87 protein-coding genes, 1 tRNA gene and 2 pseudogenes are annotated in these 115,343 nt (G+C 38.8%); 11 read left to right on the forward strand and 79 right to left on the reverse strand.

The annotated features are described in order from the left end of the window. Window positions 1–113: 113 nt before the first annotated feature. The 20 genes from ABES02_RS16120 to ABES02_RS16215 all read right to left on the reverse strand — a co-directional run bounded on the left by ABES02_RS16120 (window position 114) and on the right by ABES02_RS16215 (window position 26,877). Complete coding sequence (locus ABES02_RS16120; protein WP_430136846.1) at window positions 114–473, reverse strand: hypothetical protein; 360 nt, start codon at window positions 471–473, stop codon at window positions 114–116. A 145-nt stretch (window positions 474–618) separates the two neighbouring features. After that, window positions 619–698 (reverse strand) — tRNA-OTHER (locus ABES02_RS16125). A 107-nt stretch (window positions 699–805) separates the two neighbouring features. Beyond that, window positions 806–1,366 (reverse strand): competence protein ComK, encoded by a 561-nt coding sequence (locus ABES02_RS16130; RefSeq protein ID WP_430136848.1) that lies wholly within the window; start codon window positions 1,364–1,366, stop codon window positions 806–808. A gap of 2,180 nt (window positions 1,367–3,546) precedes the next feature. Beyond that, window positions 3,547–4,506, reverse strand: a complete 960-nt coding sequence (locus tag ABES02_RS16135; protein WP_430136851.1) for an HNH endonuclease — start codon at window positions 4,504–4,506, stop codon at window positions 3,547–3,549. A 328-nt stretch (window positions 4,507–4,834) separates the two neighbouring features. After that, on the reverse strand, window positions 4,835–5,449 hold the full coding sequence (locus ABES02_RS16140) for a thermonuclease family protein (protein WP_430136854.1): 615 nt from the start codon (window positions 5,447–5,449) through the stop codon (window positions 4,835–4,837). Continuing rightward, a complete protein-coding gene (dnaB, locus tag ABES02_RS16145; protein ID WP_430136857.1) occupies window positions 5,446–6,759 on the reverse strand; it encodes a replicative DNA helicase in 1,314 nt (437 codons plus the stop codon). Before dnaB ends, ABES02_RS16140 begins: the two co-directional genes overlap by 4 nt. Then, on the reverse strand, window positions 6,759–7,097 hold the full coding sequence (locus tag ABES02_RS16150; RefSeq protein WP_430136859.1) for a hypothetical protein: 339 nt from the start codon (window positions 7,095–7,097) through the stop codon (window positions 6,759–6,761). Before ABES02_RS16150 ends, dnaB begins: the two co-directional genes overlap by 1 nt. Then, window positions 7,090–7,815: a conserved phage C-terminal domain-containing protein gene (locus ABES02_RS16155; RefSeq protein WP_430136862.1), complete on the reverse strand. Its 726-nt coding sequence runs from the start codon at window positions 7,813–7,815 to the stop codon at window positions 7,090–7,092. The genes ABES02_RS16150 and ABES02_RS16155 overlap by 8 nt, the downstream gene beginning before the upstream one ends. A 231-nt stretch (window positions 7,816–8,046) precedes the next feature. Next, window positions 8,047–8,481, reverse strand: a complete 435-nt coding sequence (locus tag ABES02_RS16160; RefSeq protein ID WP_430136865.1) for a hypothetical protein — start codon at window positions 8,479–8,481, stop codon at window positions 8,047–8,049. Window positions 8,482–8,854: 373 nt separating this feature from the next. Next, window positions 8,855–9,124, reverse strand: a complete 270-nt coding sequence (locus tag ABES02_RS16165; RefSeq protein WP_430136868.1) for a hypothetical protein — start codon at window positions 9,122–9,124, stop codon at window positions 8,855–8,857. 1,000 nt (window positions 9,125–10,124) lie between these two features. Further along, complete coding sequence (locus ABES02_RS16170; protein WP_430136871.1) at window positions 10,125–12,107, reverse strand: putative dsRNA-binding protein; 1,983 nt, start codon at window positions 12,105–12,107, stop codon at window positions 10,125–10,127. A 106-nt stretch (window positions 12,108–12,213) separates the two neighbouring features. After that, on the reverse strand, window positions 12,214–13,557 hold the full coding sequence (locus tag ABES02_RS16175) for a hypothetical protein (RefSeq protein WP_430136874.1): 1,344 nt from the start codon (window positions 13,555–13,557) through the stop codon (window positions 12,214–12,216). Window positions 13,558–13,577: 20 nt separating this feature from the next. Further along, window positions 13,578–15,290, reverse strand: a complete 1,713-nt coding sequence (locus tag ABES02_RS16180; protein ID WP_430136877.1) for a hypothetical protein — start codon at window positions 15,288–15,290, stop codon at window positions 13,578–13,580. Between the two features lie 17 nt (window positions 15,291–15,307). Further along, entirely contained in the window at window positions 15,308–17,092 is a 1,785-nt protein-coding gene (locus ABES02_RS16185; RefSeq protein ID WP_430136880.1) for an Hsp70 family protein, read from the reverse strand. Between the two features lies 1 nt (window position 17,093). After that, window positions 17,094–18,626 carry a hypothetical protein gene (locus ABES02_RS16190; protein ID WP_430136883.1) on the reverse strand — a complete coding sequence of 511 codons (1,533 nt, stop codon included), beginning with the start codon at window positions 18,624–18,626 and terminating at the stop codon, window positions 17,094–17,096. Window positions 18,627–18,634: 8 nt separating this feature from the next. Then, the gene (locus tag ABES02_RS16195) at window positions 18,635–21,139 is read right to left on the reverse strand and encodes an MBL fold metallo-hydrolase (RefSeq protein ID WP_430136886.1); all 2,505 of its coding nucleotides are present in this window, start codon (window positions 21,137–21,139) and stop codon (window positions 18,635–18,637) included. 445 nt (window positions 21,140–21,584) lie between these two features. Further along, on the reverse strand, window positions 21,585–23,213 hold the full coding sequence (locus tag ABES02_RS16200; RefSeq protein WP_430136889.1) for a hypothetical protein: 1,629 nt from the start codon (window positions 23,211–23,213) through the stop codon (window positions 21,585–21,587). 150 nt (window positions 23,214–23,363) lie between these two features. Continuing rightward, on the reverse strand, window positions 23,364–24,692 hold the full coding sequence (locus ABES02_RS16205) for a UvrD-helicase domain-containing protein (protein WP_430136891.1): 1,329 nt from the start codon (window positions 24,690–24,692) through the stop codon (window positions 23,364–23,366). Between the two features lie 285 nt (window positions 24,693–24,977). After that, complete coding sequence (locus ABES02_RS16210) at window positions 24,978–25,184, reverse strand: thermonuclease family protein (RefSeq protein ID WP_430136894.1); 207 nt, start codon at window positions 25,182–25,184, stop codon at window positions 24,978–24,980. Between the two features lie 427 nt (window positions 25,185–25,611). After that, window positions 25,612–26,877 carry an MFS transporter gene (locus tag ABES02_RS16215; protein WP_430137097.1) on the reverse strand — a complete coding sequence of 422 codons (1,266 nt, stop codon included), beginning with the start codon at window positions 26,875–26,877 and terminating at the stop codon, window positions 25,612–25,614. A gap of 323 nt (window positions 26,878–27,200) precedes the next feature. Between ABES02_RS16215 and ABES02_RS16220 the strand changes: the two genes are divergently transcribed. Beyond that, the gene (locus tag ABES02_RS16220) at window positions 27,201–27,581 is read left to right on the forward strand and encodes a YkvA family protein (protein WP_430136898.1); all 381 of its coding nucleotides are present in this window, start codon (window positions 27,201–27,203) and stop codon (window positions 27,579–27,581) included. Window positions 27,582–27,652: 71 nt separating this feature from the next. Here ABES02_RS16220 and pqqE read toward each other — a convergent pair whose 3' ends face one another. The 20 genes and pseudogenes from pqqE to ABES02_RS16320 all read right to left on the reverse strand — a co-directional run bounded on the left by pqqE (window position 27,653) and on the right by ABES02_RS16320 (window position 49,571). After that, window positions 27,653–28,795 (reverse strand): pyrroloquinoline quinone biosynthesis protein PqqE, encoded by a 1,143-nt coding sequence (gene pqqE / locus ABES02_RS16225; protein WP_430136901.1) that lies wholly within the window; start codon window positions 28,793–28,795, stop codon window positions 27,653–27,655. Next, the gene (gene pqqD, locus ABES02_RS16230; RefSeq protein ID WP_430136902.1) at window positions 28,770–29,186 is read right to left on the reverse strand and encodes a pyrroloquinoline quinone biosynthesis peptide chaperone PqqD; all 417 of its coding nucleotides are present in this window, start codon (window positions 29,184–29,186) and stop codon (window positions 28,770–28,772) included. The genes pqqE and pqqD overlap by 26 nt, the downstream gene beginning before the upstream one ends. Beyond that, window positions 29,158–29,898, reverse strand: coding sequence for a pyrroloquinoline-quinone synthase PqqC (pqqC, locus tag ABES02_RS16235; RefSeq protein WP_430136905.1), 741 nt, complete (start codon window positions 29,896–29,898; stop codon window positions 29,158–29,160). Before pqqC ends, pqqD begins: the two co-directional genes overlap by 29 nt. A 5-nt stretch (window positions 29,899–29,903) precedes the next feature. Further along, the gene (pqqB, locus tag ABES02_RS16240; protein ID WP_430137099.1) at window positions 29,904–30,836 is read right to left on the reverse strand and encodes a pyrroloquinoline quinone biosynthesis protein PqqB; all 933 of its coding nucleotides are present in this window, start codon (window positions 30,834–30,836) and stop codon (window positions 29,904–29,906) included. Continuing rightward, window positions 30,818–31,072, reverse strand: coding sequence for a hypothetical protein (locus ABES02_RS16245; RefSeq protein ID WP_430136908.1), 255 nt, complete (start codon window positions 31,070–31,072; stop codon window positions 30,818–30,820). Before ABES02_RS16245 ends, pqqB begins: the two co-directional genes overlap by 19 nt. 645 nt (window positions 31,073–31,717) lie before the next feature. Next, window positions 31,718–32,182: a hypothetical protein gene (locus tag ABES02_RS16250; RefSeq protein ID WP_430136911.1), complete on the reverse strand. Its 465-nt coding sequence runs from the start codon at window positions 32,180–32,182 to the stop codon at window positions 31,718–31,720. A gap of 119 nt (window positions 32,183–32,301) precedes the next feature. Then, complete coding sequence (locus ABES02_RS16255) at window positions 32,302–34,227, reverse strand: PQQ-binding-like beta-propeller repeat protein (RefSeq protein ID WP_430137102.1); 1,926 nt, start codon at window positions 34,225–34,227, stop codon at window positions 32,302–32,304. 1,072 nt (window positions 34,228–35,299) lie between these two features. Further along, window positions 35,300–35,671 (reverse strand): annotated as a pseudogene (locus tag ABES02_RS16260) (thermonuclease family protein); the annotation flags it as partial. Window positions 35,672–36,164: 493 nt separating this feature from the next. Next, the gene (locus tag ABES02_RS16265) at window positions 36,165–37,595 is read right to left on the reverse strand and encodes an MFS transporter (RefSeq protein ID WP_430136913.1); all 1,431 of its coding nucleotides are present in this window, start codon (window positions 37,593–37,595) and stop codon (window positions 36,165–36,167) included. A 39-nt stretch (window positions 37,596–37,634) separates the two neighbouring features. Continuing rightward, the gene (hydA, locus tag ABES02_RS16270; protein WP_430136916.1) at window positions 37,635–39,011 is read right to left on the reverse strand and encodes a dihydropyrimidinase; all 1,377 of its coding nucleotides are present in this window, start codon (window positions 39,009–39,011) and stop codon (window positions 37,635–37,637) included. A 52-nt stretch (window positions 39,012–39,063) separates the two neighbouring features. After that, entirely contained in the window at window positions 39,064–39,759 is a 696-nt protein-coding gene (locus ABES02_RS16275; protein ID WP_430136919.1) for a FadR/GntR family transcriptional regulator, read from the reverse strand. A gap of 920 nt (window positions 39,760–40,679) precedes the next feature. Beyond that, window positions 40,680–41,165, reverse strand: a complete 486-nt coding sequence (locus ABES02_RS16280; protein ID WP_430137105.1) for a DnaB-like helicase N-terminal domain-containing protein — start codon at window positions 41,163–41,165, stop codon at window positions 40,680–40,682. Between the two features lie 2 nt (window positions 41,166–41,167). Next, entirely contained in the window at window positions 41,168–42,166 is a 999-nt protein-coding gene (locus ABES02_RS16285) for a DnaD domain protein (RefSeq protein WP_430136921.1), read from the reverse strand. 579 nt (window positions 42,167–42,745) lie between these two features. Then, window positions 42,746–44,113, reverse strand: a complete 1,368-nt coding sequence (locus ABES02_RS16290) for a dipeptidase (RefSeq protein WP_430136924.1) — start codon at window positions 44,111–44,113, stop codon at window positions 42,746–42,748. Between the two features lie 72 nt (window positions 44,114–44,185). Next, window positions 44,186–46,117, reverse strand: a complete 1,932-nt coding sequence (locus ABES02_RS16295) for a fructose-1,6-bisphosphatase (protein WP_430136927.1) — start codon at window positions 46,115–46,117, stop codon at window positions 44,186–44,188. A gap of 175 nt (window positions 46,118–46,292) precedes the next feature. Further along, window positions 46,293–46,832 (reverse strand): VUT family protein, encoded by a 540-nt coding sequence (locus tag ABES02_RS16300; protein ID WP_430136930.1) that lies wholly within the window; start codon window positions 46,830–46,832, stop codon window positions 46,293–46,295. 24 nt (window positions 46,833–46,856) lie between these two features. Then, a complete protein-coding gene (queE, locus tag ABES02_RS16305) occupies window positions 46,857–47,585 on the reverse strand; it encodes a 7-carboxy-7-deazaguanine synthase QueE (RefSeq protein ID WP_430136932.1) in 729 nt (242 codons plus the stop codon). Continuing rightward, window positions 47,582–48,058, reverse strand: coding sequence for a 6-carboxytetrahydropterin synthase QueD (gene queD / locus ABES02_RS16310; RefSeq protein ID WP_430136934.1), 477 nt, complete (start codon window positions 48,056–48,058; stop codon window positions 47,582–47,584). The genes queE and queD overlap by 4 nt, the downstream gene beginning before the upstream one ends. Window positions 48,059–48,061: 3 nt before the next feature. Further along, a complete protein-coding gene (queC, locus tag ABES02_RS16315; protein WP_430136937.1) occupies window positions 48,062–48,718 on the reverse strand; it encodes a 7-cyano-7-deazaguanine synthase QueC in 657 nt (218 codons plus the stop codon). 325 nt (window positions 48,719–49,043) lie between these two features. After that, on the reverse strand, window positions 49,044–49,571 hold the full coding sequence (locus tag ABES02_RS16320) for a hypothetical protein (RefSeq protein ID WP_430136940.1): 528 nt from the start codon (window positions 49,569–49,571) through the stop codon (window positions 49,044–49,046). Here ABES02_RS16320 and ABES02_RS16325 point away from each other — a divergent pair. The 3 genes and pseudogenes from ABES02_RS16325 to ABES02_RS16335 form a co-directional block, all read left to right on the forward strand. Continuing rightward, window positions 49,532–49,669 (forward strand): annotated as a pseudogene (locus tag ABES02_RS16325) (hypothetical protein); the annotation flags it as partial. The gene ABES02_RS16320 and the pseudogene ABES02_RS16325 overlap by 40 nt on opposite strands. A 480-nt stretch (window positions 49,670–50,149) precedes the next feature. After that, entirely contained in the window at window positions 50,150–50,911 is a 762-nt protein-coding gene (locus ABES02_RS16330; RefSeq protein WP_430136942.1) for an SDR family NAD(P)-dependent oxidoreductase, read from the forward strand. Between the two features lie 617 nt (window positions 50,912–51,528). Then, window positions 51,529–51,993 carry a low molecular weight protein-tyrosine-phosphatase gene (locus ABES02_RS16335; protein ID WP_430136944.1) on the forward strand — a complete coding sequence of 155 codons (465 nt, stop codon included), beginning with the start codon at window positions 51,529–51,531 and terminating at the stop codon, window positions 51,991–51,993. Window positions 51,994–52,126: 133 nt separating this feature from the next. Here ABES02_RS16335 and ABES02_RS16340 read toward each other — a convergent pair whose 3' ends face one another. Beyond that, window positions 52,127–52,513, reverse strand: coding sequence for a DUF192 domain-containing protein (locus ABES02_RS16340; protein ID WP_430136947.1), 387 nt, complete (start codon window positions 52,511–52,513; stop codon window positions 52,127–52,129). 460 nt (window positions 52,514–52,973) lie between these two features. Here ABES02_RS16340 and ABES02_RS16345 point away from each other — a divergent pair, with 460 nt between their 5' ends. Further along, window positions 52,974–53,366, forward strand: coding sequence for a hypothetical protein (locus ABES02_RS16345; RefSeq protein WP_430136950.1), 393 nt, complete (start codon window positions 52,974–52,976; stop codon window positions 53,364–53,366). Between the two features lie 275 nt (window positions 53,367–53,641). Here ABES02_RS16345 and ABES02_RS16350 read toward each other — a convergent pair whose 3' ends face one another. Further along, the gene (locus ABES02_RS16350) at window positions 53,642–54,700 is read right to left on the reverse strand and encodes a hypothetical protein (protein ID WP_430136952.1); all 1,059 of its coding nucleotides are present in this window, start codon (window positions 54,698–54,700) and stop codon (window positions 53,642–53,644) included. A 320-nt stretch (window positions 54,701–55,020) separates the two neighbouring features. Then, the gene (locus ABES02_RS16355; protein ID WP_430136954.1) at window positions 55,021–55,413 is read right to left on the reverse strand and encodes a DUF1259 domain-containing protein; all 393 of its coding nucleotides are present in this window, start codon (window positions 55,411–55,413) and stop codon (window positions 55,021–55,023) included. Between the two features lie 300 nt (window positions 55,414–55,713). On the opposite strand from ABES02_RS16355, the gene ABES02_RS16360 reads away from it, so the two are divergent. Further along, entirely contained in the window at window positions 55,714–55,929 is a 216-nt protein-coding gene (locus tag ABES02_RS16360) for a (4Fe-4S)-binding protein (protein ID WP_430136957.1), read from the forward strand. A 30-nt stretch (window positions 55,930–55,959) separates the two neighbouring features. Beyond that, window positions 55,960–56,250 carry a GNAT family N-acetyltransferase gene (locus tag ABES02_RS16365; RefSeq protein ID WP_430136959.1) on the forward strand — a complete coding sequence of 97 codons (291 nt, stop codon included), beginning with the start codon at window positions 55,960–55,962 and terminating at the stop codon, window positions 56,248–56,250. Between the two features lie 146 nt (window positions 56,251–56,396). On the opposite strand, the gene ABES02_RS16370 is transcribed toward ABES02_RS16365, so the two are convergent. From ABES02_RS16370 to ABES02_RS16395, 6 genes are all read right to left on the reverse strand, one after another. Further along, complete coding sequence (locus tag ABES02_RS16370) at window positions 56,397–57,221, reverse strand: MBL fold metallo-hydrolase (RefSeq protein ID WP_430136962.1); 825 nt, start codon at window positions 57,219–57,221, stop codon at window positions 56,397–56,399. Window positions 57,222–57,419: 198 nt separating this feature from the next. Beyond that, on the reverse strand, window positions 57,420–57,740 hold the full coding sequence (locus ABES02_RS16375) for a hypothetical protein (protein WP_430136964.1): 321 nt from the start codon (window positions 57,738–57,740) through the stop codon (window positions 57,420–57,422). Window positions 57,741–58,131: 391 nt separating this feature from the next. After that, window positions 58,132–62,595 (reverse strand): hypothetical protein, encoded by a 4,464-nt coding sequence (locus ABES02_RS16380; RefSeq protein WP_430136967.1) that lies wholly within the window; start codon window positions 62,593–62,595, stop codon window positions 58,132–58,134. Next, a complete protein-coding gene (locus tag ABES02_RS16385; protein ID WP_430136970.1) occupies window positions 62,573–63,319 on the reverse strand; it encodes a DUF6063 family protein in 747 nt (248 codons plus the stop codon). The genes ABES02_RS16380 and ABES02_RS16385 overlap by 23 nt, the downstream gene beginning before the upstream one ends. After that, window positions 63,316–64,830 carry a hypothetical protein gene (locus ABES02_RS16390; RefSeq protein ID WP_430136974.1) on the reverse strand — a complete coding sequence of 505 codons (1,515 nt, stop codon included), beginning with the start codon at window positions 64,828–64,830 and terminating at the stop codon, window positions 63,316–63,318. Before ABES02_RS16390 ends, ABES02_RS16385 begins: the two co-directional genes overlap by 4 nt. Beyond that, window positions 64,821–65,894, reverse strand: a complete 1,074-nt coding sequence (locus ABES02_RS16395) for a Wadjet anti-phage system protein JetD domain-containing protein (protein WP_430136977.1) — start codon at window positions 65,892–65,894, stop codon at window positions 64,821–64,823. The genes ABES02_RS16390 and ABES02_RS16395 overlap by 10 nt, the downstream gene beginning before the upstream one ends. A gap of 477 nt (window positions 65,895–66,371) precedes the next feature. Here ABES02_RS16395 and hpaB point away from each other — a divergent pair, with 477 nt between their 5' ends. Then, window positions 66,372–67,817 carry a 4-hydroxyphenylacetate 3-monooxygenase, oxygenase component gene (gene hpaB, locus ABES02_RS16400; protein ID WP_430136980.1) on the forward strand — a complete coding sequence of 482 codons (1,446 nt, stop codon included), beginning with the start codon at window positions 66,372–66,374 and terminating at the stop codon, window positions 67,815–67,817. A gap of 1,111 nt (window positions 67,818–68,928) precedes the next feature. On the opposite strand, the gene ABES02_RS16405 is transcribed toward hpaB, so the two are convergent. The 20 genes from ABES02_RS16405 to ABES02_RS16500 all read right to left on the reverse strand — a co-directional run bounded on the left by ABES02_RS16405 (window position 68,929) and on the right by ABES02_RS16500 (window position 93,080). After that, on the reverse strand, window positions 68,929–70,329 hold the full coding sequence (locus tag ABES02_RS16405) for a hypothetical protein (RefSeq protein WP_430136982.1): 1,401 nt from the start codon (window positions 70,327–70,329) through the stop codon (window positions 68,929–68,931). A 149-nt stretch (window positions 70,330–70,478) separates the two neighbouring features. Continuing rightward, on the reverse strand, window positions 70,479–71,588 hold the full coding sequence (locus tag ABES02_RS16410) for an extracellular solute-binding protein (protein ID WP_430136985.1): 1,110 nt from the start codon (window positions 71,586–71,588) through the stop codon (window positions 70,479–70,481). Window positions 71,589–71,652: 64 nt separating this feature from the next. Then, complete coding sequence (locus ABES02_RS16415; protein ID WP_430136988.1) at window positions 71,653–72,732, reverse strand: acyl-CoA dehydrogenase family protein; 1,080 nt, start codon at window positions 72,730–72,732, stop codon at window positions 71,653–71,655. Next, the gene (locus tag ABES02_RS16420; RefSeq protein ID WP_430136991.1) at window positions 72,729–73,883 is read right to left on the reverse strand and encodes an acyl-CoA dehydrogenase family protein; all 1,155 of its coding nucleotides are present in this window, start codon (window positions 73,881–73,883) and stop codon (window positions 72,729–72,731) included. The genes ABES02_RS16415 and ABES02_RS16420 overlap by 4 nt, the downstream gene beginning before the upstream one ends. A gap of 100 nt (window positions 73,884–73,983) precedes the next feature. Beyond that, a complete protein-coding gene (locus tag ABES02_RS16425) occupies window positions 73,984–74,802 on the reverse strand; it encodes an enoyl-CoA hydratase/isomerase family protein (protein ID WP_430136994.1) in 819 nt (272 codons plus the stop codon). Window positions 74,803–74,853: 51 nt separating this feature from the next. Further along, entirely contained in the window at window positions 74,854–76,041 is a 1,188-nt protein-coding gene (locus ABES02_RS16430; RefSeq protein ID WP_430136997.1) for a CaiB/BaiF CoA transferase family protein, read from the reverse strand. 46 nt (window positions 76,042–76,087) lie between these two features. Continuing rightward, complete coding sequence (locus ABES02_RS16435; RefSeq protein WP_430137000.1) at window positions 76,088–76,720, reverse strand: hypothetical protein; 633 nt, start codon at window positions 76,718–76,720, stop codon at window positions 76,088–76,090. Next, window positions 76,717–77,499, reverse strand: a complete 783-nt coding sequence (locus ABES02_RS16440) for an SDR family NAD(P)-dependent oxidoreductase (RefSeq protein ID WP_430137003.1) — start codon at window positions 77,497–77,499, stop codon at window positions 76,717–76,719. The genes ABES02_RS16435 and ABES02_RS16440 overlap by 4 nt, the downstream gene beginning before the upstream one ends. A 37-nt stretch (window positions 77,500–77,536) precedes the next feature. Further along, a complete protein-coding gene (locus ABES02_RS16445) occupies window positions 77,537–78,874 on the reverse strand; it encodes a (Fe-S)-binding protein (RefSeq protein WP_430137006.1) in 1,338 nt (445 codons plus the stop codon). Further along, window positions 78,875–80,278, reverse strand: coding sequence for an FAD-binding oxidoreductase (locus ABES02_RS16450; protein ID WP_430137107.1), 1,404 nt, complete (start codon window positions 80,276–80,278; stop codon window positions 78,875–78,877). 80 nt (window positions 80,279–80,358) lie between these two features. Beyond that, window positions 80,359–81,558: an L-2-hydroxyglutarate oxidase gene (gene lhgO / locus ABES02_RS16455; RefSeq protein WP_430137008.1), complete on the reverse strand. Its 1,200-nt coding sequence runs from the start codon at window positions 81,556–81,558 to the stop codon at window positions 80,359–80,361. A 43-nt stretch (window positions 81,559–81,601) separates the two neighbouring features. Further along, window positions 81,602–82,399: an ABC transporter permease gene (locus ABES02_RS16460; protein ID WP_430137011.1), complete on the reverse strand. Its 798-nt coding sequence runs from the start codon at window positions 82,397–82,399 to the stop codon at window positions 81,602–81,604. Then, complete coding sequence (locus ABES02_RS16465; RefSeq protein ID WP_430137014.1) at window positions 82,399–83,349, reverse strand: ABC transporter permease; 951 nt, start codon at window positions 83,347–83,349, stop codon at window positions 82,399–82,401. The genes ABES02_RS16460 and ABES02_RS16465 overlap by 1 nt, the downstream gene beginning before the upstream one ends. After that, entirely contained in the window at window positions 83,313–84,410 is a 1,098-nt protein-coding gene (locus ABES02_RS16470; protein ID WP_430137017.1) for an ABC transporter ATP-binding protein, read from the reverse strand. Before ABES02_RS16470 ends, ABES02_RS16465 begins: the two co-directional genes overlap by 37 nt. Before the next feature lie 49 nt (window positions 84,411–84,459). Then, window positions 84,460–85,470, reverse strand: coding sequence for a TAXI family TRAP transporter solute-binding subunit (locus ABES02_RS16475; protein ID WP_430137019.1), 1,011 nt, complete (start codon window positions 85,468–85,470; stop codon window positions 84,460–84,462). Between the two features lie 195 nt (window positions 85,471–85,665). Next, entirely contained in the window at window positions 85,666–87,057 is a 1,392-nt protein-coding gene (locus ABES02_RS16480) for a sigma-54-dependent transcriptional regulator (RefSeq protein WP_430137021.1), read from the reverse strand. Then, the gene (locus tag ABES02_RS16485) at window positions 87,032–88,999 is read right to left on the reverse strand and encodes a transporter substrate-binding domain-containing protein (protein WP_430137024.1); all 1,968 of its coding nucleotides are present in this window, start codon (window positions 88,997–88,999) and stop codon (window positions 87,032–87,034) included. Before ABES02_RS16485 ends, ABES02_RS16480 begins: the two co-directional genes overlap by 26 nt. Before the next feature lie 314 nt (window positions 89,000–89,313). After that, window positions 89,314–90,720, reverse strand: a complete 1,407-nt coding sequence (locus tag ABES02_RS16490) for a DJ-1/PfpI family protein (protein ID WP_430137027.1) — start codon at window positions 90,718–90,720, stop codon at window positions 89,314–89,316. Between the two features lie 522 nt (window positions 90,721–91,242). Continuing rightward, window positions 91,243–92,058 carry an ABC transporter permease gene (locus ABES02_RS16495; protein ID WP_430137028.1) on the reverse strand — a complete coding sequence of 272 codons (816 nt, stop codon included), beginning with the start codon at window positions 92,056–92,058 and terminating at the stop codon, window positions 91,243–91,245. Next, window positions 92,055–93,080 (reverse strand): ATP-binding cassette domain-containing protein, encoded by a 1,026-nt coding sequence (locus ABES02_RS16500; RefSeq protein ID WP_430137031.1) that lies wholly within the window; start codon window positions 93,078–93,080, stop codon window positions 92,055–92,057. The genes ABES02_RS16495 and ABES02_RS16500 overlap by 4 nt, the downstream gene beginning before the upstream one ends. A 544-nt stretch (window positions 93,081–93,624) precedes the next feature. Between ABES02_RS16500 and ABES02_RS16505 the strand changes: the two genes are divergently transcribed. Continuing rightward, window positions 93,625–93,918: a hypothetical protein gene (locus ABES02_RS16505; RefSeq protein WP_430137033.1), complete on the forward strand. Its 294-nt coding sequence runs from the start codon at window positions 93,625–93,627 to the stop codon at window positions 93,916–93,918. Between the two features lie 62 nt (window positions 93,919–93,980). Then, complete coding sequence (locus ABES02_RS16510) at window positions 93,981–94,952, forward strand: radical SAM protein (protein WP_430137036.1); 972 nt, start codon at window positions 93,981–93,983, stop codon at window positions 94,950–94,952. Between the two features lie 286 nt (window positions 94,953–95,238). Here ABES02_RS16510 and ABES02_RS16515 read toward each other — a convergent pair whose 3' ends face one another. The 6 genes from ABES02_RS16515 to ABES02_RS16540 form a co-directional block, all read right to left on the reverse strand. After that, complete coding sequence (locus ABES02_RS16515) at window positions 95,239–96,819, reverse strand: SagB family peptide dehydrogenase (RefSeq protein WP_430137039.1); 1,581 nt, start codon at window positions 96,817–96,819, stop codon at window positions 95,239–95,241. Window positions 96,820–96,841: 22 nt separating this feature from the next. Further along, complete coding sequence (locus ABES02_RS16520; protein ID WP_430137041.1) at window positions 96,842–98,782, reverse strand: TOMM precursor leader peptide-binding protein; 1,941 nt, start codon at window positions 98,780–98,782, stop codon at window positions 96,842–96,844. Beyond that, window positions 98,782–100,719 (reverse strand): putative thiazole-containing bacteriocin maturation protein, encoded by a 1,938-nt coding sequence (locus tag ABES02_RS16525; protein WP_430137044.1) that lies wholly within the window; start codon window positions 100,717–100,719, stop codon window positions 98,782–98,784. The genes ABES02_RS16520 and ABES02_RS16525 overlap by 1 nt, the downstream gene beginning before the upstream one ends. A gap of 224 nt (window positions 100,720–100,943) precedes the next feature. Further along, window positions 100,944–102,218, reverse strand: coding sequence for an RNA-guided endonuclease InsQ/TnpB family protein (locus ABES02_RS16530; protein WP_430137047.1), 1,275 nt, complete (start codon window positions 102,216–102,218; stop codon window positions 100,944–100,946). Between the two features lie 321 nt (window positions 102,219–102,539). Next, a complete protein-coding gene (locus ABES02_RS16535; protein ID WP_430137050.1) occupies window positions 102,540–102,866 on the reverse strand; it encodes a heterocycloanthracin/sonorensin family bacteriocin in 327 nt (108 codons plus the stop codon). 147 nt (window positions 102,867–103,013) lie between these two features. After that, window positions 103,014–103,271, reverse strand: coding sequence for a hypothetical protein (locus ABES02_RS16540; RefSeq protein WP_430137054.1), 258 nt, complete (start codon window positions 103,269–103,271; stop codon window positions 103,014–103,016). A gap of 74 nt (window positions 103,272–103,345) precedes the next feature. On the opposite strand from ABES02_RS16540, the gene ABES02_RS16545 reads away from it, so the two are divergent. Then, window positions 103,346–103,465 (forward strand): YjcZ family sporulation protein, encoded by a 120-nt coding sequence (locus ABES02_RS16545; protein WP_430137057.1) that lies wholly within the window; start codon window positions 103,346–103,348, stop codon window positions 103,463–103,465. A gap of 143 nt (window positions 103,466–103,608) precedes the next feature. Here ABES02_RS16545 and ABES02_RS16550 read toward each other — a convergent pair whose 3' ends face one another. From ABES02_RS16550 to ABES02_RS16565, 4 genes are read right to left on the reverse strand one after another with little or no spacing between them, the layout of a single operon-like run. Next, window positions 103,609–107,454, reverse strand: a complete 3,846-nt coding sequence (locus tag ABES02_RS16550; RefSeq protein WP_430137060.1) for a hypothetical protein — start codon at window positions 107,452–107,454, stop codon at window positions 103,609–103,611. Further along, window positions 107,451–109,616 carry a hypothetical protein gene (locus ABES02_RS16555; RefSeq protein ID WP_430137063.1) on the reverse strand — a complete coding sequence of 722 codons (2,166 nt, stop codon included), beginning with the start codon at window positions 109,614–109,616 and terminating at the stop codon, window positions 107,451–107,453. The genes ABES02_RS16550 and ABES02_RS16555 overlap by 4 nt, the downstream gene beginning before the upstream one ends. Window positions 109,617–109,640: 24 nt before the next feature. After that, window positions 109,641–113,000: a tubulin-like doman-containing protein gene (locus tag ABES02_RS16560; RefSeq protein ID WP_430137066.1), complete on the reverse strand. Its 3,360-nt coding sequence runs from the start codon at window positions 112,998–113,000 to the stop codon at window positions 109,641–109,643. Between the two features lie 27 nt (window positions 113,001–113,027). Continuing rightward, window positions 113,028–115,265, reverse strand: coding sequence for a hypothetical protein (locus tag ABES02_RS16565; RefSeq protein ID WP_430137069.1), 2,238 nt, complete (start codon window positions 115,263–115,265; stop codon window positions 113,028–113,030). Between the last annotated feature and the right edge of the window lie 78 nt (window positions 115,266–115,343).

A 115,343-nucleotide genomic window follows, 5' to 3' on the forward strand; every position in this document is an offset into this window, starting at 1 on the left:
GATGTTACCATCCTCTATTTAAACTAGGAACATTTCGCACCATTAAACTGCTCCGTTACAATAACTTGCTCAGAAAAGAAAAGGCGTTAATCCTTCTTGAATCAACGCACCCATTAGTTTAAGTGAAATACTTCACAAACTCTTCTTCCAATTCGGCAATTCATTGACATGTGAACAAATAATGAATGTTTTGGGATTTTCAAGTTTGAAAATGAGCTGATTCGTAGCCACAAATTAAGGTTTACACTTTTTTCCGTAATATTTTTTTTTTTTTTATTTTCCTCAAGAAATTCCTTAATGTTATCAAAGTGCTTATAGTATTCATCTATGGTTCTAGGAGCAAGCCCTTCTGTTTTCTTAAAAGTCATGAACTTATTAAACATTTCATCTAAAGTTAATTCGTCCAAAACTTCCGTTACACTCCTGCTACTACTATCCGCACGTCGATATTTTCGAACAGTTTTCTTTTGCATAAAAATAGCCCCCTATAAATTTTTATAGATGACTAAGAGTAAATGTTCTCCACAGATTCGCTAAACAGTCTGCAACAGTCTAGCAAAAAATCCCCGATTGGACTGTGAAGGAATTATATTATTAAAAACGCTGAAAAGTCTGGATTGGCGGGACTACGTGGGAATCGAACCCACCAGACCTGGCACGCAGGTCTCAATCAGTTTTAAGACTGTGGAGGGAATCCCAACCAAATTTAATTGGATAAATAATAAGTCTTCTCTATTATAATCATATTTAAGTCCAACTCAAAAAAGTATTAAATATAAACATTGTACTCTTATCAGTATTGGATTTAACTATTTCTCATCGCTTTGCACTTATAACGGCCATTTTCTTCAACAATGACAAATCCTTTTTTCTCTTTTTCAGAAAGATTTAATGAGTTTTTCGTGTTATAGGTTATCATTTCCTTTAATTCTTCTGCTTGACAACGTTTATCTCGAAAAGCAGATTCCTTCATCTCGATTTTTATCGTATGTCCATATCCTAAAAATACTTTCGTGAATTTAACACCAAACGGCTGAGTGTTTTTTACTTGATTAAGTGCAAACCAGATGCAATTTTCCTTTTTGTATGACTTTGTTGGAAAAAGCCAAATGTCCATTGACGCATCAATTTTGATTGGGTACTTTTTTCTTTTTTTACCAAGTAACAACTGAGAGCTTTCGAGTGCACCCTTTAAGTTAGAACCATAGCAAATAAGAGACGTATTAATAAGTGCAGCCGGTGACATTGCCACAAAAAAACTATCATCCCCTTCAATAACAAACGTAAATAATTCACCATTTTCATAAGTTACTCCGTATAATAGGACTGTTTTTTCATTAATTAAATATTTCTGTTTTATAATCACATTAAGAAACCTCTTTCTTATTCGGTTATCAATAATCTAATAATTACAATTTTATTTTCAAAAAAATGAATAGTATCATTAGGAATACCCAACTTGTTGATACCCATTGCTGTTGTATTTCCAAACTATGTCACCATAATTTTATATTTTATGCCTCACATCCCTCTCCACCTAGATTGCTGCTAGTTTTTTAATCTCATTTATTTCTAGTAATTTCTTTCTGGAGTTTTATTCTATCTTTGAAGGATAATAAGGATGGGTGAAATAAGGATCTTCTTGATTCGATGAGCAATATCTTTTTAACATTTAAGCTCCTGGATTGCTTCTAGATGGGGAATTGAGTTATTTGTGGTTAAATCATAGATAGTTTAGGCAATTACCATCATAAATCCTGTCAGGACTGGAAAAACTTCATGTGTTTGTCAATAATTGCGAAAATATTCTTACCATGATTCAAAAAATTCCAGTGAATCTCCATACGACCACTATGTTTTCGTTGTTTCAAATGTCTACATCGCACTTATTGAATGGTAATTTATTTCAATACAGGTATACAGATATTCTCAAAATATTGAGTGAGGTAACAGCGAAATTTGGAATGTAAGTCGAAATAATTCTATTTCAATATCAATCTAAAGCCGTGGATAGCTGCCCCTTTAATTACTAGATAGGTCCAAATATACTTCATAGCTATTTGCTAAACTCTTACCTCAGCTGTTTTTTTGCAATTTAAAAATGTCTTAATTCCGATTATATTGCAGATTCACGGGGTTGGCAGTCCAATAGTTAAATTTGCTGACCGGTTCTACCTCCAACCTAGATCTGTCTGAATGGATGTCTCTCGTGTCGAAAGATAATAGGTGGAAAATATAAATCCATATCTCTTAATGATTTTATCCAATCCGTCCAACATTCGTTTTATTCACAATTCGACAATTATCGCCAGTCCTCCCAACAATATTATAATTTTCCTTATCTTAAAATGTAAATTAAATATTTTCATATCTACATAGTTGAACATAACTCATTCCACTGTTTTTTTGTCTTGATTTCAGCTGGACCTTTACGAAAAGTTGTTATAGTAGTAAAATATTGATATTTTATCTAATAAAGACTTTTTCATCATATAAAACGACAAAATTGCCTATGAAAATGATGTTTTCTTAAATGAATATTTGAATGAATAAATCGAAAATAAAAATTTAACAATTTTTTACAAAATTGACACCTTCCGTTCAAAAATATTTCATTTTTTTAAATTTCCTTTAAAATGTGATTTTTTTAAAATGTAGTTTTTTATTAATTCTTAAGATTTCTAATTTAAATTCTGTTTGAATAAAAAACTTGTTTAAATATATTAACCATGGCAGATTGCAGCGTGATTGAATTAAGTTGCATTTTTTTGTTAAGTCAAGGTCCACACCATTGTACAGCGATTACATCCAAGATATTGACCAAGTTATAGCAAATGCTAAAAAAGAATAGTCAGAAGTAACAAAAAATCAAGATGGTTTACTTAATTGAAAATTTCAAAAGCCTAACATAAGAAAATTATGAAAGAAATGAACCAAACATGCCAAAACTGTTGCAGAAAAGAAACAGTAAAGACTACGTCTCTATAAAAAATGATATAACATATAACGATGGCAATTTCCGAGTTTGCTGTTTAAGTGGATAAGCACCTTATGAATAGTATGAATGGTTTTTAACCTTAGGGTTGGGGATGTCTGGCATGATGTCCATCAAACATGGAAGTTGGCAGTGTAATTATTAAACTCAAAAGATCTATGTCCATGTCAACTGCTTATTTGTCTTTTCTTCTTTTTCCTTAGTATTGGTTGATGTTTTCCAGATGAACACCCAGCAAAAAATGCGATTATTATCTCAAAAATATTAAGGCATATCTCCTCATGAAAAATTCCTCTCATTTAAATGATTTTTCCTAACAAAAAAATTATATAAAAAGGGGGTGTACCACAAACGGCTCACCCTTCCAGGATAAATATTCATTTTCTCCACTTCTTCCTTCATCTGCTTTATCAATGACGGTAGATTAATTCTTTTAGTTTCCTGGCATGAATGAAACGAAAGAAAAGGCCTTCACGCCAATTAAAAATTTAAAGGTGCCCCATAATGTATTTTGGGGACACCTCAGTGATTACATTTCCTTTTATACAGACTTAGTAATTTTCAATAAAATTGTTCAAACATTGTGTAAAGGCTTTATTTACACTCATTGTATTTACAGCATCTTTGCATGAACTACATAATGTTATCAGATTATCTTTGTGATAAATTTTTTCTGATTCAGTCGAAATGATTTGGTGTATTTCTAACCTATTGTCATCATTACAAATAAAACAATGCCAATCATCTCTTTCATGAACTTCCTTTATTAATGCCTGTGTTAAATCTTTTGTCCAGCTATCATCCAAAATCAGTATTCCCTGATTATTTTCTAAAAGGTCTAAGACTTCTAACTGAGGTAGAATGATCATTTCCACACGACTCAAAACCCAATCTTCTACACGCCCTATATCATCTAAAGAAATCTTTTCCACCACCGGTTCTTCAAAAATAATTTCTGATAAATCACAGACAAAATCCATTATTTCCTCTTTAAGCTGCCCATTCGATTCTCTCATAATAATTTTTGATTTTTCATAAATGGAATGAATGGATTCCGTTCTCCAATTTTTCACTATCGTTTTTATAAATTTTGGAATATTTAATCTCCACTTTTCAACCGGTTTATTTTTTTTCGCTTTTTTATCTAAGAGTGTTTTATATTTTCTAATTATTTCTAGAGGATTAATTAACTCTGGCTCCAATTCTTCTCCTATATCTTCCTCACTATTTTTATCAACCATTTCATAGAGATTATCTAAAAGTAATGATAATTCATCGTTGCGGAGATTTGTTAATTGTGTAGTCGATACTTTTGTAAAATCAATATCTTCGAATCCAGGTATTTCTTCAACTTCTAATTGGATTACCATTTCAATAATTTCATTTATCAATCTCTCTTTAACGCTTGATTGATTGTTTTGGTTTACTGTATTTTTCTTAATGGTTTTTAGGCCATCTTTTTGTTTTAAGCAATCCTGACAGATTGTATTTTTAATTGTGGTTGAAGTCACGAATTGATTTCCACATCTAGTACATTTTACCTTCCTTTTGAAACACAACTATCGCAATAATTTCTATCAAGACTAAAATACTGCGTATCCTTTATAAAATAACATTTTAAGCATCTTTGTTTTCCCAAAAAAGACATCCCCCTTGGGTTACAGGTCTTTGCAAGAGGACGGTGTCTTTATAATCTTAAGTATCTAACTTTAGAACAAAAAACGTCTCTTGCCTATGCCCTTGTTTCATGCAGGTAATGTTTCCGTTTTGCCCATTTTTTATAAATTTTTTTGAGTTGAGATAATTGAATTTATCCTAATTTTCCCCTTTAAAATATTATTATTTTTGCACACACCCATTAAACCCCCATTTTGTTACATAATCAGAATGGCTCCAGATATTTAATCTGCTTCTTTTCGCCAATCCTTCATCTTCCCTATAGCTTGCTAAAGATTTATACTCTGGATTCATGATATAAGCAACTCTTGCAAATCCTTCTTTCAGCAATGTCTCTTGAACCGATTGCCCATCTACATAAACATATGCAAGCAGTCTACCGTAGGAATCTCTTGTGTTTCCCGGTTCAAACTCCAATGTTAATCTACCGCTCGTTACCAACTGTTTATTCCTTTGAAAAGCCTCCATCGCAAAAGGCTGCACACACATTCCTTCCTTTTTTGATTCCGGTGTATCGACCAAAAGATAGCGGACTGTTTCATTTATTCCTTTTATTTTCACTTTGATGGTATCTCCATCGATTGTTCTCACCAAAGTGATTGGTTCCTGTATCGATGGACCGCCGGCATTATCTTCTAAAATAGAATCCCTTCTATAAACTTCTTCTGTCTGAATTGTAAGCTGCTGGTATTTTTCTTCTTTCTGGGTTTGTGGTAAATGAAGTGGCAGAATGGCTGCTACAGCAATTAACATAACGCCCGCTATAAACTTACTCATATCACCACATAACCTTCCAAATCTACAAACTGTCCATATTCCTTATTGAACCCAAGTTTTACCGTTCCGGTTGGACCATTCCGATGTTTGGCGAGAATAATTTCCATACTATCTTTTTGTGTGGTATCCCTCGTATAGTAATCATCACGGTATAGGAAGGCAATCAAATCGGCATCCTGCTCGATTTGGCCGCTTTCCCTTAGATCCGATAGAATCGGGCGTTTGTCTTCTCGACTTTCAACCCCTCGGCTCAACTGGGAAAGGGCTATTACGACAACATTTAGTTCTCGTGCCATGGTTTTAAGTGCCCTACTGATTTCACTGATTTCTGCCTGACGATTTTGCTTATGTACTGGATCTCCTTTAATGAGCTGAAGATAGTCAATGACTACCATGATTCTTTTTTGCTCGCCGTATTGTTTTCGCATTTTGCGTACCTTTGACCAAATATAGGAAACATTCATCCCAGCGCGGTCAAATATATGCAGGTTTATATTGGACATCTTCCCGATGGTTTTCGAAAAATGCTCCCAATCCTTGTCCTCGAACTCCTTTTGCGGGTTTTTCATTTTGATGCTGTTAATGTTTCCCGACAGGCACAAAATCCGTTTCATCAGCTGTATTTTGGGCATTTCTAAAGAAAAGAACAGGCTAACATCCTGTATGGCTGCATTAACAGCGACATTCAAGGCAAATGCCGTCTTCCCGATACTCGGACGGGCACCTAAAATAATTAGATCGGACTTTTGAAAACCGCATGTCATCTTGTCCAAGTGGCTAAAACCGGAAGGTACGCCCACCATTTCGCCATAATCCTTTTCGCATTCCCCATATAATTCTACAAGTGCTGATTTGATATCACTGCTTTCTTCCTCGTCATGTTCGTCCCCAACCTCCATCAGTTCTTGAATGCCATCGCTTAATGTTTTGGTGATTTCAGATGACTTTGCCTGCTCGATCATTTTACTGGCAATTTGAATCGTCTTTCTTTTTTGATGGTATTCCTTGACCAATTTTTCATAAAAATGAAAGTTGGCTGTCGTTGGCACACTCCCCGCCAATCGGTTGAGATAACTGACACCGCCGATCGTTTGAAGAGTCGGAATTCCTAGCTCCTCGACAACGGTGATAACATCAATTGGCCTCCCTTTATCATCCAAACTTCTGATGGCCGAATAAATCTTCCTAAGTTCCCATGAGTGCAGCTGATCAGGACGTATCGTACAGTCTTTAATTAATGTTTCATCTAAAAAGAATGCACCTACCAATGCCTCTTCAGCTTCATGATTTTTTGGTTCTAAATACTCCATCACCCTCTCCCCCTGACAATCCCTAAAATCTTTCTCATTTCGGCTAAATTTCGTTGGACTACTTCTTCGGATGCAAGTTGCGGCTTTCGGATTATAAATTTAATCGTTTCTTCCTGGCTTGGAGTCGTATTTATCGCAGGTGATTTTTTCACCAGGTCAGCTAGTTTCGGAGGAAATGATGATTCCGCTGCAAAGGAAAGTAAGTTTTTTTGTACATCCTCAAAAAAATAGCCTTTCAGGACTTCATGCCATATATTCACTTTCTCTTGATTTACCACAAACTGATCATACAATACGGAAATCTGCTTTAATAATTCAAATGTCTCCCGCTTAATCATGTAAATCGAAATCCTCCTCACTCAATGTTTTTTTGCTAGATTTCTGGTTTAAATAGGATTCAAATTTGGTACCAAATAATGTCGCTGGTCGAAGGAATTTGCACATACGAGGGTCATGCAGCCATTCCGCCGTTTTTAAGTCTATGACTTTTTTAAAATCCTCCAGTGTAAAGCCTTCTCGGACCCTAGCTCGAATGAGTTCCTGTGTCTTATTCGTGCCTGGCTTGTATTCGGCTTTTGTTTTTTCATTAAGGTAATGGATAACCTCGGGAATCGGGAGTTTTTTCTCTGTTGTATTCTCTGAGGTAGTCTCTGGTATTGCTTTGTTCTCACTAGACGCTTCGATAGGGCTGTCAGCATGGCTGGATAGGTCAGCCAGACCAGCTGGATGATTTTCCAATACTCCGACTTTTCCATAATCGATTGTGTACCACTTTGTCTTATCCAATTTCAACCGATTAAAATTATCTGACAACAGCAAACCTTGATTCTCCAGCGAACGGATTGCCCGTTTAATCGTGCTTTCTGACCAAAATGGGAACTGATGATGCCAGTCTTTATAGGTGTTGAAAATCCACTTCCGTCCCCCAATCTCATGTTTACTAGAAGTTACCCAATAATGCATCTGCTGCAACACTGCCGCTTCGTATAATCCTATCTTCATTGCCAATGATGGGATAATCATGATGGGGTGTTCATTGATTAATAATTTACTCACTAGCTCTCCTCCTTTATTTCATGTCGAACGCTGAATTGAACTCTCCATTGGTCAGATTTGTTCATCCATCGGCTCAAATTCCTTTCAAACTCTATATAGGTAAAAAAATCAAAAATGGATAGGGCATGAGAAAAAAATATGAAGTTCGAAATTGTGTAATTAGTGCAAAAAAAAATGCAGCATGATTCAATCACGCTGCATTTTTAGCACCTCCTGCTAATAATTAAAAATTTATTCTTCGTTTCGTTTAAAATGTTTACACCAAGTTTCGGTGAAATCGGCAGTAGCTCTATTTGGGTCGCCACTTCCCTTTACAGCCATAATCTTTTCATATGTAACCGGATCGAGCTTCTTTAGCTTCTGATAGTTTAAGGTATACCATTTAGACTTATCTAGTTTTGATTCATTCCAATTGGCAGAAACGATGTACCCATTGTTCTCAAGGAAATGAACCAATCTTTTAATCGTGCTCTTTGACCAAATGCACAGCTCCTCATGCAGCTCATCATAGGTGATGTTTACCCATTTCTCTCCCTTTATTAATTGAGATTTGTTTTCTAGTAATTTATGCAGTTGATACAACATAAAGGCTTCCTTTAAACCAATGCTGTGAATCCATGCTTTAATGTCCTCTACCGAAATTTCATTCCCATGTGCTTCAGTCATTGTATACCACTCCCATCACTTAATTAAGGTTTTTCCAAGCTCAACTGTGAACTCTTCATTCCTTTCAACCTTTATATAGTAATGAATGACTCAAAAAGACATGGTGCAAATTCAATAAATATATTGTCAAAAAAATAGGACACCCAAATCTGGAAGTCCCAAAAAAGTCCACTTATTATTTTAATAAATTCTATTAGCCTATTTACTATTCGCTTTTCTTTTCAAAAGATTCTTCAAAGACTTTGCTATCTAATTCCCAATTATCTTGGATGGTGAGCCGTCTGTTCCGGCTCATGTCCTCTAGAATCCCTTTTAAAGCCTTGGACATGTCCAAATCTGAGCATACTAACCAATTTAAAAAAGCTTTTTCCTCTCACGTTAGATCTCTGCCTGTTCCTGCTATGATCAGCTTTTCAAGCTGCTTGAATTTCTCTTTATTCTCCTTCTCTTTTTGTGATTGAATTTGTCTTTTGTATTCTTCATAATCTATATGTTCTTCATAAAGATAACTATAAACCATGATTTTTACCTCTTTGCCTTGCATTTCTAAATATTGTTGACGAAATAAAGCCTTCTCTTTATTGTTTGTCCTTAAATCGATTACATGCCCACCACCACTGGCAACACATACACGAAATTCCATTTTGCAGCAAACCTCCTGTCTTTTATGTTTAAGATTTGGACCCGATTCATTTCTATTCGCTCTACCAAATATCTCAAATTCTCTATTCCAAAGTGAAAACTCTTTAGTGTAAAGGATTTGGTTTTATTTTAATAAATGGTTTAATGATTCCATCCTTTAAATTTGTCAATTCAGTGAATTGATAGAAAAGTGACCTTGAAAACACACTTGTATACATAAATTGGCATTTAAGAAAGCCGCTTTACTTGATAAAATATTACCTGTTAATTAGTTCAAAAGTAGGGATTTGCATGGAGTTAATATTAGAAAATATAGATTATCATCAAATCGTGGAGAATTCCCTTAATTCTATATGGTTGGTCGGAGAGGATAAATCAATCTTATACTGCAACAGGGCTGGGGCAGCCTTATTAAACTTTGAATAGACTGAACAAATTATAAATAAAAATATAAACATTTTTCTTCCTTCTGATTTTCGTGTATCCTGTCATGAGGGCTTACTAAGAGTAATAAAAAAACAATTATTCAAACTTTACGACATAGCAAAGGACTAGGTAAAGTCCCCGCTAAAAGCTTTATTGAAATTGAGCAGGACGATGAAGGATCGTTCGATTTTGTTATCGATTTTACGTTTACGCTTCATAATGGCTCTTTAAAGAGCACTCAAAAGTCATTCATCATCAATAAATACCTAAGAGGGGCTGTTCAACCGGAAAATCCTCTGCCAATACTAAATAAATACGGGTATTTAATTGAAACAAGGTAAGGTTAACCTATCTATCCAATTATAGCCCCTAAACCTGCTGCTAGTTTCGCATTCTGGGAATCTCTGCATTCACCAAAACAATGATGAAAAGCCTCAGAATCAACTTATCTACTGTAGGATTGAGCCACCTTTTGGCAAAAATTTCATCTTTGGAAAAGCCGATCTGCCTAATTAGAAATAGAAGGGCACCTATTCGTGCCCTTCCCGAATCATATTAGGTAAGATTAGGAAATGCTATTCCGGTATCGGTACAAAATCCAACATGTCACTGATACCGTCATCATCCTCAAATTCGTCCCCGACTTGTGGTTCTATGATTCCAATTTTACCTATTATACTATTTTGATTCTTGATTGGTTTAAATTCTAGCTCTTCCAATAGTAGGAAGAAATCATCTTCTCCATCATTTTCATTGACTAAATGTTCCGTCTTCCATTGCTCTCGCTTTTTATTGGCTTCTTGCCATTTGTTTCGGATAACTACTTTTGCATCATCAGGTAACGGGGTGATACATTTTTCAACCATCTCTCTTGAATAGAGAATCTCCCATTTCATTAATAACATGATGAGCTCTGATTTCAGGTCTCTTCTATACAAATGAGTGACAATGTTCATGGCGTTCTCTAAAGACCAGAGCTGAAGGCAAAGACCTCCCAATGCCTCAAGAAATTTTTGGGAATTTCTATTGTTTACGGCACAATAAATCAATTGCGCTAATGTGTCATTCCATAATGGCTTATTTGGCAGCTCCAGATTTTGATGATTTAAATGATAGAGAGTATTCATTTTTTGGATAATCTCTCTACACGCTAAATTTACACCTTGTTTTTTAGCTGACGCTTTTCCGGTTCCAACAAGATGCTTTCCTCCATTTTGAAAAAAAGTACTTACCTCCACTTCATGTTCGGATTGATGGGAGGGACCAGTGGTAACCAATTTAGCTGTTACCTGCATCCCAAGTGCCTGTGTTAATATCTGAAGGTGGCTCCGATAATCCACAGATGTTGAAGTTTCTCCAAAAGTGGAGATGATAAAGTCCTGGATAAAGGCCGTGGTATTCTTAAATAATTCCTTCTTTTGCTGAAATAGATTATGTATAAACATTGCGCCAATTAAAGATTGGACGAAATCAGCACGCAGCGCGGGAGCGGATAAATCACTTTTTTTAGGGATTCTGAAGGAATGATAAATCGATTCAGGCAGACATGAACTTAAATGTTTTTTGGAGACAAGACTACCCGTTAATTCCATTAGGCGGCTATACTTTCCATTTGCCCTTTCCTGAAAATCCCCAAGGATGTATTCCCCTATCAGAAATGGGAGGACAATCGCTCCAATCCAGGCAAAAAAAGATGGTCTATCCATGGTATTAAGCTTTTTCTCGTTTGCAAATGATTTATGGGTGAAGCATATATCGAATTCTTTTAAAGCGATATCATTTGTTGATAACTTTAATTTTTTATATACCTGTCTTAATTCAGTTTCTCTATTTTTCGTCATGACTAAATTTTGTTTTTTTGCATGCTGGACAGGTTTGTTCTTTTCTTTTAAAATGGACACCATGCTGTTTTCAAACCAATTTTGTGCGGCTTTTTGTTGCGCTTTTTTCTTCGAGTTAGCAGTTCCAACCCCATGGAACCCATTTGCGGTTACCTTGACGGTGAATTGACGCTCATGTTGCAGCCCTTCCTCTTTCAGGGTCTCATATATGATCGTATCTTGGTTCAACTTTAACTGTTGAATATATTCTTGTAAAGCTGATTTATAATCAATTTGCTTTTCTACTTTTTTGCTTGATTTATACAATGGGGAAATGATTTTCCCAAGCCCTTTAAACCCCACTTGGTTATAAATCTGATAAAAGAGAATGTAACCATGCTCCAAATAGCGGTCTTTTCGATAGTTTAATTCCCCTTTACCAATATATAGGAATTCATTTAGTTGATTTTCATCATAAAATCGCACAAGAATTTCATCCTTATATTGGACAAGCTTTTCGGCCAATACCTTGTGATTCGTCGTTTCTTCCTTTGCAATCAAAGACGCAAGAACTAAATGATAGATTAACATACCAATATGAATGTGTGCCTTTTGCAATTCGAAATGCTGGCTTCCTCGTCTAATTTCATTTAAATAGCTCGAATGATATAAACACTCCTTTAAGATTTGAGGATTGATATCTACTTTTAATTGCTTCTTTAACTTTTCTCCTCTCATAGAAACCCTCACTCCCGTTACCCTTAATGAAAATTAAATACAGCACTGTCCCTCCCAGGAGGTGCAAATCACCCCTTTTTGTCAAAACAGTGCCTATCACCTTCTATTAATTTCTAGTTGGCTTATTATCGAACTCAACAAAATCTTCAATATCATCTTCATTGAAGCCGAATAGTGGGTCTTCCGAATCCTCTTTCGTTCTATTTAAGGCATTGATTTGTTCAGCCAATTCATTTCGTTCCTTCTCAACCACACCTAGATCATTCTTAATGGTTTCAAGCTCTTTCCTGATACTTTCTAACTCAGAAGAAGCCATGTCCGTCTGTTCTTTTTCCTTCTCCTTCTCATCCAATTCTCTTTCTAATTGGTATAGCTTTTTTTCATACTCATCTTTCATGAGAAGGATCTTAAGGTCGTATTCCCTTTTTACTTCTTGCTTTACTTTCTCTCCAATGGAATTTTGTTCCTTTTCGAGAGTATTGACTTTTCTCTCAAGGACGCCATTTACTTTTTCCAAATCTTCCTTTTCTTTACGGATTTCTCCCAGCGAAAGACCTAATTTACCAAGCTCTTTTTTCGATTGCTCCAATTTTGTTGTCAGGGAATCTACATTTTTGGAAAGTGTTCTATTTTCCTTTACTACTACTTGGTGTTGGGATTCTTTCGTTTTCATTTCCTGGTTTAGGTTTACCAGTTCTTCGTGCAGCTTCACGGTTTCTTGTAGTTCCTGCTCATAAAGAGCTTTATATTCACTGGAATCTTCCAATTCCGATAGTTGGTCGGCCACCAATCCTATTAACCTTGAAGCTAAGCGTAACCTTTCTTCAGGTTTTTGCTCGTTTTCTAGTTCAGACAAATCCAGTTCCTCCGATTCATCTTCAAATTCCGCCGCCAATTCCTCGTCCACCTCATCCCAATCGATATCATATCCTTCCATTTGGATTCCTGATTCATAATAAAACTGCACCGCAAAATCCTCTAATATGGAATGGATCAGTACCTTTAGCTGACCATTGTTGTAAAAGCGAAGGAGGTTCACAGAAGCAAATACCGGCATGTCATTTTCCTGAATCATGGTTCTAATCTCATCGGCCCATTGATCTAGCGTAAATGAAGAATAATCTTCCTTAAAATGGTTTTTGAGTGTTTGGGTTTGAATTCCTTCCCATTTTTGAGCTAAATAATTATAGAAATTATAGTTCTCGAGTAAATGGGGTGATACCTGCTCTACTAATTCCTCTTTGCTAAACTTGTTTTGTTTCAGCTCCGCAGGTAGAATACCTGCTTTTTTTATGATTTTAAATTCATCCCTTAACGCAAAGGACAATGATTCCTGATCTATGCATTGTAACAGGGCTGCGTCCAGATACTGATTCTGTATTCCACTTACTTCTATGTAAGGGAATCTTTTTACTTTATTACTCTTTTTCGTTACCAATTTCTTCCCCACTATCGACATCCCCTTTCCCTTTAATCTACATTTCTAATTGTTGAGATCCGGCCTTGCTCTTTTCTCATATTCTTAATAATTTGATCCAGCTCACGAACGATTCTTGGGTTCGTTTCGTCTTTACTTGCTTGATAAAGGATATCCTGGGAAAGAATTTCCCTTCTTTTATTGACATGTTTCCCAATAAGTCGATAAATTTCAATTTTTAAAGCAGGAATTGGGTTTTGATCAAGCTTTTTCTTTAAGATTGGACCAACCTCTTGTGGTAATAAGTTTGAACGTTGGAGAGCCGTTATCAACAACATTGCTTTTTCATCCGGGCAGTGAAGCATTTTCTCTGCCATCTTCACAATGAGTTTAAAGGACATCGTTGCTAGATGCTTTTGGAGAATATATTGCTCTTCATCCTCTCCGTTAATTAATAAATGGATATACTTTTCAAATGACTCTTGATCACCCAATCGAACCAAACAATTAAGAGCATCCAAATAAAGCTTGTTTCTTTTTTCATTCAAGAATGGCTTAATGGTCGGGATGAGGTTCATGTCTGGGTCTGCTAGATACGGGATGGCTCCTAGGCATTCTCCCTTAATCCTTAAATCAGAGGAAGATTTTAATTCCTCGACAATCAAAGGAATTAGGGTACTATCATTTGTATGGCTAAACCCTCTCAAAATTGCTCTTTTCTTGCCTGGATACTTATGGAATGCTTCCCTTAATAGGTTTGTTGAGAATGGCATCTTTAATCCGCCGAGAGTCATACAAATGGGAATTAATCGATTATCATCCGTTTCCTTTTCCAGCACTTCTGTTAGAACGGGTATGGCATCTTCTTTAAAAGAACGAAGTGCAATGGTGAATATAGGCCTTAAAGGCTTCTTTTCCCCATTCAAATAGGCATTGAATACAGATTTGACTGCCTCGGGACCAAAATAGGCAAAGCGAGGTGCTAATTGGATCGCTTGGTCTATTAAATCATTTCTATTAACATCTAAATCATTGATGACCGCAATTAATGGTTCGACGGAATTTTTATCACGGATACTGAATATGGCATTCAATCCAATGACAAAGAAATCAGGATTTTTCATATGTTGCAGGATGCTGTTGACAGCCTCTCGTTCACGAATGGCCCCTGCGCCAAGAATGGCCAATGCAATGTGTTGATTACTATTGGCTTTTTCAAGCACTGCCTTAATAATTTTACGTCCCTTTAGGCTTCTGGCTGTAAGTCTGCTTAATAGATGCATAAGCTCTTGTTTGCGGTTCTCATCCGATAAATCAAATTTACGACATTCCCTAAAAATAACGGTAATCGCTTTTTCCCCGAATTTCTCCACTTCTTTAGAAGCATTCTTTCGTTTCGAGACATCATTGCTATATGCCATTAATTCAAGGGCATCCAGCATGATTCTATAATCCTTCTCATCTACGTCATCATCTAAATTTTCAAAGGAAATGTCTACATATCCGATTCGGCCAAGATACTCAATCTCAACCAATTTTTCATTGCCTTCTTCTTGCGAGGGACCCGACAATGACGTAAAAAAGTCATCGTCGATTCCCCCATTCTCCTCTTCTTGCTCCGCCTGTTTTAATAACTCTTGTCTTATTTGTTCATCTTCTTCGTCCGAGAATACGTCTTTTTCACTTACTGTTTCATTGGGTAGGTCCTTTTTCAAATCATTTAACTTTTGAAGGATATTAACTGACATTCGGTCTTGTAAAGACATATCATCATCTCCTAAATTTACTTAATCTTATTGATATTCTCTTGTTTTGCTTTTATTGATGCAATCTCTTCGGTCGTAAATTCACGCGCTCCAATATTTACGTCAATGACCTCTGTTTCATCATCCTCGAGCCAAGCCTTTACGGATACTTCACGTTCCTTATTGCACTCCACTTTTAAAACTAATTTCGAGTTGACGGCCACCGGTTTTTTGAAATTGACAATGGCTGATTTCAGCTTTTTGGTATGAATCGATTTTGCAGATGTTGCGGTAAACAATTCTAATTGCATCGCATTGACCTTTGTTGTGTTACTAGGACCGGTGACGATAAATCTATCTTCAATAATTCGTTCAAATGGCAGTTTTGTTCCTTTTTCAAGCAATGCCACAGGATCTGCGCCAATGACATCGATATAGACATTATTCGGAACCGTATTTGTAAATACCACTTCTTGACCTGAAATTTCTGTATCAGCAATTTGAATTTTGTCGCTCGTTTTAAAGTTAATTCGGTCAATTTGATGATGATAAATCGCAGCACCTCGGCTTACCGCGAACATTGGGTTAATGGACTTTATCGGCTTGCTTCGACGTCCCAGTATTTCATATATACGCTCTTGGATGGTATGGTAAAACGTCATACCTCCAACAAGAAAGACGGCATCAATGTCCTCCATGGTCATTTTTCCAATCTTTGCGTGCTCAAGGGCATTTAGGATGGGCTCTTCAATATTTCTCCCTTGCTTACTCTTTTCCGTATAGAGTAAATCTTCGATGATATTGTCATACTCTTTTTTGGTAATGGAGAGGGTAGTCACAAATTCCTTTGGCAATTGGGATGACAGCATTTCACGATAGGTAAGGTTATCGAATCTTTCTTTATTTTCAAAGTAATCCAATTGCATCGTACGAAGTTGATTCTCAATCTTCGTGCTAAAGCTCTTCTTTGCTCTTTCAGCAAAATCAAGCAGGTTTTCCAAAAGGCGCAGGATATCTCTTTTATCGTAATTCGTTTTTAATTGATTTGGACTGATACCCGTTTCTATTAACAACTTTTTCCGCAGTTCGATCGCTACCTTCTTATCGAAGTCGATTCCACCTAATTCCGTATATTGGGAAATGGATAATTCTTGGATATCAATTCCTCCATTTTCAGCTTCCCCTACTTGTAAAATGGACACGTCACATGTACCTCCCCCGAGGTCAAATACCATTAAATTCTTTTTTCCATCTTCTAACTTCAATCGACGTGCCGATGGGGCCATTTTCTTTTCTTCATTTAGAAAGTCAATGAGGGCTGCTGTTGGTTCAGGAATCATATGAATCTTTTCTTTGTCAAATCCACTCAAGACACCTGCAAGTTTGGTTGCTTGTTGCTGCTGGAAATTAAAGTTTGCCGGAATGGTAATGACAACACTATCGATTTTTTCTCCACCATAATACTCTTCGGCCTGTGCTTTTAAAATTTTCAGGACATAGGATGAAACGATTTCAGGACGGATGGCTTCCCCGTCTATATCCCACGAAACATCGTCCCCGATATATCGTTTTGCTTCTTTTATTACACGTTGCGGATAGACGCCGTTCATCCTTTTAGCAAATCGGCCTACATATGGATGGCCTTGATCATCAATATACAAGACAGATGGGAGTGTGGGATCCAATGTAATGGCATTCCCACTCTCATCCACCTGAGAAACCTCTAACGTGTGTGCTTCGATATCTTCCCTTACTGTAAGATTTGCGACACTAACTGTAGAATTCGTGGTCCCTAAGTCGATTCCAATGTATCTTTTTGTCATCTTAATTCTTCTCCTTCACTTCTGTTACTAATGGCTGAACAATAACCATGCCATTCATGGTCCAGCCATACTTCAATAATTTCACTGGGATTTCATGGTCTTGTCTTTCAATTGGTCCATCAATCCGATAATTTTTGATGAGCTCGGTCTTTTGAATCTTGAAGGATTCACCTAACTCATGGCCACCATTAAATTCCTCTAATCCAATCGCAAGACTTAGGCTAGAGAATAAATTGACCAGGCGGCCTGTGCTGATATTCGGATTATCCGGTATTTTTCCTTGGCTTTCCTCAAATAAATCGGACAACAGGTAATTGCTGCTCTCTCCACCTATTGCCTGAAGAACGTTCTTATATGCTTTTTCCTCCGCTTGGGCTACTTTTTCCCGTTCCTGACTTAAAGCGAGCTGTAAACGATTTATCTCTTCCTCAGCGATCTTTAGTCTTCGATTTGTATCCGTTTCTTCTAGTTCAGTGGTCTTCTCTTCAACATCTATTAATGAGACTTGGGTAATGGCTTGTTGCAAGGATTCAAGGGCTTGCTCTAATGATGACAGAATTTTATTCTTCGGTGTCATTTCCCTTTCTTCTGAAACTTCATCCAAACCACTAATCACTGCTTGGTCTGCTGTATCTATGTTACTTTCATCCACTTCGAGAGACTCAACCGGATCGACTGGCACTTCTTCGTCCATATGATCCAAGTCATGTTTTTCATTATTTCCCATTAAAATTGGTGTGTTGACCTTTAGTGTTTCTTCTTCCAATAAATTGTCCACTTCGAATTCTTCTTTTTCCTCTTTACTGACCGGAGATTCCAGTTTTTTCCTTAATCCGACAAAGATTTCCATAGAATCCTCTTCTTTTAATACGTCAAGTAATATGGCTCTCATTCCATCAGCAAACACAAGGTTCTCTACACCAATGATTCGTTTATATTTGCTCATCTGTGAAAAGCCCAGTCTCCCTTTTTTTTGAGAAAGACCTTGCCGTTCAAAAGAGTTCATCGCCTCATTTTTCCCCGCTGATTCAAACAATCTTGGAATAAGCTTTTCTGAAGTAAACAGGGCATGGATCATATTGTTTTTTGGATAAATACACGTGAGATAACGAACCAATAAATCACTGAAAATATTAGCTTTATTATTAAAGGCTTTATAGCTTTGAAAATCTCCATCGCAAATGGCTGCAAACGCTTTGCGTGAGTTAGGAAATTTAAAATTAAGTACATATAAAAAACTTAATACGACTGATGGGGTCACTTTTATATCTTTGTTTTGATTCCATGACTCGGAGATGATTTCTGAAATCCTTTCAGAATCATCTAATGCTATATTTTCATAAACTGCCTTTTCAACTTCTGATTGTAATTCCCAGTAAAATACATTCCGACTTTGAAAGTCTTCCAAATTTAACTCTTTCAAATATTTCTTAAAGTCATTTTCAGATACATTCTTACCATTCGTAATGATTTCCTCATCAGTCTTTCCAAAATTTCTCAAAACACGATCTAAAACTTGTGATTGAATGTCCATATATCCTCCTAATTATCGTTTAATCTATAGCTCCTACCATTAAAGGCAGGAATAACCTTGATTTTTTCTTTCAGATATGAAAGCAGGTCGATTAAGGATGGGTAAATTTTTTCCCCCGGAACCATCGTCTGGATGGGATCATATCTTCTTTCGTGTTCTCCATGCATAAGAAAAACCTTTTTCGGTTGCAAATCAAGAATTAGCTGCAAGATTTGTTCCCTGCTTGCATGGGCAGATAATCTAAACGATTCAATTCTGGCATGGACCTCTTTTTCACTGCCATTTATTTTGACCGAAAATTCTTCTCCCATTTTTGAGGTTTGAAGAAGGTGTTGGCCAGGACTCTCCTCATCCATATATCCTGTAAAGGAGATGGCATTCCGTTCTTCCTCGATAAGCCTTTCCGCATAACGCGCAGATGCACTGTTATCGGATAACATTCCTGAGCTTGCTACGACACAATTGTTACCCGGCATGATGTAATCATCTATAAAGTTATCGAAGGTAAAATGACTGCCCCTGCGATTTGAATAAATATATTGGGCAGCCTGAACGCCCCCGCCAAAGAAGAGCGATTCTTCCTCATCGCTTTGATAGCAGGCCGGATTGATATACCGATGTTGTTCAGCAAATCTTTGATACACTTGACATACATCGGTCACCCTCCCATCCAGGAAAAGGTTAAACGGCAAATATTTTTCTTCCCTATATGCGTCTTTCAAAATAAGAACGATTTCTTGGGCACGACCGACGGCAAATGCAGGGATTAACATAGACCCCCCTTTTTCCATTGTCCGTTTGAGCGATTCCAAGAATAGATGTTCTTGTCTAGAACGGGCGACACTTGCATTCGTTGGAAGGAAGCCATAGGTTGATTCCGTAATGAGGATTTCTACCTTTAAGTTATCAGGTAAATCGAGTCCTTTAACCGTTTTTTGCTCATCAATCGAATAATCACCGGTAAATAAAATCGAAATCCCTTTCATTTCGATATGAATCGCCCCAGCTCCCAAAATGTGTCCAGATGGATAGTACGTTATTTTCCAATTATCCTCTTTGCTTGGTACGTGGAAAGGCTGATAAAAATCGATTGGGTTAATCGAAAATATGGTACTTTGTACGTCCTGCTCATTATAGATAGTAGGATCGGTTTCTTGACCGATCCGGACTGTGTCTGTGAGCAAAAGCTTCATTAAATGAGTGGTGGCTTCGGTTGCATAGATGGGCAAATTGGGTCTGAGATTATGAACATACGGAACTGCGCCTGTATGGTCCATATGCGCATGTGATATTAATAGTGCATCAACATCATCAAACGTAATTCCTTTTTCAAACATGGGTGAATAGTCAGGGTGATAGGTATCCTCATGTAAGTGCATACCAGCATCTATTAATAAATGGTGACCCCTTACACTAATTAATATAGAGGTACCCCCGATTTTTTCCCCGCCACCAAGAAAGGTTACTTCGCAATCGTTCAAATTCATGTTGGTTTCGGTTTCATTTTGTTGTTTATTCGCATTCCAGTATGCTTTAATCGCTTCAGAGCGATCCGCGTGCTTCAGGAACTCCGATTTCCAAAAGTCCTTTAGGTCATCGGGTCGATACGACTTCAGGTAATCTGCATATAAAAGGGCAGTTAATAGATCATTCGGCGCCTTTATCCGGTCCTCCTCGATCCCTTCAAACCAATTGGATTGGCTGCTCATTCTCATGATTAGCCGAATGTAACTTTCCCTTTTTGTTTCAAGTGCTTCATCGATAAAACGATTATTTTGCAATTGTTCCACTGTCTGCTTAGTAAGGGCACTTTGTGATAATTCCTTATAGAAGTGTCCAATGACCTTCACATCTCCAGAAAGCTTGGCGTTTATACTCTCCCAATCTGCCCGTGTGACAAAATTCGAAATTTCATCCAAAATAATAGACCAATAGGCTATATCTTGTTCCCGGGCAAGTCGGTCGGTATGTAAATAAATTAATTTCCTTAATTGAAATCGGGACTGGGTATAATTCTTAAAGAGAAACTCCAATTCAACTAAGTTGAGGACTGTATCGACATAGAGCTTGTGTCCACTAGGATTCCCTCGAAATTCACGTTCCTGCTTTTCTGCTATTTCAAGTGAAATCATATACGCTTTATCTTGTTTGCCCTCAATAAACAAATACCTGGCGATGTAAAGCCTCACTTCCGGAACGTACTCGATTCCAGGCTGATTGAGTAACCATTCTATGTATTTTACGTCTTTGCTCACGTATTCCCATGAAGTGATAAACAAAGGGGCAAGAACCTGTATATTTCCAGACTTTTCAATTGCAGCTTTACTTGCATTAAAGACAACATCATATTCCCTTTGCGAGTCATAAAATTGACTGATTCTAATGAGGCCTTCCGTTTCTAACAGGTGTAGATTCGGTTTAAGGATGTCATAATGTTTTTTCGCCTCATTATTAAACCCTCTATTTTCAAAAAATATGGCCTGTTGCAAGTGTTCCTGAAAGGTTTTGGACATTTCTGACCTCCTACTTATTTTTTTATTAAAATTATATTAGGAGAAAAGCAATTAGTTCAATTTTACCAAAAACTTATTCATTGTCATACAAATATTTACTAATTCTGTGTTATTAATATTATAAATTAGCCAAATATTGAGTCTTCACAACAAAAGATTATTTATCAATCTAGTCTCTACCAGAAAAACATAATAAAGCCTTGTGGTTTCAATAGTTAATAGTTGCTGTCAAAATGGCAGGGCCCTATTTAAGCAGGACCTTTGTACTATCTTGATTGATCATGAAATAAATAACACCCGGAAAGGGGTTCTTTCCGGGTAGCATAAATTATATCGAAAAACATTTAAAATTTATGTTCAGTTGTCCTGGAGTTGATTTCCTCCAACAGTATGATCAAATCCACCTTTACCTTTCACACCTCAAAAAAATGATCAAGTCATATTCCTATGTCTTCGGCCATCCAAATTCATTCTTATAATATGTTTGCTTTATTTTGGCTAAATCATGTTCCCATTCCGTGATGGAATTCCTATTCCGGACTAATCCATTTTTCATGCTTTTTCTCCCTCGAACTAGAAAAGCGATTGTGTGGACCACTTTCTTCAATCCAAGCTGTGGGACTGCTTTTGTAGAAAGAATCCCCCAGCGTTCCTGTCGTGTCAGTCCTGTAATCTGATATCCCAACCTCTTTAAATCACTATTATTTCTGAGCTCTGTTCCTCCCACTGGACTTTTACTTTCTGAAATGTCGGTTGATGGCCATTTAAATAAGGTCGGATGATTCTCTTGGAAGTCTTTTTCACTACTTGATTTTCGAACATCAAACCAAAGGCTGCCAGCCTGCTTCCTAATAGCTGAAACCATCTCGTCTGTTACATAATATTTACCGGTATTTTTGCTGAACATCGCATCCACAAACATTTCTTTCCTTACCATAAAATCATATTTATTTTTATGGAGCGATAAAACGACTCTTTCTTTTTTTAATGGGTCTAGAGGATCCTGATACTTTTGCATTAGTGTTTTGGTTATAAGGTAAAGATGTTTAGTCCTTTTAACATTTTGCTGTGACAATGCCTCCTCCCTCTGTTTTTCTATATCCATAAGGTTGGATTCCATTTGGGTTAACAGTTGATGAATTTTTTCTAAAATCCAATTAAAATGATTCTCATCGAAAATCGATTGTTTTGATTTGAGATCCTCAATCGTTTTCAAGCCGATTTTGAGGGGGATTTCCCTATTTATGATCTTGTAGAAGGTGTTATATAATTTCATTTCAGGACTATTCAATCTTAAAAACTTCGTTCCTTCTTTCGCTTGGTCTAAAAGCTCGGTATCCAAATCACTTAAAAATGCATAAAACAAAAGTCTAGTGAATTCCGTTTCAGACACATTGGCATCCAGGAAAGGCCATTCGTCCACTAAATCATTCATTAATTTTGAAAATAGCTCTTTTTGATTGTAATCCAATATACAATCAATATATTTCAATATAATGATTGGTTCGTTATTATCCAAAATTAATTCATGGAAATAGTTAAAGAATTTTTCCAAATACTCAAACATTACATCATGATACTCTGAGAAGAGGAGATCGTGTATAAATTGGAGGACTGATAAATACTTGTTATTTCTTTCCTCGATATCTTCATAGTCCTTATCCATGATTTGGTTCATTACTTCAATTAAGACAGGTGACCATTTTTTCACATCAACACTTTCCGAATATTGTAATGAAATAATATGTTTGCACCAATTTAGAACAAATTCATATTGTTGTTGCTCCATTAATTTCCGGGCTATTTCCAACCTATTATTAGTATCATCTTCTATATTCACAGCTAAAAACGTGTGAAGCATCGTAAAAGGAACGTTATTTAACAAGTAAGTAAATAGAGATTTTAGTATATCATCTGTTGAATTAGCGTTATCTAATTCTCTAAGTTTGTTATTTTCAATTGTTAGACTTTCAATTTCTTCTTTTAGTAACTTAATTTGCGACTCATACTCTTCGCATGCACTATCTAATTTATATAAAAGCTCTTGGACCATTTCACTTTTAGCCTTTAACATATATAACACCTCGGTTATTTCTAATGTTCTTAATTATGCCTGAGGATACAAAACAAGTTCCCTTATTCTATTATAATGGAATTGGTTGGACTAACTAAAGAGTCAAACTAAAGATGGATCTTTTGAGAAAATATATTAATTCCTATATTCCTACTCCAATTTTAATGAGTTTGGAGCAAGTACAGCATGATTTAGCAGCGTTTTTCCAGTCCGATAGTTTTTCTGGAGGTAGTAATCCTGATCATTAATCTTGACGTCCCGGTGGTTCAACAGTTTTGTAAGTTCTTCGAATGCAGTATGGTTCGCCCCGCGGAACCGATAGATGGACTGCTTAATGTCCCCTACGACGAACAGCTTGGACGAGAAAGCCTCCTGGATCGTCACAAACTGCCGGATTTGAATATCGTCACTGTCCTGGAACTCGTCCACAAATAGGTAGGAGATTTTGGACGATAATTTTTTAAAGGCCTCTTTGCCGTATTGCTCCTGGATATGGTCCATCTCCCTGGATAAATCACTCAATGATAGGCTATTCTCATTGACTTTTGCCTGGGTGAACCTTGCTTCAACCTTTTTAATCACGGTTTCCAGCAATTCGTTCATTTTCTCATGACCCGATGCAGCTGTGCCAAAATTGGCTTTCAAGATTTCGTTCGAAGTAAAGCCTTTTTGCTCGAATTTCTCCCAAAAATCATAGATGACATCAATCAATTCATACATCTTCAAGGGAGAAATGATGGTTTCTATATTTCCATGGACGGATTCCAACTCTTTTTGAAAGTATGTATCTAATTCTTCCTCAATCCACCGGCGCTTTTCCATTGTAAAACTGCGCAAACGTACATTAAGACCATAGCCGCGGAGGGAACCAATTTCCTTCAACAGACTTTTTGCGAAGGAATGGATGGTTTGAATCCGCATGCTATTTAGCTTTTCAATCCAGTGGATATATTCCTTTGCCCCCGTCAAATCGAAGCGTGAAAAAAGTTCCTTGCGAAGCTTCTTGTACATATTCCTGGCAGCTTCCCGTGTAAAGGTAATCATGACAATTTCAGACGGATCCAGTCTGCCTTTCATGAACAAAAATAAAATCCGGTCAATCATGACGGTTGTTTTACCCGTGCCCGCACCCGCCTTCACCATGATGTTTTCTTCCAATGGGGCATGCTCAATCCGATATTGATCAAAATTGAATTCGTGGTAATCTTTCGAGATTTCTCCCACCTGCTGCAGATCCACTCCATCTGCAACCTGAATTGTTTTATGTATGTCCAGTTCCTCATTCACAAAAATGTGAAGGAGCTTTGCTTGTTTATATCCTTTTTCGAGGAATTCATTTGTATCTCTGACTCTTTCACTATTTGTGAACAATAATAGTTTCACACCCGCATTCATATACGAGCATAATGTATGTATTTCCGATTGGATATACGAATAATCCGCATATAAGACCAAAGAATATTCCGGTGCACTTCCCATGGATGACCTCCTCAACGGCTTTTGTTCGAACCTTCCTTTTTCAATATTATGCCAATTTCAATATATATACAAACAAAATATTCCTATCCCATTTTTCTAATCACCTTAAAAGGATTCCTTTTTCACTAAAATGGTTAAATAACTAAAAAAGGATGTAACCATGGCGATTGACATCCTTTTAATTACTTCACTTTAATATATAAATTTGCAGTATTGCAATTGGTTTAAAACGCGAATTTTTTTCCTAACGATTAACCGTATATGATAATATGTCTTTATTATTTATTATTTTTGAACACACCCCTTAAACCCCCATTTTGTTACATAATCCGAATGGCTCCAGATATTTAATCTGCTTCCTTTCGCCAATTTCTCGGCTTCCCTATAAACTGCTAAATATTTATATTCTGGATTCATGATATAAGCAACCCTCGCAAATCCTTCTTTAGTATTATCTCCTGAACCGAATATCCATCTACATAAACATGGCAAACAGTGCCTGTCACTGTTCGCATATTATCCCCACTAAATGACATAAGTTATGAATCTTGGCTCTGTAAAGCCCAACCACACAGGTTTTGGACCCAATGACCAAGACCCGAAATTATTTCCGTATCTAAAAAGAATACTGTTCTATAACATTCGGATCCTCAAATGCTTCAAGCCTACATTTAATGCCTTGTTGAGTATGCTCAAGTAGTGATGCTGCACGCAGGCCACTTAAATCCGCACCCGTTTTAAGATGACTTTTGGTTTCTTTAATGGACTCTAGTTGCTTGATTGCAAGATCAACTAATAGAAGTTATTCAGCTGTCTCTCCTTTTACTTTCTGCCAAAAATCTATGTTCATTTTTATATTAAACCTGCCTCGTTTTTGTTGAAAATGTATAGCTTAAAATTCACATCCAAAACCCTAACATCACCCCGAGGAAGCATGGGATTTCATTCGAATTTCGTAGGAGCTGAAGACTTTTCCATATAAATAAGCAAAACTGAATTGTAAACCGGATGCTATGTAAAAAGGCAGGGCCAGTGAACCCAATCCAAAAAGATAGCCGGTGAAATACGGTCCAATCGATATGGGCAGCCTTATTGAAAAGATATTGATGCTTGATGCGAAACCACGGCGCATGTCACGAGTCAAACTCACACTCAACGCTTGCTGTGCCCCTTGTGTACCTCTGTTTAAAGCCGTTCGTATGATATACAAGACAGAAACAAGTGCATAGGACGATAGTAAGGGCATCAAAATCAAAAGCAGGCTTGCAATGAAACGAACCAGCACAATGGACCTTATTGTCCCGTGTTTGTGGGATAATCTTGCTTGTAAGACCGAGGTAACACCTGTCGCAAAAAAAGTGACAGCCAATGTGCCTCCAATCTGTATACTGCTTACCTCGAATTTAGCCGAAAACCAATAAGACATCATCGGTCCCGTAAGCCCAATGGCAATCCCGTTAAGGATGTTAATGGCTGCCAGCTTTAAGACCGCAGAATTTTCTTCGCGCAGGATTCTCTTTTCCTGATTCCCTGACTCCTCTTTTATATATCCTAGTTGTTTATCAATTTTTCCTTCCTGAATGGTTAAAATGATTGACGCGGTCACAAAGGATAAAACGAAAATAAAGAAGAATATAGGGCGATAGGAAGAGTCTCCTGGAAAGTTATGATTCCATAAGGCCATGATTCCCGCCAGCACTGCACCCACCGCCATTCCGAAAAAGCTAAGAGCATTATTCAGACTATATACCTTTCCACGCTCTATTTTTGGGATAAAGGCCGCCAGCCAAGCCTGCTCCGCCGGGGCACACGGACTGGGAGAACCGGCGTCCGCTTTCCCAAAACCTGAAAGTGTGATTGCAATAAATAACAAAATAGTATTTGTAGATAATATCCCAATCAAGGCACATCCGGCTGTTAATAGTTCAGAAAAAAGGATAAAGGGTTTTCTCCCCAGTCGATCGCTATAAATACCTATGACTGGGGCTAGTCCTACACCAAGCAAACCTCCGGCAGCAAGCACACTTCCAATCGCCGCTGTGCTCCAACCCAGTGCAACGAGGTATAGAGACAAATCAACAACTAGCATGCCTTGTCCAATACTTCGAATGGAATTGACCAGCATAAGTTTTTTGGCCGCCGGATGAATTTGTCCGGCTCCTTCATCATCGTTCTTACCAAACACAAACTTCAACTTTATCACTTCTTTTCTATTTTTCTTACATCATTTTTAATAAATATGGGGTGATATCGGTAAACCGTGAGTTATTGTTACTCTACTTAAAAGAGTTCCAAATCATCCTGTCATTTATACACAGCCATTACGGTTTACCTAAAGGAAACATCACAATGTCAATGTGTGCATAATGTCTTTTGAAAACAAAAACACAAATAGCGGATACAGCATAAGTTGTTTAAAATGGTGATGTTCGAAGCAAAATAATGTGAAAGAATCTGGACTGACCGATGAAAAACGAGGATAGTTTAGTAGAGAGGGAAGGATACGACATGGTTAAGCATCCAAGCAAATGGAAGGAAATCATACAAAATCTTAAACAAAGTATCTATATCGTGTATCTTGCATACCGTCATCCGAAAACACCATGGTATGCTAAAGCATTTTCATTAGTGATTGTTGCCTATGCGTTAAGCCCCATAGACCTTATTCCAGATTTCATTCCAGTATTAGGTTATTTGGATGAAGTTATTCTGCTTCCCTTGGGGATATTAGGAGTGTTCACTCTGATACCGAACCAAGTTTTGCAAGAATGCAGGGAGATGGCCTCCCGAACGCCTAAAATGCTGAAGAAAAATTGGGTAGCAGCGATTATGATTCTCCTCGTTTGGATCAGTCTCGCGACCACGGTTCTTTTCAAATGGGTCATATAAAAAAGGTGCCAAAGGTTATGTATGCAGCCCCTTTAGCACCAAATTTGCAATCATATATTTTTATTAGAGTTTTATGTTTTTTTTGATGTGGTTCTGTCTGGCAGATATCCCCGATAGATGATGGGTGATGACTGTATAATGGGGTTGCAATTAGCGTCCTGTACAGCTTTTTCAATCAGATAATGTTTTGGTGCCCATTGGCAGACGGGGTCCGTCGCATAAGCGTCCCCAGTTAAAGCAAAAGCCTGACAACGACATCCACCGCCGTCTTGGTGTCTTAGGTCACATGAAAGGCAGGGTTCTGGCATCCATTCTTCACTGCGGAAATGGTTAAAAGACTCTGATTCATACCAAATATGCCTTAGTGACGAATCAAGAACATTTTCAAAGGAGAAACCCTCAATCATCCCGGCTGTTGGGCAAGGAAGGACTGCCCCATTTGGTGCTACCGTTAGGCCAATCGTCCCCCATCCTCCCATACAAGGCTTAGGAGCTTGAGCATAATAATCAGGAATAACCCAAATGATTTCGATTTTTTTCCCAATGCGCGCTTTTGCGGCCTCATAGATTTCACGGGCACGTTCAATCTGAACAAGGCTTGGCAACAGCTGCTGCCGATTGAGCAAAGCCCAGTTATAATACTGGGTATTCGCAAGTTCCAGTCGTTCAGCACCCACCTCCTCGGCGAGCTTGATAATCTCATCTAAATAATCAATATTCATTCGGTGCAGCACGACATTTAATGATAAATATAATCCAGCGTTTTTTACCGCTTTGCAAGCCTCCCGTTTCTTGTCAAAAGCCTTATAACCGCCGATGATGTCCGAAAGCTGCGCTTTACCTGCCTGAAAGCTCACCTGCACATTTTCCAGGCCGGCATCACAGAGCCGGGCTGCCTTTTCTGTTGTTAATCCAATACCGCTAGTTATGAGATTGGTATACATCTCTAATGTATTTGCATGGCGGATAAGAACTTCCACATCGCTTCGCAAAAGTGGCTCTCCACCGGAAAAATGAACTTCTACAACTCCAAGATCAGCAGCCTCAGACAAAACACGGCACCACTCCCCGGTCGATATTTCCATTGCCTTTGAAATCATTTCTAAAGGGTTCGAACAATATGGACAATGCAAAGGACAGCGATGAGTTAACTCCGCGACCAAGGAATATGGGGGGGGAGCTCCCTTATTATTCTTTGTTATCGACTGAACCATGTTTATGGATCACCACCCAACCCTGATCCTCCATTTCCCGGAGAAACTCAGAAATATCTGCCTTCATCGTTTTCAAATCAGGCAGAGCGCTTGTATCTGCAGTTTTGGTGTCTGCCTTTAGTGAAGCCCTTATTTTTTCAGTGATGGTGTTCACGGTTTGTCTCCCGTCACATAAAGTAAGAATAGTTGCAGCCGTTTCGTTCAAGACCACGACCTTTTCCGGTAACAAAAGAAGATTCTTCTCCCTCACCTTATCAAATTTTAATCGCGCCATTGCTGCGAGTCTTGGAATACTGTCAGCTAAAATTGACTCCACCACCTTTCTTTTATCTTTAGGTGACTGATAAAACCATCGTTCACGTTTACAGGGGATATGCGTTTTCGATGGCATCAAGTTGTGCCCACAACACATCACACTTGAAACGTAGTGCAGCAACAGCCCGCCTTTGATCTTTCGGAGTTTGGCAATAGGTTAACACAAGTCTAAGGGCTGTATCAGCATCACGCGGAGCCTGTGAAAGGCGATTTTGAAAATATTCCAGACCTGCACGGTCAATCCACGGATAAAGCCGCTCAATTATCTTCATTCTCTTTGACATTAAATCAGGAGAAAACAATTCGGTTAGGGAGGAAGCGACGGCTTCTATCCATGGTTTTGTCCTCGCGAAGTTTACATAAGCATCAACGGCAAATCGAACACCGGGAACGACTCTGACTTCCTGTACTACTTCTTCCCGGGATAACCCCACAGCTTCACCAAGCCGAAGCCATGCTTCAATTCCACCTTCTTCCCCTTGCGTTCCGTCATGGTCAATGATTCGCCCAATCCATTCACGGCGCATATCCCTTGACGGCAGCCTAGAAAGAATTGCTGCATCTTTAATCGGAACAGATATTTGATAATAGTACCGGTTAGCCACCCAACCGCGGATTTGTTCTCTGCTTAATTCTCCTTTATGCATCGCTACATGAAATGGATGTTTGTCATGATAGAAGGAACTCCCTACAGCTTTTAATTGCTCTGTGAATTCATCCCTCGTCCATAGTTCATCCTTTGTTTCATTTAACACCTTTTCTAGGCTTGTGAAATCACCTTGATCCAAAATGTTCACACCTCCACTTCCATACCGTCATAGGCAATCTCAAAACCAAGCTGTTCCAATGTATGCCTTTCCATTGAGTCCTTCTTTAGAATCGGGTTGCTGTTGTTAATGTGAATCAGGATTTTCCTCTTGGCTGAGAATATGGCTAGCTTTTCAGCAATGCCCGATGGACCGCTAATTGGTAAATGTCCCATACTTTTTGCATCGCGCTTGGTTGCACCCATCTCTACCAATTCAGTTTCTGACCAAAAGGTTCCGTCGACCATCAAGATATCCGCCTTCTGAAAGCAAGCTTCTATAGCTGGGGTGATCCTTTCTAAAGTAGGAAAGTAAGCAAGGCATCTGCCGGTACTTTCATTATGAAGAACTAGCCCCACCTCCCAAAAATCTTCGGGGTTATTCTCCTCCTTGTTTGACCGGGTATAAAGCGGCGGTTTTTTAGAAACGGGGACCGTCTCGATATAGATGGTTCCTTCTTTTCCCACACCCGGAGGACCTATCCGCTTGCGATTATCAGGGTGAAGAGACTCCCATTCCCACGAACAATAGTTTTTCAGTAAGGGTAACACTGGAAAAAACTTCTGCAAACTCTTTCGTACAGTTTCGGTTCCATAGATAGTTAAAAAGGAACCCTCCCGCAATGACAATAACCCAATCGTATGGTCGAACTCTGCATCGGTTAAAATAACACCAGCCAGAGGAGTCTCTCTTATACCAGGACCCGGATGCAGAGCAGTAAACGATTCAATCTGTTTGTGAACATCCGGTCCCGCATTGATGAGATACCAATCCTTTTCATTCGCACTTACTGCAAGCGATGATTGTAATAACGGCTGGTGCGAATCGTTTCCTTCGCGGACACTATGGCAATTTGGACATGCACAGTTCCACTGCGGAAAGCCGCCACCGGCCGCTGTTCCTAAGACTCTAATTCGAATTTGGCTTCAGTCCTTTCACTGGAGACTCGAACACCTTCCTTGTCAATATCCCTAGGTTTACCTAATGCCTTTGCAACTTGCCACCCAATCGCCATATTTACTACAGCCATGAGGGGATACAAGAGATAGTCACCCACTGGTTCTGGGAGCAACAGATCGACAACCAGCCATCCTCCGGCTGTTGCACACCCGATAATCATGCCAATCATTGATTTTAGGTAACGACTTTTTTTCATATGCCCTACCTCCGTTGATATATTAAACAACTATTAAAAGCATGCGCAAGAGGCAAGAGGGCTGTGCTGCTAGCCAATATAGGCATACATTGTCACCTCAGGAGAAGTATTAATCACTTTATACTCAGGCTTTACCCACATGTTTAGATACCCCCTTTCATGACACTCACAAAGAAGATTCTCCTCTGCGGGGGAGTGTCTGATTTTCCCTTTCAAAATAATCTATGTAGATAAATATCTCAAAATAACCAGAATTTTGACATGAAGTTGTCCTTATGTGGCATTGGATTTTGCAATATATTGCAAAAAGGGACAAGAACAAAAAAAAGAAACAACCTGAGTCCGGATGATGATTGAGATCAGGTTGTTTCCGTTATGATTATCTACTTACTAATATAACAACACCCTCCATATAATGTAAAACTACTTTTAGGTATTAGACTGTTTTAGAAAGAAGGACAAAGAGAGACAAGCTTCTGCATCTGTCACTGCATTAAAAATAACCTGAGTTTATCAATACTCAGGTTATTAACATCATTTATTTACAAATCCTTCAATTGAAAGCGGATATTTAATACTTCAAAAGATTTATCCCGTACGGTTCAAAAATAATACGGGAATACTTTTAGTTTTTCAACATCTCCCTCAGTACTGACTACTCTTTAACATAAAATTAACTGTCCATTGACCATTTTGATTCATTATTCCATGTGTGTGAAATGACATCTCAGAATTATCTGATCTGTAATGGTGCATCTGTGCTATTATCGTTCCTTTATACTCATTATTACTTATTTTCTTAAACGATTCTGATTCCTCACGAACTAACGTATTCCCAATCCATATATACGGGTTTTCAATCAAACTTTTAGTATCCGAACTAACTTGTATATTCGAATTTGAGGTTATCGTATAATGCAGCTGAATGTCTTGGCCGTGGTTTATTATCGAATAGTCATTGATTGTTAACCTGATTCCGTTATCCTCGGATGAACCTAATCCCTTACTTGATTGAGCATTGGTTAAAGTTGGATAGGCAAAGCCAAAGAGTAAGGAAATACATAAGGCGGCACCAATGAATCGCACGGTACAAATCGGTAATTTCCTCATTTTACCACCATCCTTATTTTTCGTGAATATCTAATGTTTCGCCAATTTATACTAATCCTTTTAGGAAACAATCTGAGTCCGATAAAGGAATCAGACTCGGATTGCTTCTAGAGTAAAAATCATTTCATTTTGGATAGCCAATCCGCTAGTGCTTCCGCCTCTTTACCTTTAGCCAAGCCTGCTGGCATGCGGTCGCCGCCATTAAGAATTTGATTCAATATCTCCTCTTTAGACATCGATTTGCCTATGTGCTGCAGATTTGGAGCTGTCGCGCCTTGGAGATTGTCTCCGTGACAGGAAATACAACTTCTTTTGTAAATCTTTTCCGGATCGACTACAACGTCAGCCTCTCCTTGTAATTTAGCATTTTTATTTATAGCTTCAGGTTTTAACTTACCTCCGAGGCCATAAACAACCACCTTCGTACCACCAGTAATGACAGCAACATATTCTTTGCCGTCAACAGTATAAATGGAAGGTGCCATTTTAATTTGTTTTCCGCCACTTTGCATACTCCATAATACTTTACCTTTTTTAATATCAAGAGCATTTACCTTTCCATCCAATTCCCCGTAGAAAGCAAGGCCGGCAGCTGTACTTGTGAATCCGCCATACATCGGATCATCCGTTTTCTTTTGATATACTTTTTTCCCTGTATTCATATTAATTGCTGTAATGGTACCAGAAACATCAACATCTTTTGGCAAAGGAAGGATCTTTGTACCTGGGAAGGTATTATTATCTTTTGCAATCTCTGCTGCATCTTTTGCTGCTACCATTAAATTAGGGCTATTAATACCTGGAATAAGCACATAGTTGGTTTCGGGGTCATAAGTCTGTGGAGCATAGCTCTCCCCACCTGGCGTTCCTGGCCATTGAAGGACAGCTTTACTCTCATCGCTTGGTACGTCCGAATGTTGAATTTTTACAAAAGGCACCCCATCATAAATGGTTTTCCCTGTTTTTGCGTCCCACGCATACCACTTTCCATTCTTACCGCCTTCAACCACAACCTTTTGCTTTTTCCCACCGACCTTTGCATTGAGAATCATCGGTGTTGCGGCAGCGTCATAATCCCATATATCATGATCAACTTGACCAGATGACCACTTGAACTCCCCTGTTTTACTATCTAAAGCAGTGATCGAGTCGGTATATGGATTTTTTCCTTTTCTATCTGCATCGTAAAAGTCCGGAGCTGGATTCCCTACTGCAAAATACATCATATCAGTATCTGGATCAAATGACATCGGTGTCCATACGGAGCCTCCGCCCGTATATTTACCTTGCGCCCAGCCCGTTCCTCTTTCAGGAACAGTCCAAAACGGCTCTTTCCATAGCGGTTCAAGGGTATCTGCTTTAAACGCCCAAACAAAACCTCGTGTTCCATTATCTCCGCCGCTGCTTCCAACGTAAACATTGCCATCATAATACATTGGGGCAGATGATTCATAATATCTGTTCTCTAACTTGATAGACGGTTCATAGTCCCAAAAGTTGACCATTTTTAACAGTTTTCCGCTCTTCGCATCAAGTTTGGCCAGCCGATTATCTATCATCAAGACAAATACATTTCCATTGGCCACAGCTACACCCCTGCTTGCCACATTGGACTGCCATGGCAAACTTTCAAGATGATCAAGTACGTCCTTGGGAGGTGTCCATGCCCAAAGTTTCTTTCCACTTGCGGCATCAATTGCAAACACATGATTTTTCGAACTAGTCACATACATGACCCCGTCATGAACGACAGGGAAGTCTTCTTGTAAATTTGGAACATCCTTATTCCAATCTAAAATATCCTGCTGCCATGCAATCCCCATTTTTTTCACATTATCTTTTGTAATCTCTTTATAGGGAACATGTCGGGTATGTTGAAGGTCATACCCCCAATTTGGGAAGCCTATCTCATCTTCCTGATTTGCCTGGTTAGATTCCTTGGTTCCCTCTTTCTTATTTGCAGTTTTCTTACCATTAATAGACTGACAGCCAACTATAACCATACTCGCTAGCAAAACTAAACCTAATAACTTTAAAAATCGCATCACGGAAGTACCCTCCTGACATTATGAAATAATAAATTGAATTTTGATGATGAATTATTCCACATAGAGTCTTAAATCCTCCTTAAGACATTCTAATTTTTAGAAGAACATTGGTATAATTACCTAAGGCACAATAGATTATGCAAATTATGTATAATCCTTCCTTTCCTCTTTTTAAAAAGCGAATGATTAGTTTTCGATGAATTTCGCTTTTACCACATAAACGGTGACCAATCCCCTTAATGATCTAATGGTTTTTACCAAAAGCTTATTTGTACTGTTGTACGACCAATTACTCATTTTAAGCATAAAAAAAGACCCGCAGCCAAAATGACTGAGAGTCTTTGAAACACCTACGGTTGTTTCCGAAAGGCCAGGAATTCGACCATAGGGATCACAATCGACAATTACACTCATGTGTTACCAATTCAAAAAGAAGCTGCCCATCAATTCGAGCAGCTCAATAAATAACCTATGTAAATGATGAAAAAATCCATGTGACCAAAGATAATATTTTCAGTTGTTGGCCAACAACTTTAACCTCACTTTAACTTCTCATAAACCTCTATCAATAGCCCTTATATATTAAGGCTGGCGGGACTACGTGGGAATCGAACCCACCAGACCTGGCACGCAGGTCTCAAGCAGTTTTGAAGTTAGAGGGAAGGTGTTTTTCATAAGTAATTATTGAAATCATAAATTGATGAGAGTCCTTGATTTATAGGGATTCTCGAACAACTAAAGATTATTTAGTTATTTTTAATTTTTGTTTATGAATTGTGGTATGTTACCAAAATGTGATCATAATGCAATATAATTTTTAGAGTTATTCTTTATAGTTACCGAAAGTATCTGCAGATCCTATCTTTAGAGGGTCTGCAGATTTTTATTTTAATTAACAAAGAACTTCATTACAAATGACTGTGGTCAGAAATATTTGATACCGGTGGTCGGGGTCGAACTGATTCTCCCGAAAAGACTTTATTTTATCTATTAATCTAAGCAGGATCTCTCTGTCTTTTTATGCCAGTAAACTTAATACACCTCATCTATTCAATATCTTTATTTTTTATTATTTATGAACGCACCCATTAAACCCCCATTTTGTTACATAATCCGAATGGCTCCAGATATTTAATCTGTTTCTTTTCGCCAATCTTTCAGCCTCCCTGTATATTGTTAAATATTTATACTCTAGATTCATGATATAAGCAACCCTTGCAAATCCTTCCTTCAGCAATGTCTCTTGAACCGATTGTCCATCTACATATACATAAGCAAGTAATCTCCCGTAGGAATCCCTTGTGTTATAAGTTTCAAACCCCAACGTTAATCTGCCGCTCTTTACCAACTGGTTATTTCTTTGAAAAGCCTCCTTGGCAAAAGGTTGAACACACATTCCTTCCTTTTTCGATTCTGGTGTATCAACCAAAAGATATCGAACCTTGTAATTCCTTCATTACCACCATCTCCATTTATTCATTTATTTTCATTCTGCCAGGTTGATTGACTATTTTGCATTTTCAAAATATGGCTAACCATTCTTTCACTTACACCCTTTATATAGATATAAATGATCCAAAAGGACATGTTCGTGAAATCTATTTATATAAATAGATTTACTGCATTAAATTTGTTAGAAGGATTACACACAAAAAAACATCCAAATTTGGATGACCTACTGATGCTGTTTATAAAAAATAATTTATTCTTTTTCAAATTTTTCGAATTCAATGATATTTTCATTATTATTTCATTCCGTTTTAATAAACTATTCTTCAAATTTTCCTTTTGAAGCAAAGTGTGGGCTTAGTTTTCCTCACCGCCCATCAGGCGTCCATGGAAATAATGATCATTAAACATATCTAAACGAAATCGTTCTATTATTGAAAATTGAAAAAAGCCCCCAAAGAATTGGGGACTATCCAAATATATAACTAGATAGATACATTCCTATCTTCTGATACTGAAATTGATGAAATCTCAGACACTTGTTCAAGGCTTTTGCCTTTTGTTTCGATCGCCATTTTCCAAACAGTTAACGCCATAATAGCGTACATAATAGCGACCATAATGAGTAAGCCTGGGGCCTTTGCAAAATCAAATATACTTCCAGCTAAATAAGGCATGATACTTGCGCTTAATAATGCGATAACAACAGATGCTCCTGTACCAAATGCACGGATTCGAGTTGGATAAATTTCCGGAGCATATAACCAAGTTGTTGTATTCAAGAGCATGAACATTAATTGCAAGAGTGAACCGAATAATAGAATCGTAAACGTAGAATGAGATTGGCCAAATAAAAAGGCGATGATAACTGCCACAAGTGCCCCCCACCCTAAAACTTGTTTACGACCTAGTTTTGCGGCAAAATAAGAGGAAAGAAATGCCCCGATGAGTCCCCCTGTATTAATAACCATTGAATAGAACAAACTATTTACAACTGTAAATCCTTCTGAAACCAATACTGTTGGCATAAATACTGTAATTGCTACCTGAGATCCAAAGGTTAAAGCAGAAATGATCCATAACCCAATTGTTCTTTTTGCTAGAATCGGAGAAAAGATTTCACCAAGGCGGACTTTTTCCTTTTCCAGTGACCCTGAAGCATGTTTCATAAATTCTTTTGGCTGGATTTTTTTACGCTTCAATGTATTTTGATCAAACATGGATAATACTTGATTCAATTCATCAATGCGACCACGTGATAAAAGAAAACGTGGAGATTCCGGAATGTATTTCCTATATACCCACAGAAGTAACGCAGGAGCAGCAAGAATACCTAACAACCATCTCCATGTAACCATATCCCCACCAAGTAGTCCTGACAATGGTCCTAATATAACATAAGCAATTGCAGCAGATAAAAATATTCCAAGACCGCCAGCAGCAACGTTTACAATCGCTACGGAAGATCCCCGTTGCTTGGTGGGTACAAATTCACTAACAATGGTTAAACCAGTGTTGAGTTCCCCGCCTAACCCTAGCCCGACAATAAACCGGCCTAAAAGCAAGATCTCAATATTCGGAGCAAATGCACCAATCAGTGCTCCAAATGTAAATAACCCGAGATTATACATATAAGTAATTCTGCGTCCTAACGTATCACCTAAGATCCCAGCTATTAACGACCCTAGAGCCATGCCTCCGAAGGTAAATGTCGTCATCAAGCCTACTTGTGACCCGGAGAGTCCCCATAATTTTGTCAACATAGGAGCTGCGTAACCAACATTATATTGCTCAACTGCATCAAAAACGGCTCCTAATGCAATCAAAAATATCAGCCAACGATGTGTAGAGTTAAACTTAATACCATCTATGATACTACCAAGCTTTTCAAACTGCTCTTTTATTGAATTGGACATCGAAACCCCTCCCCTTTTCTAAAAACAAAATGCTACCTACTAATCTAAAATAGGTTTCGTTCTCTTAATAAATTCACCTCTTACTTTTTTATCTAATAGATTACCGTTGTCAATCAAGTGATTACCTCGAACGATCGTATGGATTGGTTTTCCAGTCATGTTGAATCCTTCAAATGGAGTATAGTCGGTTTGCATGTGAAGATCTTGGATGGTGAGTTGGTACTTAGCATGTGGGTCAAAAACTACGATGTCAGCATCACTGCCAACTGCTATGATGCCTTTATTGGGGTACATCCCCATTAGTTTTGCTACTTTTGTAGATGTCAATTCCACAAATTGATTGATGGAAAGTTTTCCTGTAGCCACCCCCTCTGAAAATAGTATAGTTCCTCTTGTTTCTATCCCAGGAAGTCCATTTGGCGCCTTAGTGAAGTCATGTTTGTACTTTTCCTTTTGTCCTAAGGTATAACAGCAATGATCACTATTCACTACATCTACAGTGCCCTCTTGAATCATGTTCCAAAGACCATCTCTATCTTCTTTTGATCGGATAGGTGGACTACAGATATAGTTTTGGCCATTTTCCCCTTCATAAATTTCCTCTGATAAGGCAAGATAATGGGAACAAACCTCGGTAAACAAAGGAATCCTTTTTTTGGCATGATCTAGAATCTGTTTTGCTTCCTTTGTACTCATATGTACGAAAATGGAAGGCGCATCCGTGTGTTCTATTAAAGTGATTAAACTTGCAATTGCTTCTACTTCAGATATGGCCGGCCTGCTCAATGCATGATATCTTGGAATTGTTTTTCCTTCTTGGAGAAATTTTGTAATTTGATAATCAATCATTTCAGCGTTTTCAGCATGAAATTTTGCGATGCCTCCATACTGGTTAATAATTTTTAAAACTTCGTATATTTCTCCTCTGCCAATCATGACAAGATCTTTATAAACGGTAAACATTTTGATGGATGGAATTCCGCCAACGATTAAATCCCTTACATCTTCATACGATTTTTGATTACCCTTAGTTACGCAACCATGAAAAGAATAGTCAATCAATGTATTTCCTTTTGCTTCTGAGAGTCGTCTTTCGACTGCATCTAAAGGACTTTCATTCTCATAAGGAATGGCGAAATCAATAAATGAAGTTGTTCCGCCATGAACAGCTGCTAAAGATGCATTGTAAAAAGAATCTGTAGTGGTAAATTCACCAAGTTTTAAATTGACATGTACATGAGAATCAATCATCCCCGGAATTACGTACTTACCATTTGCATCAATTTCCTTTTTTGCTTCAGGAAAGTAATCAGCATTTCCTAGTGCTACGACTTTGCCATCCTTAACAGCAACATCAACTTTCTCGGAATAACTTGAATTTACAACTGTACCATTTTTAATTAACAAATCAATCATTTTTACCCTCCTCTTTTTTAAAATTCATATTTAATCACCATTTATAAAAACTTTAGAATAATAATAATTCCTCTAAATGTTTTAAATGATGTGCAACCGCTTTCTTCGCAAGATCTTTATTCTTGGTTTTAATAGCCTCAATAATTTCTTCATGTTCTTCAATTTGATGTAACCTAGCTTCCTTTGAAACTAATGCTTTTTGATTTAATAGTTTCCAAATAGGGTGAACATCGGGATGGACTAATTGTTCAACAATCTTTGACAAAACCTCATTATTCGATGCGTTTCCTAATTCTGTATGAAACTTTACCCCTTGAGTAAAAAATTCCTCCATATTATCATCGATATGCTTCCTCATTACCTCAGTAGTCTCTTGTAAAATAGCAATTTGAGTATTCGTGGCCCGCTCTACAGCAAGTTCTACTACTAGTGGCTCAATGAACCGACGCGCTTCCACTAATTCAAAAGGCGCCGATTTTTTTAGGTCATTTACTTCTAACGTAAAATTACTCGTATTTCCTTTTACATAGGAGCCGTCTCCCACTTTAATATCAATTACACCCAAAATTTCAAGAACTGCAAGGGCTTCTCGAACTGATGGACGGCTAACACCTAATTGTTCTGCAATTTCACGCTCCGCTGGAAGTTTTGTTCCTGGTTTAAAGGTCCCATCTAAGATCGATTGATTAATTTGTTCTGCAATTCGAACATATAACTTTTCCGTTTTTTTGATGTTTTTAAGTGCCATTATAAAATTTCCCCTCTTCTTAATATTCTAACAATTCAGAATAAGATGTCAAGATGCCAAGCTGCCTGACCAATAAAAAATTTTCATCCTTAGAAATGTTATTTCTTATTACTAAAATCGACATATCTATTATACAGATATAGGATCTTAAAAGAGAAGTTTTTTTATGTAATAAGATTCTGATCAATATGAATGAAACAGGGCTTAACCAGTTTACACCGTTTGATTTGAATAGTAATGGCGACATGAAGGAGAAGTATTTGTTGAACCAATGTAACTGATGTCCTTTTACATTCGAGTTAGTAACTCTTTTCTTTCATTCATAATTCACACCAAATAAATATAACCTCAACCCATATGATAAATGAGCTGAGGTATAAGAAATTTAAGGCTTTGTCATAAGTAATATTTCTTCTATAAAACATGTCAGGCCGATATTGGTGTCCACGATGTTAAATCAGCCTGACTGTGGTATTTCTAAACGCTGATAATCATACAATATCGTATTTTTTAACAAAATACGGGATTGTTCCATCTCTTTCATTTTCATATATCCCTCTTAAAATAACCCGCTATAGCTGGAAAACTACTGAATTCCATCCTCATGTCCCGAAACGAAATCACCTCATTTCCTCTAGAAAGCTGGAAATCTAGCGAATATTCGTTACAGTTCAATGGAGTTTGATGAAAGGTTGTGGTATAGAACTGGATGGCTTCTTGCTTGTTGGATGCATAGATAAATACAAAGCCATTCTTGTTCATCTTCAAAGAGTAGATCCACATCCTCTTAAAACCTAATAGATTTGTTTGAATCATTTCTGCTACTTTCTGATGATTTGCTTGATTTAAGTCTATTTTGGAAATGTTGTCCTTTAATGAGATTTTCTGTTCTGCTAGTAAATGGTGAATATGTATTTCCGTTACTTGTAAATGGGAATTCCCGTTGGTGCACTTTTCAACGTATTTAGATCTTCCCAGGGTGCCTCATAGATAAACGACATCGCTTCCTGTAAGGACGTGTGATCCTCTACTTTCATTTGGTTAATTTTATCCAATTCGGCTATAACTTTAGCAATCTCCCAATCATTCATAGCAGCAACGGTTAAGATGTTTCTCTTTTCCCGTTCCTTCCAAAGATCTAGAATAAGCTTCTCTGTTCCTTCGAATTTTTCTGGATCCGCATACGATAGCAGCTCCGAAAGGTAGGAAATTCCACCCAATGCCTCTAGATCAGGTAAAGTTGTTAAAGTAATTAAATCAATATTCCTGCCAGATTGGTTCAACTCCAGCATTCTCCGCATTATTTCTTTATGCAGCATACTCTCTAGCTGTTCAGGTCGAATGACGGTATCCTTCAGTAAGTACTCCGCCTTCATCAAGCTGCCTAAGAAAGCTTTTTCAGCCATACTCACCAATCTTCACCTGCCGTAAGGTCAAGTTTAAATTTACCTGGAATCGGCCTTCCAGCAGGAACCGATTCGGTTGATCTCCTTTGTTTTGTTACGGATGTTTGCTTCTCATGAAAGGAGTCAATTTCTTCTACGGTTAGTAAGGATTCATTTTCCCAGTTTTTCAGAATCCCAATGACATAACTCAGCCTTCGCTTGTTATTGGCACACGCTATATTCATCGCTTTTAAGATCACATCTTTCGGCTGTAAAAAGCTAGAATCGCCTAACCAAGCTAACAGCTGCTGTTTTGCATTCACGTTCGAAAAACCAAATCCATTGTAGTCCCAAAACTCAACTATTTCTTTCACATCTTTTTGATTACTCTCTAATGGATTCTCGATGCCTAGATTTTTCTCTACATTTGGATGAAAAGATTCTTGTTGTTGTTTTTCTTTTTCTTTCTCTTTTTCTTCTTTTTGTCCCCCTATCGTATAACGATTCGTAAACGTATCGTCTAACTCTTCACTTTCAGGATCTTGATATGTATCATTTTCGACTTGGTCGTTAACTTCCTTGCTGAAAAGAATTTCTTCCTTTTTACAAAAGGCTTCAAATAGGTTGCGAATTTCCTGTTTTTGAATAGCTTCCGAGACATACTGAATAAGTGAGAGATCCTCCACATCCTGTAACTCGGAAAAAATACAATCCATCATCGGTTTCCCACCTTTATCCAGGTTGTATTTCCCCCAGTTTTTTAACGCCAGTTCTCTCGTTTCAGGATTGTAACGAATCAATTTGTGGTGCTCGATGAATCGTACCATTAGCGAATTAACACTCTCATCTGAATAACCCAAATCAAAAGCCATTTGTTTTTTCGTAATTTTATAGATTCCAATTTGAGTCGTATTTGGATTCGTAACAAGATAAAGACAGAAAAATTTGTCCTCCGGAGTCATTTCTTCTGAAACAATTGGATTCTTCCAAAAATCAGTACGTACCATTCTAAACTTTGCCATCTGCAGCCACTACCTTTCTTTAAATAAGATCCCTCATCCTTGATATATGGACAAATGAAGAAAATGGTCAGGTGTTTTTCATGAAAATCTGCATATTTTATGACAACTTTCTTCCCCTTGTCCTTACGCGGACTTTATGTAAAAGTCCTCATTTTCCGTACTTCAAAGATAACGAGTTCGGTGTGGTAAAGCGAATCACCAAAAATCATTTTTGAGGCCATTTTTAATGCGAAACGTCAAAAAACGGCTTCAAAAATGATTTTTGAAGCCGTTTTTTGCAATTTCGTTGAATTTCTAGCATATTTTGTGTGAAAGACGTTTTCTTTGTAAATTATTTCAGCAAAGGTGTTGGAAATCATTTTTACGGCGGTATCATTGTATGACCTTAACGAACCATTTCTCTCCTTGTTAGATCCTGAATGCTGGAACAAATCATTTGATGATAATCCTTAGATTCACTTAACTTCACCGTATCCTTCAAACTCAGTTTTAATAGTTCATTTTGAAGAAAATTATTTTACAACCGTCAAAGAAAATAAAAATGCCTGTCACCACCCTTAGGTAGTGACAGGCACCATTTTATTTATTAAGAAGCTCTAAAAAGGAACAAATGGTTAAGATACCTTTATCAAAGTTTTCTAAGTTAAAGTGTTCGTTTGGAGCATGAAGATTTTCATCTGGCAAACCGAATCCCATTAAGACAACAGGTACATTAAGTGATTGGTTGAAATCTGATACAATCGGAATCGAACCGCCTTCTCTTTTGTATACAGGTGCTTTCCCATAGACGTTTTCATAGGCTTCGGCTGCTTTTTGAATCATCGGACTGTCGATTGGCGTTAAAAATGGGTTACCTGTATCGCCAAGAGACACTTGTACCGTACATCCCTTTGGAGCATGTTCCTCAAGATGGTTTTTGATCAATCCCTGTATTTTTTCAGGATTTTGATTGTGGACTAGACGGCAAGTGATTTTGGCATGCGCCTCATTCGGGATGACCGTTTTTGTTCCTTCTCCTTGAAATCCGCCCCATAATCCGTTTATTTCTAATGTTGGCCGGGAACTGATTTTCTCAGGGTATGGGAAATTGTTTTCCCCTCCGGTTAAATCTGTTAAACCTAATGATTTTTTTAGCTTTTCTTCATCAAAACCCAAGGCTTTAATTTGTTCTTTTTCAAAATCAGTGAGTTCCACAACATCATCATAAAAATGGTCAACATTAACTTTTCCATTTGCATCATGAAGGGTCGAAAGCAGTTGTACCAATAAATGGTTGGCGTTTTGGACTCCACCGCCAAACATGCCCGAGTGCAAATCAGAATTAGCGGTTTTTATAGTAAATTCCAGTGAACAAAGACCTCTTAAAGAATAGGTGATGGCAGGGACGCCTCTGTCCCACATATCAGAATCGGAAATAACGACCACATCACAGGATAATTTTTCTTTATTCTCGGATAAGTATGGCGGAAGATTAGGACTTCCGATTTCTTCTTCTCCTTCGATGCAGAATTTAACGTTGACCGGTAATTTACCTTCTAATTTCAAAAGTGTTTCCACTGCTTTAATATGTAAGAACGTCTGCCCTTTGTCGTCGGTTGCCCCTCTGGCAAAGATCTTTTCATCACGGATTGTTGGCTCAAAGGGAGGCGTTTCCCATAAATGAACAGGGTCAACGGGCTGTACGTCATAATGGCCGTACACTAAGACTGTTGGAGCGTTTTCCTGATGAAGCCAGTCTGCATAGATAATCGGATGACCTTTTGTCTGGACGATTTCAACATGTTCCAGTCCAATGCTTTCTAATTCATTGGCAATCCATGAAGCTGCTTTTTGAATGTCCTCTTTATGCTCGGATAAGGAACTGATACTTGGAATCCGGAGCAATTCTTTTAATTCCTCGACATTGCTAGTATGATTTTTGGATAAGAACTCTGATAATTCACTCATATTATCACCTTTTCTAGTTTATTTTCTCTTCTTATATTATACAAAAAGAATGAAGAAAACCTACAATCCGCTCTATTTCTGATATCGATACTCCCTTAAACTATTCAAAATGGAAATTTCCTGTAAAAGTTCTTTACCAATATTCGTTTCTCGAACCTTTTTTCTCACCAGTTCTTTATCCACTAATCTTTTGACAGATAAGACATCCGTTCCGTCACCTAATACATCTTCTTTGGAATGAAACTGTTTATGGGCCACCAATTGCATACCGTAGGAATTATATAGTAACGTGTATCCTGCTATACCGGTTACCGATTGATATGGTTTGGAGAACCCGCCATCGATGACAATCATTCTTCCATTCGCTTTGATAGGATTCTCTCCCTCAATTTCTTTTACTGGCGTATGGCCATTGATAATATGGCCCTGCTCAGGGTCGAGATCAAATTCAGTTAGTAGTTTTTTACAAATTTCTTCCTTCTCACGTAAATAATAATAAGGGTTCTTTCCCTCTTTGTGCGTTCCCTTATCCTTAATAAAGTATCGTTCAAAGGTGGTCATCTCTCTTTTTCCAAACAGAGAGGAGTATTCTCCGGTCCACAAATACCAAACCATATCTGTTGCAAGGTCATCTGTGTTTTCCGGATGTTCAAAAGCATGCCGTAAATAATATTCAAAGGTATCCAGTAATTCACGTCCAGCATGCGTTTTGTTTTCAATCGTCATTTTTTCCATATTTCCTTCTTCATCTAAAGGAATACAGCCATGAATTAATAAGTTTCCGTTATACTTCAAATAAAGGCTGCCTTTTTTCATTAGGAACTTCATATGTCTAGCCAGCTTTTCGGAATGCTGAACGGAAAATAACAATTTTTCGATCACTTGGTTTTCTTCCTCTAATAATTGATCTGGCTGCATTGGATTAACGGTAGCAAAGCAACTATTTTCTAGAGGGTAGGTTTTCCCATGTATCGTAATTTCGTTCTTATCATAATCAATTTTCTCAAGTAAGAGCCTTTCAGACATATTAAAATAGGGGCGTCGTTTGATTATAGGCATTTCAAGTTTGAATTGAATCATCGCAATCGCTTGATGGATTTTTGTAATTTGCAATTGTTCATGATCAGTTAGTTTTTTGTCGGAATGGACCTTTGGTCTAAAGGCTGGATTGTCTCCATAGTACTTTTCCGCTAGATTAAGTAATGGCCTAAGATTGATTCCGTAAACGTCTTCAATAATATCTAAATTGTCGTATCTCGCACAAATACGAATAATATTAGCCAAACACACCTTTGATCCAGCATAGGCCCCTATCCATAGGACATCGTGGTTACCCCACTGAATATCAACTGAATGGTAATCGATTAGGGTATCGATAATTTTATCGGGTTTGGGTCCACGATCGTAGATATCACCCACAACATGAAGATGGTCAACCACTAATCTATGCGTCGTATAGGCAAGCCCTATAATCAGCTTATCTGCCTGGCCTAAAGAGATAATTTGCTGGACAATTTTTGAATAATAGTCGTCCTTATTGGTGGAATCATTTTTTTTGTAAAGCAGCTCTTCAATGATATAGACAAACTGATTCGGCAAAGCTTTCCGTAACTTAGAGCGTGTGTATTTAGAGGAGGCATAAGAGATGAGCATAATCATCCGCTCAATCATTTCTTTATACCATTGATTTAATTCTAGTTCATTATAAAAATGATTTTTTATTAGCTGAAGTTTTTCTTCTGGGTAATAGATTAATGTGGCAAATTCATTTCTTTGGTTTTCCGATAAGATATATTGAAACAGGTCATTGATTTTCTCTTTTACCTTCCCTGACCCATTTCTTAATACATGTTGAAAGGCTTGATACTCTCCATGTAAATCACTGACAAAATGTTCAGTCCCCTTTGGTAGATTTAGAATGGATTCTAGATTAATAATTTCTGTTACCACTTTTTCTGCACTATCATATTTTTGGGCCAATAAATCTAGATATTTTTCATTCAAGAATATGTATCCCCTTTCAAAGATGTCTATGTATTCTCCCTTTACCTATTATGAAAGAAAATAGAATATATTTTATTTTATTATACACATTTTTCTAATAAAATTTTTCATACGAGCATCAAATGTGAAAAAGCTCCAAACCGAATGGACTTGGTTTGGAGCTTTTTTTCTAATATTATTTTAACAGTGCATTATGATTCGTTGAGTTAGTTACCTGGCTTAAAATTACTGCTGCGATACCCTGGATAATCGTTTTCACAATGACTTGTCCAAGGATCGCTGCTGGAACGGCTTCCCATGGTAGGAAATTTGCTCCTACCGGGCTGAGGCCGATAATAACGAAGATGACGGAATCAAGTAAGCCGCCAACGATGCCACTATAAAACACTCTCCAGCTCATTGGCAGGTTCAATCTGGTATAAATTTCTGTATCTGTCGTTTCTGCCACGACAAATGAAAGCGCCGAAGCTAACACGATAATTAGGGTATCCCCTAGTATGAATGACACAACAGCTGATAATAATAAGGCTGTTGCTATGAAAATATAAGTCTTTTTTCTACCATATTTGTTTTGAACCAAGTCTCGGAAAATAAACGTAGCTCCAATAAACAATGTTCCCATCGGAACTATAAACATCCCCATTTGCAGTGGCGCAATCGCAGCCGTAACCACGTTCGCGGTAACGATTGATATTAAATACAAGAGGATTCTCATTCTATCCCTACTCTCTTTGTAACCTTACACGCCTCGCTTATTTCCCCAAAGAAGGGCATGTAATTGCGGTAAAACTTTTACATCATTCAATTGAGGGTCCAAAACCACACAATTAACTAACCACTCATATTTCATCAGTAGTTTTTGAATCAATTCATTATTATTCACATTCGTGATATCATCGTTCCCAACCTGAAGATAAAAAGGAATATCCGCGTAGCGGTTATGAACCTTTTTCGCATACTCAAGATCGGCCTCATCAAAAATCACGACTTTTAGACTCACTTGATGTTTAAAATCACGATCTTTTAAATTTTGAAAAATAGAATCTAAGATTTCAAAATTCGTTACCATTTTTGAACTTGGCGACTTCGGTGAAATCGTGAGTTCATCGACGTTGACGAACCAGTCTTGCCATCTGCTGCCTTGTGTTTCGATGCCAATTTTGATCTCTTTTTCTTTTAATAAATCGATAAACACATCTAGATTTTTCAGTAGCGCCGGATTTCCTCCTGAAATCGTCACAAAAGAGAAATTATCGCCGCCGACTCTTTTTAATTCAGTCCAAATTTCTTCAGCTGTCATTTGCTGAATATCATCTTTGGCACTGCCATCCCATGTAAAGGCAGAATCACACCAGCTGCACGAATAATCGCAGCCGGCCGTCCGCACAAACATCGTCTTTTGACCAATAACCATGCCTTCTCCTTGGATGGTTGGGCCAAAAATTTCTAACACAGGAATCTTACTCATTCCTCCATCCACTCCCTTCTCGCTTCAGCATAGCTGGTTGGCGTTTCAAACAGACGGACAAATTCCACTCGTGCCCCACGATATTGATCCATCCGCTCTTCTGTAGCTAACGCTTCCTTCATTTTCTCATAAATCCATACCACCATGTTTTCCGCGGTTGTATTCATGAATGGAAGGGTTTCATTTAGGTATTGATGATCAAGGAATATTTCAATTTCATTTTTCCAAATCTCTTTAATATCACCAAAGTCAATCATTAGGCCGCGATCATCAACAAAACCGCTGATGCCGAAAATAACGTGGTACGTGTGACCATGCAAGTTCTTGCATTTCCCTTCATAGCAATGCAAGTGGTGCGAAGCATCGAAAGTAAATTCTTTGCTCACGAGTACACGTTTTGAATGATATTTTAATTGATGTGGATGAATATCCTCATTTATTTTCTGAAGTTTATCGACGATTCTAAAACCCATCGGTTAAAACCTCCCGTTTAAAAAGTCTTCGAGCCCTCTTTTACGTAATACACACGCCGGGCATTCGCCGCACCCGTCGGCAATCACACCGTTGTAGCATGTTAATGTTTTTTCACGAACATAATCCAATGCACCTAATTCATCCGCTAGCGCCCATGTTTGTGCTTTGTTGATCCACATTAATGGCGTATGAATGACAAAAGTATCGTCCATGGATAGATTCAAAGTTACATTCAGTGATTTGATAAAGATATCTCGACAATCTGGGTAGCCGCTGAAATCTGTTTCACACACACCGGTCACTAAGTGCTTTGCTCCAACCTGGCGAGCTAAAACACCTGCGAACGTCAGGAATAACAGATTACGACCAGGGACAAATGTCGAAGGAAGTTCCCCTTCGCCACCCTCTGTTACCTCAATATCTGAACGTGTTAACGCATTAGGTGCAAGTTGATTTAATAATGACATATCTAAAATATGGTGTTTGACACCAAGTTCATTTGCTATATTTTTGGCACACTCAATTTCTAAGCTATGCCTTTGATTGTAATCAAACGTAACAACTTCTACTTCTTTAAATTGTTTTAAGGCCCAAAATAAACAAGTGGTGCTATCTTGTCCACCACTAAACACAACAATTGCCTTCTCGTTTTTCAACATTTTTCTCGTAACTTCCTTTCAAATAGAAAAAACAGTACCCCAAGATAGAAGTACTGCTTCATCTTAGTTTTTTTAATGAGGGGGGCTAGAACCTCTTTATCGCTGATGCGATTTATATAATTTTCTATGACTAGATGATTATAAACTATTTCTTTTATTTTTTCATCTGTTTATCGACAAATTTCGCATCCTTATCTTTTCAATCCAATGAAGTACTCTCCTTATACAGCTCGATTTGTTAAAAAAATAAGGTAAACAAATCTTTCCTCAACAATTAATTGGCGCTATTTCAAGTAACCGTTAGAACAACCTTTATCTTATGCATTTACTCTTCTACCATTGTTAATATTTCCTTAAACACCATAGATGGATTATTATTTAGAAGTTTTATATCCAACTTTTTCTCACTAAAAGAATTTTCAATGGAAAGTTCATTTTTTGAATGATCAATATGAATGTCAATATTTTTTAGATTAAGGTAGGTAATATTACTAGCATTATCAAGGTGCTCTTCGTCTAAATGAACTTTTACTTGGTTAGAAATTCTTCTTAACATCCTCCATAAGGTTACTTCCTCTTTAGATTTCATAAACAGTTCTGGAAGTTCATTGGAATATTTTAGTGTGTTTAATGTAGTCATGATATAGATACTTATTCCATATTGGACCGGGCGGATAGATTTGCCCAACGATTTCCATGGTTTAACCTTAAAATAGGCAAACTCAACTTGATTTCCGTATGATAAATGAGGTATTTTATCACCTTTAATAAAGAGTACCTCTTCAGGGTGCCGGCCATGCGGGCTGTGAGGCGGGCCTCGCGGCGGCACGGTTAGGTGCCAAAACCCCTCCAAAAATAGACTCTATAAACATTATTATAAAATATCATAGGAAAAAATTATATCCTATAATAAGTATGTTTCCAATAGGTTATGGGCTGGGAATTTCATAACTTATTGGACGGAGGGACGGTTCCCATGGTTCAAATGAGATGAGACCACTAGAACCGTACACATGGCTATGCAAAGAAGACAAACTGTTATCTTTTTCATTAAATCTAACGAATAACCACTTCGATGGGACACATCTTATAACTATTCGAACAATGATATCCTAATGAATTACGAAACAATGTTTTGTTCCACTTTAATCATCCAAGTCAATACGATGCAGGGTTGTAATGTCTACATGCCTGCCAAATTGTTTGATGGCCAAGAATGTCGTCCAATTTGACCAACGAGAGATCATCCTTCAAATATTTATATTATTGATCCGCACTAATATTTCTGTTGGATCAGAACTAATAAAAGTTTGCCATAAAAAGAACTTGGAATAAGGTTTATGATAAAACAAGGTGCTGAATCGTATTTTATAGTAGACTTTAAAATAGAAAATAGCATCTTAAAATATCTACATAAAGGAGTTAGGTTTGATGGATTTGCAATTAAGAGGTAAAAATGTTCTCATTACCGGTGGTTCGAAAGGAATCGGAAAAGCCATTACTAAAGTATTTGTCGAGGAAGGAGCCAATGTCACGATCACAGCCCGCGACCTTGGTTTTTTAGAACGGGCAAAAGCCGAGCTTGGTGGAAAGATATCTATTTATCAAGCCGATCTTACCAATCCAGAGGAACGGGAAAACTTAATTCACACCTTTATCGAACAAAACGGAACATTGGATGTGCTCATCAATAATGCCGGTGGCAGCAATGGGGGCAAAGCGATGGAAACCGACATGGATCTCTTTTATCAGGCAATGGAACTGAATTATTTTTCCGCGGTTCATTTAAGTAAATTAGCCGTTGAACATATGAAAAATCAGATATCAGGTTCGATCATTAATATTACATCCGTTTATGGAAGGGAAAGTGGCGGAAAAATTACCTACAATAATGCCAAAGCTGCGCTCATCAGTTTTACGAAATCTTTGGCAGACGAAATCATTCCCTATGGGATCAGAGTCAACAGCATTGCTCCTGGAAGTATTTTGCATGAGTCGGGCAATTGGCTAAGGCGTATGAATGAGAATCCTGAGGAAATCAAAGAATTTGTCAAAAAGGATATTCCCGCAGGCCGATTCGGCGCCCCTGAAGAAATCGCAAATGTGGCTGCCTTCCTGGCTTCTGAAAAAGCTTCCTGGATAGTCGGGGCCAGTATAAACGTCGACGGCGGACAATCGAAAATGAATTTTTAAATGATGGTAGTAAAAAAATAGAATCATATCGGTATTCCCTATACGATGAGATCAATTAGAATAAGCTCGTCGAGTGACGAGCTTTCCACGATTGTTAAGATTCTCACCTTTTCATCTCTTCTTCTCTAAGAAAAAATTGTTTTTTATTGGGATTGCTAACCTCATCGGTACATTCTTCCTACCTTCACACAAGAAGGTAATGGAGCACCAAAAGCAAGTCCAACATTAATCGTTAGGCTGCCAATTGGCGGCTTTCTTTATTATATCCCGAAACCTTATTTCCCAATTATTTTTATATCACTCCCCTGCCCCATTTTGGGAAACAGTCTCTAAAATTATCACTTGCGCCGTTCCATATTTCTGTTTTGTTCATACTTTGTGATTACGAATGAAAAGAAGGCACTGTACATGTCAGATGGTGCTTACTGAGCTGAATTTGCTCTAATCATTTTATGTTTATTTCTTATCATCGCTGGAGTAGATTAATATTAAAATACCCTGATAACGGCTGGAGGTGTGTAAAACAACACACCTGTCCAATCCACTATTTTGAAAATACATAATTCATTTCAAAAAAGTCTATTAAAATGGGAAAAAAATTAAAAGGGGTTAAGTACATGATCAACGTTTTATTTGTATGCTTAGGGAATATTTGCCGTTCACCGATGGCTGAAGGTCTGTTTCGTCACTTAGTCAAAAAAGAAAATTTGACAAACAAAATCGCAGTTGATTCCGCTGCAACCAGTTCATGGCAAATCGGCTTCCCTCCACACGAAGGAACTCTTGATATTTTGAAGAAATACAATATCTCTTCTGCTGGGCTTGTTGGACGCCGACTAAAGAAAGAAGACTTTTGGAGATTCGACTATATTATCGGTATGGACGAAAGCAACATAAAAAATATTTACAGGATAACCGGAAAGCCTAATCATCCAAAGATCATTAGGCTGCTCGACCTGACCAGATACAGGAAAGATATCCCCGATCCATTTTATACAGGTGATTTTGATGAAACCTATCGTCTTGTTTCAGCTGGCTGCCGGGTATTACTCAATAAAATACGCAGCGAAAAAAACTTATAACAACAGGGCATCCATCTTAATCAGACGATCAAAACAATTTCTATTAGTTTAAGTACAACTGTTCAGTAAAATTAGCATAAATATCTATTAAAAAATCACCTAACCTTTAAGAACTCATAAAGGTGAGATGATTTTAATCAAGCTTTACAATATCCCCTACTTTGATTTGATTCTTTTCAAACCATCCAAGATTCACTTCAATAGCATAATAATAAGAAAGTCCTGGATGATAAGTAGGACATTCATCCTCTTTACAAGGCACCATATCTAGTATTTTTAGAATTTTCCCATCTGAACCAAGAAATGCAATTGATAAAGGAATTAATGTGTTTTTCATCCAAAAGCCACCATATCTTTTTTCTGAAAACACAAATAACATCCCCTCGTTTTCGGGTAATTTTTCAACAAACATTAAGCCCTTTTTTATTTTTCTTTTTGTATCTGCAACTTGAACGGTTAAGCTAGTTTCCCTGTTACCACTTAGTATTTTTATCATTTTTGTTCTTTTTCGATTTTTCATGTTCCATCACCTTTGGGTATTATTTAAGCAGGCAAGAAATTTAATCTATTTTAAAAAGAAGTTCAAGATATGATATTTCCTGTTTTCGTAATAAAGGAAACAAGAAGAAAAATAAATAGGAAAGCTACTTTTCACTCCTAATACTTATTCTATGGTTTTAAATTAAATACATTGTTTTCAATAATCACAGCATTAATATATATAAAGATTTGTTCAACTAAACAGCCCCGTTAGAGCATACCTGTAGATCGTTATTTTTCGACTATGAAAAAAATAGGGCTCCTCAGTATAGTATGAGTATAGACACCACTCTAACTCACAACTTTAGGAGGAACCCTACTATGAAGTTAGCTTGCCTAACTCTTATAAGTTTAGAGAGACTAACAGCAAGCTATTTTGCAAATTCTAATTGGTGTATAATAGTGTGAAGAAATTGTACTTTAACGGGGTGGTAATGAAAATGAAGATTTTGTTTGATGAAACTTACACTTCAAATGACGGAAAGCGAACAAGCAGGAATATTTGGTATGGTGATGCTGAAATATCTGTTGATGGTAAATTTGGTAAAACCATTAATCTTAATGAAGATTTTATGGATAATTTATGCGAAATAATAAAAAATGACTTATCTAAAAATGCAGCAAATAAGCCTACTGAAACTAACTGGTATATTTATGGAAGTGGTGTAACTCAGGACACTATTGGAGACAATGCCCGTCCGACAATTATGGTTCGTGAAAGGTCTGACGAGTTTATTACTAATTTTAATATCAGTGACCACGATTTTGCTGTAAATATTGATGCTATTCTGTTGTTTAAGGCGGATTTTGAAAAACGTTTAGCTAGTCATTGAGGAGTAATATCACTATAAGCATTTTCAAACTATTAAGGGGATGATTTCATAATGAATTCATTCTCCTTTTTTATCTAGTGGGAGTCTTTTTGTGTGGAGGAAAAGGACATTTAATAATACAGATTGTGATTAATTACACTTAAATTAACCTCCCCCTTTAGTTAATAATAAAAAAGAGCAGCCGCAGCCACTCAGTGTTTTGCTTTTGCCCCCTTTTACTTAAGTAAAATTTTTCTCAGAGTCGTTCAAAAGGAACGTTAATTTACTTAGCTTGGTCATGGAGACTGTGCTTTTAATAGGTTTCTAGAGTATGCTTGTATTAACTCATAAAACGACATATTATCGTACTTTTTTCTAAGTCTTTCTTTTTCTTTTTGGGAAACTTGTTTAAAGTATTGGAAATTGCTAAATGTATAATCTTCTAAGGTAGGTACTTCGATTCCTTTTGGTCTATACACCTGTATAAAAATTTCTTGAGATTTGACAAATGTTTTTAATAGTTCTTGCCAAATTTCCACATCTATGTTTAGTTCAATAGCTTGAATTGCGAACTCTGAAAATAAAAATTCATCTGAGGAGTCTGGCTGCCCTTGTCCAGGATATTTTGATCCTCTAATTTCACCGTTGTAAAATAATTCATAGCATTCATGAAATCGAAGGAAATTGGACTGATCATGAAAACCATTAAAAAATTCTTTATAAAGTTGTAATAGCTTATTTGAGAGATATTGAATATCATCTATAGCAGCGTTAGGCAATTCAGTATGATTGGTAATTCTTCCACCTTCTTTGGAAGCTAACCCACGTTTCAAAAGACGTGCCAAAAGTATAGTGTAAACATCACTAATAACTTGTATTCGCCTAGTCTTCTCCTCTTTTGATAATTGAATATTGGTATTGATTAGCATTGGATGAAATTGGTTTTCATATTCTTCGAAAAATTCCTGATAATGAACAATGGAGAAATCAAGTTTTTTAATCGATTTCTGTAGTAAAAAACCTCCGATGTCATTCTCATTAGCAAAGGTTAAATAAAATTGTAGATATTGGGCATTTTCAAAGCCAATTTGAACCCAATTATTTATACAGTCATTCGGAGTAATATTTTTAAGTCCATATTGAAGTGAAGATTGATTTGTTAATGTTGGTCCACAAAATAAAGTATTATACGCATTTCGAGAAAGGTATCCTCCTAAATAATTGTTATCACAATATGTCAGGAAAAATTTAAAATAAAAATCGTTAGATAAACCTACTTCAATCCAATTATTCATGAATTTTCGGGGAATATATTGAGGAAAGCCTTGATTGTATATGTTTAATTCATTAATCAAGATGTATCCTGCTCCTTACATTAATTGTAACTGTTTTATATATTTTGAGTATTTGCATGTCAAACGCAGACGATTAGCTAGAGGCTGGATACGAGCATCTATTTTGCCTATTTTTCATTCCTAACTAAGTTTTATGTCTTGCATGTAGAATTAATACCCATTTTTCCCATTAATGTCACTTTGGCTGTCAGCCTTTGTTTAATACCAAAATGAATGGCTTCTCAAGTAACAGTATCTCCCTCCTCTAAAAACCAAAAGAAAAATGACCGCCCAACGGTCATCATCTTTAACTTAAGCTCCTTTGAATTGAACCTCAACACTTACGACTGCTGGCTCTTTAACGCTCTTCTAACTTTCCTTGCAAAAACTAATGGATCATCAACAGTTTCGATATTAACGTAAATTAAATTAGGTTCATCAAAAAACCACTCATTGTGTACGGATGAAACTATTATTCCTTGATTAAGAATGGAGGCAACAAAATTCTCGACTTCTAATTGCAAGAGTGCAACCCTACCTAAGCATAATGCTCGTCCAGTCTGATTATCTCTTGATTCAAATGAGAAAGAAGAGGTTACTCTGAAACGTTTTCCTAAAATTATTGCTTTTATTTCATTTCGATTTATGGTTGCTACGCATTTACCACCCGCAAAACCCTCTTGCCCACCGATAATTCTAGCAAACTCTTGACATATTGTTTGATCATTAAACACAGCTATTCATCTCCTCCCTAGTATTACTAGGATATGAATAAATGAAAAGCCTTGATAGGGACATGCATCTATTTCAAAATATAAATTACGATTTTAAACGAATGCACCCTTTCGTATTATAAGTTCAGCCTGATATTTTTATTTTAAATAATACGTCTCAAATTGGAGATTCCTCATAACATAAAGTACTATTAAATTAATATTGTTTTTCAAAAATTTATCATGTTGCTGCCAAGTGGCTTCGTTTGTTGGTAAAAACCCATCATACAGTTTTGTTAAATTAGATTAGAGGAGGATATTATGAGCGAAAATATTAAAACTTATGAAGCTGAAGGTATCAAAATATATTGGAAACCCAATATTTGCAAACATGCAGCAGAATGTGTAAAGGGATTGCCAAGTGTATTCAATACCCAGAAAAGACCATGGGTATCACCACAGAATGCAACAACTGAAAAAATCATGGAAGTGATTGATCTTTGTCCAAGCAGAGCACTTACTTATGAGCAAAAATAAACAGAACTAAAAAGTTAGGAGAATGTGGAAATGACTGAAATTAAAATGGGCAAGAATGAATTCTATATTGAGGAATCTAATGAAATTATTGCAAGAATTCAATTTATCCCAAGCGGAACAGATGTAAATGGAAGAAATTTAATTATTGTAAACCATACAGTTGTATACGAGGGACATAATGGTCGTGGATTAGGCAAAGAATTAGTAACCAAGATAGCAGAATATGCTAGAGATGAAAACTTATATATTATTCCTGTATGTCCTTACGCAAAAAGTGTTCTTGAAAGTAAGGAAGAGTATCAAGGAGTACTGGCAAATTGATGCCATAAAGCCTAGCTAGCAAGCGAGATGTCTTTGCCAACTGGTTTCCCGGCTGGCAAAGCATGCCCCTGGAGTCCCCTTGTCAACTATATTTACTAACTTTACTGTTAAATGTGTTCTTCAAGCTTTCCTAATAAATTAGTAAATTAAGTATTAAATAATGTTCCATTTAGTGCTTCAATATACCTTTTTGCTGACCTTTGAACCATCAAATCTGCATCTTCTCTAATAATCAGATTAAATGCGTCATATAATCGATTAAATGTAAAATCATTTACCCTATCTGCAATTCTTTCAACTGTTACACTGGGAAGAGGAATGAAGTTAGGATAACTATACATAAAGCTCACCCATTTACGATCAGCAGCCACACGTACTATATCTCCACTCAATAAAATTCCATTTTGACTGCTTCCATTTTTCCACTCTAAAACAGTACCGCCTTTATAATGTCCTCCAATTCTTTGAAGGATAAGACCTTCCTGCAATTCTAGAGATTCTCCAGACCAAAAAATGATTTTCTCGCTAGTTCTAGTCACCCATTCTTTATCATCTTCGTGAATGTAAATTGGAGCATCGAATGTTTCAGCCCATTCTACTTGACTAGAGTAATAATGAGGATGTGATAAAGCAATAGCAGCAATTCCGCCTAATTTATTAATATGGGAAATGGTTGATTGATCAATATATGTAATACAATCCCACAATAAGTTGTAATTCTTATCTTGTACAAGATAAGATGTCTGTCCGATTCCAAAACTTGGATTAGTCTTTATGCTATGTAATCCTTCTTCCTGGAGCTTAATGATATTACTATATGTACCCACCTCTATCAGCTTTTCTAATGTGGTCCACACCTGACCATTGGAACTAACAAATTGTCTTTCTTCCTCGCAAATCAAACATTGTTTTGGTGCTTCGATTGAACTCTCATACTGAACTCCACAAGTTTCACAAATAAAGTTTTTCAATAAATATCTCTCCTTTACTTATTCACTTCCAATTTACTCTCTTTTAAAATTCACCTAACAATCTAATAATCCTTCTTCAAGTAAACTGCACCCTTTTTTTGAGATTACTAATAAGATTACTATTATCGGTATTTCTTTAATCTAGTAATTTAGCATCAGTTTTATAATAATTCATTTCAGATAAAAACTGATAAGCTGTTAGTCCTTAACAGTTATCGTGATTTCCCTTAATTCCCTTGTTGGTGAAAAATACCAATAAATTTTAAAAAAGTTACTGAAACTTACTAAATAGGTTTCGCGTTTGTCTCTCTTGCTATAGGGTTGATCAGGAACCCTTACTAATAAATTTTGTCCATTATATCTTAATTTCCAATAATAATAATTACCTGTAATTATTGCTCTAACTCCGAAAAACTGCATTTTCTCTATGCAGCCGAATTTCTTTAAGAGTGCTTGTAATTCTTCAACTAATAAATAATAATTGTCAGGTAACTCCCTTTTTATTGTCGCTTTACTCACTTCTCCCTATAATTTTTCTAATTATAAAATATGTTAATTTTTACCAATTTATTTCTTTATTACATCTTATGACGAGTGGCATTTTATTAGAATACTACTCATTAATCTTATTACATAATCAAACAATACTTATTGTCCGTCATAATAATGATGTCAATTGCTATGTCAAAGTTAAGGAAAATCCGGAAAAACCTTGATAAATAAAGAAAAAGACGTATGCCAATTCATACGTCAATTCTTGTGTCATTTATTAAGGAAGCACCCGAAAACGGAACCCTTTATTTGCTTAATTGGGGTTCCCAAAATCGCAAAGGAGGCGCCTTTATCCTTTTCACTCATAGCCACAACTATATCGTTATCATGTCCACCCTAATGATTTCATTGTGTTATCTTATTGTACTACTCCCTCTCCCTGGTATATCCGGAATGCTGGAACAATCGTGTCTGAAACAATTTCTTTTCCTTTTTCACGGATAAAGTCCAATTTGTAATAGGCATCAAATCTTTGGCTGATTTCCGTTTTCACCAGTTCGGGAGGTGTGACGACGATGAATTGGAATTTCAGTTTTTCAGCCACTGCGAAGATCGGGTCAAGGACATGTGCCGATGCAGCTTGTCCGAACGGATTATCACAGACTAACGGAACCCAGCTTTGATCGGTTTCGCTTTTGACTGATAATAACATCATCATCATCACCATTCGAGCAGATAGCTTTTGTCCTCCACTGCCATCCGATTTCGTCTTAGAACCTTGATTGATGGTCTGCCAGGTGGAATAATGCTCTCTTTGCGGTTTCCCGTACATAAAGGCATTATCCGTCCGCATATTATAGACGAGCAGCTCAGGATATCGATTTCTGAGTGATACAAATAAGATTTGCTCATCACTAATCAGTTGTTTTATTTCTTCATCTAATGCTCTATTATGATCATCAATCATATCAAATTGTTTGGTAATTTTATTAATGGCAGCTACAAAGTGCTGTTTCAGCAGTGGTTCAATATCTTCAGCCTTTTTGGGTAAGATGTCTTCTTTGAGCTGGACGAGTGGAAAGGATCCTCGTTCATTTTTCAGCTTCATCTTCGCAATCATGGAACGAATGGCCTCTGAAATGCTCATCACTTTCATGCTGGCACGGCTGGCCCAGAAGTTTTGAGCCTTTTCTGCTCTTTCCTTGTCGCGTTCTAATTGTTCCAAACCACTTTGTGAAAAACGTTTCATATTTTTAACGATGTTCTGGATATGCGTATAATGCCTTGTATCCATATGGTCTAGCGTTGTTAACACTTCATTTTTAAAACGAATCTCCCAATCTTTTCCTTCAATCGTGAGCTTTAAATTACGCAAGGATTGATCGATTTTCGCATGCTTTTCTTGACCTTCTTCTTGAATAGCTTGATGTTCTTCACACCAGGATAAGATACATGCTTTACCTAGACTCTTAATTTGTTCTACATCATGATTCGTAAATGCTGCGGCTTCCTCTTTTAGGATCACGGATAAGGTTAACAAATCACCTTCGAAGCCCGCGATATTGGCTTCCGCTTCTTTTTGGTGTTTCTCCGCCTGCTTTACTTCCTCTTTCGTTAATTTCGTTTGGTCTTTAATCTCTACTTCCTTTACTTCTAAATCAATATCTGCCCATTGTTCAGGCTGTTTTCCATGCTTTTCGACTTTCTTTCCTGACTTATCACGCTGTCCACTCGCGTGCTTTAAGGATGTTTCCGCCACTGTTACAGCTGTTCCTTGTTCCCGTTCTTCTTTTTCTGCTGTCTTTACATCCTTCTGTGCCGTTTGCAGCATATTTTCTAATATACTCATAGGTTCATCTGGTTCTGGAGCTTTATTCCAATCCTGATTATAAGCATTGAGTTTTTTCTCTAATTTCTTTTGTTGCTTTTGTTCGGTTTCTTTTTTGGCTTGAAGAACAAGTAATTCCCTAGCCTGTTCTTCTTTTGATTTTTGCAACTGTTTTAGCTCTTCGATACTTCCATTTATCTCTTGTAAAATATGTGATGAAAGATGAGGGACATCTTCGCATTGGTCTGCTTTTTCATCAGCAGGATAAACCGCTTCTTCAATAAAGAATTTAATCTCCTTGATATTTTGTTCGGTTGTAAGCTTCCATTCTACATACGTTTGATTCCACTGGGTTTGCTGTTCAACTGTATTTTGGTGCTCTTTTCCTATTTCTTGCTGCTGAATGGTCAAGGCTTCCTGTTGTTTCTCTTTTTCTCGTTTTACCCGTTTATTTTCTTGATAAAGAGTTCTGTCTTGATCAAACTCCTCCAAGGTTTCTACATTTCTTGTAAGCTTTTCAATCCTGCCTTTTGTCTTTTCCAGCTCTTCTTTTAACCTCAACTGTAATTCTTTTTCTTTTTCTTCTTGCGCTTTGATTTCCTGTAATTTCGTTTTCAAAGACAGAAGTGAGTTCTGTTCCTGATAAAGAGATTTCTCGATATCAATGGAGAGCTCACTTGATAAAAAACGATCGATTTCTTTTAAAATACGACGTAAGAAGGCTTCTGTTTTTTCAATTTCATCGAGAGCATCTTTCTTTTCTTCGATTTGTTTCGCAATCTTTATTTTCCAACTGGTGAATTGATTTTTATCACTTAAAAGCTCTTTCTCGGTTCCATTAATAATCACAAACGATGGCTGCTGATGTTCGCTGTTCATTTCCTCACGCAAGAAAATCGGAACAGGACTTTTGAACATTCTACCGGTAAGAACCTGCTGATTAATTTTTTGCCATTGTTGCCCGCTTACGACCAACCCGTATGGAAGGAGCGGATACGCATGAAGGGTATGCGCCATTTCCTCTGGACGTAAGGATTGGAGAAATTGGGTTCCATAAAACACATCAATTCCAGTCTTCTCATCGATCCATTCCTTTAATTCTTTCACGTCTTTATTTGCGATCCAGAAAGGCTCATCATTTAAGGAATGGTCGAGTTGTGTTACCCATAATTCTTTTTTCATCTGTTCCGCTTGTTCTCGGTTATGCCCTAATATTTCTTCTATTTGTATCGCATATTTCGATAAGAGAGAGTGCGTAAACGGCGCTGTGACATCATCTATTAAACCTATAAGCTTTTCTAATAGCTTTGCCTCTTTTTGCTTTTGCTCTTCCTTTGCTTGGTTTAAATCTTCACATTTTTCTTCTGAAAACTGAATGGATTGGACGAGTGTACCATGTGATGTGGCAAGCTTATTTTGCTTCTCACTGGATTCTTTATCTTTTGCTTGCAATTCTACGTATCTAGCCTTTTTGTCGTCCATTTGTTTAACTAGACTCTCGATCAGGCCTCTTAAGTCATAGGTTAAGCGGTCGCCAAATTCTTGGATGAGTGCCGCTTCTTTAGACTCAAAAGTTTGGATTTGTGTATAGAGAAAATCAATTTCAGTACTGAGCTGAGCAATCTCTTTTGTCTTTTGTTTATCCTGTTGAGCTAGCTCCGAACCTTTTTTCTTTAAGAACTTTTGAAAACCAAAATACTGTTTAACAGCTTCTTGTATCGAGAGATAGGCTTGCTCCCATTGCTTTTTAGCTTCTTGCTTGATTTCATCCATTCTTTGATTTACTTGCTCTAAGCCGCTATTTTGTTCCAATGTCGCGATCTGCTGAGAAAGAGAGCGAATCGTTTGTTCGTTTTCACTCCACTCTTTTAACAATAACTGAAAGACCAATTGTTCTTTTCGTTCCTGTTTCTCTTTAACAATCGCTTGGAAGGAAGTATGCTTCTCCCTTTCTTCCACTAATTTCTTATCCCAATGCATGACCTCTCTGTGAGCTTTTGCAAATTCTAAATTGTCATTTTGGTAGCGTAAATCCGCTTGCCGTTCCGTTAATTTCTCTATGTCTTTCTTTAAGGTAAGCAGCGTTTCCTCTTCCAATTGCTTCAAATGCTCTAAGGCACCAAGCAGTTGTCTACCTGCCCGTATACTTGCATGAACAATTTCTTTATGTTCTGCTCCTTTAGCTACGTGCTCTTCAAATGGGACAATGTCTTCTAAAAACTCTTTATGGGCTTGCTCTCTTTTTAAGAGAACTGGCAGATCCTTTGCAATACTTGCCTGGCTCTTGAAAATCTCTACCAGATCGTTCTTTTGATGTTCGGTCCGATGTAGGACTTGACTAACAGTAGGGATGATTCGTTTTTGGAAAAGGGAATGATCATCCTCCGCTCCCTCGAAGTATTTGCCAACTCCGCCTTCATCCTTGTTAATGTCCTTCATAATATCCCAGTCTTTCCGGTTAATTCCGTATGTATCAAGGATGCGATAGTGCTTCTTCGTATCTCGGTAGACGTCATATCCATTCCATTTTAAATAGTCTTTCAGGCTTTCAGTTTCAGCCACCTCATCATTTTCATAGAGTGGAATATGCTCTAGCGCTGCCTCTTCTTTCCGTTCAAATTCTCTTGTATAAAAGGTAATATTCGGGAGGATTTTTGCTTCCTGTTCCAATGTTTTACTTTCATTTCCACTTTCTTCACTTAATGAGACCCGCTGCTCAGCTGAGAACATGCCTCCCGTTACGAGATGCCGCCGGTCAGCACCGTCCAATTCCCACTGAATAAGAACATGAAAGGTATAGGGAATAAATTGCTCCTTATTGTTAAAGAAAAACTGCTGATAATAACGATTGTTCTGTTTTCCCCATGAAGTTCCCGGTTTGAGTATTTGGAAGATGGTCTGAAGGAACACACCTTTTCCACCCCCATTCATCATCGCAATGAGGCCATTTGTTGATGTTTCATGATTATGGAAATTAAAGGTGGTATCTTTGTATTGCTTTTGCATCCCATCATACTTCAGGCCGACAATTCTAATTCGATGGATTTTTGGCATGCATACCCTCCTCCGTCGTCATTAATTTTTTTAATAATTCATAGCGATCAAAATCGTGATACAGGTATTCAATCCGCTCAAACAGTTCTTGTTTTGGAATCACCTTCGCTATATCGTCCCGATCAAGAATGACAATCATCCCTTCTGTCTCTAGTAAACGCATAGCGCCGGCAATTAAACCGATTCGGGTTCGTCTATTGCCTTTTTTCATCCCATAATCGTCCGTGTCTACCTCCATGTATTTCCATGTGGTCACCACTTCCTTCATATCAATTCGTTCTTCTTCTCCGAAGGCCGGTTTCGCTTTAAGAATGCTCTCCCATTTCATCATTAAGTCGTTGACTTGCCGTTCTAATGCGTAATAGCTAATTCCTTCACGCTTCGTACGGATTTTTGCCGCCTGGTTACGGTCTATGGCAGCTATAAAACACATAATGACAACACTCATAAGATGGAAGTGTTTTTTCGTTTCAACTTGCCGATGCTTTTCTTTCAAATGGGTAAAATTCGTAGCAAAGACGGATCCAGTTGGCTGGACAACTAAGTGGATGCGTTTAGGCGATTCAATAATATATGTACCTGATTCGTCTGCTAATAAAAGAACTGTCTGTCTTACTTCCGGATCAAAATAGGTCTGGAAGTGTTCACTATTTTCGTCGATGACTTTATCTTTTAAGAGTGTAAAATAGACAGCTGATGCTCTTTTGATACTTTCTGCATTCATCGATTCTCCTCCTGGACACATATTTTAAAAGGGGTCATTTTCATTTGATACCATAGGAAGGGCTCCGCCCGATGATCAAACACTGTATAGATCTTCAAGCCTTCAAACACTTGAAATTGCGGATATTCCTTCATTAATTTATAAAGAAGAATTTCCCTTTCATCGCTTAAGGTTTCTTCCTTTCGATGCAGTACTTGAACCTTTAGTGGCTTTTTATCGAACATCATCCACAAATCAATCGTTTCCGATTCTTCAAACCATAAATCCTGCACTTCTAATGGCAACTCTGCTAGATCAGCTAACGAAAACTCTCCGTTTGTTTGTAAAAATTGAAAAACATAACTCCATGCTTTTATAACAGAATCCCAGTTCGTCACTCGCAGACGAGTAATGCTTTCTTCTGCCTCCTCCTCTATTACAGCATCCGTTAATTGTTTTTCATCGAATTCTTGTTCACCCCAAATCCAATCCAAAGGCAAAATAAATTCATTCTTCGGTGAAAATAAAGGAGAAAGGACGGTTTCTATCGTCTCGAAATGATGAACGCCTTCCTTCATGAACCAATTTTCATAAAAATGCTCTCGAAAAGAAACTAGGCTGTTTTCCCAAAACAAGGATGGGTTTTCCGCTTTTAATTTCATCTCATATGAAATATTTTGAATGACTAGTTTTGCAAAGCGGTCATGCAATTGCCTTGTATGGCCAATTTTTTCTTGAAGGAGAATCAATTCTTTCTGAATATAATCATCTTCTTCGTTTCTTCGTTTTGTTTTTTCGATCATACTAGTAATCGTACGGAAGTGATTTTTTTCCTCTTCAAATTGCTTTTCAATTTCAACACGATTGTCGGCCCTTTGCCATTCCTCTTCCATCAATAAGATTTTGGGATTGTTGATCATTTCCTTTTGAAAAGTGAATTCATTTGCCATTAAGCGGTTTACGCGTGAAATGAGGTGATCGAGGTTTCGGGTAGCTTTTCTAAAATTACCGTTTTTAATCAGCTGCATACTATAAAGTTGTTCAATCGTGATGGAGAATTCCTCCGCCATTTCCCTGCTCATAAAAATCATTTCCTGAGCGACATCTGTGAGTTTATATACAATGGATCCACCCATTTCTAAATTCGTATATAACTCATCCATTGTGACATACCGAAATGTTTGCGTCTCCCAGGATTGTCTGATTTCATCGTAATATAGGGCTTCAAACGGTTTACTATACTCTTCTTTTCCCTGATATAAAAGCCCGCTAGTAATCCGTTCGATTTGCTTATCGTCTGCTAAAAGCTTCATTTGCTTAATCGCGTCTTCCACCATATATTTGATATCGGATTTACGTCTATGGTCATCATCATTTAATTCTCTATAAAAGATGGTGAGGAGCACTTGCATGAGAATGGTTTGGATATGAGGTTTCAGCTCACCCACGTCCATTCCCCTCCCCAGCTCAAACAGAGGATTTAATCGTTGCATTCGCAGGGCGAATCCTTCCCATGATTCGTTCACGTCCATCTCCTCCATGTTTCGATTGTTAACACTTCTTGTGGGATCCGCTTATTTTCCTGCCATAATTGTTGTAATAGCCCTTGCTCCTCTACCGTAAACCACTGAAAGAATAGATCACGGTATTGGATGTTTTGTGTTTGGCCTTGTTTTTGGTCATTGCTTTGTTCAAGACATTCAAGCATTTTGCGATAAATTTTTAAGGCTGGCTGAATACAGCAGTCCGGGTATTTTTCAATAAGCCGAATGATGATCCCGTATCCCGCGGCATCAAGATCTCCTGCGTAATAGAAAAGGTAGGATTTTGGCGGAAACATTCGAAAGAAAAAGGAAAAGCTCCGTTCAATTTTAGTCCCTTCACCATAAATAATCAGTTCAGGTTCATAATCGAGTTGACCCGCTTCCACTATCTTAATGGAAGTATGAAAGAATGATAGATTTTCGACAATCAGTACCCGCTGAATATCTTTTATTTCTTTCCCTTGTTTCATCCAGAATACAAAAGGCTCCCCATAGTTCACCATTTTAAGCTTCTCTTCTGATATCCCAATTCTGGTTAAAAATCCTTTTCCATCAGGAAAGCTATCACTGTCGAGTAGGAATTTTTCATGACCAAAGAGCTCCAGGCTTCTTTCTTCGACTGACACGATTTCCCGTTCCTGACTGGATTGAAGATATGTATATACATTCTGGATTCGTTCCCATTCCTCTCTCGTTTGCCATTCGGGATGCCGTTCATAAAAGGAAAAATCGAACTGATCGCCTAATTTCATCATCTCAAGACGATCCCATTTGTTTTCCTGAACTTTTATATTAACCCAGTAATATAAGGATAGTGCTGGTGTTCTCCCATTGTGTTGATTATTTCGAATAGGGATCAGTTGTCCCTCAGCCTGCAACATTTCAATGGCATGATAAAACGATGAATATCCATCCATTTCAAAATAATCCTCTAAAAGCTTGCGCAACTGAAGTTCTAAGTCGTTAATATTTATTTTCTTTTTTTGTTTAGGGTGCTGAATATCTCCAATAAAACCTCTTACCCTTGCTTCAATGACATCGATTGTATTCACCTTCTTCTATCTACTTATCGACATAGGAAACAACTCCTACAATCCTATTTGGACATCCTTATATTATAAACTAGTTGCGTTATGGTTGGTAAATGAAATTATTTTAATAAAGTGTCCGGCTAAATGAATTTTCCTTCAATACTTAAAAGGGTGTACCAATGGTGGCATACTCTAAGAATGTTTATACAATTAAAAGATGACAGCAACTCTGTCATCTTTTAATTTTTTATTATTCAACTTTTAATGTTATTTCATCACCAGTCATTCCACTACGTGCTTTTAGGGTTAATCCTTTTGCATCTGCTGGAACATCAAAGACAGGACATTTTTTTATTTATGCCAGTTGAAGCGATAAATTTTGCCCAATTTAAAACAAGGCTTTTCCAATAAGAATAAGCTATTAAGTAATCTAACAAAATGATACTAACTAAACTCGTACATTTCTTTGGCACCTTCATTATAAGGAGACGGTAGAACATGAGTATCATAAATGGTAGGGATTTTATTGAACGTTTAAATAAAATGAAAAATGAAATTTGGTTTGATGGTGAAAAAATCAAGGGGGAAATTTCAGAGCATCCTGCCTTTAAAGGAATTCTTAAGTCAAAGGCTTCCCTTTATGATTTGCAAAATTCTCAGGATATAAAAAATGAGATGACTTTCCTTTTGCCAGAAAACCAAAATACTATTGGACTATCTTACTTACAGCACAAAACGAAAGAGGATTTAAAAAGAAGAAGAAACATGATTGAACATTGGGCAAGACACACTCATGGAATGATGGGAAGAAGTCCTGACTATATGAATACGGTTGTAATGAGTTTTGCCTCCTCCGCCAGCGTTTTAAGAGATAGGGAAAATTGTTATCCCGAAAACATTCAATCTCTATATGAAAGGGCAATGGAACACGATCTATCGTTTACACATACCTTTATTACTCCGCAGGTAAATCGTTCACAAGTCTATTTTGGCTTTTCCAATGAGCCAATCTCCGCTAAGGTGATAGATCAAAATGAAAAAGGATTGGTTATCAAAGGTGCCCGCTTACTTGCCACTCAAGGTGGTTTAACGGATGAAGTTTTAGTTTTTTCTGCACCAAGATTGTTTTTTGATCCTAGCGAGGCGTTCGCCTTTTCTATTCCATCTAATACGAAAGGATTAAAATTTTTTTGCAGGGAATCCTTTGTGGGGGGAGAATCTTTATTTAATTATCCGTTAAGTTCAAAATATGAAGAAATGGACTCAATCGTCGTCTTTGACAATGTTTTGGTTCCATGGGACCGCGTATTTTATTACGATAATGTAGATGCAGCGACAGATTTTCTTCTTGAAAGCTCTTTTTACCAATTTGCCTATCATCAAGTCATAACCAGACAAATTGTAAAAACAGAATTTTTTCTTGGAGTTGCTCAACTTCTTGTCGAGACAATTAATGTTGGGGAGTATCAACATATACATGAAAAACTCTCCGAAATCATCATTGGTCTTGAAACTATGAAAGCACTTTTAGAGAAATCAGAAAATGATGCAGAATTGGATGAATGGGGATCTATGCGTCCAAGTATGATTCCATTACAAGTGGCTAGTAACATCTTTCCTAAAATTTATCCCCGTTTCATCGAAATTATACAAATAATTGGTGCTAGCGGAATGATATCGTTACCAACGGAAAGCGCGTTTGATTCCGAAATTCGTTCAGAACTCGACCAATATCTTCAAGCAGATGGTATGAATGCCGAGGACCGTGTGAAACTTTTCCGTTTGGCATGGGATCTTACGATGAGTTCCTTTGGTACAAGGCAAACCCAATATGAAAGATACTTTTTTGGTGATCCTATTCGATTATCCAGCAATTTATACAAAAACTATCTAAAAGATAAACATGTTGAAGAAATTAAAGGATTATTAAATCTAAAAAATTAAGAGTATCTGTACAAATTGTCAATGCAGTATCCTCCAGTTATAAATTTATAAACCAAAACCTTCACCATTTCCATCAAGAAACAGGGGTTTCTACTTTTGTAGAAACCCCTGTTTCTTTGGACTTTTTATCAATCAAGCCTTGTCTACCCCTGAGGCCAAAGCTGCTGAGGCTGATGGAATACATTTATTTAAATACCTAAATAATCCTCCAATTATCACAATTATTGAATAAGAAAAAGGTTCTTACTAAATCTAGTCTCCATAATTCCTTGTTTTCATTAAATTTTTTAATAGGTTAAAACATAAAACAGAAAAAGTTACCATTCCTATAATGGAGAGTAACTTTCTCTGTTTTTTTTGACTTAGTATTATTAAGTGCTGTGCTGTAGGCACCATTTATCTTATTTTTCCAAAACGACCACTCTTTCAATAATAACTTTTCCCACAAAAATAAAAGCAGGCTGATTGATTACGTCTTATACGATTTTTTATATCATTTAGGGGAGTAAGCACGGGTGATCGTCTGTTCTGTACGATTTCCGTTATCGTCCCATGCTTCCACCCGTAAAATGACACAGCCATTGGTATCACTCAATTTTGGGTTTTCGAGGGTTATGCTATACTTTCCATTCTTCCATTCTCTATCTTTTGGGCGTCCGTCCAAGTTACACCGTCGTCATAAGAGGCGGAGACCTTAACCCCAGATAAGGCTTGACTATCTTCGTAGCCTTTCTGGTGTGAGGTAGTTAAGGTGAATTTCATTTTTTTGTTCGATGCGGCTTGGTTGAACTCATCCAGCGGCAAGTCATAGCCAGTTAGAATTACCGGTAAAATCTGGCATTCTGAGACACCGAATGTTTTGGTACAACCAGCACAAGTGCATGGGTGGGCCTTGAAAATAGAAAAGGTAATTTAGCGGATTCGTACTCACAACTAAGATTCCCCGGCGGTTATTTAACATCAAAGAAACACTTATTGTCGAACAAAAATATAGAGTAAATATCTCGTTTCGTTTTTATCGTATTAAATAAATGTAACACGATAGAATAAAGAAGCTGACTCAAAGGGTCGATAAATGACGACTCCTTTGAGTCAGTTTTTTATTTATCTTTTAATGAATTAGGAATACAAAAGTGGATCCAATAATCAGCATAACAAGTAAAAAAATACCATTCCATCTGATTCCTACTGAAAATCCTGACTTTTCTAATAAACCGCTGACAAGTAGGTTGATTGGATTTACTGGGCTGATCACGGCTGACATGGACCAGGACATCATTAACAATAATGCCAGCACCTCGGGACGTGTTCCGATCATTCCTGGATCCATTTGTGTTACCAGAGCGGTGACAACGACAATTTGATGGACGCCTATGAAGGTAAATACCAGTACAATACTGACAATCATGATAATGAAAAGCAGAAAAGAGATAGATGCTGTTCGATTCAACAACATTTTAATACCATGTGAAGCGGCAGTCCCTGTCAATGCATTTCCAAAGAGTCCAGCACTCATAAATAACACAATCTCATTATTCATGAGAGGAACTGAAAATTTTTTAAAGATATTGAAATGATCGATAAACTCGGTCCATTTTTGTGTAGTTAGTGACCAAAGGACTGGATAGGCTATAGAAATGGAACATACCAGAAACATCATCGGCCATTTCGTCAAAAATTCAAACAGGAATAACAAACCTAATAAACAGATTAATAGTAAAATGAGATGAACCAGCTTTTTCCTATGGAAGGCTTCAAGTGCTACATTCTCTTTTTCATGGAATGATTCTAAATGATTCACTTCGTCGCTAAGCTTATTCCGTTTTAACCAGAGCCAAAATAGTAAATTTCCGCATACTAATTGAATGATTGCAAGAGGCAATCCAATCGGCAGGTAATGCAAAATGGGAACATCAAGATAGTAAAGAACCAAGGCAACCGATGCAAAATAAGGAGACCATAAGATGACAGTGGAAAAACCAACTAGGTAGGATTTCCCGAGAATGACTGGTGCGAGCTTTATATCCTTAATCGTTTCATGGAGGATACGGATTGTCCCTACATTAAATACCGGTCCTAGACAAAATAGAAATAGAGAAATGCTTCCAAATATCTTCTTTAACTGGTGCGAATACTTATCCATATAAAAATGAATCGAATCAAAATATCCGCCTATCTTAAAAGGAATCGTTAATAGGGGGACTAAAATAACCAGACTGATGACGGGCAGGTTTGCCAATATACCGTTTGTCGTGCCTTCTATCGGGGTACCCTTTAAAACATTAATAATCACTCCAGTTATAAACATCCCAATGCTAAAAAAACGGAGATGTCGTTTAGCCTCACTGACGCTTAATAAAAATACAACGATACATAGTCCGACAAAGAAATGGTCAAAAATGTTGGAATTTGTTAAATAATGAACAATATAGGCAGAGCACATCGAAAGAATTAACAGGCTTTTCACCTGAATCGGTTCTTTTATTCGAGCCATCATTTTCGTTTGCAGCATTTTTTTCACTCCACATAAATAAAAGAAAACTGTCTGGTTTCATATCTCACAGCACCAATGGAAATAATACTGTACCCCGGTAATGTACCGGGGCTGCAGTATTGACGACCAAACCTTCTGGAAAACTATTCATTCACTTTTTAATTGATTTATTTCAACAATTTTCCTAATTCCGGAGTTACTTCCTTAGTCCATCTGTCTGTCCACTCCCCGCGGATTTTTGCTAATTTATTAATGTCCACGGTATAGGTTTTATCTGTATCTTTTAACCCAATGATATCTTTATATTTATCTGGGATGTCCATTCCTTTCACCACTGGATAAAAACCTTCTTCTGAAATCGCTTTTTGTGAATCTTCACTAATTAAGAAGTTAACAAATTCAATTGCTTCTTTGGAATGTGGTGAGTTTTTAACCACTGCGGCACTAAAGGCATTCTTGTTCACGCCTTCCTTCGGTACCACCATTTTAAGTGGAATTCCGGAATTCGCTGCCAGGTCTGCAATGACATAGCTTCCCATTACGGTAACGTCAGCAGCTCCCTGTTGAATGGCTGGCATCATTTGGGTCGAATTTTTGTAGAAAGTGGACGAATAACCGGCAAGTTCTTTTGCCTTCTTTAGTCCAGGTTCCAGGTTATCTATGCTTCCGCCATTTACAATGGCCAAGTTATATAAGGTATTAAAGCCCCAGTCATTGCCAATATCAGCAAATGCTGTTTTTCCTTTGTAATCAGGACGAATCAGGTCATTCCATGACTCAATAGGTGCGATACCTTTCTTTTTAAACACTTCTGTGTTATAAGCTGGTGCAATCACCAATCCAAATGCAGGAGCCGCTACATTTTGAAGCGCAACGAAATCTTGATCGACATTTTTCATATTCGGAACCGTTTTTTCGTCAATGTTTTCGATTAGTCCTTTTTCATTAGCTCTTTGGACGTCGATTGGTACAAAGAAAGCAATATCAATTTGCGGCGCATTTTTTTGCAATTCGACCTTGGACAAAATTTCACCTGATAATCCTGAGATGTAGTTCACTTGAATACCGGTTTTTTCCTTAAATTTAGGTGCGATGATATCACGGATTACTTTTTCGATTTTACCTCCATTACCCGAAATCGTGATTTGTTTCGCTCCTCCTTTTTCTGTGGTGGCTGCGGACTTTGCATCCCCAGGTTTTTGTGGAGTAGGATTTCCACAAGCAGCAAGGGCTGCTATCATTAAAACAATTACAAACAAACTTAGCCATTTTTTCATGACACTTTCCTCCCTATCAAATTGAATTTTGATGTATTTACAGATTCATATCTAAGTAGAATGGTTAAATGGAGATTTTGCTGTTCATCGATGTTATGAAGGTCCATAAATCATCGGCTTCCATAGTTAAGACTTCCTCACCAAGTTTGCTCGCCCAATAGCTCTCATTTCCATATTCATCACGCCATGACCAAAGTCGTCTCGTGCTTTGCTGCAAAGCGTGTTCTTCCGTAAAACCAATTGCACCGTGTACTTGATGGGCAATCGGCGTGGCAAGGCTTGCGGCCTCTCCTACTCTGATTTTTGCAGCGATGATTTGGTTCTTTCCACTGTCAGCTTCAAAAGACTTAATCGCTAATTCCGTCATCGATTTTGCTGCTGAAACTTCACCTGCCAGTATGGCGATTTGCTGCTGAATGGCTTGAAACTTGGCGATTGGGCGTCCGAATTGGATTCGTTCCTTTGAATATTTCACACTCAATTCGAGAATTCGTTCAAGTGCCCCTGTCATTTGAGCCGCCCTAATTAGAGCCGTCATATAGTAAAACTCAACAGCAGCCACTTCGCTAAGGCTAAATACGTTATCACTCACTACTGGAACATCGTTAAAATACACATGATCTCTTGCCTCACCAGCATAATTCTTCCCATCATCGGTACGGCATGTACCCGGATCCACAATCGCTATCAAGTTTCCCTGCTCGGACTCCCCAATGACAAGAATTGCCTCAGCATAACGTGCAAATGGTACATCGTGGGCGAAGCCAGAAATCGTCCATCCGCAAGTAGTTTCATTGAATGTGATTGGATTCCCATTTTGAAAGGAAGCAATCGTGGTGGTTTTGTCCAATAAAGGTAAGCCGATTTTAGAAAGCAGCCAATTTGCCACAAACGTCTCTGCAATCGGGATGGGTGCCGAGTATTGCGCGGCAATCCTTAAAAATGTTAGTGCATCAGCTAAGCTTCCCCCAGTACCGCCTGATTCTTCTGGAATCCCTATTGTGGTCATCCCGGTTTCTACAAGTGTTTGCCATAATTCTGTGGGAAAAATGCCTTGTTCAGCAGCTTCAACCACTTCTTTCGTGCACAAATCCTTCATGATTTTCTCTGTTGTTTCCTGAATAATCTGACTAATTTCATTCATCTGATTCCAACCCCCCTTGCAATAATGCCTCTTAATATTTCTGTTGTTCCCCCCCTGAGTGTAAAACCAGGTGAATGCAATAACGCCTCCGCTAACAAGGATTTAAAGCGGACATTTGTTACTTGAGTTTGGGCAGCCACTAATTCCCTGGCTGCTTCGGCAATTTGAAATTCAAATTTCGTTCCTAAATCTTTTACTAAAGCAGCCGTTACATCGGGTGAAACCCCTTTTTCAAGCAGGCCTGCCACTCCTAGCGACATTTCCCGTAACGTGGTCAAGCGTGCTGCTAATTTACCAATGGTGATTTTCACATGCTCATTCGATTCCTCTTGTTTTAAAACGCGAATTAACTCCACGAATAGTGGAAAGGTACTTAAGAATCGCTCTGGTCCACTTCGCTCATAGGCTAGTTCAGCCATGCTTTGTTTCCATCCATCCCCAATCGTTCCGACCACCATATCATCGGGAACGAAGACATCCTCAAAAAATACTTCATTAAAATGGTGTTCACCCGTCATTAACTTTATTGGACGTAAGGTTACGCCAGTAGCAGATAAATCGACCACAAGTTGGCTTAACCCTTCATGCCGGTTGTCTGTTTTCGCTGAGGTACGGCATAAGGTCACCATAAAATGCGCATGATGTGCCCCGCTTGTCCAAACCTTACTGCCATTTAGCCGCCAGCCGCCGTCTACTTTCTTCGCATTCGTCGATATCGAGGCCAGATCTGAACCCGAATTGGGTTCGCTAAGTCCAATGGAAAAAAAGATTTCACCTTGGGCAATGCGAGGGAGAAATTCATTTCTTTGCTTCTCCGTTCCATATCTTAGAAAAAGCGGCCCTGTCTGACGATCGGCAAACCAGTGTGCGGCTACAGGTGCCCCGAAAGCCAACAGCTCTTCCGTCACTACATATCGCTCTAGCGCGGAACGCTCATGTCCGCCATATTTCTTCGGCCAGGTCATCCCCAGCCATCCACGTTGTCCAAGCTTCCGGCTGAATGCTGCATCCCATCGACTTAACCATGAATCACAATGAGGAACAAATGCTCCCTCTTCTATTTCTTTTTTAAGAAATTGACGAATCTCCTGTCGAAGCTCTTCTGTTTTTTCTGTCAGCTGTATGGTTTCTAATTCCAAACTCTTTACCAAAATCCTTCACCTCCGAAATATTCGTAAGGTCCCCATTAGGGACAAAACCTGATTAGTAATCTAGCAAACTATCTTTAATAAGGCCTCTTTAGGACTTCTTCTATTTAAATTCAGGCTTTCGCTTCTCAATGATTGCATTTAAGCCTTCTTGATAATCGGGATGTTCGGTCACCAATCCCATAAACGAAGAAACCATATCGAGGGAGGTTCTTAAATCTGTCTTCAGCCCTTGATAGACCGTCCGTTTGATTAATCTAATCGCCTGCTGCGGACCCCGTGCAAGTTGATGGGCGAGCTGATGAGCTTCTTCCATTAAACCTTCATGGGGCACTTGTTTTGTAATCAATCCAAGGGCAGCTGCTTCCTCCACATCAATGATTTTCCCTGTCCATAGCAATTCAAGTGCTTTGTCGATCCCTATTAATCTAGGTAAAAAATATCCGCCGCCGTCACCGGGGACAATTCCCACTTTGACATAAGCTTCACCAAATCTGGCCTCGGAAGAAGCGATGCGCAAATCACATTGCAGGGCCATATCGAGGCCGGCTCCAATCGCATCTCCATTGATGGCGGCAATCGTGGGTTTGTCTATTTCCTCCATTAACAAGGGAATTCTTTGGACATGCTTCCATAAACTATTCTTTCGTGCTAATCCTGTTGTAGAGAAATCCTGATCATCTTGACCGGAGAGATCTAAGAAACCTAATCCGTTTTTCATCGCTTTAATATCGCCGCCGGCACAAAAAGCTTTGCCATTCCCGGTTAACACCAACACTCGGATCTCATCATTATCCCTGACTTCTTCCAGTGCCTTAATCCATGACTCAATCATTTGCAGGCTAAAAGCATTTCTTGACTCGGGACGATTTAATGTAATCGTTGCAATTCCATTCTGTACTTCAAAAAGTAAATCTGACATATTTCCACCCTTTTCTTTCTATTTTTTCTAATAGACTTGTATAGAAATCCATTAAATGACACCCTGAGACTTTAAATTCTCGATTTCTTGTAAATCAAGTTTTAATTCTTCCCGCAGGAAGGAAACCGTATGCTCCCCAAGGAGTGGCGGGTGCCTGCGAATCGTTATTGGTGTTTTCGAAAAACGAATCGGATTTCGAACCAATTTAATTTTTCCTAATGTAGGATGTGGAACCTCTTCCACCAGTTCCCTTGCCAGCACTTGAGGATGCTGTAACGCTTGTTCCACATTGTTGACAGGTCCTGAAGGAATCCCTTTTTCCGAAAAAAGCTTAAACCATTCGTCTGCCGTTTTCGTTATAAAGATTGGTTCCAACTCCTCAGTCATTTCCACTCGATTGGCAACCCTCGAGCTGTTTGTGCTAAATTTTTCATCGGTGAGCCATTCAGGTCGACCGAGGATTTCACATAGTTTCTTAAACTGTTTATCATTTCCGACAGCAATCATCATTGGCCTGTCTTTACATTGAAATACTTGATAAGGAACAACATTATTGTGCTGATTTCCCAATCTTTTCGAAATATAGCCAGTGTTTAAAAAACTGCTGGCAATATTGGCAAGCGAACTTATTTGGACATCTAACAATGAAAGATCAATATGCTGCCCTTCGCCGCCTTTATCCCTCGCCCTAATCGCCGTCATAATGCTTACGGTTGTGTATAAGGAACAGATAATATCAACAATCGGTACTCCGACCCTTGTTGGCTCTCCATCCATAAAGCCGGTGACATCCATCAACCCGCCAATCGCTTGAATGACAGGGTCAAAGCCTGGTTCTTTGCAATACGGTCCCGTTTGACCATACCCGGTAACAGAACAAAGAATGATGTTTGGATTGACCGTTTTGAGTTGCTCATAGCCAATCCCTAATCGGTCCAGTGTCCCTGTAACAAAGTTCTCCAGAACGACATCGGCTTTTTTAACAAGCTCTAAAAATAAAGCTTTTCCTGTTTCTTTTTTCAGGTCGATGGTAACTGACCGTTTATTTCGGTTAGCGGTAAAATAATAGGTGCTTTCACTTTCTACAAAAGGAGACCAATCCCGCATGCTATCCGTCCCTTGGGGAGATTCGATGCGAATCACATCTGCCCCCAAATCCGCTAATATCATGGAGCCAGCGGGGGCGGCATAAATCCTCGACAAATCTAGAATCTTAATATCTTCTAATGGCAATGTCATCAAACATACCTCCTAGCTTATGGTATAAGGTCACTCAAATAGATGATTAAGTGCGTAAATAGGAAAGACATCTTTTAGCGGATGCCCTTGGTGCTGTAAGTATGGGGATCGTTGACTGAACCTGTGCCGCGATGTGCTCCATACTGTATTGCGATAGGACAATCACATCTACCTTCCCTTCTAATTGATAAACCATTTCTCTCACCCGTCTATCATGCTGTTCTTTATCGCCTTTCATCAGGAGGTGGATAAGGCCGGGCTCCACTAAAGATTCCATTTGAACATATGGATTTTTTTCTTTTAAATAACTCATTAACGCAATCGGCGTTTCTTTTACGGTAGAAATTAATCCAATTCTTTCATAGCCTAAAGCCTCATCAAGAACCGCTTCATCTGATCGAAATAGTTTCATAGGATATAACGGCTGCAGGATTTTGGTTACGTTATTAAAAGCAGAACAACTGAGTTGAATGCAGTCGACATTCGATTGAACAGCTAAGTTCACTAATAAGGAAAACCGCCTGATAATCTCAGGTGTAAGAGAACTACTTTCCTCAATCATTGGAAGAAGCCCTGTATCCATAAAGTGAAGGAGTTCAACAGGAGTGGATTCCTCCTGAAATGCTTCGACGATTGGGTTTACTGCAGTTGTTGTCGCATGAATCAGCCCGATTTTCATAGTACACCAGATTTCCCGCCGTCAATATTTACGGCTGTCCCGCTAACATAAGAAGCCGCATCAGACACGAGGAACGTAATCACTTTCGCTGCTTCCTCGGTATTTCCAATCCTTCCAAGCGGAATTTGATGTTTAGGATCATTTGCATACTGTTCCCATGTCTGTTCTGGTGCTTCTCTTTTCCATCTTTTTTCAATCTGATCGCTCTTAATTAACCCAATACAAACCGTGTTCACGCGAATGTTATCAGGGCCAAGATCTTTGCTCATCGCTTTCGTCAGCGCCATCCCTGCTGCACGGCTTACGGTGGTCGGCAGAGAGGAAGCAGGCGGTGTTTTGGCGATTGAGGCGTTCACATTTACAATTGCTCCTTTACCCTCTCTTCTCATATAAGGCAGCGCATAACGGGAACAATGAATCGCGCCGAATAATTTTAAATCGAGATCCTGCTGCCAAAGTGCCGTTTCCACCTGTTCAAATGGTTGGACTGCTGAGGAACCGGCATTATTGATGACAATATCGAGACGGCCAAAATGCTCGGCGGTCTTTGTCACCGCCCGTTTACAATCTTCCTCGATGGTCACATCGGCTACTATTTGTAAGGGCTCCACACCTGTTTGTTCGTATATGCGTGCTGCTGCTGTTTCTAGATATTCTCCATTTCTGGCACAAATCGCAACCTTTGCTCCTTCATAAGCCAAATGAAGGGCCGTTTCCAACCCAATTCCTTTACTTGCCCCAGTAATCAGGGCCACTTTCCCTTTTAATCCCAAATCCATAAAATCCGTCACCTTCTTTTTCTCTAAAGTTAGCGGATCAGTTAAACCCGCAGCACTCTGCTAATAGTTCAACTAAATGCATGCTTCTTATTTCGTTTGCACGTCCGTGCCGTTCGATACCGAGGCTCATTTGCAGCTGGCATCCGGGATTGGCCGTCACGACAACGGTCGGATTTGTCTGCGTTACTTTCGTCATTTTCTCATCGAGTATTTTCATCGATTCATCAAAGTGGAGCAGATTGTAAATGCCTCCTGATGCACAACAGCTATCGGCTCCTTCCATCTCTACGAAGGTGGAGCCTGGAATGGACTCAAGCAACAGTCTTGGCTCTTTATATACTTTCTGCACGTTCCGTAAATGACAGGAATCCTGGTACACGACTACATCAGACAAGGCTTTTTTAAAAGGAAGCGGTCCATATTGGACGAGAATTTGGCTTATATCCTTTGCCTTGTTGACAAACTCCTTAGCCGAATCTATCGATTCCGGTTCATTTGCCAATAAGTGATCATATTCCACCAGTGCCGCTCCACAGCCGCCGGCATTGTTTACAAAGAAATCGGCTCCTGTATTCTCAAAAGCTTTTATATTTGCTTTTGCTAATTCTTTTGCCCTTCCCTTTGCACCTTGATGGGCGTGTAGAGCTCCACAGCAAGTTTGTGCCTCCGGAATTACTACCTCACAGCCTATTGATGTGAGCAGGTCAATCGTCAAACGGTTGATTCGTGTCATCATCGCATCCATAATACAACCAGTGAAGAAAGCAACCCGGATTTTCTTTGCTCCTTTTGGCGGAAAAGTGGTCCCGTGTCGGACACGTTTAGACGGCGGTTCGACTAAAGGCACTGCTTTTTCCAGCTGGGCTAACGGTTCGGACAGCTTATGCAGCACTTTTGTACGGCGGATCAGTTTATTTAGACCGACTTTTTGATAGAACCACAGCAGATTTCCAAGTATTTTCATCCGTCTTGGGTAAGGAAATAAATGGTTTAAAGCTCCATTTTTCAACCTCGTCGCTGCGGTTATCTTCTCCTTACTCTGGCTATCTTCGATTGTATCTCTGGCCGCTTCCAGGATATGTCCATACGGTACACCGACCGGACAAGCTGTTTCGCAGGCGCGGCATCCCAGGCATAAATCGATGGGCTTTGATAAATGGTTTTGTATCTCAATCTTTCCTTCAGAAGCCATCTTGACGAGATTGATTCTTCCTCTTGGCGAAGCGGATTCTTTCCCCATTGATCGATATGTAGGACAGGCTGGTAAACAATAACCGCACTGAATACATTGATTTGTCCAATCATAGGTTTGCTCAAACAGATTTTGCACAGCTAGATTGCTATCTTTATGTACATGATTTAAAGATGCTTTCATTTAGGTTAGCGCCACCTTTGTCTGGCCAGGTGTTGGAAAAATTTTTCCCGGGTTTAAAATTTGGTTTGGATCCCAAGCCTCTTTGATTTTCTGCATCATCAACAGCCCTGCTTCTCCCAGCTCCATCTCCATATAAGGGGATTTTAAGATTCCAATTCCATGTTCCCCTGAAAGAGTTCCGCCTAGCTCAACGGCTGACTCAAAAATTTCGCTGACCGCATCCTCGACTCGTTTCATCTCAGGAATGTTTCGCTTATCCGTGATAATATTCGGATGGAGGTTGCCATCCCCGGCGTGACCAAAAACGACAAGATTCAGTTGATATTTCTCCCTTATATGGTTAAGCCGTTGCATCATAGCTGGAATCTGACTTCTAGGGACCGTTGCATCTTCTGATATTTTGGTGGGCCCCATACGGGTAATAGCGGGTGATACCATCTTTCTTGCGTTCCATATACTTTCTCTTTCGGCCTCATTTTGTGCCACTTTTACCTCAATCGCTCCTGCTGTTCCACACAGCTCCTTACATTTCAGGATTTCTTCCTCAATGGCTGCCGGATGTCCATCTACCTCTATGATAATGACCGCCGCCGCTTCCACTGATAATCTAGACGGACGATAGGCTTCGACCGCACGTATACAGGCATTGTCCATCAATTCCATGGCAGAAGGTAAAATGCCAGAGGCTAAAATTTTCGTTATCGCATGACCAGAGTCAACGAAGTCGTTAAAGTAAGCTAGCATGGTTTTTCGCGCTTGCGGTTTTGGAATTAACCGCAAAATCGCTTCTGTCACAATTCCTAATGTCCCCTCGGAACCAACAATCAGCCTTGTGAGATCATAGCCCGTGACATTTTTTACGGTCTTGCCGCCTGTACGGATGATATCCCCTAATGGCGTGACCACTTCCAAACCGATTACATACTCTTTTGTTGTTCCATACTTCAGCCCTCTAGGTCCGCTTGAATTCTCCAAAAGATTGCCTCCAATCGTTGCAACCTGGGAACTGCTCGGGTCAGGAGGATAAAATAATCCGGCTTCCTCTGCTTTTTTATGAATATCAGCCGTTATGACACCTGGAGAAACAATGGCAAGAAGATTTTCCCGATCAATCACTAATTTGCGATTCAGTCGAGACATATCTAATACCATCCCACCCTTAACCGGAAGCGGACCCCCGCTTAGTGAAGTAGCCGCGCCTCTCGGATAGATTGGAATCAGATACTTATTCGCTAGTTTTACTAACTGGCTAATCTCTTCTTTATTGTGTGGTTGAATGACAATATCAGGCAAATACTGGCCAAAAGAAGCATCAAAACTATAAGAATATCTATCTGCTATATCGAGCAATACACGTTCAGACGGGATAATTTTTTCGATTTCCCTAATGATTTCCGGCCCCATCAAGATCACTTCCTTTGCCTTTCCATACAAATCTTCCACTTTATTCTCCTGCTGCCCCCACTAACCACTTGAAGTGGTCGTTACGTTACAAGCGAGTATGATGACATCATTTCGACTACTTCTTTCCCAATTTCCATCGAGGCCGTCGCGGCCGGAGAAGGAGCATTGCATATATGAATAGAACGTTTTCCGTTCACAATATAAAAATCATCTACTAACGAACCATCAGATCGTAACGCCTGGGCACGTACGCCGGCAGGTCCGGGGATGAGATCGTCCTCCGTTATGCTTGGCAATAGTTTTTGAACTGCTTCTAAAAATTTCTTTTTATGAAACGAACGAATAATCTCCTCTATTCCTTCTTTCCTGTAAAGCTTCGCAAGCTTCCAAAATCCTGAGTAGGAAAGCACTTCTGCCGCATCCTGAAAGTTAAAGGAGGTTTTCTTGTAGCCTTCCCGTTTTAAACTTAATACGGCATTTGGCCCTACATCGATGGTACCGTCTATCATCCTCGTAAAATGCACCCCGAGAAAAGGGAAATTAGGATTGGGCACCGGGTAAATGAGGTTTTTGACCAAATGTCTTTTTTCTGGTACGAGTTGATAGTATTCTCCACGAAACGGAACAATCTTTAAATCTAGTTTATATCCCGTTAACTTTGCCATCCGATCACTATGTAAGCCGGCGCAGTTAATCAGCATCGAGCCATGCAGCACCTGGTCATTCGTCTCAATGATGACTTCCTTTTCGGTTTCTTTTATGCTTTTTGCTTCCGTTTTTAAAAAAATCTCTCCTCCATTGTCGCGAATCATCATTCCCATCTTTTCACAGACTCTTTTATAGTCCACAATACCGGCCATTGGGACATGAATGGCTTCAAGCCCGCTGACATTAGGCTCCAAATCTTTCAATTTCCCTTGATCGATTTTGCTCACTTCCAGACCATTTTCTAATCCTCGTTGAAACAGATTTTCCAATAAAGGAAGTTCATTTTGAGAAGTCGCCACAATGACTTTGCCGCATTGCTCGTACTGAATTCCATATTTCCTGCAAAAGGCAATGATGGACTGATTGCCCTCTTTGGCTAAACGGGCTTTTAGACTGCCAGGCTTGTAATAGATGCCTGAATGGATTACCCCGCTGTTGTGACCGGTTTGATGAAAGGCGAGCTCTGATTCTTTTTCTACCACAGCCACTTTTGCGAGTGGATATTTTTCAAATAGTGCCATAGCAACGGAAAGGCCAACAATACCGCCGCCAATGATAATGTAATCGTACAAAGTCGTTTTCCTCCGTCTCTAACAGGAATTTGTCCGTAGCGGCCTACGAATGTGAGCCCCCGAATACTTTGCCGACGCCTTGCATTTTTTCAAGGATGACAATCAAAATGACCGAGATGAAGATGACAACGCTGGAAACGGACGCAACAATCGGATTATAGGCATCCTGCATCTGGGAAAAAATTTCAATCGGCAGCGTCCTCATCTCTGGTGAGATCATGAACATGGACACCGTAACATTATCAAATGACGTAAGGAAGGCAAACAAACCTCCTGAGATGATTGCTGGGCGTATGAGCGGCAGTGTCACTTTCCAAAATACGACAAATGGGTTTGCCCCTAGTATGGATGCGGCACGTTCGAGATTGTAATCAAAACCGCTTAGTCCTGTTAAGACAAGCCGGATGACATATGGGATACAAATGATGATATGAGCCAGTAAAAATCCCGTAGATGTACCAGCAAGCATCAATGGAGTGAAAAAAATCAATAGAGCGATTCCTAGAACAAGCTGAGGCACACTTAACGGTGATGTTAGCAATGAAGTGATGTAGGTCTTCCCGGGGATGTCATATTTGGCTATCGCCATCGCTCCGAGCGTGCCAAATAATACGGAAAAAAAAGCGGCCATAAGAGCGAATTTCACACTATTCATCATCGCTTCTATGAACTCGGGACGATCCAAGAGCTTTGTATACCACTGAAAGGAAAATCCCTCAGGTGGAAAACTTGGATAACTTGCACTTGTAAAGGAAGCTGGAATGACCACTATGAGCGGAATGAGGATATAAATGATCGTGATGATGGCAGCAGCCGTGCGAAACCATGTGAGACTTTTCATTAGCGGAAAACCTCCTTGAATTTGCTTCGTTCAAATGCACGAGTAAAGACCGTGACCGTAATGAGGGTCGTTGCCAACAGAACATATGAAATTGCCGATCCAAACGTCCAGCGCAGCAGATTATTAATTTGATCGTATGCGACCACTGGCATGACTGGAACATTGGCACCACCCATTAAGGCAGGTGTTACATAGGCACTCATTGATAAGCTAAACACTAATACGCATCCGGACACGATTCCTGGCAAACTGAGCGGAAGTGTAATCGAAAAGAAATTGCGAATTGGACTCGCTCCTAAGATAGCGCTCGCTTTTTCCAAAGATGGATCGATGTTGTACAGGCTTGTCGCAAGGGCAAGAACCATAAATGGAAGATAGGCGTTTGAGAGACCGATAATCACTCCAACCTCTGAAAATAATAACTTGAGCGGGGTATTGATCAGCCCTAGCGACATCAATGTATGATTAATCGTTCCATTTGGCAGCAATAAAAGATACCAGCCGAAATTTCTAACAACGATGCTCACTAAAAGCGGAGAAGCAATCAATAAAGCGATTACACCGCGGACCCGAGGCGAGCTTTTTGCCATCGTTAAGGCCACTGGATAGGCAAGGATTAGGGAAATGATTACTGTATACAAGCTAACTTTTACCGTTATCCAAAGAGAGGATAGATAATAACTGTCCGTGAAAAATTGGGCGTAATTTTTAAGGCTGTAAGCTGCATCGGTGCCGCCTAAATTGTCACTTGAAATAAAGCTTAAATAAAGGATGTACAGCATCGGTACAATGAAAAAGCCAAAAATGAACAATAGAATCGGAAGAAGTAGCAGTAGTCCTGGTGCCCAGCGTCTTTTTGCTTTATTTTTAAGTTTTTTCTGAGGTTCTGTACTTACGGGATTATGTTTTTGTGTTATTTCTTGATTAGCATAAGATCGCATGGGTTCCATCCGATATACACCTCGCTTCCCTGCCTCCAAGTCGTATCAAAGGAAGGCGTCAGTATTTGGAGAGGCTTACCCTTCAATGAAACATCAACCTCCCAGGAAGTTCCTAAATAGTTCATTTGGGTAATTTTCGCTTTGTGAAACTCTAGTGAGGAAGAGGTTCTTTCTGACGAACTGATTTGTATCTTTTCGGGACGAATATACAGCTTTACCTGATCTCCCATGCGGCAAGCTCGATCATTCCCCATTACGTTTTCGAGGTCGACATGAGCGATGTCATCATCCACGAGTACGGAAATTTTCCGACTGTTTATCGAAGAAATCGTTCCTTCGAAACAATTCGATTTGCCGATGAAATTAAAGACGAATTCTGTTTCAGGATGATTATAGATCGCTGTCGGGGTGCTGATTTGTTCGATTTTTCCTGCGTTCATGACAACCACTCGATCCGACATAGAGAGTGCTTCTTCCTGATCATGTGTCACGAAAATCGTAGTAACACCAATTTCCTTTTGCAGGCGCTTGATTTCTGCCCGCAATTCATGCCGTAATTTCGCATCCAGATTGGAAAGAGGCTCATCAAGAAGGAGCAATTCTGGCTCTACAACTAGTGCTCGGGCAATCGCAACACGCTGGCGCTGACCACCAGATAATTCACGCGGATAGCGATTTTCAAGCCCTGACATCTTGACTAGTTCAAGTGCCCTGGCAATCTTCTTCCCTTTTTCTGATTTTTCCACCTTTCTCAGCTTGAGACCAAAATCAAGATTTTCATAGACTGTCATATGAGGGAAAAGGGAATAGGTTTGAAACACCATCCCTAAGTCGCGTTTATATGGCGGTGTTTTCGTTACTTTTTTGCCTTTAATAAATACATCGCCTTCATCCGCTTCCAGAAAGCCAGCAATGAGATTTAATGTGGTCGTTTTTCCACAGCCGGAAGGTCCTAGCAAGGTAAGCAATTCTCCCTGCTTCACCTCAAGGTTGATACCGTTTAGGACAACGTTGGATCCAAATTGTTTGAATGCCCCTTTTATCTCTACATCATTTTGGATTGCCTGCATAATCGGAACTCCTTTCTCTCCTCAATAGATTTTTTTTCAATGATTGGATTCAATGATAGACTCCATGTTCTGAAAAATATTTTTCTGCTCCTGGATGGAACTTCAGTGGAATCCCTGTTTTTGCTTCCAAAAGTTTAATATCTCGTGCCGAAGGGTGAATTTCCTCTAGTTCAGGTAAATGCTCATATAATGTTTTTACAAGATTGTAAGCCTCTTTATTGGACATGTCCTTATTTGTAAACAGGACATTTTTGATCGCGAAGGTTGAAATGTCGTTTTGTTGTCCCTCGTATGTTTCAGGCGGAATCACTGCTTGTGAATAATAGCCAAATTGATGCTGAAGACGATTGACTATTTTCTCAGGAACTGGAATGAGCTTTATTGGCAACTCCGCGGAAAGGGACGTAATTTCTGGATTCGGCAGACCCGACACAAAAAATGCGGCATCAATGTTTCCGTTCCTTAAAGCATCAGCTGATTGTGAAAACGAAAGGGTTAATTTTTTAAAATGATTACTGGTTAGGCCAACTGCTTGAAGCGTTCGTTCCGCAATCAGTTTTGTTCCGCTATCAATAGAGCCTACACTGACTTTCTTTCCGGTTAAATCCATTAACGAGTGAATACCGCTTTTTTCTGTAGTGACGATTTGTATGTAGTTGGGATAAAGACTGGTTAAGGCTCGTAGCGTCTTTTGAGGATCCTCTCCTTTCCGTTTTTGTTTTTCTAAAAGACCTAGTGCATCGATGGTTGCAAATCCTAGTTCGGCATTCTTTCGACTGACTAACTTCGTATTTTGAAAAGAAGCATTCGTTACTTGCGTCCCAGATGCCATTCCATTGTATTTTTCATACAGATCCGCCATTCCCTGACCCAGAGAAAAATAGACACCCGACATATCACCTGTTGCAATGATGAGAACATCGTTTGACTTTGAAGACTGTTGCTCCTGATGAGCATGCACAATTGCCGGCGAAGGGATTTCTTGCCTGCCATTTTCGATGGTGCATCCTGCCAGGAAAGCAAGAAGCAAGGCTGCAGTGAAGAGTGCTCGTAGCTTCATCCACGAATCTCCTTTCATTAAAATATAAATGCAAGTTCCATGCCAAAATTCAGATTATTATGAAATGTATCCGCTTTCACTCATTCGTTCCGGATTAAAAATCAAATCGGCAAAATTCGCCGGATGGAACAGGCAAATTTTGCCGATTTGAACATTTACAAGCGAATTTCTGCTAATGGAGACTCCTTTGATCGGCTAAACCTTCTTTTGCTGATCTTCTATCGCATAAAGTTTGATTTTATCACGTAAACTTCGTTCAGAAATCTGCAGTGTTTGAGCTGTTTTCTGACGATGCCTGCTAAAGTGATTTAGTGTTGCCGCTATCACCTTTTTTTCTATCTCCTTCATTGGAATACCAATCGGAATTTGCAGGCTTCCTCCGCTGTCCATTTGTCTAGTGGTTGAAAATGCCGGTCTATTTTCCTGAACATATGTGGGTAAGTCTAAAACTGTGATTTCATCATTCATTGATAATGCAACCGAATATTCGATGATGTTTCCGAGTTCCCGAACATTTCCTGGATAACGATATTCTAGTAATAGCCTTCGAGCATCTGGGCTGAGAAATTTCTTCCCCATATCCATTTCCCGGCAGTATTTTTGTAAAAAATGGTCAATCAATAGCGGCAAATCTTCTGACCTCTCTCTAAGAGGAGGAACGGAAAGAGGAATGACGTTCAGCCGGAAATACAAATCTTCTCGAAACGTACCTTCGGACACCATTTGCTCAAGGTTTTTATTGGTAGCACCTATAATGCGAACGTCTAACGAAATCTTTTTATTTGAGCCAATTGGTGTAAGTTCACGCTCCTGCAGAACCCGGAGCAATTTTACCTGGAGGGCTAGCGGCATCTCACTAATTTCATCCAAAAACAAGGTTCCTCCGTTTGCAGCCACCCATTTCCCCTCTTTTCTCTGCGTTGCACCAGTAAAGGCCCCTTTCTCATAGCCAAACAATTCCGATTCCAGCAGGTTTTCAGGAATGGCTGCACAATTGACCACTACTAGAGGTCCATTTATTCTTTTTCCAGTGTTGTGGATGCTGCGTGCTACCAGTTCTTTTCCTGTTCCGCTTTCACCTGTGATGAGAACACTAGAATCAATGTTTTTGATGCGTTCGATCATCGAGAATACACGCTCCATCGCTTTACTCTTACCTAAGAAGTTGTGAAACCCACGTCTCTGCCCAAGCTCTTCATGAAGTGTCTCGATTTCCGATGACATTCTCTTAAACTCAGATGCTCTCATTATTAGAAGTTCGAGTTCCTCCATATTAATAGGCTTTTCGATATAATAATACGCACCGCTTTTAATCGCCTTGATAGACGACTCGATAGTGGCATAGGCCGTCATCATAATAACGGTAACAGATGGGTCGATTTGTTTGATTTCTTGTAGTACATCAAGTCCGCTGCGAGTACCTAAACTCAGGTCAAGCAGAACAATATCGATTTGCTTTTGTTCTAGCAGGAGCAGACCTTTCTCCGGGTCCGTTGTAGTTGTAACTTGATAATCATCTTCAAGTGCAAAGTTAAGCGATGCGCAAATCGCTTGTTCATCATCAATGACTAGTACATGCGGCTTCATCTGCAATTTCCTCCTTTTCGTACAATGGTAACGTGACGGTAAAAATAGTCCCTTTTTTGTATTGACTGTTTACTTGAATATCACCATCATTTTCTTTAATCAGCTGGTAAGAAAGGGCAAGTCCCAATCCAACCCCCTTCTCTTTACTTGTATAAAATGGTTCAAAAATGCGATTAAGCTCGTCCTGCTTCATTCCTTTCCCGGAATCGGCAATCATAATTCGACCAGAATGTTCATTTTCCTTTTCTATCGTAATGGTTAAATTTTTCTCAGGTGTCTCTTCTACTGCATCGATGGCGTTCAATATTAAGTTAAGCAATACCTGGCGAATTTGCTGAGGATCGATATAGAAAATAAGCTGATCGTTTAGCGATTGATTCACCGTAATTTGTTTTTTCTCAAATGTAACCTGAAGGAAGGCAAGCAGGGAGGTAAGATCGTTCGCTGTACACTGTTGTTTATTAGGCGGCCTTGGCCGTGCGTAATCAACCAAATCACTTACAATCATCTCAAGCCTGTTTACTTCCGCTGGTACATGTTCCATCATCAACTCGCGAAATTGTGGACGGTCATATTTTCTAGGCAGCAAATCAATAAAAGTTTTAATCGCTGTTAACGGATTACGGATTTCATGCGCAACCCCTGCCACGAGCTGGCCAAGAGCGTGAAGCTTCTCTTGGGTGATCAATTTTTGTTCTAGCTTCTTCTTTTCAGTTTCATCATTAATGGATAGTAAATATCCAGTCTGCATTCGTTGGGAGTCATACATTTTCATCATTCTATAGAAAAAAACCTTTCTATAACCCTTTTCATTGATTTCAAGAATATTAGGGCCCTCTGAATCATGCTCGGATGAATGGGACATTTGTTCAAGTAGTGGGGGCTTCTGAAGATGCAACGGTGTATTAGTTGAAAGATTTAGCATTTCCATTGCCCTTGCATTACAGCTTGTAATCGTAAAATCAGGTGCAAAGGTAACAATGCCGGTATCGATATTATTCAAAATTAGTTCTTTAAAGGCATAACTATCAGCGATTTCTTGACGCTGTTCTTGGAGATTCTCATTTAGTCGACGAAGTGTTCGTGTTTGCAGGTTGACAGCTTTTTTTAGACGGTGATTCCAAATATAAATAAACAGAAGGACTAGGGCAACCGTCGATAGGACGATGGTTAACAGTAAAATAAAATGCTCTAATCTGGCAATGATTGCATCTGGCTTCGTCAGTACCCATTTATTTATAACCGTATTTACTTCCCCTTGCGCTTTTAAGTTTGTTAAGGTGTGATTAATCATTCGAAGCAGCTTGTCATTTCCTTCTTTAACCGCAATGGTATAGTCTGCAGGTTCAATCACTTCATCAAGAATGACAAAGTTTTCTTGTTGGTTTAATTGTTGTAAATATACTTTTGCCGTCCACTTATTCCCAATAAAAACACCGGCCCTTCCGTTGATAAGAGCAAGAAGTCCGGAAAATTGGTTGGTGGAAAGAGTCAACTTTGTATTACGCATGTTTAAAAGTGTATCGACAACTGGTGTGCGGTTCTCTACAGCTACTTGAAGATTGCGCACATCGTCGATTCCTTTTATTCTGCTTTTTTTATCCTTTGGAATAATAAGAGAATCAGACATTGTAAAGAATGGATCCGAGAAATCAAAACGACTATCATTTTCCGTGCTGTAGGCAATACCCGCAATCGCATCAGCCGTCCCGTTCTCCAATGCTTTTTGTGCTTCACTTTTGCTCATTGGAACATATTCAAATGTAAGCCCGTTCTCAGTAGCGACTTTCTGCATTATATCAATACTAATACCGGTCAACTTCCCGTCTCCTTTTGTGTAAGAAAAAGGAGGAAGTGCCCATTCACCGGCTATTTTATATGTATTATTTTCTGCCCAAGCAGTGGGAGCATAAAACAATAATGGAGCTAGTACTGCGAGCAACTTTAATAGGAAATCGGTTTTAATAGATTTAATTACTATTGAGTACCACTCCTTTTATGAAATTTGTAAAAAAAGTCAGTAAAACAAACAATGACCATCACATTGTACGTTTCACTGACTCTTATCCAAGAATCGTCTTCCGACTAATCATATGCAATTGAGAAAATCATTGTAATGATATTTTAGAAGTTTTACAACACCCATTCAACATTAGTTAGATATTGTCATTGAAACGATGCCATCATTATAACTAAATATTCTGTATTTTTCAAATCGTTTGCCGCAGGGATGGTTCTTCTGTCTTTTATTTTGGTTTAGCTTTTTGTCCTTAAGATCCTCATAGGTTTATATGATTTGAAAATTGGTTTCTTCATAATGAATCGTCTATCAATACAGAAAGCTGCCAATAAAGCTAGTAAACCGGTTAGAAGTACATTGCCGTAAGTTTCAAGAGGATATGGTTTGCCCTCAAGATTAATGCCATTCGCACGATATTCGAATCTTTTCACAGCATGCTTGGCAGTTAAAAGGTCTTCTTGTTTAGCTAAATCTTCCAAAGGTGCTTCGAATACATATCTGTTTGGTGAATCACTATGAATCAAAAGTGTTTCTTTAGCATTACCCTTTTCACCCCATAGTTTTATATCTGCTTCAGCGATTGATTTAGCATTGCCGCCGGGGATGATCATTTTATCTAATTTTGGTGCATTCGAAATTTGATGTCGAGCCACGATATTAAGATGATGTTTAGTGGCAATAGGAGCATCTGAATTTGAAATGGTAAATAACTGTGTCGTTCCGGTGTCTCCATAAGAATCAAAAATAGAAGATAAGGCTAATTCGTCCATTCCTTTATATAGAAGTACACCCATCTGTTTCTTATTCCAATGGAATCCAAGATTTAGCCAGTATGTTGCAAATTTTACATCCGGGTAAAATGGGTGGTCCACCTTTGGATTTTGAACGAAGTGATAAGAAGGATAATTGATTTCTTTCGAAATTTTTGCTGCCATAGGTTCTCCTACCTGTTGAGCTATCAAATGCAGCACACCATCGATACCCGCGCTTTGACCAGCAGTGGTTAAAGTATTACCCTCTTGAACATACCGCACATCTTCTACCCAATGTGTGTCAGGATACTGTTTTTTCAATCCAGGGATCGCTTGCCAGTGTGACTGGGCTGATTTTCCTTTTAATACGCCTGCATCAGCAAGATTCATTGAACCGCCACAAATACTTAAAAAAATGGTTTTTTCATTAGAGTGCTTCTGAATCCATTTACGAGTTGGTTGATATTTTTTTTCATCAACGCTTGGCATGTATGGGACCACGACAATGTCAGGACTTTTACCTAATAATTGATCTAATTCTTTATAAGAGTAATGTGGGACCACATCCAAACCTCCTGATAAAGACTTGATGTTTTTGTCCGGTGCAACAGCATATACATTGTAGGCATCCGTCATAGAAAACAGTGTGTATGGAATGAGAAAATCGAAATCTTCAGTTGGGATTGATGAATCCGCCATCACAACTGCCACAGTAGGTTTATTGGGATTGTATGGAGGTATATTCATTCCTTGCAGTGAAGGAACCGGCTCATGGTGGACGTTTAAGTAAAAATCTTTTTGATGCCGATTAAAGCCATACAATTCGATCCCTCCCACAAACACAACAAAACTCAATATATAAACAACGAAACGTACTACTAGCCTTTTCATTTTATATTCCTCCTCCGGATATGAATGTTGTTATTCTTTAACGGTACAAAATCTCCCGATTCCAATGAATAAACTTTTGATAAATCCTTAACAAAAATCATATTTTCCACCTCCAAAATGTGGTTATTTGTTATTGACTGACCTGGTGAACTACTCTCACATTGTACTTAGTTTGAACATGATAAAAACCGCACTCTTTATGGGTATTACCGCAAAAATTCGTGGTACCCCCGGCTGGGTATTTGTTGTTATCTTGATTTCATATTAACTTTTTTCCAAAGCTCTGATAATTGTGCTAGAGCTTGATTTTTATATCAGGCTTTAGACTTGGCTGGTTTCAGACCACAAAAAAGACAGAGACTGAAATAGTCTCTGCCAAATATATTGCCTTAGAAACCGATATCAATTTAAAAGAAATAGACCGTAACTTGAACAATAATGAGGGCCAGGGGGACGGTTCCCATGGTTCAAATGAGGTGAGACCACTAGAACCGTCCCCATGGTCTTCCAATCGCCTCATGTCTATGCTCGGCGCATATATGCACGTACTGTGATAGGTGCAAAAATCACTACAATGACAGCAGCTCCAATAAGAGAGATGCCGAAATCCGTACCAATGGTTCCGGAATTGGCAAGCTCTCTGACAGCTGTCACAAGATGCGAAACCGGGTTGAACTTCACGAACCACTGAAGCCAATTAGGCATTGTCTCAACGGGAACAAAAGCATTAGAAAGAAAAGTAAGTGGGAATAGCACTAGCATCGAGATTCCTTGTACGCTTGAGGCCGTACGTGCAATTACACCGAAGAAGGCAAAAATCCAGCTTATAGCCCAGGAGCACACAATCACAAGTAGTCCTGCGATGACGACATAACCCAGACCTCCATCAGGTCTATATCCCATAATATATCCCATAATAAAAGTAAGCACAGTGGCAATGGTATACCGAATGTTATCTGCCAATAATGCTCCTGCTAACGGAGCAATCCGTGCAATCGGCAATGACTTAAATCGATCAAACACGCCTTTATCCATGTCCTCACGCAGTTGGACGCCAGTGACAATTGAGGTTGAAATCACGGTTTGAACAAGGATCCCAGGAATAATGACTGGTAAATAGTCCTGTACGTTCCCAGAGATAGCCCCGCCAAAAATGTAAGTAAACATCAGTGTGAAAATGATTGGCTGTAGTGTAACGTCAAACAATTGTTCTGGTGTGCGACGAATTTTCAGCAAACCTCGATAGGCCATTGTAAACGAGTTACGTACTGCTTGACCGAAGCTCGTGTTATTTTTCAATTGGCGATTAGAAACCGACTCCATCGTATTGTTTTTCATATGCCTACCTCCTCTTTTACCGATTCGCCAGGCAATTTTGATGTATCCTCTACCCCATGACCAGTAAGGTTTAAAAAAACTTCATCAAGTGTTGGTTTTTGCACACTCAACTCAGCCAATTGGATTCCTGACTCACGGAAGGCAATAAGTAAGTCAGTCACCGTGTTAGCATCGGCCATTGGTGCAATTATCTTCCCGCCTTCGGACGTCACATTTGACTGAACTTTGAGTACCCGTTCAACCGTTTGACGAGCGTTCTCCAAATCTTTTGTATTTTTTAGTCTCAATTGTAACGATGAGTTCCCAACTGACGCTTTCAATTCGTCCACAGTTCCCTCTGCAACCACTTTGCCACGATCGATAACCGCTATCCTATCAGCCAGTTCATCTGCCTCTTGTAAGTATTGCGTTGTTAACAATACCGTTGACCCCATCGTTACCAATCGACGAATGGTCTCCCACATTTGATTACGTGTTCGTGGATCCAGTCCAGTTGTCGGCTCATCCAAGAAGATAAGCGGTGGCTGTGTAATGAGACTTGCCGCTAAATCTAATCTGCGACGCATACCCCCAGAGAAATTTTTCAATGGACGTTTTGCAGCTTCTGTTAAACCAAATTCCTCTAACAACTCGTTTGCCTTACGCTTTGACTCTGCACGTCCTAGTCCTAACAATCGAGAAAAGATGACCAAATTCTCCGTAGCACTGAGTGACTCGTCTACCGATGCGTACTGACCAGTCACTCCAATTAGTTGGCGTACAATCTGAGCTTCTTTCACTACATCGTGTCCAAAGATTCTTGCTGACCCCTCGTCTGATCGTAAAAGCGTCGCTAGCATTCTGATTGTGGTTGTTTTCCCTGCTCCATTGGGACCAAGCACACCGTAGATAGTTCCTGCACGTACGTTCAAATCTACCCCATCAACAGCACGGTTGTCGCCAAACGTTTTAACAAGTCCACGCGCTTCAACGGCTAAATCCACATTTTCCGGAAATGTTACCTTCTTATTTAAATATTTCATTTCATTTCCCCCCATAAAAATGAATACATAAAGAGAGTAGCAAACATTTGTGAATTCAATATGAACTATTGACTATTTCATCTAATCTGTACAATTGTTTTACTCCTTTACGGGATAAAAATAACATAACATAACACTGTTACGTTGTAAAGATAGTTGAAATTATTAAACTCATCTTTAGCTTAATAATTTTTTCTAGTTCCATTTCATCTCTAATTGGAATGCCTTCATTCAAACAATTTATCCAACTGAGAAAAACATAGCTTGAAAAACGTAAGAGACGGGACACGTCTCCAAACTTTACGAACATGATATTCTAACACGTTTCGAAACAATGTTACGTTCTACTAAATCATCATGGTCAAAAATTGCCAGGGGGACGGTTCTTCTGGTCTGTACCAAACACTTTTTGAGCCATGAGAACCGTCCCTGTGGAATCTTTTGTCCCCTCTTCACTGTGACTGAACTCACTGACCATTATGATTGATAACCTTATAATGTTTTAGGTCTAATCAAACTATGTTCAATGAAGGTTCGTGAAAGTATGGAAAACAAAAAAAGATATGTTCCATCAAGATTTAATGCTATTTCGAATACAGATGACAATGGGGTTGTGCTATTTAATAGTTATACTGGTGCTATTACTTATTTTTCAGATCAAGAAAAACTAGCTGTCATGACCTCTTTAAAAAGAACAGGTACAGATATATTAGGAAACGAAATACAAAAAGATTTATATAATAATGGTTTTTTAGTTTCTAGTGTGCTGATGAAAAGAGAAGGGCACAATTTCTTCATCAGTCGTTGCACCGAACAGATATCATGCATCTTGTGCTAATGCCTACCGAGGCTTGCAATTTCCGATGTACATATTGTTACGAAACATTTGAACGTGGAAAAATGAATCGAAATATCATAAATGGGTTAAAAGCATTTGTACAAGACAAGGCATCAAGTCTAACCGGACTGCATATTAGTTGGTTTGGCGGTGAACCATTAATTTCATTAGATGTCATCGAAGAACTTTCGGAGTCTTTTTTAGCCATTGCAAAGGAAAACCAAATACAGTACTCTTGTGATCTTGTTACAAATGGTTATTTATTAACAACAGAAGTGTTCGAACGATTGATCTCTTGGAATATTAACCAATTTATGATTACAATCGATGGAATTGGTGAGGTGCACGATCGTCGAAGGCACTTAACAGGCGGCGGGAAAACATTTGATAAAATCCTCGATAACCTAATGGCCATAAAAGATGTCCCAGGTTCATTTAATGTCACGATTCGAACAAATTTTGATGAAGACAATTTACAAGCGACATCCGAGTTAATCAGATTCTTAAAAGATCATTTTGCAGATGATGAGCGTTTCGGCATCATGTTTCGACCTGTTGGTCAATGGGGTGGGAAAAATGATGATGACATCCCTGTTTGCAGCCGTACAATGGCTAATCAAAAGATCTGGGAACTGAGCGATGAAGCGATCACACAAGGATTCAGTATGAGTTCCATGATAACAGATTCCTTAATGCCATCCGCATCCGTTTGCTACTCAGCAAAACCACACTCATTAGTAGTCGGCTCTGATGGACAATTATACAAATGCACCCTCTCGCTTAATGAAGAATTTAATAAAGTGGGAAAAATACATGAAGACGGCAATCTAGAGCTAGACTATGATAAAATCGCTAATTGGGTCACATCAGGAGAGGAAACAGATACTGGCTGCCAATCCTGCTTTTACCGACCTGCATGCCAAGGTAATCACTGTCCGTTATACCGGATGAGAACCGGTGAAAGACCATGCCCTTATGAAAAAAGAAATATTAAAAAAGTACTAAACTTAATCTGGAAGAATAATAACAAGTAAAGAAAACTCTAAAACGTGGCTAGCCAACTCGCATGGATAAATCGTGAAAGGTGGTGAGTTACATGCGTGTATTACGTCCAGCAACATCTCCGGTTAACAACCAAGTCACTGGAAAAATCATGAAGTCAGTTCCAGGAAATATAAAATAAGCATTGAACCGTAGAAGGCAGCTCTCCCTTTTCTGGGTGGGCTGCCTTCTATAATTATGGTTATAGGGGCCAAGGGGACGGTTCTTATGGTCTTTACCAAACACTATCTGAACCATGAGAACCGTCCCTGTGGAATCCTAGCTACGCAAACTTCCTTTTAACCAGGCGCGGGGACGATAGGTCCCAACTGGGATTTTAATCAGGCTGGTTTTTCCAGTTTCATTGATCCCGTAAAGTTCATCACATTGGTTTACATCGAATCCCAGCAATGGATGCCCCCCCATTCCTAGGGCACAGGAAACCAAGCACAGCCTTTGCACGAGAATACCCGCCTCCATCTGTTGGATGCGATATCCTCTATATCCTAATTTTTCTTTGTTGTGATCCTTGTCTCCAACGACATGCATACAAAGAGGAACTTGATACAGATTCACATTGGGCATTGTTAATGTGAATTGTAAATATTGCCGGTAATCTCCCTGCGTTATTCTCCGAAGTGCATGATTACTATAGTCATAGGAGTAGGTGCCATTTGGAACGCCCTCCGTGTTATAAAAACTGCCATACAGTGAAAAACGAGTCTCTATCTGCCCTTCTGTACCATCAAGGTCATTTTGATACGAGAAGGAAAATGTCTCTTTTAACAAAGTCGAAAGTTGAATTTGACTTACATTTCCCAAAACAAAATCGCTATCCGGTGAATGGCGCTCCCTGCAAATGGATGCGAAATCGTACGATAATTGCTCTGTTAAGGGCAAAAATATCATCTCAGCACTTAAGGAAAGCTTTTCACTTTTATGTTTCTTGATTTTCACAAATGACTCAGTCGTTTCCATCCTCGATGCCTCAGTAAGTTTTCTCAGCATGGGATAATCAAGGACTCTCTTTGATCGGTTATAATATAAATGTTTCAACATAGGAATTTCCCTGCATAATTCAGTCGCAGAAACAATGTCTCTATTATTCTCATTGTCAACATAATGGATAGGTTGATGTAGGGCTAATGGAATAACCGCATATACACTTTCTTCCTTTTCAGATAATCCAAGTAAATGATTGATGGCCGGATCAAGAAATTGATAGCATACGCGAGAGAAAAACCCAATCTGTTCGGCCGCTTCCAACGTTTGACCTATTAACACTCCTGCATCTAACCCTTGGAGCCTATAAGAAAAGTTATTGTATTTATAGAAATTCTTCCAAAACATCGTCGAGACAAAAACGGTGCAAAAACTGTTTGAAATATCACAACCGTTACCAAGACTTCTAGATAAGTAGGAATCATAGTTTCCTTCTCGAAGCAAAACAAGGCGGTGATGGGCTGCATCGTAATGGTAAATTCCATTATGAGCTCCTTCTAGATTTACATAAACATATAATTCACTCGGATACAACGCTCCTCCGGAGGGAACAAATCTCCTTTTTGATTGAGCAACCATTACATCATTTTCATCCATTCCACCGTTTATTGCGGTTTGTGAATATTGTGTTAGGCCATATACATACCATAGGAAATGGCCAAGCTCCTCCAGACTTGGTTTTTGCTGGGAATCTCCTCGCTTGAGAGATAAAGGTTTTTCTGTGTTGAGAGGAATCACTGGTAAGCCGCGATACAGTTTATAGGGCAGGGGTCCATCTTCCCAGTCCACCTGCCAATCAGGCGGAAAGATTTTTTCCTGGTCAAAATGCAAATTGTGTAGAAATGCATCGAGCTCCAAACTTAAACCCCCTAGTCTTCAATTATGGAAATGGATGGGGATATGGATTTAGTTGTTCAAATAATAACGGTGTCTTCTTAAATCCTAGCTCCATCGGTACCTTGAGTACCCTCTCCAGCCCTTTCACACGGGTAAGGTGATGACCAAATGTCATTGGTAACATTCCTGGAATTAAAACTTTTACACAGAATAAGCCGTTCCGTTCTGTAATTGGGGTTGTTTGATTAACTACAATGACTTCGAGGTTTAAGCGGCGGAATCTGTTTAAAATATCCAATAGATCATCCTTCAAATCAGAATTGGCCGGAGGCTGCTTGAATTCTTCAGCAAACGTACGTAATGGACGCTTATCATCTAATAGAAAATCCAGCCGTTCTTCAGCTTCAGGAAGTCCGTAAAGGAGACCATGGTCCTCCATCGTACGTACTGCGAACGGATCTTGCAGCATATCTTTATATTTCTGTCGATCTTGTTCCAACTTTTCGTCATGTTTACCCATCATTCCTGCAAGCTCGTAAATCGTGCTTTTTACGGCGCTTACAGGATTAGGGTTCGCTCCGGCTGCACAAATCAGGTTTAGCCCCTTGGATTTTCTGTTTTTTGCTAGTGCCCATACGCTTGGAATTCCATGCTCCATCGTCGAATTGTAAAAATGAAGGTCATATCCTGTCACCTCATGTACTCGGTCGACCATCAGCCGTAATTCCTTATCGTCGGCAGAATGAAGATCAATGCGCGGAAGAGGAAGCTTGGCATACCAGGTTAACAAGAAGGAATCCCGCTCGACGACTTCCATGATTCCATGGAAAATCGCTTCCTCTAAACTCCCCCCTAATGCACATCCGTTGGAGGTTTCATAAACGAAACACTCCCCATAACCCAAACTGTAATAGGCCAGTAACTCCGGTACCAAAATAGGTTGCTCTTGTAAGAACGAATAGCCCCAGACCCAATTCATCGGGGTATCAGGATGAAAGGCTTTAAACGGAAAATGAGGCTTTCTATAATGTTCTTTTTCATGTAAACCTACCCTTGCTGGATTTAATGCTATTTTTTCTAAATTGTGATAGCAGTCGCGAACGATCTTTCTTTTTCCTCGCGGCTCAAGCCCGCAATATCGTTCCAAGCCCTCCAAAATTGCAGTCTGCTCGCTCATTTCATAAGAATTAGACCTTCCCGCTACTCCCTCATCCCCTTCAAACAGCGGCAGGTTTATTAATACATCCGCGAACGGCAGCGAGAAATCCTGCATTTTACCATTCATCACCCCACTGCGAAAATCAAGGTAATCCTTGACGAGGAACGGCTTCAATTCATCCATCGAACGTGTGCGATAACCCCTACTATTTATTTTAGGACTGGATTCCAACTTGATTTGAGCCAATTCCGGTGTGTCATCAGGTATCGGACTGCATATGGGGCATAATGGATCTGGCAAGAAAGGATGAATAGCGTTCGTTAACGTCCTCAGGTTCGTAATGAAAACTCTTTCTTCCAAATGGCTGGGTTCCCCTTGTAAAACCTTTTGTATTTCGTTACATATCAACGCGGCGATTTGCGATAGACCCGTTCGTGATGCCCAAGCATCCCGCATTTCACCTACTCCTCTAACCCTGCTCATCTGAAATACCCCCATCTCACGGCGATCGGGTCCGGCTAATATGCGCCGGAGGTCAGCACAACGAGAACATCCTGGTCTATCGGGACGTACGATTGGACCGATAATTCCCTCACCAAAGGAAATGAATCCTCGAAGCCAGGGGATTCCTATTTCCCTGAATCTTTCTTCCGCTTTTTTATGAACCAATGGATCCCATGAATCGTTTAGTACAAGCGCGAATTTAGTGTCTTCGGGGATTTCTTCTAATAGGTTTTGACGTTTGACGAGATAGTTAACGGACAATTGATCAGAGACAAAATCGGCTATTAATCCCTGTCCCGCAATAAGAATCTGGGCAGCCATCAGGATTCCCCCTCTCGCACCTGTACACCATACACTCCTGCCAATCTTTGTTTTAAAAAAGGTTCGAACGCAAGATCATAGATGAATAGCTGTTTGTTCTTACGGTTCAACACCTGTAAAGAAGATTGCAATAGCTCTAATTGTGTTATTTCAGCACATGAGGGGATATCAATTTTAAATTTCTTTTCTTTCAGAAAAACAGCAGTCTCCGTTTCCCTATCGGTTACATTCAAATCGTTTTGCGCATCCAATAGTGCTTGCTGTATTGCATTCCGTAATGCTAATGCTGTATTTAGACCTGCCCTCGTGTACCATCGGCCATTCGACCGTACCCCAATGACAGGGAATCCTAGAATATCCTCTTTCAAGCCGATTGTCGGTGCACCATTTAAGGTAGTCAAGGCTTTTAAATAAAATCGGCACTGTTGATCTTCTATCGTTCCCAGTGGAATTTGATAAATCGCGCTGTTATGATTGGCCTTTCTTTGTCTTAATTCTTCATCTATACATGCCTGAAGACCTCGACAAACAGCCTCTTGGATTGTTTCTCCCGCACCTACGCCCATGAATCGATCGTGTATATTCACACCATTTTTCCGACCTGTCAATTCCTTTATCATTTGCGAAACATACATTTCAATACCTGTTAGTCCTGCTTCCCTCCTTGCATCCTCGTGTGTTAAACCAGAGCAGATAACCTCCGGCAGAAGAGTTGCCGGTCCTTCTGAAACTGGATTAACTGCTTGAACAAAGCACTGTGATAGAGGAAGCTGTTTCAGGTCTCGTTCCTCCCAGATATGGAAAATACCTGTTTCTACAGAAGTTAATAGATTGAAATAATCCAAGAGGTTATGATGTGGATCCTTTTCACTCCCTTCTTGCTCTAACCCTACATCGAGATCTTCCAGTAGTCGAGGCGAAACATCATAATTCGCAACCAATGGATGGGGGATGAATGAAATCCAGTCTCCTTCCAGTGTTTCAAGATCAAGATTGTAAAATTGGGTACTCTGATTGGAGTCTGCTATGTCTGTAGCCTTTTTAAAAAATTCAAATACCATGACATGGGCAAGAATCGCTCCGCCAGTTCCCGAAAAAGATTGCTGCTGTCGCTCTAACTGCAAGGAAGATTGATGCATACGGCGCCATGCGGATTCCCAGCATCCCTCTGATTCAGGATGAACCACTGGACCAGCAAGCCCCACTTGGTCTAAACATATGGCCGGTACAAATACCTTTCGTTCCTCTTTGCACACCCTATTTAGCTCTCTAAGCTCTTTTTCATTTCCATCTTGAGAGATATATAGGATCCAATCATAGGGCCTTACTGCTTCTTGCCAAAAATTCCTGCCATCAGCGCGATATGGTACTTGCTCAACTACCACCTCAGAGTCAGACTTGCGGGCCTTGCTGACAAGTTCATGAATCCGTTCTTCATTCGTAGGTACTGAATCCGTCACCATGATATGGAATGTTGGAAGCCCAGATTCAAGTAATGCAGAAGCCAATGAAACCATTGATGATCCAGAGCCAATCGCTAGAACTTTAGCCTGGCGGTATTGTTGAAAACGGTACGGACCAGAATCTGTAAAATTCTCAATAAATTCAATTTGTGAAGCGTACTTTTCGATAACCTTGCTATTTAATTGATGGGGATGATCTTGACTTACATCTCGAACAAAACCATTCTTGTACAATGTTTCTCCAATCTCATATACCCTTTTACGATATGGGGGTGTTAATCCTTCTGTTAAGTGTTCTAATGATTGCTCCCCGTTGAACATTGGCATCAGTTTTTCAATCCATTGATAGATGGTACCGCCTTCCAAACGGAATGAACTTTGATTATTTCGAAAATACACACCACCTTGTGGATCAGGTAAATAAAAGGTATCTCTTTTCACCTTTAGACGTGAATTTGTGTTTAGTTCTGTCATTCAGCTCCTCCTTAGTTCAAAATATTCCTAGATATGCACTATCAGTTTATGTACTTTTATTTGTCCAATATGAGTAATTGACTTCTCCCCATGGATAAATCCAGGGGATTCTTTTTAAACCTTCATCAAAGCTGCCTATCTGCCGGAGCTTCTAGGTCTTACTGCTTCTCCAGTTCATTACGACATGTTGGCGAATACCACATACCGCAGCCCAATCATAGGCACTACGCCACTGTCCTTTTTGCCCCATTGTGCGGGACAATGGGAGTTAAAAGAACTCGGCGATACTTTGTATTTTCCAATTTAGGCAGTTCCCGATTTTTCGTGAACTGTTTATTAACAGACTTGTCCAAAATATTAATAGCACCTACTACATCCCGATGTCCTTTCGCACCACACTTACAGTGGAAGTTTCGATTCCATTGTTTGCGGAATTCTCCACATGAAGGGCATGTGCCGGAAGTATAGGATTCTTCCACAATTTCGACGCTGACTCCTCGAAGTTTTAATTTGTATTTTATTTTTTCAATTAATTGCCCAAAACTCCAATTGGACAATTGTTGACGAATTTCTTTACGGGTTTTCTTTTTCTTCTTCATATTCTTTTGGACACCGTCTGGTGTTCCGATATAGAATATTTTAATGTGATGTTCCACACACCAATTGGTGACCATTTTCGATATCGTATGCAATAGGTACTCGATTCTCCGTTCCATTTTTTCTAAAAAACGGCGTTTACGCAGAATGAGTTTTTGCCTCTTATTCGAACCTGTTTTTTTCCGGCTAATGAGCTTCTGAAGCTCTTTCAATTTTTTGTTTCTGTAGCGCTGTAATGAGCGAAGTTCTCTTCCCGTAGCAATGAAGTGGCTTTTTCCGTCACTTAAAACAGCCGCATGGATGAGGCCTAAATCGCAGCCGGCTTCTTTTTTACCCTGAACTTGCTTTTGTTTTGGTACTTCCACTGCTATATGCATCCAGTATTGATCTTTGTGCCAAACAATTTCAGCACTTTTTATGGTATGGAAATCAATGTGCTTCGGTTGAGGGATCACTAGGGGGAGTTGTTGTTTTCCATTGCTAAACTGCAGCTTTTTAACCTTGCATGTAATAGCTGCTTTTTTAAATTTGACGGAAAAGAATTTTTTGTGTTTATAGGAGTAACGCCATTGTTTATCACCTTTAACGCGCAGTTTTCTCTTTCTTTTACACGTTTCTTCATGTAACTCGATGATGGCTTGAATCGATTGCGCGTGTAATTTATGGGTGGTGGCATTGTACCATTTCTTTTTTTCTGATGCACTTGTCCAAACCCTATATACATCATATAGCCACCAATGGAGGTCTAAGCAATCATTCCATAGATTCGCTGCTTCCTTACGCAGAGTATCGACTAATCTTCTCTCCTCAAAGGTTAAACGAAGTGGAAATTTCCGTACGATGATATCGCCTTTAGACTCTTTTTTCTTTTGTTCTTTCATATTATTTTTACAGGGTTCCATATCTCATTTCACCTCCCTTGAGAACATTTGTTCTACTTTTATTATACCATTAATGAATGGTAATTGGAAGTGAAAATGGAAAAGTATGGCTTATATCCCCATTTCTGAAGAAAGGGGTTTTAAGCCACTTTTTGATAAAGCCAACTTGCCGATTGGCAAGCACCTATGGGAGAGGTCGGACACGTAGTTCGCTAAAAAACCCTAAGCACACGAATCTTTCCTTAGTGTCCTTTTGCCTGTATAAAGCAGCTACTTTCCTATCGGTAACAAAGAAATGCCCCTGCTGCAGGGGCATTTCTTTCCAATAGATTTTTCCGGAAATTACCACCAGAAACCGAAACAGCTAAAACCAATACCAAAACAGCTAAAACCAATACCAAAACAACTAAAACCGAAGCAACTACCAAAGCCGCCACAACGGAAAAAGCCACCGCAACGACCAAAGCCACCACAACGGCCAAAACCACCGCACATCATGCCGCCGCAACGCATTCCACCACACATCATGCCGCCGCAACGACCACAGCCACCACAACGCCTATCGTCAAGAAGATTAGGATCTTGAGTTTGATAACCCATAGGAACTAACTGACCCACTTGATAAGGATCCATCCCTAACGATTGAAGATCATTTTGGAAATTCTGCATTTTGTCCTCCCCTTTGCTATTTATTATCAGGTTATCCACCTGTAAAGAGAGCTGAATTGTTTTTTTAAGGAACCGATGTAGGCTCCGTCTCGTACTCTCTTAAACAAATTATGATTCTTTTTAGGTCATTGTTACTGATGTAAAAGCCTATTTCATTATCGAAAAATGTTTCTTCATTACAGAAAGCACTGATCGTTGATTAATATAAAGGCCAGGTTGATTTGTTATTTTAATTATCAAAATATCAGCACTTGTCCACTCCATTTTATTAATATGACATATATTATTATTGCCACCGCCAAAGGCATAGATATTTATCTCCAAAGAGACGTTTGCATGTATTGCAGATGTCTCTTTACTTTTAAAAAACACTGATTTTTTCTTGTCACTATGATGATTGTCCAATCGCGTCTTCTCTTAAAAAATATATATATATGGACAAGGTTTTTTCTTTAAAAAACCAAAAGGTGGTGATAAATATGTTTGGATACGGATGCGGCGGATATGGCTACGGAGGTGGCTTTTATGGCGGTAGTGTTTTTGTTTTAATCGTAGTATTGTTCATACTTCTTATCATTGTTGGAACGTCTTTCATCTAATAAATGGGACAGGGTAAGATATTTGAAAAATGAAAAAGGCTCCAGTTAAGGAGCCTTTTTTATTTCAAAATTTGCATATTGGAGGACCGTCGGGACAGTTTTCTTTGAGCCATGAGAACCGTCCCTGTGGAATCTGGAATCTTTTACATCCCAACCTCCTCAGCAACAAACAATTCAAACGGAGTAGCCGTCTTTGATTGTCTGGATAATTTTTCAACGATGAGACGATAACCGGTGCCGTATTCGTCTTGTCGATTTAGGAGCTGTTGTTTAAGCATGTTGGCGTAAGGGATTTCTCCCATCTGGGTCATCATGTGTACTTCGACCCATGAGGCAAATCCTTCAAGTTCTTCAACCGTTAGTTTTTCCACATCTAAATTCTCATACTGCCAAATATGGGTTAGTTCATGGGCCAAAGTAGAAAGAGTATAAATTTTGGGCGATCCATTTTCTACGATTAATTTAAGTTTCCCATAAACATCCATGCTCGCTTTACCGGTTAAACGAGGATGTCCCGCCTCTGGAATAAATGGTAATCCACTCATACTGTGAATTTCTGCAGTACTTAACAACGAAAGCTCTATATCTGCTGGTAATGGTACTAGATATACTTCATTGAAAAATTGACGAACTTGGTTATAGAGTGGCTCAACTTGTGATACACGGTCAATGGCCGTCTCATTACAGGTAAAGCATCTTTTCCTGCCATCATCGAGTTGATGAACTTGAGTGGAAGAAAATACATTTCCACAGAACACGCATTGAGTTTCACTTCCACTCATTTTCATCGTGTCACCAACTTTTAAAAGTCCTAAATATTCTGTTCGAACTTCCCGTAGTTTTTTCCTAGTTAGCAGCTCATCAATTAATAAATATGTTTCACGTAAGGCCAATTCTGTTGGATACCTGTCATAACCAAAATGAAGGTAATCACTATGACCGTTACTTTCATTTAATAACCAAAATAAATAGTCATTTAGAATATCAAAGATTTTTTCCCAATTATCGCGAATCGCTTCTAAAATCCCGAGGTGGACAGGAGAATCTTCTATCATGAATAAGGTAATCTGCCCCTCACCTATAGCCTCACCAGCCATCTGTATGGAAGGCGTAATCAAATGTAACTTTTTAGACATAGGCTCTGACTGATCAAAGAATGATTCATCTAATCGGGCACATGCCTTGACAAAATGGTGTGTTTCCGGAAAGAAGGATACAAACAATTCATTCAATAATAGGGCAAGGGTAAATTCAATTCGCGCAGCGTTTTGAATGGTCCCCTGTTTTGAACAGATCTCCATGCGCAGAAAATGCCCATTCTCATACTGCCTCGTTATCTCTTCCTCTTGATGGAAAGTATGAACCCTCATTGATTTTAGATTCAACAATTGACTTAATTCCACATAACCACTTGTGTGAATCTTAACATCGGCTTGCAGTTCCCCAACGCTAACCTCCAACCGTTCAAATGAAATGGTTTTCTTCTCAAAGCAGTCTTCTTCTGCCAGCTGGCTGATTCGAAATTCCATCCGAGGACGATAATATTTGTTTTCATACAACGGCTCAAAGCTGACTTCCATGACTCCATGCTCCAGATCCACCTTTTGGATTTTGTAAAGTTCGCCATTAAATGAATGAAATTGTCCCGGCAGGTATTGTTGATAGATATGCCCTTCAAATATCTCCGAGATGCACATGTTGTTATGCTTAATCTCAATGAAACGGAACCCTTTTGGTAAAATCTTTTCCTTGGTTGTATACGGAATCCGAAATTGAGTCTGCTTTACAAAGTCCTTTTTAGAACGGTCGAACTTTAATAGCTCCTTGGATTCAATTTTTAATCGGTAGGCTAGTTTAGGGCCAAAGGCTTTCGAAAACAACTCGTGAACACCTTCCACAACAGAGCGGTAGGTATTTATTTTTGCTCTCCCTAAGTAGCTCACTACTTCCTCTTCGTTTATAAAAAAATGACATAATCGCTCTAATAGATAATAGGCAATGCTCCAAACGGATTGGGATAAGCGTGGTGCCAAAGGAGCAATGGTTCGATTGGTACTTCTATAAAACTCCAGCTGATTCGCTAAATAATCTCGAATTAAATAAGGCGGACTCACGATATGCACAAAGGAAGCCATTTTGCCGGCACCTTTCCACAAATTCAAACTATCCACTAAATTGTGTTTATCGTCTCGAATAAGAAGAAAGGAGAAATCCTCAACCGGAATCGAAAGGTTTCGATCATGGATTTGCATCCTTTTTAAAAATTGGTCCAAAGTTTCTAAGTCAAACCCCAGTTCAAATAACGCCGCCTTCATATCCATGATTTCTTGGATACTTTCTTTCACCGTGGTCTCTCGCTGATTGATGAAATGAACGGGTTCAATATTTTCCTTTAATGCAGGCAGGGTTAACACCACTTCCGCTTCTAATTGTCGATGCGACATCTTTGGAAGCAGGGTATGCTGAAACCATTTTTCTCCTTCTTTTTTCCAAACCATAAAGTGTAAATTTTGACTCATGTTCGAGGAAGCGACGATATCTCTAGGTTCGCATTGCAAGACGGATCGGATCGTATGCTCTAACCCTTCATACCACTCGGTTAAAATGATATACTGCGGTTTTTTGCCAATGAGCTCTCTCACATTCAAGTTAAATGCATGTACGATCGTGGAATAGGTTGGAATCAGCTTTTCCGCCTGTAATAATATAATGCCTTCCAATATCTTTGTTTTTTCTAACTGGCTTAGGTATTGCAAAAATCGGTTCTTCTGCAAAATATCAGGCGAAACAATTAAGATATCCGGATTGGTGTTTTGCTCGAGGGCATCTAAAAATGTGCTTACCTTCCAAACTTGATCCAACCCGGACTCTTCGCTGATTCCATTCATTACCCATTCTACAGCTTCCTCAGCTGCATATTTGCTATGGGCAATAATCAATATCTTTTTATTTTTCGTCAACAAATGGTACAAGGCAGGAAAAAAATAGGATGAGAAATCTTCGTAGATGACATCCTCTATCAACACATCATGATCTTGGATCATTTCTAACATCATCGTCGTATAGCTCTCATCGATGATCAGATTCCTTTTCTTTAATCGATCACAAATGGCATTAATAATCAACTGATGTTCCCTTTCCAACGATAGATTCTCATAAGAAAAATGATTGGTTCGATGAGGAAGAAGCTTATTTTCGCTTATGTTCCCATCGGCCAGCAATCGGTCTCCCCATAATTCCTTGTATTGATTATATAATTCTTCATAGGTTGCAAGCCTTGTTGAAATGGCATCTTGCCCATCAATTAAGCCTTCGCTATAAGCGACCTTTCGGCCATTTAAGAACCAGGCAATCTCCAGCAACAGAACAATTGAGATAATCGGATATTTAGGCAAATACTGAATAAACGATAAATGGTATACACTGGTAATCATAAGGAGCACCAGTAAAACGATTGGAAAAATACTAGAATATTTGAACAACCATGAAAGGTACGTCCATTCCTTTTTCAAAAGGATCTGTCCCCTGATTTTCATATAAACCAGCGAAACGGTTCCCGGCTCAAATAGCTCCGTTTTCGTTCTATTCACATGAATATCCGTATTGAAGATAGAAGCCGCTTTTTTTGGAAGTGTATCGATCCACCTCAACCAGCGGTATGTTTTCGAATTATTTCCTAGGGATTGAAAAGACAGGCTCCGCGCCATTCTCCAACACGATTTTACGATCAGAAAGGCAACTAAAAATGATAGATTGATTAGCAGCGAGGTATATGATATTAAACTAGGCATCTGTTCTTTAAGGAATTTCCCGTAAAAACGAGTGAGCATCTCATCGAATAGCAGGAAAGCTAAGGAAATGAGCAACGCGACCAACGGGAACCAAAGTTGTTTATAACGTTTATCTTGAGAAAAATTAGCCTTATAGAGGAGGGTGAAACTGATCGCAAAGACGACTAGACTTCCTATCAATAGCGCAAGTAAGTTCATAGTTTATACACCTTATCCTCTTGGATCCGAATTTGATTAATCTCATTAAAATAGTTTGATTGATATTGTTCAATGGCGCTGCCATGATACACTTCAATCCCCTTTCCACTTAGCTCCTGCAAGCCTTGCTGCTGAAAGGGTGAGTAAATCGGATTCTCCATCACACTCTTTTCATATTTAATCGAGGGAATTCTATAATCTTGTTTAGTGGAAGTCTGTTCTTTATTCATTTGCAGAATATGGAGCAGCCGGTTAGACATTTGTGCAAATTCTTCTAATTTAATAAGGTGATAGCGCTGCAGAAGATTCTGCTCCTTCTTCTCTTCACCGATGGCTGATACTTTTTCATGATATTTTCGTAACGAAAAAAGCTTGAATAATTGGTTTAAGTAATGATTATATTTAGCTTGAGAATCCAGTTGCATTTGATAGATTTTTTCGGTGTACACAAACGTTTCTTCCTGAAATCCCCAAATTGGGCGATAGGAAATCCGTTTTGTATAAAAATACCCTAGGCAGGTAACAGAAAGCAGGACAACAACGGCCATAACAAAATAGAATATCCATCCACTCTTTGAAGTGGTGGTGGCCCACATATGCAGGAAAGGAAGGATTAAAATCAAAAAAACGAGTAAACCCATTGTCTGGTACTGCCGCTGGTTAGGAAGCAATTGCAAGAGAAATTGCATTTTCTTTTTCGCTCCTGCCACATGTTTTTTCCAGTTCAAAAGTGCTTCTGACAAAGAAGGCGCTGCGTCGATTACCTGTTGGTTAACGAAACCAATTTTTTGGACTAATTCCTGTTTATAGTCATTGATCTCAACCGATTCTTCCTCTTCCAAAAATTCATTTTTCCTTTTTAACACATTCAATTTTTTGATGGCTTCACTTGAATTTTGAAGAAGCTCTCTTTCTCGATCCAGGAGTATGGTTTCTGCTTTAGCAAGCTGATCCTCCCATTGGTCAAAAAAATGATAGGTTATCGTTGAACTTTTCGATAGTAAGGGATTGGCATCTCTTTTCTTTTCAATCGCTGCCGCCGTATAGGGGGCAAATTCATCATCCCGAAATCGATGGGTATGAAACTGGTTATGAAGTAATAATTGATCCTCTATTTGCCTTTTCGCCTTTAACAAACTGATATAATAATTGTTTAGTAATTTCTCTACCCGTTCCTCTTCTAACGTTACCTGGATAACACTCGCACTTCCCTTTTCCATCCTTTCAATCAGTGTCGGATGATGGCTGATCGTCAGAAGGAAATAGGTGAGCTCCAAATACCCTTTCATTCTTTCCCGTTGAGAGCTTTGGTCGATTTCCTGACGAATTAACCGAATATCCCCGATTTCACTTTGGATCCCCACATGGAATTTCAAGATGCCCGCAAGCTCGTTTGATGGAGAAAAGTTAGTTAAAGATGGATTCAAAGGGGGCGTGTTAATTTGATCCATCTTATTCTTAAAATCTTCCAACACCATCTCGAGTTGATCAGTGGTCATCCAATAATCATAAGCCTTAACCTCTCCTAGATTCTCCAAAAGCTCTTTTTTACGGTTGATAACCTGTTTAAGACAGCTTGAGACCCGGTCACATTTAGATTTTAAAGATATCTTGAATATATGATCTGGTTGGTCTAAAACAATATCTTGAAGCTGGATGGCGTCCCCCCACGCTTCATCCAGCTTGTTCAGTTCCTGTTTTGTAAAGGCATTGCCCATTCCATAAGCTAGTTGGCCTGTTTCGAGATAGCCAAAATGATCCAGTTCCCAACACCTTCTTACCCCGTCCTCTTTTGGTTCGTAATTAGAATTTCTTTTGATCATATCAACTACATGTAAGATGGTTTGGAGCGGATAGAAGCCTTTGTCTTTTAAAGAGAAAAGTAGTTCTTTCCTTATTTCCGATAGCTGGGTCGTTAATCGTAAATGACGATTTCGTTCATCATTTAGGTTCAGGAGAATGATCAACTGCCAATCCCTTATTCGAAGACGGTCTAAATGTTCAATCATTCTATCCACTAATGAGGAATAGAGAGGTTGAGAGGAGGAGTCCTCCTCCCAATAAAAGGCTAATTCGTTCTTATTCTGCAGCTTATAAAAAAATGGCTCAACCAGGTGCCAATCTTCATACCTTTTGCCAACATGAATCACAATGGAGTACATGAAGAATCAGTCCTTTATCATAAGCTAGACAAATACTCGTTCTTGATTTAATGAACTCAGTTTATGATTAATATCATTCATCCATTTGTTGAACTCTTCTGTATCTTGCGCAGTTCTATATCTGACAAGCGATTCAGCCCAGAGTCGTTTAATCAGCTTCGCAGCTTCCCGTTTGGCTGACTCCGGTTTCAACACCTTCATAAAGTATTCCACGATCTCATTTAACAAACATTGTCGTAACCGATCAGCCCGCTCCGTTAAGGAAGGATCAGAGATAAATTCCAGATCATAAGCCAACACCAAATCCAAAATATTTCTGATTCCTTCTTTTTTTACTTTTGTGATTTCTAAGGCTCCTTGCATAAATTCATGTTCTTCGATATTACGATTGTTCTTTATTTGAATATCTTGCGTTTCTTGGAATCTTTCTAAAATTTCATCATAGATGACAGGATTATGCGGCAGGGCATCATGAAGTAAAAACGTATCTTCATCCACCTTTTCTCCGAATTTCAGTACTAATTTTGTCCCTTGATTCCCACTATATTGATAGACTCTTTTCCCATCTGAGTTGACTAACTGGAGCCACCCATAAATAACTCCTAGTAATAGAGCACGGTCCGTGCGATTAGTTTCAAGCTCAGCCCGTTCTGGATTTAAGTCAGGCATATAGGCGGGAAGATGCCAATTTCGATCGAGGTGAGGTGTAATCGTTCGATTTTCATCCTCATTAAGCTTGTTCACTAAGCGATGATAGGCTTCATAATACACACCTGGCGGCTTACCATTTTTTCCAGAAGAAAATTTGGTAAAGTCACTGACGGCTAATCCATAATGAGCACGATAACAAACGATTTCATTGCGATTAAATGCATTTTCAGCAATTTGCTTTTCATTAAACAACTCGTTCTTTACCTGCTCACTGAGTAGATTAAAGCTTTCCGTATGGAGTCCCCAAAACTTCAAACTTCGATGATTACTCGTGTTGGGAATAAAAGGTTGTGCCAGTTCTTCGATTGCCTTAATCTTCCGATAAAGGTAATCGTCCGGGTTATGCCCTAATCGGCCTGCTTCTATTTTTAATGCTTGGATAATCGTTAAATCCAATTTATCATGATGCTTATTAGCCAATTCCTCCCGGCAAAAAGCCACCACATTTTCTTTGAAAAACTCTTCAACCTTTGTTTCTCTATAAAACTCCTCAGCCCCGCGATTGTTTTTTCGCTCGATGAAACGGTTATAGAGACTCAAATAAATTGTTTGCGAGATACTCTCCGGCAAGAAACCATTATCCACCGATTGGCGGATCCGCTCCCAGGTTTGCTCCAGCATTTCTTTATCAGCGAGAACAAACGTTTTCGTCGGGTCACTGACACCCTCAAACTTCCTGGTCAATTGATTAATTTCACAAGAGAGTGTTTCTTTTGTCTCCATTAAATTGTCAAAGAATCTTTGCCAATCCCCAATCATTTCCTTAATTGTTTGATTGAGAGCTGAAAAGACTAGTTCTAACAGCATCGAATATTTATACCGGTTCAGTGTATTAAACTGATGCGTGGCTTTTTCCGTGTACTCATTGATAAAATCTTTAAAGTTATTTCTAAACATACTTGACATAAAACCCTGTTTTAAGGCTTTATCAACCCGTCGGACGGCATCGTCAACGTCACCATCATTTCGGTCTAAATCATAGATGTCTTGATATCGATTCATTTGCTCTTTCAATCGACGATTCTCTTCTTTTAAACTAGAAATTTTCTTGATTAGTTTATTGTGAATGCTATAAAGGATATATCTTACCCCTACCGGATGAATGGGTGATGCCTCTTTCAGCAGCCACGTGTTTAAATGAAATTTACTTCCATCCCCGCCGTTTGGCGAATGATAATCAGAATCTATTACCTGATAGACAATGAAATGAGTATTTTCATTGATTTTCTTGTTTATCTCTTTGGCATAGTCTTCCAAGGCCGCTTCCATACGGTTTATTTCTTGTTTTGCTTGATCTTTTATTTTTAGTTTTCCTGCATCAAGCTTACAATGCTCTTCATAATCCTCTTTTAACTCTTCATCCTCTCTGATGATCTTTTTTGCATATTCCTCAACTTCATCTAAAAATAAATCCGCCTTCGATGAGCCTTTTTTGCCTTTATCCACGATTTCATGAACTTGCATATCAAGCTGACGGAAAAAAGGATTGGGTTTTTCTTGGTTATTGACGATCTGATCAAAATATTTAACATAAAGCTCTCTGATCTTAGGTTTTTCATGATTAATTCCATTTCTTTCGTCATCTTCATGCCGCTTTTTTTCATCATTAAATAACTGGTCTAAATGAAGCCAAGTGTCATTTAGTCCATTCACAGACCATTTTAATGCACAATAATCCAAAATATCTTCATACGGATAGGTTAAGGAAGCGACACCTGCCCCGCAATACCTTGCTTGACCATTTGATTCTACCAAGCTCCGTATTTGATTATCTTCCTGTGAAAAGCTTTTTGCTGAAATCGGGCTAAAGAGCTGCAAATACACTGAACGTGCTACTTGTTCCATATACTCTGAGACATTTGTCAAATGCTGCCCTTTCGTATTTTCATAATCAAAAAGAAAGCAAAAATCATAAGGAAGATGTTTATCGGTAATCGCATGTGCCGTTCTGCCCTCTAAATCAATTTGATTGGGTCGATACTCGAGTTCAATGGTCACATTTTGCTTTTGACCGCCAGCTGCGCTTAACGTAATAGCGTTCAGTTCTTTTAAGCTGGCGTAACCATTTCCTTGGACTGCCTCCCACTCATTTTTATCCACCGTATTACTTCTTACTAAAATATCGGGAAGTAAAAAAGCGCCTCGAATTAATACACTTTCCGAGCCTAACTTACGCTCGAGCATTTCCCGTAAATAGAGAGCAATTTGCAGAAAGATCCCTGAACCAGTTCCTCCCACTAAGGAAGTAATAATAATGACCCGGACATTATACGACCTTGAATGGCTGTCTACTGGAAAAATTCGTTCAATGCCATCCCACAACGCATTTAGTTTCCCATCCGCCATGCTTGAGCGAAAGGCAAGTCTTGAAACAGCGCGAACCTGGCCAGCTCCATCTGTCATCGTTTTCCGTTTTATTTGAGGATTATTCGGAAACCATTTTATTACTTCTTTATTCGCTTGCAGATATTCATTAACGGAATGGTTCGTGCTTGTTTGTGTCGCACAGTTTCTAAGATGGTCCAATTGAGCAATGCTGCTTGCATCCGTATCAAATGCGTGTATGGCCACTCTCGCGCGCTGCTCAGGGGGAATGCGGCCATATACCATATTGGCAATATTACTGCCGATTCCGCCTAATCCGATTAATATTGTTGGAACATTAAAGCTCATGCTGGCTGCCCCCTCCTAGGGATTTTTTTATTGGGATTTAAAAGTGTAAACCAAGTGGTAGTTACTTCTCTCAATTTGGATTTCATCGTTATGATAAATCGGTATGTCCGCCTTTCTACTTCTTTCCGAAAGCTTTTCATGCCTTACAATCAAGTCAGCGTCTTGGCATTCCTTTACCAGCAAAACTCGGTCCTTTTTCCGATCCGCTTTAAATTTCAAATCACCAATCCTCTTTTTTTCAGCCATATAGGGAATTAACCATCTATTACCCCAATTGGTATGGAAGTTTTCTGTCATTACACGTGCATCTCTTAGTCGCTCTCTTTTTTTACTCTGCTTGTATTCTATCGATATACGATTTTTGGCAAACCTTGGTTTTATGATGATGCCAATCAGATACACAATCAGGGCCAGCAAGAGTAAAGCTATTATGATATCCTTTCCATATTTCTTAAAAATCGATATATCTTCAATTTTTAGTGTAAAAGTCCCTTCGGCCAATTCATTCGGGTATTGGCCTGGAAGCGAGATATGAAGAGGGACTTCCCCCACCGATGTTCGAAAAATCGGCGATAAACTTTGAGGATAAATGAGAATTTGATTCCCTTTCTGTTTCTTTACAATTTTTATATTGCCAGGTGTTTCTACCTTTAGTTGATTCATAACCTTCGAGAGCTCTTCGGAAGTCATTTCTTCTCCGTTAACCATTGGAGTAATCACAAGGGGTTTTGCCTGATTTAGTTTGTCTAACGGTGCACTCCAGGCATCGGTATTGGCGACCAAGCTCAATTTTCGAGTTGGAAGTGCCTTCAGGCTCGTTTCTTTTTCTTTTTGATAGAATCCTTTAATATTGACTTTTACGTTCACAGGAATGTTATTTTTCTGGTTGATGGTAAAGTCCCCTATGAATTTATTAAGTTTACGATCATATTTAAGCGGTATAGAGACTTTACCGATTTGGGCTTCCACTTCAAACAAACTTCCCACATCAATATCTCGAATATCAATTTCTTCATCGGAACTATCACTTTTCAACAAGGTCGTTTCAACCCTCATCTTACTGCCTTCAAAGAAAACGGAAGGGTCACTCGTCAGACTCCCATCACTGTTGATTTTCTGAAAATCGATTTTATAATCAATCGCTGGTTCAGCTACTACCTCAATATTCTTCTGTTGTGCTTTTGTTAGTTCTTTATCAAAGACAATTTTGTAAGTTCCTTTTTCGATAACGCCATTACCATTCACGTTGTTAAAGTGTGTGAAAGTTCCCCTAATTGGTGGGTGTAATTGCGCCGGGTCATCGGGGGTCTTAACTTTAAATGGCCCCTCCATTCCTTTTTGAATTTGTTGGTTGTTCATATAAAATTCCTTCATTTGATAGGACGCATTATCTTCGGCTGACTGTTCAATGAGCGTAATTCTCCTTAAAGGGAAGGGTGAATTCAGGATTAATTGATTCCCCTCCCAGACGGGATTTAAATCAAACTGCTCCTGTTCATTTGGATCCCGATTGGTCATGAGAGCAGCAACCTCATTAATCCGTTGAATAATATCAAGTTGACCTTTGCTTTCTAAGACAATCCCACCTGAACTTTCTTTCCATTGCCGTTTAAAATCAGCCATGATGGATAATTCTTCAGGGTTCAAATAGGTCTCAATGGGTATCATGGTGGTGTGAATACTGGTACCATTTTTCTCCACCTTTGCCTTTAAGTCTCGTAAGCTAGTGAAAAGTGCCTTTTTATTCTCTTCAATTTGTGTTACCGAAATATTTGGGTCAAGATGGTTAAGTTCATTAAAAATTCCATCCGTTAACACGATTAACCAAAAATCTGAGTTCTTATTATTCTCTGCCGCTTTATTCAATTCATTTATGGCTGTATGTAAAGAAGCCAATGGGGTGTTTTTTTTGCCTTTCCATGCGCGAATTTGATCAATTTCGTATTGCCGGAGTTTTTCATCTAATTCGATGGGAGCTGGCACAGTCGGTGAGCTCATATATACCACCTTTAGCTGGTCCTGTTTCTCCAAAAGAGCCGCAAAGCTTTGAAGAGCGTAATTGGCGTATTTCCAATTATCAATGGGCAGTTTTCCACCAGCTCCAGATTGTTCCCACATACTACCCGAATCATCATAAACAAGAGCCACAATCTTATTTTTCGGTATCCGTGGATCCGTTTTAGCTTCAGCCTCTGAAATAAAGAAGAAAAAGGGAAAAATAAACAGGAGCAGCATCACAACAAGATGTTTATACTTACCTATCATTCCTTGAACTCCCTTCAATTAAAAAACAAAAGGTAAATTTACAGTTTTTGATAGTTCATTTTATTTTATACAAGAAGT

It is taken from the genome of Neobacillus pocheonensis (assembly GCF_050477905.1).
Taxonomy (GTDB): Bacteria; Bacillota; Bacilli; order Bacillales; family Cytobacillaceae; genus Neobacillus; species Neobacillus pocheonensis_A.

Coding starts and splice junctions, on each gene's coding strand:
- ABES02_RS16120 (WP_430136846.1), bottom strand. CDS start 473: ATGCAAAAGAAAACTGTTCGAAAATATCGACGTGCGGATAGTAGTAGC.
- ABES02_RS16140 (WP_430136854.1), bottom strand. CDS start 5,449: ATGAGTAAGTTTATAGCGGGCGTTATGTTAATTGCTGTAGCAGCCATT.
- dnaB (WP_430136857.1), bottom strand. CDS start 6,759: ATGGAGTATTTAGAACCAAAAAATCATGAAGCTGAAGAGGCATTGGTA.
- ABES02_RS16150 (WP_430136859.1), bottom strand. CDS start 7,097: ATGATTAAGCGGGAGACATTTGAATTATTAAAGCAGATTTCCGTATTG.
- ABES02_RS16160 (WP_430136865.1), bottom strand. CDS start 8,481: ATGACTGAAGCACATGGGAATGAAATTTCGGTAGAGGACATTAAAGCA.
- ABES02_RS16165 (WP_430136868.1), bottom strand. CDS start 9,124: ATGGAATTTCGTGTATGTGTTGCCAGTGGTGGTGGGCATGTAATCGAT.
- ABES02_RS16170 (WP_430136871.1), bottom strand. CDS start 12,107: ATGAGAGGAGAAAAGTTAAAGAAGCAATTAAAAGTAGATATCAATCCT.
- ABES02_RS16180 (WP_430136877.1), bottom strand. CDS start 15,290: ATGTCTTTACAAGACCGAATGTCAGTTAATATCCTTCAAAAGTTAAAT.
- ABES02_RS16185 (WP_430136880.1), bottom strand. CDS start 17,092: ATGACAAAAAGATACATTGGAATCGACTTAGGGACCACGAATTCTACA.
- ABES02_RS16190 (WP_430136883.1), bottom strand. CDS start 18,626: ATGGACATTCAATCACAAGTTTTAGATCGTGTTTTGAGAAATTTTGGA.
- ABES02_RS16195 (WP_430136886.1), bottom strand. CDS start 21,139: ATGTCCAAAACCTTTCAGGAACACTTGCAACAGGCCATATTTTTTGAA.
- ABES02_RS16200 (WP_430136889.1), bottom strand. CDS start 23,213: ATGTTAAAGGCTAAAAGTGAAATGGTCCAAGAGCTTTTATATAAATTA.
- ABES02_RS16205 (WP_430136891.1), bottom strand. CDS start 24,692: ATGGGAAGTGCACCGGAATATTCTTTGGTCTTATATGCGGATTATTCG.
- ABES02_RS16220 (WP_430136898.1), top strand. CDS start 27,201: ATGGTTAAGCATCCAAGCAAATGGAAGGAAATCATACAAAATCTTAAA.
- pqqE (WP_430136901.1), bottom strand. CDS start 28,795: ATGGTTCAGTCGATAACAAAGAATAATAAGGGAGCTCCCCCCCCATAT.
- pqqD (WP_430136902.1), bottom strand. CDS start 29,186: ATGCCATCGAAAACGCATATCCCCTGTAAACGTGAACGATGGTTTTAT.
- ABES02_RS16245 (WP_430136908.1), bottom strand. CDS start 31,072: ATGAAAAAAAGTCGTTACCTAAAATCAATGATTGGCATGATTATCGGG.
- ABES02_RS16250 (WP_430136911.1), bottom strand. CDS start 32,182: ATGAGGAAATTACCGATTTGTACCGTGCGATTCATTGGTGCCGCCTTA.
- ABES02_RS16255 (WP_430137102.1), bottom strand. CDS start 34,227: ATGCGATTTTTAAAGTTATTAGGTTTAGTTTTGCTAGCGAGTATGGTT.
- ABES02_RS16265 (WP_430136913.1), bottom strand. CDS start 37,595: ATGTCCAATTCAATAAAAGAGCAGTTTGAAAAGCTTGGTAGTATCATA.
- hydA (WP_430136916.1), bottom strand. CDS start 39,011: ATGATTGATTTGTTAATTAAAAATGGTACAGTTGTAAATTCAAGTTAT.
- ABES02_RS16275 (WP_430136919.1), bottom strand. CDS start 39,759: ATGGCACTTAAAAACATCAAAAAAACGGAAAAGTTATATGTTCGAATT.
- ABES02_RS16280 (WP_430137105.1), bottom strand. CDS start 41,165: ATGGCTGAAAAAGCTTTCTTAGGCAGCTTGATGAAGGCGGAGTACTTA.
- ABES02_RS16285 (WP_430136921.1), bottom strand. CDS start 42,166: ATGGCAAAGTTTAGAATGGTACGTACTGATTTTTGGAAGAATCCAATT.
- ABES02_RS16290 (WP_430136924.1), bottom strand. CDS start 44,113: ATGAGTGAATTATCAGAGTTCTTATCCAAAAATCATACTAGCAATGTC.
- ABES02_RS16300 (WP_430136930.1), bottom strand. CDS start 46,832: ATGAGAATCCTCTTGTATTTAATATCAATCGTTACCGCGAACGTGGTT.
- queE (WP_430136932.1), bottom strand. CDS start 47,585: ATGAGTAAGATTCCTGTGTTAGAAATTTTTGGCCCAACCATCCAAGGA.
- queD (WP_430136934.1), bottom strand. CDS start 48,058: ATGGGTTTTAGAATCGTCGATAAACTTCAGAAAATAAATGAGGATATT.
- queC (WP_430136937.1), bottom strand. CDS start 48,718: ATGTTGAAAAACGAGAAGGCAATTGTTGTGTTTAGTGGTGGACAAGAT.
- ABES02_RS16330 (WP_430136942.1), top strand. CDS start 50,150: ATGGATTTGCAATTAAGAGGTAAAAATGTTCTCATTACCGGTGGTTCG.
- ABES02_RS16335 (WP_430136944.1), top strand. CDS start 51,529: ATGATCAACGTTTTATTTGTATGCTTAGGGAATATTTGCCGTTCACCG.
- ABES02_RS16340 (WP_430136947.1), bottom strand. CDS start 52,513: ATGAAAAATCGAAAAAGAACAAAAATGATAAAAATACTAAGTGGTAAC.
- ABES02_RS16345 (WP_430136950.1), top strand. CDS start 52,974: ATGAAGATTTTGTTTGATGAAACTTACACTTCAAATGACGGAAAGCGA.
- ABES02_RS16360 (WP_430136957.1), top strand. CDS start 55,714: ATGAGCGAAAATATTAAAACTTATGAAGCTGAAGGTATCAAAATATAT.
- ABES02_RS16365 (WP_430136959.1), top strand. CDS start 55,960: ATGACTGAAATTAAAATGGGCAAGAATGAATTCTATATTGAGGAATCT.
- ABES02_RS16380 (WP_430136967.1), bottom strand. CDS start 62,595: ATGCCAAAAATCCATCGAATTAGAATTGTCGGCCTGAAGTATGATGGG.
- ABES02_RS16385 (WP_430136970.1), bottom strand. CDS start 63,319: ATGAATGCAGAAAGTATCAAAAGAGCATCAGCTGTCTATTTTACACTC.
- ABES02_RS16390 (WP_430136974.1), bottom strand. CDS start 64,830: ATGGACGTGAACGAATCATGGGAAGGATTCGCCCTGCGAATGCAACGA.
- hpaB (WP_430136980.1), top strand. CDS start 66,372: ATGAGTATCATAAATGGTAGGGATTTTATTGAACGTTTAAATAAAATG.
- ABES02_RS16405 (WP_430136982.1), bottom strand. CDS start 70,329: ATGCTGCAAACGAAAATGATGGCTCGAATAAAAGAACCGATTCAGGTG.
- ABES02_RS16410 (WP_430136985.1), bottom strand. CDS start 71,588: ATGAAAAAATGGCTAAGTTTGTTTGTAATTGTTTTAATGATAGCAGCC.
- ABES02_RS16415 (WP_430136988.1), bottom strand. CDS start 72,732: ATGAATGAAATTAGTCAGATTATTCAGGAAACAACAGAGAAAATCATG.
- ABES02_RS16425 (WP_430136994.1), bottom strand. CDS start 74,802: ATGTCAGATTTACTTTTTGAAGTACAGAATGGAATTGCAACGATTACA.
- ABES02_RS16430 (WP_430136997.1), bottom strand. CDS start 76,041: ATGACATTGCCATTAGAAGATATTAAGATTCTAGATTTGTCGAGGATT.
- ABES02_RS16435 (WP_430137000.1), bottom strand. CDS start 76,720: ATGAAAATCGGGCTGATTCATGCGACAACAACTGCAGTAAACCCAATC.
- ABES02_RS16440 (WP_430137003.1), bottom strand. CDS start 77,499: ATGGATTTGGGATTAAAAGGGAAAGTGGCCCTGATTACTGGGGCAAGT.
- ABES02_RS16445 (WP_430137006.1), bottom strand. CDS start 78,874: ATGAAAGCATCTTTAAATCATGTACATAAAGATAGCAATCTAGCTGTG.
- ABES02_RS16450 (WP_430137107.1), bottom strand. CDS start 80,278: ATGGGGCCGGAAATCATTAGGGAAATCGAAAAAATTATCCCGTCTGAA.
- ABES02_RS16460 (WP_430137011.1), bottom strand. CDS start 82,399: ATGAAAAGTCTCACATGGTTTCGCACGGCTGCTGCCATCATCACGATC.
- ABES02_RS16465 (WP_430137014.1), bottom strand. CDS start 83,349: ATGGAACCCATGCGATCTTATGCTAATCAAGAAATAACACAAAAACAT.
- ABES02_RS16470 (WP_430137017.1), bottom strand. CDS start 84,410: ATGCAGGCAATCCAAAATGATGTAGAGATAAAAGGGGCATTCAAACAA.
- ABES02_RS16475 (WP_430137019.1), bottom strand. CDS start 85,470: ATGAAGCTACGAGCACTCTTCACTGCAGCCTTGCTTCTTGCTTTCCTG.
- ABES02_RS16480 (WP_430137021.1), bottom strand. CDS start 87,057: ATGAAGCCGCATGTACTAGTCATTGATGATGAACAAGCGATTTGCGCA.
- ABES02_RS16490 (WP_430137027.1), bottom strand. CDS start 90,720: ATGAAAAGGCTAGTAGTACGTTTCGTTGTTTATATATTGAGTTTTGTT.
- ABES02_RS16495 (WP_430137028.1), bottom strand. CDS start 92,058: ATGAAAAACAATACGATGGAGTCGGTTTCTAATCGCCAATTGAAAAAT.
- ABES02_RS16500 (WP_430137031.1), bottom strand. CDS start 93,080: ATGAAATATTTAAATAAGAAGGTAACATTTCCGGAAAATGTGGATTTA.
- ABES02_RS16505 (WP_430137033.1), top strand. CDS start 93,625: ATGGAAAACAAAAAAAGATATGTTCCATCAAGATTTAATGCTATTTCG.
- ABES02_RS16510 (WP_430137036.1), top strand. CDS start 93,981: ATGAATCGAAATATCATAAATGGGTTAAAAGCATTTGTACAAGACAAG.
- ABES02_RS16520 (WP_430137041.1), bottom strand. CDS start 98,782: ATGGCTGCCCAGATTCTTATTGCGGGACAGGGATTAATAGCCGATTTT.
- ABES02_RS16525 (WP_430137044.1), bottom strand. CDS start 100,719: ATGACAGAACTAAACACAAATTCACGTCTAAAGGTGAAAAGAGATACC.
- ABES02_RS16530 (WP_430137047.1), bottom strand. CDS start 102,218: ATGGAACCCTGTAAAAATAATATGAAAGAACAAAAGAAAAAAGAGTCT.
- ABES02_RS16535 (WP_430137050.1), bottom strand. CDS start 102,866: ATGCAGAATTTCCAAAATGATCTTCAATCGTTAGGGATGGATCCTTAT.
- ABES02_RS16545 (WP_430137057.1), top strand. CDS start 103,346: ATGTTTGGATACGGATGCGGCGGATATGGCTACGGAGGTGGCTTTTAT.
- ABES02_RS16550 (WP_430137060.1), bottom strand. CDS start 107,454: ATGAACTTACTTGCGCTATTGATAGGAAGTCTAGTCGTCTTTGCGATC.
- ABES02_RS16555 (WP_430137063.1), bottom strand. CDS start 109,616: ATGTACTCCATTGTGATTCATGTTGGCAAAAGGTATGAAGATTGGCAC.
- ABES02_RS16560 (WP_430137066.1), bottom strand. CDS start 113,000: ATGAGCTTTAATGTTCCAACAATATTAATCGGATTAGGCGGAATCGGC.
- ABES02_RS16565 (WP_430137069.1), bottom strand. CDS start 115,265: ATGATAGGTAAGTATAAACATCTTGTTGTGATGCTGCTCCTGTTTATT.